The following is a 113,563-nucleotide window of genomic DNA, read 5'->3' as shown; positions in this document are numbered from 1 at the left end:
GTAGAGCAGTTGACTGTTAATCAATTGGTTGTGGGTTCGAATCCCACCCCCGGAGCCAAGAATTTCAGGGCTCATTTAAAGCCTTATTTTTTATATCCAGGTAGGACGTTAAAACTTGTGGTAGAATAAGAGTGTAAAAATTAAAATAAAAAAATGAAGAACAAAAAAACGGCCATAGTTACCGGAGCGGGGGTTGGAATTGGAAGAGGAATCGCTTTGGCTCTGGCCGAGGAAGGATATAATGTTGTTGTCGTTGATATCGATCAAGAAAATTGCCAGAAAGTCGCTGACGAGCTCGCGAAACTTAGTACTAAATCACTGGCTGTAAAATGCGATGTTTCTGTTTCCGCTGACGTTGCACAGCTTTTTAGCCAGACCGCTCAAGAATTCGGCCAAGTTGATGTGCTGGTTAATAACGCCGGCATTTATCCTTTCGTCTCTTTTGAAAAAATGAAAGAGTCGGATTGGGACAAAGTAATTGATGTCAATCTAAAAAGCATTTTTCTCTGTTCCAAAGAGGCTTCTGCAATAATGCCGGAAGGAGGGCGGATAATTAACATCTCTTCCATTGCTTCATTGATGGGTTTTTCGGGCTTAGTTCATTACTGCGCCTCAAAAGGCGGTGTAAACGGAATGACAAGAGCGCTGGCGCTGGAAATGGCCTCAAGAAAAATTACAGTCAATGCCATTGCACCGGGAGCAATTCAAACGCCGGGAGCCCAAATGACCGAGGGAGACAAAAAACAAACGATTACTAAAATCCCACTGGTGCGGATAGGCCAGCCGGAAGACATTGCCAATGCGGTGGTCTTTTTAGCTTCAGAAAAATCCAGCTATATCACAGGCCAAGTGATCGTCGTTGACGGCGGCTGGATAGTGCAATAATTTTTTAGGTCTTATTCAAGTTTTTTGTGCCCAAGTAGGAAGCTAGAACTTCTGGTATAATGAAAAGGTAAAAAATTAGCAGTTTAAAAAATATGAACATTAAAATTCTAGGAACAGGCTGTCCTAACTGTCAAAAACTAGAGCAAAACACTAAACAAGCTTTGAAAGAATTGAATATTGATGCCCGAGTTGAGAAAATAACCGACATTCAGGAAATTATGAGTCATGGTATCATGAGCACGCCAGCCATCGTGGCTGACGGAGAAATTATCAGCTATGGACTTGTTCCAAGCGTGGATGAAATTAAAAAATTACTGACCAAATGATTAAACTCTTTGCCGATTGGCTAACTTATTCAATTTTTAATATCACGCCAAAAACACTTCTAGCCGAAGCGGTAGATTTTTTTATTTACGACACGATTAAGATTTTTCTTTTACTGGTTGTTATTATTTTTACAGTTTCTATTATCCGCTCATTTCTTCCGCCAGAAAAGATTAGAAATATTTTATCCAGCGAGAAAAAGTATTTTGGCAATGTTTTGGCATCACTTCTTGGAATTATTACACCATTCTGCACTTGTTCGGCGATCCCATTGTTTCTAGGATTTTTAGAGGCTGGTGTGCCACTCGGAACAACCTTTTCTTTTTTGGTAGCCTCGCCAATGATTAACGAAGTAGCTTTAGTTTTACTTCTCGGTATGTTCGGTTGGAAAATCGCCTTGCTCTATATCGTTAGCGGTCTTATCATTGCCATTCTTTCAGGTATTGTTATTGGACGTCTAAAAGTTGAAAATTTGGTGGAAGAATTCGTATATAAAAGTAAATTTAACGGACAATTGAAATTGCCAGAAATGACTTGGAAACAAAGAATTGATTATGCTAGAAGTTATTCGCTCGGAATAATTAAAAAAGTTTGGCTTTATATCATTATAGGAATTGGCATTGGAGCCTGGATTCATGGCTATGTGCCAACGGATTTTCTGGTTCAATATGCCTCATCTGATAAATGGTATGCAGTGCCCCTGGCGGTGCTTATCGGAATTCCGCTTTACTCCAATGCGGCTGGCATAATACCGCTCGTGAGCGTGCTGACGGAAAAGGGAGTGAGTATGGGAACAGCCCTGGCTTTTATGATGGCAGTTACTGGCTTATCCCTTCCAGAATTTATGATTTTGAAAAAAGTAATGAAAGTGAAGCTAATTCTAATCTTTGCCAGTATTGTTGGGTTGGGAATTATTTTCACGGGATACTTATTTAATTTGGTCTTGGGGATATAGTGAGTAGCACAGTGGGGTAACTACGCCATCATCAAACAGGTTCTAACAGCGTCTATCCCGCGGAGCATAGAAGATAAGGCCATAACGGGCCTTGTTTTTTAATCTTTATTAAATAACCATGTTATGCTAGAATAAGCGGATGAAAAATTTATGGGGCAAACCGACCAACAATTAGTCAAAAATTTTTTGGAGGGCGACGAGACGGCGCTTGAAGAACTGGTGAAAAAATATCTTAAACCGGTTTATAATTTTCTGTATCGGCTGACAAATGACGCTTCGGCGCTGGACGATCTGACTCAAATTACCTTTATTAAGGTCTGGAAAAATATGCGCCGCTTTGATCAAGACAAAAATTTCAGAACTTGGCTCTTTGCCATTGCCAAAAATACTGCCTATGATTATTTGAAAAAGAAAAAAACGATTCCGTTTTCCGCGTTTACTGATGAAGAAGGAGATAACAAACTGAAAAATATCCCCGAAGATGAAATTTTACCCGATGAACTTTTGCAAAAAGCCGACGCGGCCAGAGAGCTGGAAGCCGCGCTTTTAAAAATTCCGTACCAGTATCGGATAATCTTACTCATGCGTTATAAAGACGATTTTTCACTTCAAGAAATCGCCGAAATTTTGAGCGAACCCTATAACACTATCAAAAGCCGGCACCAAAGGGCGCTTTCGGCGATCAAAAAAACCTTAGAGAGCTAACGCATCCATTTTAATTTCTTAATCGTATTAAGCAATATGGAAACAAGAACCGGACAACTATTTAAAAGCATAAAGGAGCTTGATCCGCCTTCAGAACTTCAAAGCACTATTTTGCGCGAAATCAAATTTGAAAAAGCAAAAATCATTAAAAGAAAAAGAGCGTTTTTTTACAGCGGAATTCTGGCGTCACTTTTTTTGGCGGTTTTCGCCGGGCTGCATTTTGTGGACAATCTCTCTCAATCCGGTTTTTGGAATTTAGCTAAACTCGCTTTTTCCGATACGAGGACAATCGCCGTTTTTTGGAAGGACTTCGCGCTTTCGCTTTTGGAAACATTCCCTGTCGCGTACGCGATCGGCACGCTAATTCCTTTCTTGACATTAGTTTTATTCCTTAATTTTTACCTGAAATTAAATGGCCATAACCATAATAACCACTACAATATTGCATAGCAATGCAGTATTTGTCGTGCCAATAATAATATGAATACTCCAGAAACAAACAAACCGGAAACAAAACCGGAACAAAAATCAAGATTTTGCCCTTGTTTTTCAAGCGGAAAATCAAAAATATTAATTGTCTCGGCCATGATACTGGGAATAATAATTTTGATGCTTGGAAGTTTCGCCGGCGGGGTCTTTACTGGTTTTCACAAGGCCAAGTTTTCCTGCGACTGGGGAAAAAATTACGAGATGAATTTCATCGGTCCAAGAATGGGACATCCGAGCCCGATGGGTTTTATGGGACCGATGATGCGCGAGTTTTCCGGACGCGATTTCAGAAATCCCCACGGAATTGCCGGAACAATAATCTCTATTTCGGATAGCAGTTTGATCATTAAAGACAGGGACAATAAAGAAAACACCGTGGCCGTTACTGACAAAACTGTTATCAAATCCGGGCGTGATGATTTGAAATTAAGCGATCTTAAAATTGACGACAAGATAGCAGTTATCGGCCAGCCGGGGAATGATGGAGTGATGAATGCGAGTTTAATTCGCGTGTTTCCCATCAATCAAAATAATCAATAGGGTGATTTTGCTCATGCGCCCGCCAAAGGCGGACCCGCCTTTGGCGGAAATGACACGGATGTTTTTAAATTTTAATAATTATGAAACTCTCTGTAATTAAGAAACCGTATGTAATTATTGCAATTGTGATAACAATAGCCGGGGGAGTTTATTACTATCGCAAAACGCACAGTACTGCGGCACAAACGCAATATATTACCGCAACTGCTGAAAAGGGAACGTTTACTTCTTCCGTTTCAGCCAGCGGCAACGTTATTGTCGACCAAAGCGCTACCGTTGATCCGACGATTACCGGAACGGTGGCGGATTTGGCGGTGAGCGTGGGAGAAAAAGTGACCAAGGGTCAGTTTCTTTTTAATATTGTCAATGACCAATTAGGAGTGAACGTTGCCAAATCTACGGCATCATACCAGAGCGCTTTAAGTTCACTCGAATCAGCGGAGGCCTCGGAAAAACAGGCCAAGGAAGATTACCACGATGATGACAGCAAGATTAATAAAGAGAAGCTGGAAGCGGCCAAGGCCTCGGTTCAAGCCGCCCAGAAAAGCATAGCGGCTGCCCTCTCCGATTTGAATTACCAGTATACTCAAGCTGGCAAGCGTAAAGTTACAGCACCGATTACTGGAACAGTAAATGCGGTGAATATAAAAAACGGTGACGACTTAAGCCGGGTTTCGGGAAGCTCGAGTAATGCGCTGGCGTCGATTATCATTGGGGATCTCGCTACTCTTAAGGCGCAGGTTCAAGTTAATGAAGTGGATATTCCCGGCGTAAGCATCGGGCAAAAGGCGACGCTTTCCTTTGACGCACTTCCCGGCCTTACCATCACCGGGAAAGTGGAAAAAATGGACTCGCTCGGAACAATTACTCAAGGTGTAGTCACTTATAACATCACTTTAAGTTTCGACACTCTTGACTTAAGGATCAAGCCGGAGATGAGCGTGTCCGCTAATATTATTAATAACGTAAAGCAGAACGTTCTTCTTGTTCCCTCAAGCGCCGTGAAAACAGAGGGAAGCAACACTTACGTCGAAGTTTTGACAAACAACACTCCAGTTCAAAAGACCGTACAAATCGGTGATTCCAACAACACCGAAACGGAAATTATTAGCGGTCTTTCCGAGAGTGATAAGGTAATTACCCAAACCATCAATCCTAACACCGCTGCCTCGACGAGCTCCAGCAGTTCTGGCGACGGTTTTCGAATTCCTGGTTTAGGAGGCGGAGGATTTCGCCGGGATTAATTTTTTATGATCGAATGCAGGAACCTGGTTAAAATTTACAAAAACGGAGATGTAGAAACCGCCGCGCTGCAAGGCATTACACTCCGGGTAGAAAAAGGCGAATTTGTAGCTATCATCGGTCCTTCAGGAAGCGGAAAGTCAACGCTGATGCATATCTTGGGCGCGCTTGACTGGCCGACAAACGGCCAGTATTTTCTTGATGGCCAGGAAGTTTCCAAGCTCGGCGAAAACGACCTTTCTGATCTCCGTAGAAACAAAGTCGGTTTTATTTTTCAGTCGTTTAATCTGCTTCCTCGAACTACGGCGCTGCGCAATGTAATGCTGCCACTTCTCTATTCTGATACCTCGAAAAAAGAACGAGAAATAAAAGCTCGAGAAGCCCTAAGATATGCCGGAATGGAAGAAGAAAAATTCGGAAGTTTTTCTAATCAGCTTTCCGGTGGGCAAATTCAAAGGGTAGCCATTGCCCGGGCGCTGGTAAATAATCCTTCAATAATTCTCGCCGATGAGCCAACGGGAAATTTGGACACCAAAACCAGCCGGGTGGTGATGGAAACTTTTCAGGAACTCAATAAAAAAGGCCATACTATTATTCTTATTACTCACGAAAAAGAAATTGCTGAATTTGCCAAACGCATAATTTACGTACGCGATGGCCTAATCGAAAAAGACAAAAAAAATAATGATTAAGGATTTACTTTCTGAAACAATTCGCTCTCTTTCTGGAAATAAGGCTCGATCGGGACTTACTATTTTGGGCATTGTTATCGGGATTGCTTCTGTCATTGCCATGATTGCTGTTGGCCAGGGAGCTAAAAGTTCCATTGAGACAAGCATCGAGGCGATTGGTTCAAACTTGATTATCGTCACTCCCGGTTTTCAGCGCGGGACCGCTGTCAGTCAAGGAAGAGGAAGCGCTCAAACTCTCACTCTAGAGGACGCGAATATCATTAAAAGTCAGTTGCAGGCAGCCAAAGCGGTCGCTCCCGAAGTGACGAGACGCTATCAAGTTAATGCCAAAGGGAAAAACACCAATACTCAGGTAATCGGAACAGTTCAGGATTATCTGGCAGCCCGCAATGTTAAAATGGATATTGGATCTTTTTTTAACGAACAGCAAATCAGGAGTTCCGCTAAAGTAGCCATTTTAGGATCAAGCACCCGGGATGATTTGTTCGGCGCAAACGCTAACCCTCTTGGCCAGACTGTTCGCATAAAAAATGTTGACTTCGACGTGATCGGGGTGACGCAAGCTAAAGGCGGCACCGGCTTTGCCAATCCGGATGACGCGATTTATGTTCCCCTGACCGCGGCCCAGCATTTTTTGTCCGGCGACAATTTTGTGACAACTATCAGTATAGCCGCCCAGGATCAAAGTTCTATGGCAGCCGTTCAGGAACAAATAAATAACATCCTTCTTGAGCAGCACAAAATTTCCGATCCACTGCTTGCTGATTTTAATATCATTAACCAGAATGATATCATTGCCACTGCTTCCAATATTACTGATACTTTCACTATTCTTCTTTCCTCCATTGCTGGTATTTCCCTTCTCGTTGGCGGTATTGGCATTATGAATATGATGCTTACGACTGTCACCGAAAGAACACGCGAAATTGGGCTTCGAAAAGCGGTAGGAATAAGAAAGATTTATATTAACTTGCAGTTTCTCTCGGAAGCGGTATTGCTTACTTTTTTTGGCGGGGCAATCGGTATCTTTGTCGGGTGGCTCGCCTCGCTTGCCATCTCAAATTTTTCCAATTTGCCTACTCAAGTGTCGCTTTTTGCAATTTTTTTGGCTTTCGGAGTTTCCGCGGCGGTGGGAATTATTTTTGGATTTTATCCGGCGCGGAGGGCGGCGAATCTAAGTCCGATAGTGGCATTGAGATATGAATAAGCAACCCCAATATACTAATGAACACCCGCTCGCCTGCCGGCGAGGCAGGAATAACCCGAATGGCAAAAATAATTCTGATGGAACTTTCTCGGCACAAAATATTCAGATAAGGTAGAATTAATTAACTAAATCTACTCCTGTTCAGGATTTTTAGCGGAGTGAAAGAAAACTTTACGGCTTGAGTAGTAATAAGCGGAAAAGGTCGAGGTTAAATTTATAAAGATAAATTTATGTTGAAAAAATCAAAAAAATCCGGGAAAGGAATAGTTGTTACGGAAGCCGAACACAAAAAATGGCACAAAAAGCATGGCTGTTGCGGCAGTAAAAAAGAACATGATGCTTGCATGAAAAAGTGGGGAATTACTATAAAGGGGAAAAGAAGCAGCACGAGAAAGAAAAAATAACTTGAAAGTTTACTTGCAAACTAAAGAGGGTCGGGAAACAAGAGTTTCCCGTTTAGGGTAAATATTAACTAATTTGACAGAAAGTTAATTGAATGCCATAATTGACTCATCACAATGGTTTGCAATAGCAGCGTCGTCGAGCTTTTCTTTGCATTATACCGTGTGCGTATATAAATAATTATCACTTGAAAAAATGGAAAAAGGAACAATCAAAAAACTGATCAGCGATCGCGGATTCGGCTTTATTGCTCGCGAGGGCGAGGAAAAGGATCTGTTCTTTCACTCGAAGGAGCTCCAAGGCGTGGAGTTTGATTCTTTGAAAGAAGGAGATGCAGTTCAGTTTGAGGTAACCGACAGCCCCAAGGGGCCGAACGCTACCAAAGTAACCCGCGTATAATTAAAGATACGCGCTTCAAAGAAAACCCTCCGATGCAATTTCGGGGGGTTTTCGTATTCGCATACATAATCTGCTTTGTAGTATAATTGACAATATGCAAGAAATAAATCACAAAATTACTGGAAATAAGAAACTCGCCCTAAAAATAACGCTTCATTGCGTCGCGGGCTGTGGCGCCGGAGATACTCTTGGGTTGATGATAGGAACTGTATTAAACTGGCCAGTACTGCCAACAATGGCGTTAGGAATCATTCTAGGATTTTTAGGAGGTTACGGTTTGACAATAATGCCGCTTTTGAAAAAAGGCATAAATTTTAAAAATGCCACGAGAATTGCAGTGGTTAGCGACACAATAAGCATTACAGTCATGGAAACAGCGGAAAATATAACAGCTCTTCTTATACCCGGCCTGCTGTACGCCAGCTTTTCAGCACCGATATTTTGGATTGGGTTTGCAATTTCGGCAGTGGCAGGATTCGTAGCCGCCTATCCAGTCAATTATTATTTGTTAGTAAAAAGAGGCCATATTCATCAGCATTAATTTTTTTTAAACGCAGGTTCCAGTTTTATCTTTCCGCGAAGCCAAATTGCGCATCCAGAATCTTGGTTGGACAAAACTCAAGACAGTTGTATAATTTAATCAGGAATTGTTAATTATTGAAAACTTGCCTCGCGGCAGCTGAAAAATATGAAAAAAACAATTTTAATTAGCGTGGCGACGATAGTGTTTTTTATCGCCTCTTCCGGTGTTTCTTTGGCACTCTGGCCTCCCGACATCTGGAAAAAGAAAATAGATCCCGCAGTGCTGGAAAATATTCTCCAAGCCAGATGTGAGAAGCTGAAAGGCAAATTGGATGGAAGGATAAGTAAGTTTGAGGAAAGAAAAGAAAAGCACTGGAGCGCGTACAACAATCTGATAACCCGGCTGGAAAAATTCGCCGAAAGATTGGATGCTCGCGGCTACGACACAACCGACTTGGAAAGTGACCTTAAAATATTGAAAGAAAAAGCCGATAAGTTTTTGGCGGATTACGACGCCCTGATTAATAAACTAAAAGAGGACCGGAACTATGTTTGCGATCACACGGATGCCGAAGTCAAGACCCAAATAGTTGAAACGCGCAATAAACTAAAGGCCGTCCGCCAGGACATCATCAGTTTCAAGAATTATTACAAAACTGTTATTCGCGGAGATATTCGGGAAATTCGCAACCAAGAACCTTCCTCCACTAACCAGTAATAAATTTTCACAATAACTTAAAAATATGGACGCTCCAGAAACATCTCAACTAGGTTCTCAAGGCCGGAAAAAAACCGCATTAATAATCGTCGGGATTGCTATCATTACTCTAATCGGAGCCTTAATCCTCGGGTTTTACTTTTTGAGAAATAAAACTGCCGGTCCTTCGCCAGCTGCTCCAGCGACAACCCCCGCGATGGAAGAAGAAGTACCGGCGTCTGAAACGCCTGCCGCTGTCACTGAAACGGAAGAAACCGGATCCCAGGCCGCCGCGGCAGGAGCCGCCATTGATTTCGATTACGAATTAAACCGGATGGATGCGCAAGCTGATTCAGTCAATTCGGATGATTTTAAAGACAATGAACTTTCCGATTCGGAAATAGGCCTTTAGTTGTCCGGCTAGAAGAGGTATTTAAACAGCTAAAGCACCCTCTCGAGGGTGCTTTTTTGCAGGCGGCCGGAAAAAGACCAAGTTGTTATTTTTCCGATTTAGTGATAATTTAGAGATATGAAACTCAAGAATTTGCAACAAAATGATGCAAGGAAAAAATAATAACAAAAAAAGATTTTAATTATCGAGGACGATACAGCTCTTCTGGAAGCATTAGTGGAAAAGTTTGAGTCCGAGAACTTTGATGTCCTCCAGGCCATTAATGGAGTGGAAGGGCTGGAGTCGGCGCTGAAAAATCACCCTGATCTCATCCTTCTTGATATCATTATGCCGAAAATGGATGGCACGGCCATGCTTCACGAACTTAAAAGAGATCACTGGGGGCAGCACGTCCCAGTGGTGATGCTGACCAATATCAGCGATGCGGGGCGCCTGGCCGAGGCGCTGGAGATAGGCATTGACGAATATCTGGTAAAAGCGGAATGGAAATTAAAAGATATTGTTGAGAGAGTGAAGAAAATTTTAGGAATACTTTAGCTTTTCGGCTATTACTTTAGAATTTAGAAAATTAAAAATGTTCTTTGAAAAAAGGAGGTTATGCTATGAACGGTGAGCCAGAAAGCAAAAAGAAGCGGCGGTGCGCTACCTGCAAAATGCCCCTCTCAATGTACAACAAAGGCAACACCTGCCTTAGTCCTTGCTCTCCCAAAACATCTGATGGCAGTTATATAAAGAGAGATAACTCTTCAATGATTTTTCCTTTCGTGGAAGTTGATGATGGCGTGGATTACAAGGAAATTCTCCATTTTGTCAGCGAGTCGTACGGAATATCGCTGAAAGAAATCATCCTCCATAACCGGGACAAGAAAGCTGATCACGCGCGCCAGGTAGCTATGTACCTGCTGTTTGAGGATCTCTGTTATTCATCGGTGCAAATCGGCCGGTTTCTCGACAAGCGAGATCACACAAGCATTCTGCATGGGTGCAAGAAAATTAAGGAAGAATTAAAAAAGAATCCAAAATTACGAGGAGAAATAGAGAGCATTAAATCAAAATACACTAAAGTTAACAAGGTCGCTTATTAGCGGCCTTTCTTTTTTCTCTTCGGGCATGTTAAAATAATCTATAATGGAACGAAAAAAATTTGAACAATTGGTGGCGGAGGGAATAAGCGCCCTTCCAGATCGATTTATCAAGAAGCTGGATAATGTTGCTATTGTCGTGGAAAATGAACCCACTCCGTCCCAGAAAAAAAAGCTCAACATCCGGCGCGGCTGGACTTTGTTTGGACTCTACGAGGGAGTGCCCCAATCTGTTCGCGGGGCTAATTACACAGCGGTTTTGCCGGACAAAATTACTATTTTTCAAAAATCAATTGAAGAAGTGGCTGGCAGTGAAGAAAAGATAAGGGAAATAGTAGAAAATACCGTCTGGCACGAGATCGCCCATCACTTTGGTTTAAATGAGGCCAGAGTAAGAAAAGCAGAAGCCGAAAGAAAGAGTCCGAGGCAATCTTCTAAGTAATGAAAAAATGATCAGGATTATAAAAAGTTTAATGCTAGTAAGCGGGGTAGCGGCGCTGCTGGGCGTGCTTCTTATCTATCTTTCAGTGTTTCACAAAAATCAATTTTCCCAGTCGGGGAAATTTATCCCGGATGGTCCAGATTGCCGTCTTCCCTTAACCTACCGTCTCGGATCTTTCGATCAGGCCTTTGGCATTTCCGAAGGTGATTTTACTAAAGCGATGCGGGAAGCCGAAAATGTCTGGGAGAAGCCGCTCAATTTGAACATTTTTGAGTTGGATGAAAGCGGCAACTTAAAAGTGAATCTTGTTTTTGATGAAAGGCAGGCGGAGACAAAGCGAATCAAGGAAATTCTTTCTGAAATCGGGACGGACGAAGAAAAATACAATGCGATTAAAGCGGAATACGAAAAACTGAAAGCACAATTGGAAAAAAGGGAAGCGGAATACCAAAAGGATTTGTCTAATTATGAAAAAGAACAAAATAAAATTAAAAAATCAGCGGAGACGTATGAAAAGCACGCCCAATCCTATGAGCAGAAAGTAAGTTACTGGAGTTCGCGCGGGGGAGCTCCTGAAGATGAATACGACAAATTAGCAAAAGAGAAAAAAGAGTTAGAATTATTGTATAATCAACTGAAAAAGGATGAGGATCGTCTTCGCCAGCAGCACGATTCTCTTGAACAGGAAAGAGAAAAGATAAATGGTCTAGTCGGGGAAGTTAATACCTTGGCTGGAATCCTTAATCGCTTAGCGGCCAGAGTCAATCTGAAAGCAGGGGACTTGAACCAGATTCAGCAGTCCCGGGAAGAGTTTATGACGGGACTTTACAAGTCCGATCAAAGTGGATCAGTCATTGATGTTTATCAATTTTTTGATGAAAAAGACCTGATATTAATTTTGGCGCATGAGTTTGGCCACTCTTTGGGGCTTGATCACGCCAGAAATCTGCAGTCGATAATGTATCCGCAACTGGGGCAGCAAAATGTCGGACTTACCGAAGAGGATCTGAAAATGTTCAGGGAAAAATGCTCTCCCTAAATTTCCAAAATGCCAAAAATGATTTTTTATTCGGCCGAAGATCGTGCTATTATAAAAGCAAGAATTAATTTAATTGAAAGGAGGTGAAAACTATGGACTATTCAGCTAGTTATCAGCCTACTTTGCCGCCGGAAGCCGGAATAGGACTTTTGGCAATTTTCGGATTAATTCCACTGCTCATTTTTCTTACTATCTATGTGTACTTTGCGGTCTGTCTTATGGTCATCGCCAGAAAAACCGCTACCGCCAATTCCTGGTTCGCTTGGGTTCCCATTTTAAATATGATCCTGATACTCCAAATTGCCAAAAAGCCGTTATGGTGGCTCATTCTTTTCTTAATCCCTTTGGCAAACATAGTCATCGGCATTTTGGTCTGGATGGAAATTGCCAAGGCCCGCAATAAGCCCGATTGGGTGGGAGTCCTAACCATTGTTCCTGTTATCGGATTTTTCATTCCAGCGTATTTGGCATTTTCCGACTGACGGGAATAATTGAAGACATGATTTAGAAAAGCGACTGGTTGGGAAGCGATCGCTTTTCTAAACTCTAAAAACAGAGTATAATAAAACAGTTGTAAAAGTTAAAATTCACATAATGCTGTATGTGCGGCCCTCTTTGCCCGGTAGGAATAGCCGGTGGTCTGGGACTGGCTCGTCTGCTGGGAGTTGATGAATTTATTCTGGGCTTGTGGATTGGAGCCCTCATCGTGTCATTTTCGGTTGTCCTTAATAAATTTTTAATTAAAAAAGGGAAGGGTTTCCCTTTCAGTTTTTGGCTTATTCTGCTGGCAACTTGGCTTATTTCCTTTTTCCCAATCTATAGGCAGCTTTCTTGGGATTCCTCTGTTATTATTTTGGGACTTCCTAGGGTAATTGCCGGCTCTTTGGCGGGAGCCGTGATGCTTTTCCTCATTGCTAAGATAAATGATTTTGCTATTTCCCGCCATAACGGCCAGATATATTTTCATTACCAGCGTATTATTATTCCTTTAGCTGGACTGCTGGCGATAAGTGCTGTATTTTATTGGATGCTTTAATTTTTTATTAGATTTTTATGACTACTCATAATGAAGAAAAAGTTCGTAACCTTCTTGACAGAATAAAAGTTCTGAAGGAAAAAAGCCATGAGCTTGATCTTTCCTCCAAAGAGGACTTGGGAATCGGAGTAATGAATTTGATTTCACTGGAAGAACATTTTTACTTTACCTATCAAAAAACAAAAGACGATAATTTTTTGCAGCTTCTCGGGGAAGTAAGAGAAATGCGCAAAGAAATGCTGGCGAAGATTGTCAAAAATACCAAAGGAGAGGTATGGTGCATTTCCAAGCACCTGCTGGCGGCGGCGATGCGTTTTATTGAGGTTGGAACGAAAAAGTTAGGCGTGGGTGAAGAAAAAGAGGCCAGAGAATTATTTGACAAGGCCTATACTCTCTGGAATATTTTCTGGGGATTAAATCTTGATTTGTTGGGAGTTAAAGACATAGAAAGCGAGGCAGAAAATAAGGAAGAAAATTTGGAAGTGATAGTTCCGAGAGATGATTCTCCATCCGGCGGAAAAAAAATCACCCTCTGGGGAAAATTGGGAAATATCATTGAAAAGATAATGGATTGCTGCAAGGAATAGGAAGTGAATGAAAGTTTAGCGGGGATCACAGGCGTTGGCTGGCTTAGAAATTCTGTCTAATTATTTTAAATTCTTTTTCTCTTTGCGGATGGCAAACAATTTCAATTGTTCCTTTCGGGAAGGAGTTTTTTAATTTTTGCGCGTCCTTTATCCAGTCAAGACTGATCAGGTAATCCGAAGTCAGCAATCCCGAAGCTGAAAAGGCACGCTTGTTTTTTTCGCAAAGGATGCCTAGTATTCTGGAAACGGCGCTGCTGTTTTTTATCACGCCTTTTTTTCCGAAGCGCAGGTATGGAATGTTATATTTTTCGCAAAGGCCGGCAGCTATCTTAAAATAGGCGGGAAAAAAGTGAATGTATTCGTGCGAGTTCAGGCCGTCAGGCGCGCGGCCGTAATTTTCAAAAAACAAGTCAATCTGTTTTCGCCATTCTTTTTCGAGAACCGAAACGCTTGACTTGTGAAGAGCGTATTTGGAAAGAAACACGAAAGAACGGCGAATTATTCCCCTTCTTTTTCTTATTCCTTCCGGAAAAGTGAGATGCAAATCAATCTTAACATTACTTTTCTGGAGCTCTTTAATATCTTCCATTAAAACAAATCCGTTAATTAAAATAGAGACCCGGTCAATTTTTCCGAGCCTGGCTAATTTCAAAATATTTTCATTTGCCCTGCCACTTAGGCCAAAATCGTCAGCCGAGACGATTAGTTTTTTTCGGTAATTACTTTCTGTTTCCATTTGTATATTCCGTTTAAGTCGTTAAAGCGGATTTTTATGAGGGAAAAAAACATATTGATAGAATCGCGGAAAATTCTGACATGGCTTTTCGGCGGATTTTGAAGAGAAATTGGCAATTCCTTTATTTGGTAGCCGAATTTTTTGGCGACAAAGATTATTTCCGCGTCAAAAGCAAAACGGTTGATAGTCGCCATAGAAAATATCCGTTGAGCGACTTCTTTCCGAAAAACCTTGAAGCCGCACTGGGTGTCTTTGACTTTCCAGGAATTGAGCATTATCATTCGCAGGGCTCTAAATATTCTTTCCATTATTTTGCGATACCACAAGACCGGCCTTAAAATTTTAAGACCGGGAATAAAGCGGGAAGCAATGACAATGTCGTTGCCTTTTTTTAATTCTTCCATAAACTTTCCCAGTTCCTCGATAGGAATAGCCAGATCAGCGTCCAGAAACATCACAATCTCATTGCTGCTCGCCAAAATTCCGTCTCTCACTGCCTTGCCCTTACCTTCATTTTGCTCGTTATTGATGATTTTGAGCGGCACTTCCTGCTTGACGATGCGCAATTCTGAAAGAGTATTGTCAGTACTGCCGTCGTTGACAACGATAATTTCAAAATCGGAAAAGTTCTGGACAAGGTATTCGCTTATTTTTTTGATATTTTGATAAATCGTCTTTCCCTCGTTAAAGCAGGGAATGACCACTGAAATTTTCTGGTGCTCCATTTTTCTTAAATTTGATATTAGTTTTCTCTATGATATAATTTTAGCAGATGCCGGTTTTATTTCAAAACGAATGGAACTTCGCAATTTTAATGTATATTTTTTCTTTCTTGTTCTCGTTTTAGTGAGCGCGATCGCTTTTTTTCTTTTCCAGCCGTTTCTCACGGCTGTTTTAACAGCGGCGATTTTAGCCGTCATTTTTCAAAAACCCCACCGCTTTTTCCTCAAAATTACCGGGAATCGCTCCGGCGTGAGCGCTTTGCTTACTTCTCTTTTGGTAATAATAGTAATCGTCACCCCTTTCTTTGTAATTTTGGGGCTGGTAGCCAATGAAGTCGCTTCTTTAGTAAAAGACATCTCCGCCGGGGAAACGGTCTTTCCCGAACAACTGAATAAGGGATTGCAGTATTTTAGAAATCTTCCCCTCGTTCAAAATTTTGAACTGGAGAAACTTTTCCAGCAGAAAGAAACAATTGATTCTCTCAAAAACATCAGCCAAGGAGCGCTGAATATCATTCAAAAAACCTACCAAGGCGCAGTCCATTTTATTTTTTGGACCTTCGTAATGTTTTTTACTCTTTTTTACTTTTTAACTGACGGAGGTAAGTTAGTTCGGAAAATTACGCAACTTAGTCCTTTGCGGGATGTTCACGAAAAACTGCTCATTGATAAATTTGTTTCCATTACCCGGGCTACGCTCAAAGGGTCGCTGGTTATTGGCATTATTCAGGCAACTATCGGGGGCATTACTTTGGCGGCGGCTGGTGTTTCTTCACCGGTTGTTTGGACGGTGCTGATGCTGATTTTTTCCTTCGTTCCGATGGTGGGTCCGGCCGTCGTTTGGTTTCCAGCCGGCGTTATTATGATTCTTTTGGGCAATGTTTGGCAGGGAATTTTAATTTTAGCGGTGGGATTAGGAATTATTTCCACCATTGACAACCTGCTCCGGCCCAAGTTAGTGGGGCGTGACACTCAAATGCATCCTCTTTTGGTTTTTTTCGCCACTTTGGGAGGACTGGCGGTTTTTGGCCTTCCCGGTTTTCTCATCGGTCCCATTATCATGGCGCTTTTTCTCACCCTTTGGGAGATTTACGCGATTGAGTTTAAAGGGCAATTAAAGGACTATAATGCTTGAATGGTATCAACATATTCCTGAACACATCAATCCGATTGTTTTTTCAATCGGATCTTTTTCTGTTAAGTGGTACTCAATTATGTATTTAGCGGGTTTCCTGACAGTGTATTTATTACTTAAATATAGAATAAAAGAGTCGCCAAATAAAATTTCCATTCCGGATTTAATGATTTATTTGATTATAGGATTACTTATTGGCGCGCGGCTGGGCTATGTTATTTTTTATGGTTTGCCGTATTATCTTCAACATCCTTTGGAAATTTTTTTGCCGTTTAGCATAGAGGGTTACGGATTGCAGATTGCGGGCTTTGAGTATACCGGTTTTTACGGAATGAGCTACTTTGGCGGGCTTGTCGGAGTGATAATTGCCGGCCTTGTGTTCGCCAAAAGAAATAATCTTAATTTTTGGCAGCTGGCCGATTTTGTCATTCCCGCCGTTCCCGCCGGCTACTTTTTCGGTCGGATAGGAAATTTCTTAAACGGCGAGCTCTATGGCGTGCCGACAAATCTGCCGTGGGGAATGTACTTTCCGGCTGATGGACTGGGACTGCTGCGCCACCCTTCGCAACTTTATGAAGCATTTCTGGAGGGAATAGTGCTGTTTGCCATTCTTTGGGCATTGAGAAATGGAATAAAATATAAAAATAAAGTGTTCCATGTTCCATGCTTTATGTTATATCTTTTCGGCTACGGTTTTTTTAGATTTTTTATAGAATTTTTCCGCGAGCCGGAGAAAGGAGCAATTTTGGCAAATAATTGGCTTACGCTGGGGCAAATATTATCAATAGCGCTAATTATTTTATCCACAGCTACCTTTTTGTTAAGGAGGAAAAATATGGTATAATTTCAAGCAGTTAACTAACTAAAGCGTAAACAAAAAACATATGCGGAAAAACAAAAAAGTTTATCTTTTTGCCTTAGCGCCATTCCTGTTTTTGGGGCTGATTCCCTTCCTAGCTTCGGCCCAGACGGGAAACAGCGGGATGAATGCCAGTCCTACGGAAATTCAAATCAAGGATATTAAATTAGGCAGCGGTACTGTTAAGGCGGGAGAAAAACTGACGGGAAGCTTTACGCTGGTAAATAACAGCGGCCAAATTGTTTCTGATTTGCGCTACAAAATGCGGCTCTTTGAGAAGCCAGCCGGAGACACAGGGAAAGGGTATATTGACAACACACCCCGTGTTCCTATTGATACTCAAATATCTCCAGATTTTATTTCCCTTGGCATCCTAGGGGAAAAGAATATTAATTTTAGTTACGTTGTTCCCCTTAATCTCCAATCCGGCGAACACCTGTTCCTAATCGAAGCATTCCGATCATCTGGCACGATGGCCAGTTGGAAAAGCGCCAAAATTACGGTGACTGACGCCAGCGGGAAATATCTTTCCATTTCCGATACTAAATTGCTGGCGAACGGAACGGCCGCCGGCTCTCCCATTGAAGGAGTAAGTGTTGATAAGGGAGACAAGATAGAAGCCGCTTTTACGGTAGAGAATAAAACTGATCTCAAAAATGTCAAAATAAAAACTCAGGTTTATTACCGCGATACCTTACTGGAAAAATTAAAAGAAGAAACTCAAGATTTAGCTGTTTCAGCTGGCAAAAGCAATTTAACCATCGTTCTTCCTCAAATAGATAAGCCGGGAGGATCGTATTTAGCCAGAATCCAGATCATTGATCTCCAAACAAATGAAGCTGTTTCCAATGAGGTCTATTTCCGCTGGGTAGTGAAAGGAGTGAGCGCTAAAATACTAAGTGTTTCACTGGCTTCCTCTCAAGGGGAAATTGGAAAGAAAGCATTAACTTTCGCTGTGAGTTACGCCGGGCCGGCGGATATGTCCAATGCCGGAACCGGAACGCTGTCTGTTGACATCAAGAATGGCGGGGAAATTCTTAGCTCGGCTAAAAAAGATATCCGGCTCTCCGGAACTTTCACGGAAAATGTGGCTATTGATCTTTCTAATGTGAAACCAGAAAAACTGGCCGCGGTTTTAAGCGCTGAAGCGAAAATATCAAAGGATAACTCAACTCTGGACAGTTATTCAGTCAAACTCAATCCCTCTGATTTATCCTCCTTACTGGAAGGACCTAAATCAGCTCCAGTTGAAGTTGAAAAAGCCAAAGGAAAAATGACGGCAGGAAAAATCGCCGCCGTTGGGGCACTTGTTTTAGTGCTAATTATCAGTGCTTTGGTAATCTGGAAGATCAGAAAAAGGCAGAATGTTATGTTAATCTTCGTTTTTATCGGAACCCTGGCCTTGGCTTCGGCAGTACTGCTTGGATTTTCTCCGGAGGTTCAATCGCAGGATTATCCTGGTGGCGGTAAAGGTTGTACAGATAACTCAATAAAGGATTATGGAGACAATCCCTGCTTCCAGGCGGAATACACCCCGGACTATTTCGGACTGCGCTTGAAAGGAGATCGGAATGGCGATGAGGGGCACTTCATAATAACTGATTCTCCTATCACCTTCCCCTTTGCCCCCAGTGATAGCTGCAGAATATTTGAAATTTTAAAAAATGTAAATTATGTTATGCTTCCTAAAACAGTTCATTCCTCGTTTAACGAGATTCAGCCCATGCTTAACACTGGAAGCCAAGGACAATTTAGCGGAGACAGTCGCTATATTTATTTCGGTTCTATTGATTATATAGAAGCCAGTCCCGGATGCTATATGACAGCGGGAATATCCCACACTGTGTTGCCAGCTCGCTCTTCGCAAGTCGTGATGGATTTTTATTATTATAATTCTAGTTCTGGTGTCCCCGAAGGTTTATATCTGACGGAATGGGGAAATCCAGTTCCCAATTCTTCGTTCGGGGCGGGCAATCCGATAACATTCAGCGGGATGTTGTCCAATAATGTCTGTGAAAACGGCTCTGCTACTAATCTGGACAACTTGCAGTTCAGCATTTCCAGTGAGCAGTTCAGCTATACAGTTGAACCTTACGGAAGCAGTGAATCAGGAATCGTCAGTCCTTCCTCGCTTTCAGCGGTTAATTACTATACTTTTCCGTCTGTTCCTCCGGGTCCTTCTTCTAATGATTATTTCATCTATGACATAACGTTTCTTTCCTTTCCCGGATCCGGCGATAAAGGAACCGCTCCCGGTAGTTTTTCCAATGGCAATCTTTACGCTTATCTTATGGCATACGGTCGTTTAAATAAGGCGGCAAATTATATCAAAACCATCGCTCATGTTCCCATTCAGTACCAATCATCTACCACAAAATTGTGCGTGAATGCCTGCGACAGTGGAATTTTAATTGCCAATGAGTCTTCCAGAACTATGACAGTTGGTCAAACTTTAAATCTGAAGGCCTGCCATAATCTCTCATCGGCGTGTGACGATGCAAGCGGGGATATTACCTATTCCAATCTTGTCTTCTGGAGCGACAATAATACTCCTAACAACGCGGTTAGTTTGTCTGGCACTAATCCTAAAGTTTTAACAGCTGATAATCCCGGCTCCGAAGGAGTGAGTATGAGATCCTCCGCCAGTAGCGGCTATACGGTAAATTTCACAGTCAATGTTTCATCTCTCCCCGTGTGTGTTTGCAACACCGGCTGCGAAGCTAGTATTTGCAAGGGCACTAATTGCAATGACAGTTGCGGCAACTCCGTTTGCCCCGGGACCAAGAACTGCGGTCCAAGCTGGAAAGAAGTAGCGCCGTAAAGTGAAAAAAATGGAAAAAATAAAGAATCCGAGTTTTTTCGCGCTTTTTAAGAAAAAAGGGGTGCTTCCGATTGCGGGAGTAACCCTTTTGATAATTGGCGGATTGATTATTTGGGGTATCAATCAGCCAAAAAAGGCCGAAGCACCAGCATCTCCTGCGAACGGAATCGTTTACTATTACGGCCAGGAATGCTCTCATTGCCAGGAAGTCGTTAAATTTCTTGAGGAAAATAAAATCGCCGAGAAAGTCAGTTTTTCCAAAAAAGAGGTCTGGCACAACCGGGAAAACGCGGCAGAACTGGAACAGCGGGCGGAAGAATGCGGACTGGACAAAAGCAAAGTTGGCGTCCCGTTTCTTTACGCCCAGGGAAAGTGTCTTATCGGAACGCCAGATGTGGTTGATTTTTTTAAGAAAGAAGCGGAAATACCGTAGAAAATCCTATTATTTACATTTTATCCGCAGATGAACAAAAACAGGCAAGAAAGATATTTTTTTGACAGCGCTTCAATTGAAAAAGAAGCCGTTTATTTTATTCCCTTCCCCGGAACCCAAAAAGTAATTCAAAATTTTCAGTCCGGAAAAATAAAATCCACTCTATTTTCCCGCAGCCGGAGGATGGAGTGTTTTTTTACCGAGGACTCCAAACTGTATATAACCCCCAAGGAGAAAAAACTGATGGAAAGCGGTGTCATTTTCAATAAAGTGATAAAGGGCTTAGACAGTTTGAACCGGAGGATTTTGAAAAGTTATCAACCTGGCAGGCCGAAATCGGGAGATATTCTTTACAAAACTTTTGCCAAGCATCGTCAAGCGCTTCGCGAGGCAGTTTCCGGCCGTCCAGTTTTTATTGCCAGCCGGTGGCCGCTAGCTCAAATCTGGAATATGTCAATTATTAGCGCTGTTCTTTTGGGAATGATTTCCATGGCGCTTATTTATCACTATCTGGGACTGAGTGCTTCGGCCCGGGATGTAAGCCAGGCGGCGCAATATCAGGATCCCAGTGGAACAACTGGCTTAGTGCTGGGAGAAGAAACATTAGTGCTAAATTCAGCCGGCTTTGATATAAGCGGAGAGGAAAACGGTGAATACATTGCCAATCTTATCAGGGACTTGGAAAGTGCCAAAAAAGAGGAATTTGAAAAAGAAATAAGAAAAATGGTTAAGGGCTACCCGATAGAAAAAATGATTCCCTATATTGTAAAAAAAGACCGGATAGTGGCGGCTTTTCTTATTGGCATTGCCAGAAAAGAAAGCAGTTGGGGAGTGCATGTGCCGTTACTTGCCGGCCAGGACTGTTATAATTACTGGGGTTATCGGGAACAGCGCCGCCTGATGGGCACCGGCGGGCACACTTGCTTTAATAGTCCGAAAGACGCAGTGGACACAGTTGCCAAGCGGCTGGAATGGCTTATTAAAAATAAAAAATTGAATACGCCGACTAAGATGGTTATCTGGAAATGCGGCTCGGCCTGCGACAAGGACGATGTAGCAGCGGTACGCAAGTGGATTAGTGACGTAAGCATGTATTTTGAGAAACTTAACAACTAAATTAAGCTTTATGAAGCCAAAAAATCATATTTTTCTTGACGCCCGACTCCCTTTAATGCTAGGATAGGAAGCGTGTTTTTCAGGAGGACTTAAGCATTGAATTCAAGGTATGGGTGTTTTTACGGATCGGCTGAAAAAGCTGATTTCCTGGAGGCGAGAGAAGAATAACCAGCATCAATCAACTGATATTATTCTCTTAACGACCCTAATCTTAGTATTAGGTTGTTTTTTTTGGCTAAGAAGCGGAGAAGCGTTCCCGCGCCTTTATATCCAGATACATAAGGAAAGCGTTATTTCCCTTGAGCAAGCCGGTTTTCTTTCTGATTTACCTAACCAGTTGCTGCGAAATGATCCTTGGAAGGAAAAAAGGAAGGATATTTCCAATTGCGGCCTTAAGAATAAAATCGGCAACTTGGAAAAACAGCAACTGGAGGAAGAGCTCTACCAGCTGGTAGGAAATTATCCTATTCGGGAAATGGTGCCCTTTATCAGTGAATATGATCGGGTGATAGCTGGCCTTCTGGTGGGAATTGCTAAGAAGGAAAGCGGATGGGGCGAGCATACCCCCTCAAAAGATGGACAAAATTGTTACAACTACTGGGGATACAAAGGCAGCGGCAGTCGGGGAACAGCACTGGGCTACGGATGTTTTGCCAGTCCCAAAGAAGGCGTGGAAGCAGTTGCCCAGCGGCTTCAGTTTTTTGTCAGCCGGAAACTGAACACTCCGGAAAAGATGGTGATCTGGAAATGCGGTGCCAGTTGCGCTGGGCATGATCCTGGAAGCGTGAAGAAATGGATTAGCGACGTAAGCGGCTATTACAATCAGATTGCTTATAAATAAATTAAAAGTTCAAAGCGAAAAGCGCAAAATTACAGTTGAAAATGCAAAACTTAAAATAGCGGCAGAGATGCCGCTTTTTTATATTGGGTAATTGTTGTAAAATAGGCTTATGAAACAATTTCCAAAGGACTTTTTTTGGGGAGCGGCGACGTCGGCTCATCAGGTAGAAGGAAATAATGTTAATAATTGGTCGCAGTGGGAAAGGGAGAACGCCGGGCGTCTAGCTAAAGAAGCTAAAGATAAATGGCAGGATTGGCAAAAAGAAAAATTTCCGGAAATGTTTAACCCGGAAAACTATATTTCCGGCCGGGCCTGCGATCATTACAACCGCTATGAAGAGGATTTCGATTTAGCGCAATCCAGCGGACACAACGCTCATCGTTTCTCCATTGAGTGGTCAAGGATTGAACCAGAGGAGGGAAAATTCAATGAGAAAGAAATTGAACATTACCGGAAAGTTATTCTGGCCCTTCGCAAAAGAAATATCGAGCCGTTTGCCACTCTTTGGCACTGGACCAACCCTTTATGGCTGGAAGAAAAAGGAGGATGCGAAAGCAAAAAATTTCCTTTCTTTTTTTCCCGTTATGCTCAATATGTCGTCAAAAATTTAGGGGAGAGCGTGAAATTTTGGATCACGTTAAATGAGCCGACATCAGTAATAGCTGCCTCTTACTGCATTGGGAATTGGCCGCCGCAAAAGAAAAACCTTATTGTCGCTTGGAAATTATATGGAAACTTTGCTCGGGCTCACATTGAAGCATATAAAATAATTCGTTTAATTTCTAAAGATGCTAGAGTGGGATTTGCCAATGCTCTCCATTCTTTTGAGCCTTATCGCAAAAATTCCTGGCTGGACAAATTGAGCGTGGCTGTTGGCCTTTACTTTGTCAATAAGCGAATGCTTAATCTTACGAAAGGATACAATGATTTTCTTACTGTTCAGTATTATTTTCATAATCGTTTCAAATTTCCCAGAAAGATTCGATTAGGTGACAAGCCCGTGAATGATCTTAACTGGGAAATATATCCGGAAGGTTTGTACCATGTGTTAAAATGGCTTAAGGAATATAATTTGCCGATCTATGTGACGGAAAACGGGTTGGCGGACGCAGACGAAAAGCGTGCTGATTTTATCAAAAATCATCTGCAGTGGATTAAAAAAGCTATTGACGAAGGGGCGGATGTGCGCGGTTATTTCTACTGGTCGCTGATGGATAATTTCGAATGGGACAAGGGTTTTTGGCCGCGTTTCGGTCTTGTTGAAATTGATTACCAAACGCTGGAACGGAAGCCGAGGAAAAGCTTTTACGCGTATGAAGAGATAATAAAAAATAACGGCTTAATAACGAATGTCATTCCGAGTGCCCGCCCGCCGGCGAGGCAGGAAGCCGAGGAATCTAAAAGTTAAATGGTCATGTCGCGGAGTTTATCCCGCCGAACGGCGGGACTCCTCGCAGTGACACAATGTGAATGACTTGGTTATCCATCGCCCTCACATCTTACTTTCTTAGCGCACTGGCGGTAATTCTTGATAAATTCATCCTGGGCTCGAAAAGAATTTCCTCCCCGCCGGTGTACTCTTTTTACATCGGTCTTTTAGGACTAGGTGCGCTGATTTTTGCTCCTTTTGGATTTTCACTTCCTTCCGGTTATCAAATTGTCATCAGTTTAACGTCTGGAGCGCTTTTTACTTTCGGGATTCTGGCCCTTTATTTTGCCATCCAAAAAGCGGAGGCCAGCCGGGTGGCGACGGTGATTGGCGCGGTTACCCCGCTGGCCGTATATCTTTTTTCCATTGTTTTTTTTCAGGAAAAGCTGAACAGCGTCCAGCTAATCGGAGCAGTCCTCTTAATTTTCGGAGGGCTTTTAATTTCTTTCGATTTGCCTTTGCAGCTTGGCAGGAAAAAATTTTTCTCGGGGTTTTACTACGCATTGCTGTCGGGAGTAGTTCTGGCGGTTGCCTATTTGCTTTTTAAGGTCGTCTATAATGAGCAGGCCTTTTTCAACGGCTTCATTTGGACGCGATTCGGGTCAGCCGTTGCTATCGCCGGATTTTTTATAATTCCAAAATGGAGAAAAGATATTATCGGCAGCTTAAGAGGATTTCGTCGTCCCACCCATACGCAATACCGAACGGGAGCGTTAGTTATAATCAATAAACTAATTGGCGGAACGAGTTCCATTCTTTTTAACTACGCGCTGTCGCTGGGAAGCGCCACGCTGATTAACGCGCTTGTTTCCTCTCAATATGTCTTCGTTTTGATCTTGGCGACGCTGGCAGCCACTTGGCACCCCAAAGTGTTTTCGGAAAAATTGCTGTTCTGGGACTGGGCACAGAAAATTGGAGCGATTATCATTATTGCCATCGGTGTAGCGCTTGTTTCTTCGCTAGTTTCCATTGAGAGCTTACTGTTAAAGCCATAAAAGAAATGATTAGAAAAATTATTCAGGTCATTGTCATAACTTGCGGACTATTGTTTCTTTTTACCGGCCTTCTTTTGATTTATTTCAATCTTCCCGTAAAAAGTTCTTTCCAAAAACCGGAACTGGGAGTCACTTATTCCTCCCGTTACGCGAGAGCCATTGGCCTTGACGAAAAGGAGGCGTATCTGGCATTACTGGACGATTTGAAAGCGCGGCACATTCGCCTTCCTTTATACTGGGATTTCGTTGAACCGCATCCGGATTATTTTGATTTTTCTGAAATTGACTGGCAGTTGACAGAGGCCGAAAAGAGAAAAGTTGATGTAATTTTAATAATCGGACAAAAAGTTCCCCGCTGGCCGGAATGCCACGAGCCCGAATGGATTAGGAATCAGGAATTAGGAATTAAGAAGCAGGAATTACTGGAATACATTGAAGTAGTTGTTAAGCGGTATAAAAATAATCCCACTGTTACTTATTGGCAAGTAGAGAATGAACCGTTTCTTCCTTTTGGCATTTGCCCCCCGCTGGATGTGAAACTTCTTGATGAAGAGCTAGCTCTTGTTCGAAACCTGGATTCCAGCCGGCCGGTTATTGTCACTGATAGCGGGGAATTGAGCTTGTGGATCCAGGCAGCTAAGCGAGCCGATGTTTTTGGAACGACTTTATACCGTTCAGTGGTAAGCGGAAAACTGGGAATCGCCTTTGATTATCCCATTGGACCCAATTTTTTTAAATTTAAATACTGGCTGATCAAAACTTTCGCCGGGCAGGAAAATATTATGATCGTTGAGCTTCAGGGAGAGCCCTGGCTGGACGGCTGGACAGTGGATCAGCCGCTGGAGGAGCAACTTGAGTCGATGAACGCCGAAAAGCTCCGGAGCAACGTGGAATTTGCCGAAAAGACGGGATTTTCGCCGATTTATCTCTGGGGAGCCGAGTGGTGGTATTGGCTGAAAGAAAAGAAAAATTATCCGCAGGTTTGGGAGGAAGCCAAGGGACTTTTTTCCAAATGAAATGTGAGCTATAATAAGATTAACGAATTGATTATAAACAGTTCTTTTTTTGAAATAAATTTAAGGAGGTAGTTATGGCAGATATAGTAGAAGCAATAGAAAAATTGAATGCAAAGAAAAAAAAAGAGGGAATTGTCGAAAATAATAATGGAAAGGGAATTTGTTCCGGCTGCGGAAAAGGTGATGATCAAGAACATCATCCGAACTGTCCTTGCAGTGAAGACAAATTAATAAATTGAAAAATTAATGTTATACTAAAAGGGTGAAACATCACCCTTTTCTTTTTTAAATAATGGACGAAAAATTAAAACACAAAATACATCATATCTTAGCCGCAATTATTTTTATCGCCGGAGTACTGGGGATTGTTTACAGTGTCCGCGCCTATCCGCAGGTCTTTCGGGTTGATGTCCAGTTGGAATCAGATCGCGACATCACGCCCAGAGAGGCGCTGCAGTTGAACTTTTCAGAGCCAATGATAGTGGAGCGAACTAGCAGTGTTGTGACAATAAGTCCAAAGGAGGAAGTCAACTTTCATTGGCTGAATGGAAATAAATCCTTAGTTATCACTCCTTTTGATTCCTGGAAGCCCGAGCAAGAATACAACATTACTATCTCTGGGGGAATAAGCATAATGCTTACTGAAATTAATGAACGCCTTACCTTTCGGACAGTCGCTTATCCCCGAGTATCAGAATTTTATCCAAAGATGGGAGAAAGAGATGTTATTTTTGATATCGAGGATCCAATGACTGCTGTTTTTAGCAAATCAATTGAGGACTTCCGCGTTAAAGTTGTTATTAATCCTGCCGAAAATCTTGTCAATCAGCTGGATCTGGAAAAAAAGAAAGTTGACTTTCTTTCGAAAAATGGTTTTCAGCGAGGCCAGCGCTACGACGTAGAAATTATGGTTCGCCATAAGGATGAAAGCGAAAGCCGATATCAGAAGATCTACACGACTTGGTTTGAAACCAAACCATTTCCTCCCGCCACCTGGGAAAAAGACCTTAATCTGCGGCTAGAGCAAGCCAGGAGATTTTCCGATCCGAAAATTAAAGAGGGAAAATACATTGACCTGAATGTGGAAAGCCAAGTAATGACCATTTTTGAAAACGGGAAATTAGTGGACGCTTTTCTCATTTCATCGGGGAAGCGGGGAATGGGCACTCCTCAGGGAACTTTCCATATTTCCAATAAATTTCCCCGCGCTTGGTCAAAAAAATACGGCCTCTTTATGCCCTATTGGATGGCGTTGGTACCGTCAGGCGATTTCGGAATTCATGAACTCCCGGAATGGCCGGGCGGTTTCAAGGAAGGAGCAGCCCATCTGGGGACTCCCGTTTCCCATGGCTGTGTCCGGCTGGGAGTCGGGCCGGCGCAATTTGTTTATAATTGGGCCGAGATCGGAACGCCGGTAGTTGTCCACAATTGATAAATTATGTTTAGCCGGAAAAAAATTTATATTTCGGGAATAGTCGTTTTAGTTGTTCTGGCGGCACTGTTTGCCGGCAGATATTTTTTGTTGCGGAGCAGTAAAGCTCCAAAAACGTATTTGGAGGAATTTAAGGATATTGTTAAAAGCCCGGGTGCAGATGTTAGCCAGCCGGAAGAAAAGGCAGTAACTGCAGAACCAGCAGGATCTATTAAGGAAGAAAAAACGCTTCCCGAAAAAATTTTTATTAAAGTTCCCTTTACTTCCCAAGCCCCTTTTGCGGTTTGGGATATACGGCACGAGGAGGCCTGTGAAGAAGCATCGCTTTTGATGTTGGCCTATTATTTTCAGGGAGAGAAATTAAATAAAGAGATAGCTGAAAAGGAGGTTCAGGAATTGATAAAATTTCAAATAGAAAAATATGGCGATTATAAAGACAGCAATGTCGGTGAGATAGTAAAGTTAGCGGAAGATTTTTACGGAATTAAAAACTTGAGAGTAATTTACGATTTTAGTAAAGGGGAAATTAAAAAAGAACTGGCCAAGGGGAATCCCATCATCGTGCCGGCGGCCGGCCGGCTTTTGGGCAATCCTTATTATACTCAACCGGGACCCTTGTATCACAATCTTGTTCTAGTGGGATACAGCGGTGACAAAATTATCACTAATGATCCGGGAACAAGAAAAGGGGAAGGATACCGCTATCCAATTGATGTTTTGTATAATGCCATTCACGATTTTCCGGGAGACAAGAACAAGATTAATGAGGGCAGAAAAGCCATGATCGTAATTGACGGGCAAAGTTGATAACTACCAAAAGAGCAAATATGTGGTAAAATAGAGGAAGGAATATATGACAAGTCCTGCCTCTTTTCCGAAATAAGCTTAGGGCGTTCCATATCAGAGGCGCGGAACGGCTACGCCTGAAATTGTGGCAATAAATAGATTGATTAAAGAAAAGAAGCGGGACGCTGAATTTTATAACAAAATTATAAATTTTGATAAAATTCGCGAAAGGAGGTGAAAAATGATGCAGAACACAAAAACTTTTGCGACAATCGCTTTTTGGCTTTCAGTCGTGGCGCTGGTCGCCGCAACTGTTGTTTCCGTTTTTCAGATTAATCTCTGGCTGGCCGGCACGCAGTGGATACTTATAGCCATTGCTTTAGCAGTATACGCGCTTTATTTTGGCGAGCGTCAAGCTCCAGGTGCCTAATTTTTTAAGCATGATAATTTACCAAATTATCTCATTAATTACTTCAACGAGAAAATAATTTTCTGCGTTTCTCTTGTTCTTGAAAATTCTGTTTTTATCCGCCTTCGCAGAAGACCTCGGGCGTGAGCCAGGGGATAATGCGAAGATGCATCTTCTGCTTCGGCGGATTTCACTCCGCCAAAGATTCAGAAAATACCGAATGCGTAAGCTTGCGGAGGTTCATAAAAAAACTATGAAACATCCAGCCGGAGAAGAGGTTTACATCATCGCCCACAATATTCGCAGTGCCTACAACGTCGGAGCCATATTTCGCACGGCTGACGGAATGGGAACAAGCAGGATTTATCTCTCCGGTTATACTCCATCCCCCTCGGCTGGCAAGGCGCTCTATCACAGCCAAGCCCGAAAAATGATTGCCAAGACCGCCTTGGGAGCAGAAAAGTACATTCACTAGGAAAAAGTAAGCAACATCTCGGCGCTTATAAAAAAGCTTAAAAAGAAAGGACACTTCATCGCAGCTATAGAGCAAGACGAAAAAAGCATTAGTTACGAAAAATTTCAGCCGCGGATTTCCCTGGTTCTCGTAGTGGGAAACGAGCCGCTGGGAATTGATAAAAGAATTTTAAAAATCTGCGATAAAATTATTGAAATTCCGATGCGGGGAAAAAAAGAGTCCCTCAACGTGGCCGTCGCTTTGGGAATTGTTGGATTTTCAATTCGTGACTCACTAGAGAAAAAATCAGGTGAAAAATATGAAAGAAAAAAATAAAGTTGCCGTTTTTGACATTGACGGGACAATTTTCCGCAAAAACCTCCATTTTGAATTGATTAATGAGCTGGCCTGGATGAAGATTTTTCCCCATAAGGTCCGTGATCAATTAGTTGACTTATACACTGACTGGCTGGAACATAAAGGAACTTATGAGACCTATCGTCAAGCCCTGGTTGATCTTTACTCCCGGTATATCAAAGGTTGCCGGAAATTGGATGTGGAGGAAGCCAGCCGGATCGTGGTGCCGTTTCATGAAAATCGCACCTATATATTTGCTGAAAATCTAATCAGCCAGCTTAAGAATAAAAATTATCACATTATAGCTGTATCCGGGTCGCCCCTGGAGGTTGTTGAGGAGTACAATCGCCGCCATCTGAATTTTGGCGCGGTATTCGGCAGTGTTTATGAAATCGATAAGCAAGGCAGATACACCGGACGAGTGGTTTTTGAGCCCACCCGCAACAAAGGCCAGGTGATCAAGCAATATATTTTTGAGAATAATTTCGGCTGGCAGGATTCCTACGGAATAGGAGACACGGAGTCAGATGTGAGCTTTCTGGAAATGGTGGAGCATCCCATTGCTTTTAATCCCAATCACAACCTTACCAAAATTGCCAAGGAGAAAAAATGGAGAATAGTGGTAGAAAAAAAGGACGTTATTTATGAAATAAACAGCAGTGATAATATAAAATAATCTTATGACCGCACTAATTATCCTAATAGCAATATTAATCATTATAGTCCTTCTTCTGGTTGATTTTTTCATGAGCGGAACCAATCCTTTTATCGAGAAATGGCTAAGAAGAATTCTTTGGGTCTGGCTTCCTTTTTACGCCCTGTATAATTTAACCAGGGAATTGATTTTGCGAATGAGCAATGAAACAAAACGCACTATTAAATAACAAAAGACGATTGGTATTATATTATTATTTACCCCTTCTACTCTGGATGGGGATCATTTTTTATTTTTCTTCTCTTTCCGGATCAGCTGACGCAGGAAGCCGCGACTTCTGGTTTTACGCCCAGCGCAAAGGGGCTCATTTTTTTGAATATGTCATTTTAGCAGTTTTTTGGCTGCGTATTTTTAGGATGCATTATTTTTACCAAAAGACCGAATTATACCATTGGGCATTTTTTGCTTCACTTCTCTATGCTATTTCAGATGAAATTCATCAGGTCTTTGTGGCTGGAAGAGAAGGAAAAATTCTGGATGTTGGAATTGACGCGCTGGGAATATTGGCCGGTCTGGTAATTTGGAATCTTTTTTTATTGTGGCGGAATTGGCGAAACAAAAAACTTCCTGCAGAAGCAGGAAGTTTTTCCAAATCGGAATAATTACTTTTTTATCTCTTCAATCAACTTTTTAAAAACAGCAGGATGTTCAACAGCCAGCTGGGACAATACCTTGCGGTCCAGCTGAATTTTTTTGCTCCCGGCGATTTTAATAAATTCCCGGTAGGTGAGGCCGAAGTTGCGCACGGCATTATTGAGACGCAGAATCCAAAGCGATCTTGCCGTTCTTTTTTTAGCCCGACGGTCACGATAGGCATATTTTCCGGCTTTGAGCAGCGCTTCTTTAGCCGCCTGGTAGTGTGATTTTCGGCGCCAGCGGAAACCTTTGGCCATTTTTAAGACTTTTTTTCTTCGTTTTGAAGCGGCAACGCCGCGTTTGATTCTAGTCATAATTATTCATGGAGCATAAAACACATAACATGTAACATTTGGTTTTTCCGTTTAACGACTTTACTTTGTTACATGTTTCATGTTAAGTGTTTCATGATTTTTAATTGTATGGCAGGGCTCTTAAAACATTCTTTTCGTCATATTCAGAAAGCCGCTGATCTTTTCTTTTGAAACGCTTGAACTTTCCCGTTTCGCGGGAATTAAAATGATTTTGCTTGGTATAGCGCCTCATGGCTTTCCCCCTTCCGGTCACCCTTATTTTCTTTGAAACTGCTTTATTGGTCTTTAGTTTAGGCATAATTATTCATGAAACATAAAACATATAACATTTGATTTTTCCGTTTAACGACTTTACTGTGTTACATGTTTCATGTTACGTGTTTTATGGCTTATTCCGGAGCGATAATTGTATTGAATCCCTCCGGAAAGCGTTTTATTTCCTCTTCAATCCGATGAGGGGTCTGAATTTGTTTGATGAACTTAAGCAAACTCTCTCTGGCTAAATTCGGGTGAGCTTTTTCCCTTCCTCTTAACAGAATTTCTATTTTTATTTTGCTTCCCTTGTTAAGGAATTTTTCCGCCTGATTTCTTTTGAAAGTTAAATCATGCTCGTCGGTGCGCAGTCCTATCCGGATTCCTTTGAGTTCCACTTTCTTTTGCTTGGCTTTAGCCAGCCGGTCCTGTTTTGATTGTTGATACTGGAATTTTCCGAAGTCCATTAAGCGGCAGACAGGCGGATCGGCTTTAGGAAAGACCTCGACCAAATCAAGCTCCCGCTCGCGGGCAAGAGCCAGCGCTTCTTGAGTATCCATCTCCCCAAGGTTTTTTCCGGTTTCGTCAATAACCAGCACCTTCCAGGCGCGGATGCGTTCGTTGGCCCGGTGCTGGGGGGAAATTGGTTTTGGTTTGGGTCGAAACCCGTAGCGTCTGCGCATAGGTGGAGTTGGCGAGAATTGCACTCGCGTCCATTGTTGCTTTTAAAAAATTTTCTACAAACTTAGCCGGTTTATTTATTTTGACTAAAAAGTAATAAACAAGCAAAATCTTTTTAATCTATTTCTAATTTAATTTTGCCCGCTTAACTTAGAAAATATCAGGCGGGCTATCCTTATGGTTGGCACCGGTTGCTATTTATAAGGAGTCAATAGTCCGATGGCTAAAGCTTAAATTAAGCCAAAGCGGTAGCAAAAGCCGGAGCAAACGCTTGCGCGATGCTGGCCTTTACTTTTGAGTATAAGTTTGCACTTATAATTTTGACAGGCAGTTTAACGATATGACTGTCATAATCGGTTTGCAAATTTTTTAAAGTGCAAAATGTCGAAGCTAGACAACCCCGCCCGCATCGCTACACTTTGCGCCGCGAGCGGGAATGTCTAATACACTAGGTTAATTAGAAATTTTTAAGTTCCCTTTCCATTCTTCTTTTTACTTCTCTCTTGGCAATCTTTTCTCTTTTATCAAATTCTTTCTTCCCGCGTCCGACGCCGAATTCCAGTTTCACGAGTCGCTTCTTAGTATACACACGAATCGGCACCAGCGTCAAGCCGGAAACGCGGGCTTTTCCGATAAGTGATTTGATTTCCGTCCTTTTGAGCAGCAGTTTTCGGGATCTTGTCGGGTCGTAATTTTTCACGTCGCCCGCATGCCGATAGGGAGGGATATTAGCGTTGGTAAGATATAACTCGTTGCCGTGAACTGTCACAAAACTGCCCTTGAGCGAAATATGACCGGTCTTGGCGGACTTCACTTCCTGGCCAGTCAAAACCAAACCCGCTTCGAATTTATCCGAAATTTCGTAATCAAAATGGGCGCGCTTATTGACGGCAAGGGTAGCCATAGTTATATTATATGTATACTTTGGACAAAATGAAAAGCGGAATTAGTATAATGATAGTACGGCTCCTTTCCCCGCCTGCCGAAATGCGAGTGTAGTATAACGGCTATTATGTCAGCTTTCCAAGCTGAAGACGTGGGTTCGACTCCCATCACTCGCTCATCCTGAAGATATTTTCCATCCGTAAAAATCCTCCGAAAGGATTTTTTTGATTTTTGGTATATAATTATAGGGTGTTATGTACATTGATTTACGGACAAATGAAAAACAGGAAATTTGGAAGAGGCGCGTGCCGCCGCTAGTGGCCTTGGCGATGGTTATAATTTTGGCTGGCGCTGCCGCCTGGTTTCTTGTCGGCAAGGCATCACGGGTGAAAAATGAAATGAGCACTGAAATAGTTCAGTTTCGACCCCAATCCAAGCCGGCGCCTACCCCGAAGCCCCCCGCTTGGCGCTATATCCCGGGGCCGATTTCTATGGATCTGGTAAAAAGCAAAGGTTGCGTGGCTGATGGTTTTTTGTCAGAGTATGGCGGAAAAACAAAGCAAATGGTTAAATTGATCAACCGTTCCGAATGCACTTATCTTCATCGGGCGCTGGAAACCTGGCTTGATCAGCCGGATTTTGAAAAAGCGAGCGAAATTATGCAGAAAGTGGAAAAACGCCCGATGGTCTACGGAATGTTTCTGGCAGAAGCCATTTCCGCCAAGGGCGAATATGATGACCCGCTGACCGGCAAGGACTACGGCTTTTCCCAGATGTGCCGGGAGGGATCGGAAAACCGGTGGGGCGATCACACTTGCATCCCGAGCGTTCAAAAGCCGGAGTATCGCCGATACCTCCGTTCCATTACCCGTCAGGCGATGAATCTGGGAATTCAAGGGTTTCTCTTCGGCCAGATTATGCTTCAGGACGAGCGTCCCGGCGGCAACACCGCTGATATTGAAAAAGTTTTAGGTGAAATGCGACGGTACGCTAATGAATTAGGTATAGATATTATAATCGGCGCCCAGACCAACAGCATCACTGATGAAAGATATTTGCGGCTTTTTGACTATATTGAAGGCGGTATTGGCATTGATTCGCAGGGTCAAATTGAAAACGGCCCGTGCTTGAGCGGCAAGGGCGGATGCTGGGCTTTACTGTGGCATGATAATTTTCGTCTTCGGGCCAATGACGTGATTTTACACCTTGATTGGAGCGGTCTGCCATGGGATGATATGGGAATATTCGCCCGAATGGACAGGAACACCCGCGCCAAGACACTTAGCAATTTGCACCAATTTTTTTCTTCCCGGAAAATGGGATTTCTTATGCCGTTTCTGGCGGTGCTGAATAAAGAAAATAACGGCTGTTATGGCCCCGATAAACATTTTTATTCGCCCGACCACAATTACCGCTGCAAGGACGAGGAGGCCATTAATAAAATTCTGCGCGGGACATACAGGTAAGTATTAGAATAATTCGTGATGCGTTATTTTAATTCAAATAAAAGAAATTTTTTGATTAGCAGTGTTTTTATCGCGCTCTTAGGAGCGGTGATTTATATTGCTGCTACTCAAACGTCCTGGTTTTCAGCGGACAAGCAAGAATTCCGGGCTGTGCCGGAAAATGAAAGAAGCAAGACGGAAGCCCCGGAAGAACAATCAGCGCAAAACGATCCAGCCGTATCTCAAATACCAGATGATGATAATTCTTTATCAGAAAGTGTCTCATTCCAACAGCCAAAAGGCGGGAATAATTCAGTGCCGGAAGAAAAGAAAAAAACAACGGAAAATCCGGTTATTATTTCTCGCTATGTTTCTTGGGGCTATCAGCAGTCCGCCAGCCGTTCCATTGATACCCTAGTGATCCATTCTTCCTATGACGCACTAGGATCAAATCCTTATGATTTAGCTGGACTGCTGAAAGAATACAAGCAGTATAGAGTGGCGTCGCACTATTTGATTGACCGCCAGGGAAATATTTATCGTCTGGTTTCAGAAAACAATATTGCCTACCACGCGGGAGAAAGCAAAGTGCCGGACGGAAGAACCGATGTCAACAATTTTTCCATCGGAATTGAGCTGATGAATAAAGAAAGCGGAAAATTCACGGATGATCAGTATGATTCCCTTAATTATCTACTGAGATATCTACGTAGTAAATATAAAATTAAATATGTCCTGGGACATAATCAGATTGCATCCGGAAGAAAATCCGATCCTTGGAATTTTGAGTGGGATAGAGTAAACTGATAAACACAAAGTTCATTTAATGTCCCTCGATGTCATTCCTGGCTTGACCAGGAATCCAGTAGATAATCCTTATTTTTATTCTAGATTCCGGCTCAGGGGCCGGAATGACATCAAGCGTGTAAGTTACATAATCATTAACAACTCAAAAAATGGAAAAGGAAAAATTTAGCGTTGAAGATATCAATCGGACGGGAGATTTAAGGTTGAAGAAAATAATGAATTCAGTTGTTTATGACAATTACGATGCTGTCACCGCTTTGTTTGAAAGAGTATTAGAGGGAAGCGCGGATAAAGACCAATTCACAGACGCCTTTTTTTCTAATATGAAATTCAAAATCATTGAAAAACTGGCCGAGCAGAACGGGATTGAAAATCCTTCTTCCAAAGAGGCCTGGAACAAGGTTACAGAAAAATGTTCTCTTGAAAAATTAAAAGGTCTTGCTGATGAAATCGCCGAATATGAATTTAAGAAAATCAAACCGGAAAGCAAATGAGGCTTTTAATTAAAATAAAAGATAAAAAGGTTAGCATCCAATTATATTACGGAAAAAAAACATTGAGCCGGCTGTCTTTTACCGAGAATTATAATCTTTCCGAAAAACTGCTCCCAGAAATCGATAAGTTGTTAAAGAAAAATAAATTAATCCCGCGAGATATTAAGAAAGTTATTGTCCAAACCGATACTCCCAAAAGTTTTACCACCTCCCGCATCGCCCAAGCAGTAACCAGGGCCTATAACTTTGCAACAAAAAACAAAACCAAAAACGTGTAAAAACTGTCAATAACTTGACAGAGAAAAAAGAAGACCCGAACAGGAAACCAGGCAGCCGGTAAACGCGCGATTTTTAAATTATGCCTATTTAAAGCCATATTTGACATAGGCAGGCAGAAATGATACAATCGTTCCTATACCAAAGGTAAAAGAAAAGTGCTTTACTTCTTGCATTATTTTCCAAGGCATGTATAATAAGAGAATACTTGTCAAGATACTTTTGATACTCACTATCAATAAAAATTAAATACATCTTTACTTAATCTCATTGCAATCATTCCCGTTTTCAAGAAAATAAACGGAACGGGAGGATTTTCGTGAGAGTTGTTTTTATGTTTACAAACCAGAAGGTCTTAAAAATCAAGGACACTTTTGGTCCTTCTTCTTCGCTTTCTCGGAGAAAATTCTTCAAGAAACATTTAATGGTATCGTTGCCTAATCTGATTGAAGCCCAAGTCAGTTCCTGTCGCTGGTTTTTAGAAAAAGGATTCAAAGAGCTGCTGGACGAAATAAACCCCATCCAAGATTTTACGGGGAAAGATTTGGAATTGAAGCTGGGCGACTACTACCTCGATGAGCCAAAATGCGACGAGCTGACAGCCAAGAACAAAAATATTTCTTATGAAGCGCCATTTCGGGTCAAGGCCCGACTCACCGTTAAAAAAACCGGTGAAGTGAAAGAGCAGGAAATTTATCTCGGGGACTTTCCGGTGATGACAGATCGGGGAACATTTGTAATCAACGGAGTGGAGCGCGTTGTTGTCAGCCAGATGATCAGAAGTCCCGGTGTCTTTTTCACCATGGAATATCAGAAAGGAAAGAAATTGTTCGGTGGCAAAATTATTCCCAATCGGGGAGCCTGGCTTGAAATTGATACGGATCTCGAAGGAATGATATCTGTAAAAATTGACCGCAAAAGAAAAGTGCCGGTTACTTCACTGCTGCGCGCTTTTGGTTTTGGAAGCGACGAGGAATTGATTCGCCAGTTTTCTGATGTAGATAACGGAGAAGTTCGCTACCTCGAAGTGACCATCAGCCGGGACACTGCCAAAAATCAGAAGGAGGGATATAAGGAAGTTTACAAAAGGATTCGCCCAGGGGATCTGGCGACAGAAGAGAACGCCAAACAAATGGTTGATTCAATGTTTTTCGATTTTGAAAAATATGATTTTGGAAGCGTGGGACGCTACCGGCTCAATCAGCGGCTCAACGTCGATCGGCCAGACAATGAAGAAAACAGGGTCCTGAGAGTGGAGGATTTTATTTTGATTATCAAAGAAATTATTCGTCTTAATAATAATCCCTTGGCGAAGGAAGATGATATAGATCATCTGGGAAACAGGAGAATCCGGAGCATGGGCGAACTGGTCCAGAACAAACTGCGGGTGGGCCTGGCTCGAATGGCGCGCAATATTAAGGACCGGATGAGTACTTGCGATATCGCCACTGTGGTTCCCGGCCAGCTTATTAACTCCCGGCCGGTGGCTGCCGCCATTAAAGAATTTTTCTCCAGCTCCCAATTATCCCAATTTATGGATCAGGTTAATCCTCTGGCAGAACTGGAACATAAGCGCCGGATGAGTGCCATGGGTCCGGGAGGCCTTACGCGGGAACGAGCCGGATTTGAAGTTCGGGATGTTCATCATTCCCACTATGGAAGAATCTGTCCGGTGGAAACGCCGGAAGGCCCAAACATCGGGCTGGTGGGGCATATGGCTACTTATGCCCGAATTAACGAGTATGGTTTTCTGGAGACGCCTTATATTATAATTGCTCAAGAAGTGGAAAATAAGCCGGAAGCGCTTGCGAACAGAATTTTGAACCAAGAGATTAAAGAAGCAGGCAAAGCCGGTGACTTTATTAATGAAGAACTGGCTAAAAAAATCTCTAAGACCTCTAGCAAAACCATTAAAGTAAAACCTTTCGTCACTGACGAAATTGAGTATCTCAATGCCGTGGTGGAAGACCGCAATATTATTGCCCACGCCGGGATAAAACTAGATGATCACCGTAACATTATTGGTGAATTTGTGGAAGCGAGAGTCAAAGGCCACCCGGAAATGACTGAAGCGAAAAAGCTGAACTATATTGATGTTTCCGCCAAGCAATGCGTTTCAATCGCTACAGCTCTCATTCCTTTTCTGGAGCACGATGATGCCAACCGGGCGCTGATGGGATCCAATATGCAGCGCCAAGCTGTTCCCTGCGTCGTACCGGAGTCGCCGATTGTCGGAACGGGGATTGAAGACAAGGCGGCCGCTGATTCCGGACAAGTGGTATTGGCAGCGGAGGAAGGCGAAATAGTGGAAGTGGATGCCAATCATATCATCGTCAAGGAAAAAGCGCCCTCGGGAGTCAAAAAGGACTACATAAAGCGGGAATACCGTTTGCAGAATTTCCTCAAGTCCAATGCTTTTACCAGTATGAGTCAAATTCCCCGGGCAGGAAAAGGTGAAAGAGTGAAAAAGGGACAGCTTCTAGCTGATGGAGCCGCCACTGATCACGGAGAGCTGGCCTTGGGACAAAATGTGCTGGTGGCTCTTCTTCCCTGGGAGGGCTATAACTTTGAGGATGCTATTATTATTTCCGAAAGATTGCTTCAGAATGACCGTTATAGTTCAATTCACATTGAGGATTTTTCCATTGACGTGCGCGACACAAAACTGGGTCCGGAAATTATCACTCGCGATATTCCCAACATCGGCGAGGAGCGCTTGAAGGATTTGGATGAAACAGGAATTATCTGCATCGGCGCTGAAGCATCATCCGGGGATATTTTAGTCGGGAAGATTACTCCCAAAGGAGAGGGCGATCTTACCCCCGAAGAGCGGCTGCTCCGAGCAATTTTTGGTGAAAAGTCAAAAGATGTCAAGGATTCTTCTCTTTATCTCCCTCACGGCGAACACGGAAAAGTGGTGGACATCAGGATACTCTCGCGCGATCAGGGCGACAAACTTTCCACCGGCGTCATCAAACAAATTCAGGTTTCGGTGGCGCAGCTGCGCAAGGTTTCCGTCGGTGATAAACTGGCCGGGCGCCATGGCAACAAGGGAGTGATTTCCCGCATTGCTCCAGTGGAAGACATGCCCTATCTTCCTGACGGAACTCCCGTGGATGTTATCCTTAATCCCTTGGGAGTAGTCAGCCGGATGAATATCGGCCAGATCCTGGAAACCCATCTTGGCTGGGCAGCTCTGAAACTGGGTTATAAAGCCGCCAGTCCATCTCTTGATGGAGTGCCGGAAGAAACCATCAAAGAGGAGCTGCGTAAAGCCGGACTGCCGGAAAACGGAAAAATCCTTCTTATTAACGGAAAGACCGGGGAATATTTTGACAGCGAATCAACGGTAGGCATAATGTATATTATGAAACTCAATCACTTGGTAGAAGACAAAATTCATATGCGCTCCATTGGCCCTTATTCGCTCATTACCCAGCAGCCCTTGGGAGGTAAAGCCCAATTCGGCGGCCAGCGGTTCGGGGAAATGGAAGTGTGGGCGCTCGAAGGTTACGGCGCGGCCTATACTCTCCAGGAAATGCTCACTATCAAATCAGATGATGTTCTGGGAAGGTCAAAGGCCTATGAGTCGATTATCAAAGGAGAAAGAATCAAAAGCCCAAACATTCCAGCTTCCTTTCAGGTGCTGGTCAATGAGCTGAAAGGATTATGCCTGGATGTGGAATTAGTAAATGCGGAAGAAAAGGGTATCGCCAAAAAGGAAAAGAAATAAAACAGCCTATTATTCAAGAATGAAAAAGATACCACTGAAAAATATACCTTAATATATTCTATAATTTATGGAAAACATTATCAGAGTAAGCGATTTTAACAGCGTTCAGCTGAAACTGGCCAGTCCCGACAAAATATTGACCTGGTCTCACGGAGAAGTAACCAAGCCAGAGACCATCAATTACCGCACCCAGCGGTATGAAAAGGACGGACTGTTTTGCGAAAAGATTTTCGGTCCTTCGAAGGACTGGGAATGTTATTGCGGCAAATACAAACGCATCCGCTATAAAGGCATTGTCTGCGATAAGTGCGGCGTGGAAGTAACCCGTTCGATTGTGCGCCGAGAGCGGATGGGCCATATCAAGCTGGCTGTTCCGGTTTCGCATATCTGGTTTTTGCGGGGGGTTCCTTCCAAGATAGGACTGGCTCTGGGAATATCGCTTCAGGATATTGAAAAAGTTGTCTACTTTTCTGCCTACCTAATTATGGAATTAGACGAGGGGGCTCGCACCCGGGCTCTGGAACAGCTGGACAATGAGTACAAAGCCAAGCAAAAAGAGATTAAGAGCGGAAAATTAACTCAAGACGGATCACCCGAAAAACTTTTGGAGGAGCTAAAAGAAATTTACCGCTCCGCCCGGGAGGAGCTCAGGGGTCTTCATTCCCTTCAGATTCTTTCGGAGCTGGAGTATTTCAATCTTTCCAGCCGTTTTGGCCAGGTGTTTTCCGCCGGCATTGGAGCTGAAGCTGTCCGCCGGGTTCTGGAGAAAATGAATGTTGATGATCAGATCCAGCGCCTCAAGAAAGAGTTGGAATCTGAAGAGATAACCGATCGGAAAAAATTTCTCAAACGCTTGAAACTTTTTCAAGGGTTTAAAAAAGCCAAACTGCGTCTTGAATGGATGCTGCCAATTGTTATTCCAGTCATTCCTCCCGACCTTCGCCCAATGGTTGCACTTGATGGCGGCCGCTTTGCCACTTCCGACCTTAACGATCTCTACCGGCGGATTATCAACCGTAACAATCGTCTCAAAAAACTCATTGACTTGGGAGCTCCGGAAGTAATTACCCGCAATGAAAAACGGATGCTGCAGGAAGCAGTAGACGCTCTTTTTGACAATAGCGCCCGCCGGCGCCAGATGGCTGTGGCTGCCTCCACCGGACAGCGCCGGCCACTCCGGTCACTGGCGGATTCTCTCAAAGGCAAACAGGGACGCTTTCGCCAGAACCTACTGGGAAAAAGAGTTGATTACTCCGGTCGGAGCGTGATTATAGTAGGACCGCAGCTCAAACTGCATCAAGCCGGGCTGCCGAAAAAAATGGCCCTTGAACTATTCAAACCATTTATCATTAACCAACTCATTGAAAAAGAATACGCTCACAACGTCCGCACCGCCGGGAGAATGGTGGACGCTGAAGCCGAAGAGGCCTATGAAATTCTGGATGAGATTATCGAACGCCACTACGTGCTCCTCAACCGGGCGCCGACTCTGCACCGCCTTTCCATCCAGGCCTTCCAGCCGGTGCTCATTGAAGGGAAAGCCATTCAGATTCATCCGATGGTGTGCGCCGCCTTTAATGCTGACTTTGACGGCGACCAAATGGCCGTTCACGTTCCTCTTACCGATCAGGCCCGGGAAGAAAGTTCCCAGATAATGCTTTCAACTAAAAACTTGCTTAAGCCCGCTACCGGTGAGCCCATCACCGTTCCTTCCCAGGATGTGGTACTGGGAATTTATTACCTCACTCATATTAAAAAAGGCGTAAAGGGAGAAGGAAAAGCATTCTCTTCGGAAGAAGAAGCCATTCACGCTTATCAGCTGGGAATAGTAAGAGTTAATGCTCAAGTAAAACTGTTGCTCAACGAAAAGATTATTGAAACAACGGTGGGCAGAGTTCTCCTGAACGACGCCCTTCCCGAACAGTTGCGCTTCATTAATGAGGAAATGACCAAGAAAGAACTTAAGGGATTGGTGGCTAGATTACTCCAGGAAATTGGGCAGGAAAAAACGGCTTATTACATTGACCGGATTAAAAATCTGGGCTTCCAGGCAGTTACCTGTTCCGGCATCAGCTGGGGAATGGATGATTTGAAAGTTCCGGAAGAGAAAAAAGCAGTGCTGGCTCAGGCCGAGCAAAGTGTGGCAACGATTAATCAGCAGTACAATATGGGACTGCTGACTGAAGAAGAAAGAAAGAACCGGGTGATCGAGGTCTGGAACGAAGCCAAGAATAAAATCGCGGAAGCGGTTCGTAATTCTCTGGATAAAGAAGGGGCGGTTCATTTCATGATCCATTCCAAGGCCCGGGGAAGCGAATCGGTGGTAGTGCAGATGACGGGAATGAAAGGATTGGTGGCCGGTCCCACCGGGGAGACCATTGAACTTCCCGTGAAGAGTTCTTTCAAAGAAGGATTCAACGTGCTTGAATATTTTATTTCCACCCACGGCGCCCGGAAGGGAATGGCCGACACGGCTCTCCGTACTTCCACCGCCGGATATCTCACCCGCCGCCTGGTGGATGTGGCTCAAGACGTGATTGTCCGGGAAGAGGATTGCAAAGACAAAGAAGGATCTTATCTTTACAAAGCCGATTCCGATAAAATCGGGCAAAGTTTTGCCGCCCGCGTTGAGGGAAGAGTGACCATTGAGGACATCACTGATCCCAAAGGCAAAAAAGTAATTGTCGGGAAAGATATCCTGATTAGCCGCGAAGATGCCAAAAAAATCGAAGGCCTTAATATTGAAAAGGTGAAAATTCGCAGCGTGATAACCTGCAAGACGAAGCGCGGAGTATGCCAGAAATGTTACGGCATTGATCTGGGAAGAAATGAAGTAGTCCACTTGGGCCAGGCCGTCGGAATTGTGGCCGCCCAGGCTATTGGAGAACCGGGAACCCAGCTCACTATGAGAACCTTCCATATCGGGGGAGTGGCCGGAACCGACATCACCCAGGGTCTTCCCCGGGTGGAGGAAATATTTGAAGCCCGCCCGCCCAAGGGAGAAGGCCTTATTTCCGAAGTGGACGGAAAGGTGGCGGATATTAACAATAAAAATCACAAAACCATAACTGTTATAATCGAGACCGAGGGCAAGAAAAAAGATATTCGGGAATATGCGGTGCCGGCGGAGTTAACTCTTTTAGTGAAGAAAGGGCAGGCAATTGCCAAAGGCGCCTTGATCAACGCGGGAAATATTGATCTTAAGAAACTTTACCACCTGCTGGGAAGAGAAGAGGTGCAGCGCTATATCACCCGGGAAATTCAGGAAATTTATGCTTCCCAGGGTGAAGGAATTAACGACAAGCACATTGAGGTTATCATCCGCCAGATGTTGAGTCGGATTAAAATTCTTGACCCGGGAGACACTGAACTGCTGCCGGGAGACATTGTGGAAAAAGATCAGTTTGAAGAGGCCAACAGGGAAATAAAGAAAACCGGAGGCGCAGCAGCCAAAGGCGAACAGATAATTATGGGCATTACCAAAGTGGCACTTTCCACTGAATCATTTCTTTCGGCGGCGTCTTTTCAAGAAACGGCGCGCGTTCTCATCAACGCCGCGGTTATCGGCAAGGAAGACCGGTTGCGGGGGTTGAAAGAAAACGTCATCATCGGACGGCTCATTCCCGCCGGAACCGGATTTCGAAAAAAATCACCCTAATTTTCCGGGGTAATTCTTCCATTTATTCTTTTATCCTTTAGAGAGATCGGCCGATCTCTCTTTTTATTTTTAAATCTTTTTTCCAATTTCATTAAAGAAAAACTTTTAGCTTAGGATAAAAATATAAAAAGTCCAAATCGTGATGCAAATTCGGACGGTGCTTTTGATTGACAAAAAATAAAAACTGTGATATATTCTGTTTTCAGCAGTTATTTGAAATTTTTTATGAAAGGAGGAATGCCATGCAGTTCAACTTAGTGAAATTATCAAAGCGGATAGGTAAACAGGAGATCAGACTCATTGTTTTTGAATGCAATGTGTCTGTGCGTTTCGATTTTCCAATCATGAGCGGGGATTGCAAAATATCAGATCAGGACAAAGAAGAGATAATATCATATCTAGAAGAGATGGGGTTATCCTTGGAGCAGAGAAACTTAATTGCGAAAAACGGGATTTCTTTCGATAGTAGTTCCTACTTATTGGCATATATCGAAGCCTTGCTTACTGTGTTCAACAATGAATTTTCCTTAGAATTTTCCCGGAAAATAAGTGCCAATAATTTCATTGGCACAGTTAAATCAAAATACTGTGTAGCAAGGGAAAGGATGGTTCATGGCATATTAGGCCAGTCCACGGCTATCGCTTATTTCAAAGAAATCGGATATGGGCAGATTGTTGATGTTAAAAAAGAAGGGCAGAGAACTGCCAAAGAAAAAAAGTCCTTTTTTAGAAAAATATTAACCCTCTTTTAACCCTAAATGCCAGCATGGTGTTTAGGGTATTTTTTTATCACAATAAAAATAATTAGCATCTGCTTTTTATTTGATTTCCAGGCCTTTTTGGCGTAGGATATAAGTGTCTGAAAAGAAGCTAAGATGAATAAAAGGACAGTTCTTTAAAGGAGGTGGTTTAGGTGAGTAGATTGGCGATGTGTTTCTTGCTGCTTTGTTTTGTTGATCTGGTTTATACTGTTTTAGTCATTCAGTCAGGATGAGGAGGAGCGGCAGAAAAGGGCCCTGTCTTGGGAATTTATTACGAACTGTGGGGATTGGGAGGCGTCATCTTTGGCAAAGTCGTCATTTGCGGCCTGGGTATTTTTGCCATTGAGACGGGTTGCCGGATTGATGCCGCGGCACGAAAGCGCAAAGAGATTTATTACACTGCCATACTCATAGCTTTTCTACTGTTTTATCTTGCTATTTCAATTAAAGAAAATATGTACCTGCTGAAACACTGGATGAACATCTAAGCCCTGCCCAATTATTGAGGCAGGGTTTTTGTTTGAAAAAAAGAGGCGCGGGCAAACCGATTTTCACGGCGCAAACTCCCGCCGTTTTTTATTTGATTTCCAGGCCTTTTTGGCGTAGGATGGAGGTATATACCCAAGTATATACTTAAGTATATTCGCCTATGAAATTAAAGGACAAAAACACGAGAAAATTGGTGCGGCTGGGCAAAACGAGCTTGGCCACGACTTTACCTAAAGAGATGACCGATGCGCTCGGCTGGAAGGAAAAACAGCGAGTGAGGGTGAAAAGGATTAAGGGAGGAATTGTTATTAGGGATTATAGGAATAAAAATAGATAAACTATTGCGCGATTTCTTGCGCGATTATTGCGCGTTTAGAGGCAGGATTGTGATTAAAGATTGGAAGAAGTAAATTTATGGCTCAAAAATTAGAAAATTTCCAGTTTCCGGCTGGTGAAAAAAGCGAAAAAGGCGACGAGGAATTTCGTGAGGAGCTAGAGGCCGTAAAAATGGAGATCGGCGCGTATCTTGCGCTCAAAAAAGAGTATACGGAAAAGAAGCGGATTCTTGAAAGGGTAAAAAAGGAGCAGGCCGATTTTGAAATGAGAAAAAAGCTTAATTACGTTGAACTGAAAACCGGCAAAAATCTCATCGCGGCTATGGAAAAAGAATTGCGCGACTTGTATGTTCAGATTAAACACACATCAAAAAAAATTAATAAGATAGTCAGCGACCCGCGCTACAGCGAATTGAGGTTTAAATATTTTCATGAAAAAAGCGAGGATGATTTTTGATAGATTCGTAAAGAAGGCGTCATAAAATTCGTAATTACCCGCAATTACTAGGTGATATAGTTTGGTATTTTGAACACGTGATTTTACCGGATAATATAGCGTCTGATATGGATTGTTTACCCCGTTATGGTGTCAATTTTACGAGGCCTGGTCGCCTCACTGCGAAGCGGGCAGGCAGGCGGTTGCCCGCTTTTATCCACAATCCAACTTTTAACATGAATTGACATATGTAAAGTTAGGTGCTAAACTTTAAATATAAATATTCTTATGTAAAGTCAATTATTATGAAAAATACAACATTTAAGTCAGGCGTATATAAACAGCAATATGAATATAAAAGTTTTTCCCCGTCTCTGATCAATGTGGCTTTTAAATGGTTGGACCCTAAGATTGACGTATTGCTTGAAGAAGCGACACGATACCTGGGAGAATTGAATGCTTATTCTTTACTTGTGCCTGATGTGGATTTTTTTATCCGCATGCATGTTTTCAAAGAGGCAACAACGTCCAGTAGAATTGAAGGGACTAAAACGGGAATGGATGAGGCGCTTTTACCTAAAGAAGAAATCAATCCCGAAAGAAGAGATGATTGGGCAGAAGTTCAAAATTATACAAAGGCAATGGATTATGCAATTGCTGAATTAGAAAAACTTCCGCTTTCAATGCGACTTCTTAAAGATACTCATAAGATTTTATTAACTGGTGTTCGCGGCAAACATAAAGATTCCGGAGAAATACGCACCAGTCAAAACTGGATTGGCGGCGCAACATTGAAAGACGCCGTATTCATTCCGCCGCATCCCAATGAAATGCCGTATTTGCTTAGCGACTTAGAAAAGTTTTGGCATAATAAGAAAATTGATATGCCTCACCTGATTAAGATTGCTATTAGTCATTATCAATTTGAAACCATACATCCATTTTTAGATGGCAATGGTCGCATTGGCCGATTACTTATTACTCTCTATCTTGTGTCACAGAGGATTCTCTCAAAACCAACGCTATATTTATCGGATTTCTTTGAAAGAAACAAAGGTGCTTATTACGATGCGCTTACCGTTGTGAGAACTTCAAATGACTTGGAACACTGGATCAAGTTTTTTTTGGTTGGTGTTGCGGAAACGGCAAAAAACGGCAAATTGACGTTTGAAAAAATTATTGCTCTTAGACATCAATCCGAACAAAAAATTATGTCTCTTGGTAAAAGAGCAAAAATAGGACAAGAACTGCTGAAACATTTGTATTCTCAGCCCATCTTAAACACTAAACAGATAGCTAAAAGATTACAAATAACTCATCCTTCAGCAAGCACGCTGGTCAAACAATTTGAAAAGATCGGGATTTTTAAAGAAATCACCGGATTTAAAAGAAACCGGTTATTTGTGTTTTCTGGATACTTAAAATTGTTTGAAAAATAAAAGGAAGTATTATTTAACTGGGTTTACCCCGCCTGCCCCTTAGTTTTTATTTCTTGGCGTACGATGTTGGGAAGTGGTTAGTGGCTGGTGTTTTTGCGGTAAAGAATTTATACTTTATTCATGGATAAAATGTATGCCAAGGTAATCCATGACACGTTTCGGGTCGGCATCCTTCTTAAAGGGCTGAATGGAATTTTGGAAATTATCGGCGGAATACTGCTGTTTTTCATTCGCCCTGAAACCCTTAACTATTTGGTAAGACTCCTTACTCAAAACGAATTAAGCGAGGATCCGAAAGACCTCTTTGCCAATTTTCTGGTTCACGCGGCCCGCGGCTTTTCCGTGAGCAGCCAAATTTTTGGAGGTTTGTTCCTCTTGAGCCACGGGCTCATAAAAATATTTCTGATTGCCGCCCTTTTTAGAAAAAAATTGTGGGCTTATCCGCTCGCAATCGCCGTATTTGGAATATTTATTTTCTACCAGATGTATCGCTATTCAATTTCTCATTCTGCCTGGCTGATTGTCTTAACCATTTTGGACATTTTTGTCGTAACATTAACTTACTTAGAGTATCAAAATCTGAAAACCCGGCAAATTTAGATTTTACCCTGAATGCCTGTCCCGCTAATTTGCGGAAGTATTATTTAACTGGGGGGAGGGTTGGCTTGCCCCGTTATCCGCCGCGGATTTTACGGGGTGATTAGAGATTATAGAAGTAAATAATTAGGCATGTCCTTCCGACTTGTCCGCCAAAGCCTTGGCGTCGGTGGAAGCTTTATGGCGAAGGATGGGATTAGAGAAAGTAAAAAATTTACAGTATGAAACAACAAGTTATTATTATACATGGCGGAAGTTCGTTTGATTCGTACAAAAAATTTTTGGATGATCTTAAAAATCAGGAAGTAACGATTGAATCATTTCTGCCCAAAAAAGATTGGAAAATTCACCTGCAATCGGAATTGGGAGGAGAATTCCAAGTGCTTGCGCCCCGTATGCCCAATTCAAATAATGCCAGGTATGAGGAATGGAAAATATGGTTTAAAAGAATGTTTCCATTTATGGAAAGTGAACCGATTTTAATCGGACATTCGCAAGGAGGCATCTTTCTGGTTAAATATTTATCTGAAAACGAATTTCCTAAAAAAATAAAAGCTCTTTTTTTGGTAGCTCCGCCACATTCAGAAACCCATGAGATTAGTGATTTTGTTTTTAAAAAATCGCTCGAAGGAGTTGAAAAGCAATGCCCAATAATTCATTTGTATCAAAGCAAGGATGATCCAATTGTGCCTTTTAATGAAGTTGAAAGATATAAGAAAGATTTACCAAGTGTTAAAGCGCATATTTTTGAAGACCGCCAGCATTTCAACCAAGAACACTTCCCGGAAATCGTAGAGGAAATCAAAAATTTGTAAGAAATATTTAAAAGATTGGAAAAAGTAAATTATTTGTTAAATATATGTATCTACAAAAATTTAGTGATTTTTTGAAAACAGTTAACCTAAGTGCTTACAGAGAAAAGTATAGTTCTATTAAAATAGTGGAAATGAATCTGCCAAAGAATATTCAAGCTATTAAGCTGTTATATCGAATTTACTGGGATGAAAAGAACTTTGTTGATTTTAACGCCTTCTATGATATTTATAGAAGGGAAAATAGAAAAAAACTCAGCGAGTTTCGAAAGAAAATTGGGATGTGTCCTAGTTGTTTTAAGAAAGGAATCGAGGCGCGTATATATAGGACATGGGCAGGGCTTATTACTCAAATGCATGCAGGATATGTTGCCGAGTCAGTATTTGGAAAAAATACGGTCAATATGTCAGAGGAACTTGATCATAAAGGGGCTGACATTCAGGTACAATATAGGGAATTAGTTATTAATTATGATGTAAAGAAGAAATCAAATAGTGGTGTAATGGGGCGTAGTCATAAGCCGAAAGAGCCGATTCCGGGCATAACAATTCCAATCCGCTATGAAGTACCTGATCTTAAAACCATTTTGCATCCTAAAAAGAAAAGAGGGACGGGATTTTTAAAATCATATCTTACTTTTAAGAAAAACTATCTAGACACAAAAATGCTTCGTGTATTCTCGAATGGCTTTGTTATTTTTGAGCCCTACATTTTTGAACAAAAGAAAGAAGAAATTGATTCAAAATTAAAATAACTTAGGAGCAGTCTTTGTAGATTTTAACCACTCTTCGGCCAACTTTACATAATCTGGGTTTAATTCAAAACCAAGATAATTTTTACCAAGTTCTTTGGCTGCGACGCATTCTGAACCGCTGCCGACGAATGGTACCAAAATAACGCCTTCTTTGCTTGAGGAGGCTGATTTTATAAGTTTTTTTGAAAGTTCCAAGGGTTTTTGTGTCGGATGTTTTATAATCTCATGATTTTGGTGTTTTTTTAATTCACGTGGCTCAAAAACGTCATTGCATGTTTTGCATAAAAACCACCTTTCAACCATTCCCGCTCCTCCTGCTAGAGCGGGTATTTTTATAACGTCTCTTGGTAACGCGCCACCTTCGTGTGCATTATAAACAGTTTCTTGTCCACCTCGGCTGAATCTTCCCATAGTTCCTTTACGTACTTTTCCAGCGGCGCCGTTTAGAAATCCTTCAGTATATGGCTCTCTCACTTCGTCCCGGTTGAAAATTGGTTTTTCTTTCCAGGCGCAAATAATTGCTTCGTGGCTTCTTTGCCAAAAATTTAAAGATGCAACATTTTTGTTAGTATAGTGCCAAATGAGCCATCGCTTATTTATAGGAATTTCAACTGACAAGTACGCTAAAATTTCACTAAATCCGTAAATAAACATTGTACCAGTTGATTTCATTACTCTTATAGATTCATTAATCCATTTTTTGCTCCATTCAATATATTCGCTTAATTCTCTTTTATCAATATTATTTCCGAAATCCTTTCCGATATTATAAGGCGGGTCGATAATAATAATATCGCAACTTTCATCCGGTAATTTTCTTAATTCTCTAACAGCGTCTCCTAAAATAATTTTATTAAGAGGAAGTTTTAAGTGTCTTTTAACCTTTCCTGCAGTTAAAATTTCTTCCGCTTGCAATTCCTCTTCATTTTTAATTACATCTATTACAATGCCCTGAATAGTTAGTTCTCTATCCCTTTTTATAATTATTGGTTCAATGTTCTTATTAGCTGGTTGCAACCGAATGTGTCCTCTTTCCTTATAAAATTTTTTCAGTGTTGCTTCATAGTTATCAATTAAAGCAACGACTTTTTGTCCATTTTCTGCAACTTCTTGTTTTTTTACTAAAACAATATCGCCGTCTTTTATATTTTCATCAATCATGCTATTGCCCAAAACTCGTAAAGCATAAAATTCTCCGGAATGGGAGAGTTTATTTTGTGGTACAGCAATTGTCTCTTTATTTTCTATCGCTTCAATCGGCTGGCCAGCAGTAATAACACCAAGCAGCGGGACTTGTACCATTGAAGCTTTTTCTTTTACTGAGATAGATCGTTTTTCCCCCTTTCTTGCGCTTATAAATCCTTTTCTTTTTAATACCTGCACATGTTGGTGAGCAGTGGGAATTGCAATATTGAAATGTTTAGCGATTTCTTCTAGGGAAGGGGAATACTCGCGCTTTTGTTGAAAAGCGGTAATAAAATCAAGAACTTCCTTTTGTTTTTTTGATAATCTTTTTGAGATCATATTGACTTTTTTACTACTTATATTATAATACCTAAAGAAAACCTAAACAAGGTCAAGTTATCCACAGGTGCCTATGGGAAATAGGTCGGTATTTCCCTAAGGTTTAAATAATTATTAATCCAGCCGAAAAGTTGGCTAGAAAATTAAGTCCAATGGTTACAATCGCAGGTTATAATTTCGATGGACCTTATAAAATTGGTAAGATTAAGATTGATAGAGCTGCAATTTACGTAATCCTCAATGTGATATACTCAGTTATTGATGTTGGACAATCCGGTGAAACGGGAACGAGGTTGCTGACACATGAAAGAAAACCATGTTGGGATAAACACGGTGGTTATTCTGTCGCAGTTAAATGGATGCCAACCGATAAGTATTCTCTAGAAGATCGATTGAAGATTGAAAAAGACATCCGAAATAAGAAGAATCCCCCATGCGGGATTAAGTAAAAGAGGGGCGAATATTTTATCCAAAAGATAGATATTCGCCCTCTTCCTAAATTAATTATACCATACTTGCAAATATGCCCTGTGGATATTAATATAAGATATGATTTCTCTGCAATTTGCTTTTGCCAAAGTTAATGAGCGGAGAGATGGGAGTTTAATAGAATCATATGGCTAATCAAGGTTTCGTAAAAAATCACGAATTATTAAAAGAACATAGCAAGGTCAATGATCTACTAGGTTTTTCTGACATTGTTGCCAGTTTTGCTAAGAAAATAGATTCCCTTCCCACTTCCTCAATCATTGCTTTGGTTGGGCCCTTTGGAAGCGGGAAAAGCACTATGATAAATCGAGTTATGAACGAGCGAGGAAGCGGTGAAAAGTGGATAGAGTTTGATGCTTGGAAATATCCAGACAGGAAAGATTTGTGGGAGGGGTTTATTTTAGATTTTTCAAAGGAAATAAGTCCGAAAGATTTTGCAGAAACAGAGAAAAAAATTCAGGGAACACAAAATGAGGATAAAAAAACATTAATTAAAACTATTTCTAGAATACCAGGATTTGCAGTTCTTGAAGGCATAAATCATTTTTTCGAAACGTCTCCAGCAAGAAGAGTTGATGAGATACAGAAAATTTTAAAAGAGCAGGTAGAAAAAGCTGATAGCAATCTGTTTATTATTGTTGAAGATATAGATAGGTCAGGAGATGCGGGTGTGTTTTTTCTGGAAACATTGAAACAATTTTTGCACTCCTACAGCTTTAAGAAAAAGTTTGTGGTTATTGTTCCTATAGCCAATGAGAACTACTATAAAAATTTAGAGTCGTATTTAAAGTGCATTGATTATTTCGACTTTTTTCAACCTGAAAAGGTAAAGCTTGATAAATTCGTTGATGAAATTTTTCGTAATAATTTATTCACAGGCTCATTCAATAGACAGGATAATAATAAATTGGTTTGGACCGGTGCAAACAGAAAGAGTCAAATAATTAGTTTTCTTGAAGGATTGTTTGTAGAAAGAGTGGAGACAAATATGCGACTTTTGAAGTTAATAATCAGGAAAGCCGATCTTATATACAAAAATCAGGTAGATGATGGGCTTGAGCCGGATTTCCGAGTTACATTGTGCATAGAGGCAGCAAAGTATTTCAAAATTGATAATAAGTCAGACAGGAAATATTTTAATGATTTTAAAGAGAGGGGAGTTATTACGAGAGGTAATATTTTCTGTTCATTTCTTTTTGCAATGTTGTGCAATGCCCTTTCGATTTATGAAAGGCAATTTACATCAGGCGGCGAAGAGAAAGATTTTCTCATGCAGTCACCCCGTGATTTTAAATTTATTGAACGAAAAGATAACAATATACAGGTATACCCATCACATCCATGGGAGTTTGGTATGTTTGATGACGACAAGGGGTTCGGAATAACTAAGTTTTACATTGACTATTAAAAATTATGAGAGAGAGAAATTAAAAATACAACTTTGATGGAAAAATTACATATGTTACATAATCCAAAAAACCCAAATTTCGCCCGCGTTTATTTTAAAAAACTTTCAATCATCCTCGCCGGGGTTTGTACAGTATTCCACTCTCAATAAATCCCAACCAGGCTGTATTTATTGCTATCGCAAAATTTACAGCCTGCCTGTAATTAGTATATCAGGCGGAAAATTCAGCGGCGGGAGCATGAAATTCAAAAAAATCTGGAAAAGACGATTCAAAAAGTTATTAAAATTTTGAAATATAAGCGCTGACTGCCAATAGATTAAATTTAAAGAATAACGAATATGGTGGATAACAATGAAGAAAAAGAGAATAATAGCAAAGACGATCTACACAAGACACTTTTTGTTCATGAAAAAATTGTAGAATTTTCCAATAGCCAACAAAAAGCCATAGATTATCTTAATAATAAGCTTAATTGGATTATTGTGGCAGATGTTGCTTTATTGGGATTTCTAATCAGTAAGAGTTCATGTCTTAGTGGCTTTCAAAAAAAATCTTTTTTTCTAGTTGCTGTCTCTTTGTTGTTTGCTGTTTGTTCAATTTGGTCAAAAAAATATAGTCAAGGACCAAAATTAAAAGAACTAATAGAAAAAAGCTTCGAGTGGCCTCATGAAAAATTAGTAATGAAATTCAATAAAAAATTAGAAACAGATATCACTAATAATGAAAAAATATCTTCAGAACTTGCTCTGTGGTTTAAATTTTCAATTATTTTTCTAATTGCAGGTGTCGTACTGTTAGTTTTATCAATCTAAGCTAATAATATCTTTGTGAAATATATGAGAATTGATCAAGAAAATGATCTTGAAGATGAGAATTCTGAAAAACAAGAAGAGAAAGATAAAAATGATGGTTTTATTGAGGATGGCCAAAAAGTTGAATTTGGTGAGGATGTAGGAGAATTTAGCGAGGAATCTCAAGAAATTGAAAAAGGCTCTTGAAAATGAAGAAGATATAATTTTCTATGAACAAGAAATAAAAAAACAACTTTAGGAGAAATCTAGAAAAAATTTAAGCCGAGTGCGTGCTGGTTGAGACGGATAAAATTATGAAGGAGATTAATAGTATTTATTTTTGATTAAGATAAAATTTATGCCAAAACAAGCAAGACAACATATTTCGTTTAAAGCGACTAAGATAGTTTCTAAACCTGTAAAAGTTATTTTTTATACTAGAAAGGGCGAGGAGGTAAGTTTTAGAGCAAAAAAATTTATTCCAAAATCCGTGAGAGTTGAATTTTTGGCGAAAAAGAAAAAATGATATGAGAAAGCTTAAAGAAATTATCAATCCAGAAATAGTATATCTTCAAGGTAACACTTTGGTACCATCTAAAAGCATAGCTTATAAGTATGACGGTGAAATAGAAAAGAATATTGTGATTGAAAAAGCTAGTACCCATAAATTCGAGAATGAATTAAAAGAAGATCTTAAAAAAGAATTAAAAAATGTAAATATTTTTCCAACAGATAAAAATGTCCTTGTCTCAATAGTGCATGGTATAAATTCAGGTACTGAATATAAAAAATGTGATTTAGATAATCGCGCAAAATGTATACTAGATGCACTTAAAGGGGTTGTTTATTTTGATGACTCCCAAGTTAAAATGCTCTGGACTCACAAAGCATTTATAATAAATTCACAAGAAAGTTTTTTTCGTATATCTGTTAAAATACTGGACGAAGAGATCATTAAAAGAATATCCTCGCAGATTAGTAGGTTGATATAAAATGAATAACTGGCCAACAAAAAAATTAAGAGAATGTATTAAAAAAACATATCCACTTTTGCTTTTAACTTTAATTTGTTCATTTATATTTGTTTTTGGATTTTTTATTTTTAATAAAATCTTCATTTCTAATGACATCAGATATATCAACAGCGCAATAAGTGCTTTCATGGGGGCGTTTTTCGCTTTCTTGTTTATAAGACTTGCAGATGCACTCACCAGAATTTATGATAGACAAGTTAAGCATTACAATGCCCTTGTAAAGATTGAAAGAATTTGCAATCGATATTTGAATGTCATCTCCGACAACATCTTTATAATTGATGATTTCATTAATATTGCCCAAGACGCAATAGAATATAACAGGCCATTTGTTTATTTTAATGTTCTACATGAATTTGCTTTAGACGAAGAAATATCCGTAGATCTAATGAATTTAGATTTAGTCAACGAAGTTTTTTCTTTTGAAACAAGCGTAGATAAAATGAATGGATCGATTAATTCTACGAATAGATTTTATAGCGAAATAAAAAAAGCATTTATTCAAAAACATATTGATTTTGAAACTTATAAAATAAACATTGAGATTTTAATAAAAAAAGTAGCAGAGCTAAAAGTTTTCTTGGAAGATCTTGAAAGTGAAAATAAAAAGATTGTTGTAAAAACTAGGATATTAATGAAAGAAAAGCCGATTTTTACTAAAATCGTTCATTTGATAGCAGCGGCTAAATATCCTCATAATTTAACTAATGAAATATCTATTGAAATGAAAAAGCTTGAAGAAGAAATAAATGAAACAAGAAAAAAAAGTAAGGCTAGAATCGATGAAATTGTAAGGCAAAATAATCTATGACTTGGCCAACAAGAAAATTAGGAGAAATTGCATTAATCTTGGGCGGCGCGGCAGCTTTGCTGGCACGAAATTCGGCGGCTGGAAAATTACGTAATTTCCGCCAAAGGCGGATAAAAATTACCCACGCACCAGTAAGGCGGTACGGGGTAAACCCCAGAAGTAGAGCAGGGCTCACTTCGGGGCAGGCTTACCTTCCCATCAGCCCCAAGCGGCTGGTTTTTATTTGACAAAATGGTAAACTGCGCTAAGATTAAGCACCAGTTCTTTTTATTAACAATAAACCATAAACATTGAGGGATTGTAAAGGAGGAGATAATGGAAAATAGCAGAGAAAGATATGGCAGGATGGATCATGGGAAAAGTTATGAATCCCTCAAAAAATTTGTCAGGGATTCAAAGTATATTCATTATGTTGGAATGGTTAAGCCGCCGCACCCGGGAGTAATGCTCTGCTCAGTAAAGCTTGAATACACTTACTTTATCCCCGGTACGCCCAGCAACGACGAGTTTTTATTAAAAGCGTTTAAGTGGGAGGAGATTATCTGGATTATGATAAGCATTCCTAAGGAAAAGTCTCATCTTATGGAAAAAGTTGCTACAGAATGCGGTTTAAGAATTGTTAATCGCATCCCCACTCTTATTGGCGGCGGAGCAGCTGATTCCTTCCCGGCCAATAATGACAATGTGTTTACTCTGGAGAACACTCCCGGACGTCCGACTTATTCCAATGATCCTACCAAGCTGAAGCAAATTTTAGGCGAGGAGAAAGCGAAGATAGAGGCCATAGAAAACGAGTGGCGCTCAAGAAATTAATCAGAAGGAAAGGAGAAAGGATGTGAAGACAGAGTATTATAAAGCTTCGGGAAGATTTGAAGCGCACAATAAGCTCGGAATCCTTATAACCGACCAGTTCTTTATCAACAAAATCTTTGAAGCTTATTTTCCAGCGGCGGCGAAAAATATGGCAATCGCTTATGCCAAAAGGATGGCCGCGAGAAAGTACGGAAAAGGCACTACCATTGAACAAGCAGACAATCTGCGAATTCAAAAAAGTCACGCGCCGAAAAAGAGAAAGAAAAAAGCCATTAAAATCAAATATATTCAGGAAAAACTATTTTAATCTCGCGGTTTCTATACCGGCTCTCGCAATGAGGCCGGTTTTTATTTTGGTGGTATAATCCCAGTAGTAGAGTCAGGGACTCACTACCCCAAAGGAGAAACAAAGTTTCCCTACGGGGCAGGCGGGGTAAGCTTATCTCAAAAATTTTGAATGAAAAACATAATAGTAAAAAAGTCGAAAATCGAAAAGAAAGGTGTATTTGCCGCAAGAAATTTCAAGAAAGGCGAAATTGTTTTAAAGTGGACCCCAAAATTTTTGGGAAAATCAGAAATTGAAAAGTTAAGAAATGGCCAAAGACATTATATTTATAAAGCCGGAAGGAATAAATATTTATTAATGCAATCGCCTGAAAAATTTGTTAATCATTCTTGCGAACCAAACACGCGAGTAAAAAACTATTGCGATGTCGCCGTTAGAGACATTAAGAAAGGTGAGGAAATAACTTCTGATTACGGAAAAGGTAGTTTGGTTTCTTTTAAATGCAAATGCGGCAGTAAAAATTGCAGAGGCGTGATAAATTAGAAATATGAAAGCGGCGCGCCAGCTTCCCTCAATAAACTCGGGACAAGTCGCTGGCACAAATATAATAAATAAATTTCGTTCATGTTCATCTCCAAAAAATCTATAATCATCCTTGCCGGAGTTTTGATTTTGCCTTTGGGCATTGGGATTGGGTTGAATAGGAGTTTTCAAGAAACACCTAACTACTAAACTATCCTTAAATACTTGAGAATTTAAGGATGGTTGTGTATAATGTTAATATGAGGAAAATCAAAACGGCAAAACAAATGGAGCGGCACTTGAAAGGAATGGCCAACCATCACCGCATTGATATATTGCTACTAATAGATGAACAAAAAGACATTACACTTGATAATATAGTTAAAAAACTGAAAGCCAATGAGAAAACAATCAGCGAGCATACCAGAAGACTTTATCAGGCGGGGCTTATTAACAAAAAATATCGCGGCAATTTTGTGGAGCACGCCCTGTCGCCTTATGGTAAAATGTTCGTCCGATTCTTAAAAACATTCCAGACAGAATAACACCATCCTTAAATACTTGAGAATTTAAGGATAGTGTAATATTCAGAATTACGTAATTAATTACCCCGTAAAATCCGCGGCGGATCACGGGACAAGCTTACCTCAACTTTATTATATGGATCAGTCACAAATAAATTGCATAATAATTCATGGGTGTCCCTCGGACAAAGAGAAAGCAATGGATCCGCAGACGCGGACATATGACAAACATTGGATTCCGTGGATTAAGGAAAAATTAATTGCCAAAGGAATAAAGACAGAAACTCCGCTTTTGCCTGAACCCTGGGCGCCGGATTATGAAAAATTCAAAAAAGAATTTGAAAAATATGAAGTTACGGAAAATACGATTTTAATTGGACATAGTTGCGGATGTGCTTTTTTGGTGCGCTGGCTGGGTGAAACAAGACAGAAAATAAGAAAATTAATACTGGTAGCTCCCTGGAAAATTCCTGACGCGGGCGATAAATTTAGGGAAGCTTTCTATGTCTATCCAATAGACGAGAAAATTAAAGATAGGATTGGAGAGATTATCATGTTTACCGCTGATGACGAGGAAGAGGATGGCAAAAAAAGCCTTCAAATTTACCATAAGGTTTTAGATGGCAAAATAATTGAGCTTAAGAGTAAGGGGCATTATACATTGGGTGATATGGGAACAGAAGAATTTCCGGAACTGTTGAAAGTTGTTTTGGGGTAAAACCTGCCTGCCGGCAGGCAGGAATTCGGCGGCGGTGGAAACCCCAGTAGTAGTCCCGCTGTGGCGGGGCACTAAGGGGTAAAGATTTTCCGCCAAAGGCGGACAGGCGTTCAGCGTTCGGAGCAGATGAGTAATAATCACTAAACGGTTGTGATAATATATATATAAGTTATTTTTTATTTATAAAAAAATAAGTATGAGCAGAGAATCTATTGAAAATAAAGTCGTGGCTACACAAGATATCGAAGGAAGAGAAAGAAATGCAGATATCCTCGAAAATAGTTATCAACGCTATTTGGAATTAGGCGGGATTATCAATAAAAAAGATTATCAGAGTGTCCTTGATGGGATGAATAAAACACGCACCCTCGACAGAGAGAATCTGCAAGTAAGCAGTTCTATACAACAGGCATTAGGAATAGCAAGATACGCAGAGATTAAATTAAATGATTCAAAAGATGTCCTCGATCCAAAGATCGTATTGTATATAACACTGCGTAACGATGCCAAGCCTGAAGATGTGGAATACCATCACAGTCAAATGAGCGACCAGCACATATTTGGGGAAGTTCTGAGAATATTGGGAGATGCTGATTCTCTTGATAAATTAATTAAAGTTTATCCGAATATTTCTTTCAAATACAAAAGAGGGGAATAAGCCCTTCAGAGTATTTCCTATCGAGGTTGAACCTCGATAATCTCTCTAAGCAAGATATTGACAATAGCATAGCTTCATGCTATGTTATTTTATTCAGAACATTAAAAAAAGAAGGAGGGAATTAGTGAAACATCACACACATAATATAGTTGAAAGAGCCGCACATATTGCAGACCGAGAAGCCGAAGAATATTATAAGGAAACAGGGGGTAATTTTAATGAAAAATGGCTGGAAGTTTATACGCAAGTTCTAAAAGAACTGGTCGGAGAATGTTAAAAAAGGAGGTAAGAATGCCGAAAAAAAAGATAGAAAGAGTACGGATGAAAAAAAGAAAAACTCGTTTCTTTCACTATGAAAAGCCCTATAATTTTATAGGGAAAGTACCAGCACAGCATATTGAGGCTGTCAGGATTTTTTTACAGCGCTTGAGCGATGGCATTCCAAATGTTGGTTTTTTCGGCACTAGTGGAGCCTATCGCATGAAAGACGGATCTTTGGGTTTCGATTTGAGACTACATGCGCTTCGCACGAACCATAAAAAAGCGCATAGCTTAATCAAGCAAGTTTCACAAACATGTAAAACTCCTTGGTTAGAAAGAGTCCTCTTAAAAACAGAGCCAGAATATAACCAATTCATTTTCTCTACGGACGGAGAATTATGGGCGGTTGTTTGGTGAAATATTAACACCAAATGAATTCGACAGGAGCTAGTCGCTGACTAACTCCTGTTTTTAATGCTATAAAGAGATCACTCGAGAACCGTTCTCGCTTCGGCCATCAAACCTAACAGTTGCTATGGATTGCGTACGCAATTTATAGCAGTCATCAAGCAATACTAAAAACATTCTCATTTTCTGCAGAATGTTGGAATGTTGTATGATTTTTGTGGTAGAATAAAAGCGTAATTATAATAATAAAACTTAAATGAAAAAATTTAAATTTTTACCGATGTTTATTTTGCTGGTCGGTTTTGTATTTATTTTAGCCGGTTGCAAAAACGCGAAAAATACCCAAACGCAAAATCAAAACGGAGCAAAAATTTCTGGTCAGCCGGCTGCCGATCAAGTGTCTGATAATCAAGCTGTTGAAGAAGGTCAAGCCGATCTTTATACGGATTGGCAAACCTACAAAAATGAAAGTTATAACTATGAAATAAAATATCCCAAAAACTGGTACTTCCTCAAGGACGGCTGCTGTCCTCCACCGCCGGCCAATGTGACGCTCAACAATTACTCAAGCAAGAAACTGGAATATGCGCAAAACCAAATGAAGCCGGGAGTATATGGCTTTGACGTCACTTGCCTTTATGAAGGAAACCTTGATAGCATTGGAGAAGTTAAGTTTATGCTTCAGGAAGGAAAAAGTAATGAAAAACTGACAGTTAACGGAATGGAGGCAATAAAATTCTCGGAAGACCAGACCCCAGGGGATTCAAGCGTAAAGATATTCACTTATTACATCACCAAGGGCAATGAAGGATGCCGAATAATTTTTACCAACCAGTGCGACGTTTGCGATGAGATTCTGGCTACGTTCAAGAAGACGCAGTAAATAAATTCCGCAAAAAAATCAAGTAGGGGCTTATGATCTTGACAATAAACGCGATTTTTGTATAATTATTTGATTTGCTCTTTTGTTAACGAAAAAAGGAGGAGTAGATGGAACAATCAGTTGCATTAAATTACGTCGGGTTCATATTTAGCCGAGAAGGGAAAGCCTATTTTTCCCTAATTGAAGCCAAAAGAACTGCCGGTTATCGGAAAGGGCTCAAGCGAAACGGATTCGTTATATCCGAGACCAGCAGTATCAAAGATGAAGAAATTAGCAAATTTCTTAAAAAAGAGGACATCTCCCGCAAACGACAATACAGGTTAGTCATCGGGAGAAACTAGCACTCACCTTGACGGGCAGGATTACACTCCTTGCCCGTTTTTCTTTTGACCGCAGTTGGTTTTTAGCATAGGATAGAAATGCCTAAAATTTCATAAAGTTCGCAAGAAAATGAAAAAGTACTTAGCAATCGGCATCATATTCCTGCTGGCGGCGACGGTTGCCTTTTCCTTCTTTTCCGCCAATAAAAAAATTTCAAAAAACGAGCCATCCTCCGGACCGAGTCCGGCCGCGGGCGGAATTAGTACTCCCAGCCAAGAAATTCCTTCACTGGATATTCCATTAGTAAAAGCTAGGGAAAGAATTACAAAAAAACCGTTTGGGATTTATGTCACGCCGCAAAATTCTCCGGTTCAGCCGGAAAAGTTTACCGGATTTCACACCGGGACGGATTTTGAAATATTTGCCGGAGAAGAAAATCAGGATGTCCCGGTTTTTGCCATTTGCGACGGGAAAGTGATTTTTAAAGGGCAAGTAAATGGTTATGGGGGCGTGATAATCGAATCCTGCGCGATAAATAATGAAGCAGTAACAGTGCTTTATGGTCATCTTTCCCTCCAAAAATCACCGGCTCAAATTAATGCGCCAGTTAAAAAAGGAGAACTAATTGCAATTCTGGGTGAGCCCTTCAGCCGGGAAACCAGCGGGGAGAGAAAACACCTGCATCTGGGAATTCACAAAGGCGGAAAAACAGATTTTCGGGGTTACGTTCAAAATGAAAGGGAGCTTTCCCAGTGGCTGGATTTTGAGAAAGTTTTTGGTTTAAGGTAAAGTTCACAAAAAAAAGAAATCCCGCCTTGTGTTAAGACGGGATCTTACTTTTTGAGTGCGTTTAAAACAGTTTTGCTTGATCGGAAGGGTTTCTTCCCAGTTTTTTCTCCAATTGTCTAATGGCATTTTTAAAGTTTCCGAACCTGCGGCAATACACGGTGTAAGAAACACACTTTCCTTTTTGATGAGCTTCCATAAGGTCGGTAGCTCTCGGAATTCTTCCTTTCTCTTTGTAAACTTTTTCCAGATCTTCTATGAGATCAATTTTGTGATGTCTTTCCGGACCGGATCCCATTTTTTACCTCCTCTTTGAGTTCTTTTAATTAAGAAACTGCTCAAGTTTATGAGCGTAGCATAGTACTTTGTCATTAATTCGTCAAGTGAAGCTCCACGGGCTTACGCCCGTGGTTTCTTTCTGTTCGGAGTTCCGTGGAGCGGAACCCCGTACCGAAAGCCTTTCGGGCTTTTGTCATTCATCCCTGGACTGACGTCCGGGGCTTTCTGGTGCGTGGGTAAATTAATGTGATGTTTTCCAGCTTCTCCGGGGCTGGGTTTTCCGCCTAATTTATCCTCTTTGAGTAGAGGGCGGACAAGTATTTTTAGTGTTATAATGCAAATATGAACAGCAAGAAAATTTTTTTAATCCTGTCCGTTTTGGCCGCCCTGGCTCTGATTATATTTTGTTCCTCATATCTTTATAATGTCGTTTTAAGTTCAATAGGATATCTTGGCGACTATCTTAAAGAAAACAAGTTCTTCGGAGGAATTTTATTTATCGGGATTTCCGCTTTCTCCGTCTTGCTCTCGCCCTTCAGCAGTGTTCCGCTTGTTCCTTCAGCCGTTCTGGCGTGGGGAAACTTTCTGACATTCCTGCTTCTTTTTACCGGCTGGATCATCGGGGGCATCGTTGCCTATCTGGTCGGCTCTTACTCGCGGGAGAAACTAATCGAGCGCTTCGTTTCCTTTGAAAAAATAGAATACTATAAAGAGCGGATATCTCCGCGATCCCAGTTTTGGCTGGTTTTCTTCTTTCGTCTGGCAGTTCCTTCTGAAGTAGCCAGCTACACTTTGGGCATCATCCGCTATGATTTCGAAAAATACTTGCTGGCTACGATTTTGGCTGAACTGCCGTTTGCTATTTTTGTTATTTATTCAAGTTATATACTAATTAGCGAGAGTATATTTCTTTTCGCCGGCGTCCTGCTTTTGGGAACAGCTGGTTCTTACTTTCTCTACCGCGCGTTTCAGAAGAAGATTAAAAGTCAAAAATAATTTATCCAGCTCTTTCCTGAACCGGTTTTTGTTTACGGCTGTATAGTGTTACAAAGATAAAGGAGCTAAGAATTATACCGGACTGTTATGTGGCATTTGAGGATTAAAATCTACGGGCGGGTGCAGGGGGTATTTTTTCGCCATTCAGCCAGAGAAAAAGCGGAAGAACTGGGAATCAGCGGTTTTGCCCGCAATGAGCCGGACGGCACGGTCTATATTGAAGCCGAGGGCGGCAAGGTTAAACTTGAGAAATTCTTGGAGTGGTGCCGGAAAGGGCCGCCGCTCGCCCGGGTGGAAAAAGTTGATTTTGAATACCAGCCGGACACGAAAGAATTTGACGGCTTTGCAATGGAATGACATTAGCAATATTTGGAATTCTTCCGCCATGCAGTTGACATAACGGCTACGAGGTGCTAAAACAAGATAATGTTTCGTTCTTTGTAAAAACTATTAAAAAATAGAGGAGGCGAGGTTTGAAATGGCAGGAAAAATTTATAAGGAATACTACGTTGAGCCCTTAGACAGCAATACTAACAAAACCATCACTGATGTGATAACTGAAACTGGTCTGGTAATAACCACTGTTCTGGGAGTATCTTATGGCTTTACGAAAATTCACAGAGTGCTGGTAATTGACGAAAATCTCGTTATGCTTCTGAAAGGAAGTAAAAAATATCTTCGACTTAGATTCAGGTTATTCGGGAAGGATGAAAAAGGAAGCGTTCGAGAAATCAGAGTAATAAAAAGGGAAAAAACTACCGAAAAGGAGAAAGAAGCTCTTAAAAAAGTGGAAAAATTAAAAGAGCAAAGAAAAGAAAAGGGAAAAATAAAGACCGATTAAGTTAATTTCCGGGCGGCAAAAAATGTCGCCCTTTTTACTTTTTAGTTGGATAAATTAAAAATTATATGCTAGAATGAAGACGATATGGCAAGAAAAAAGAATAAAGAAAGGAAAGAACGGGACAAAGAGGAGTCCGATGACGCTAAAAAAGGCAATGTCCATGGCGATGCCAAGCGCAGTGCAGTGGCGATTTTTTTGTTTGCCCTGGCGATAATTTTCGTCCTGGGTTTTTTTGAAAGCGCCGGTGCCTTGGGGAAATACCTTGATAAGATGGTCAGTCTTCTTTTCGGCTGGGGCAAATGGCTTTCTCCTTTAGTTTTAATTGTTGCGGGAATAATTCTCCTTTTTCGCAAAGAAACACTCTTTTATGTCACTAAGCTAGTGGGATTGGCAGTGGCCTTCCTGGCCTTGCTGGGTTTTTTCCACCTTTTTCTTGATCCGGAAAAATTGGCAAAATTTGCTCAAAACGGAGAAGGCGGAGGATATGTCGGTTTCGGCCTGGCCTATCTTTTGCTTAAAGTTTCTGAAGTAACGGCAGGAACAGTTGTCTTAGCAGCCCTTTTTCTAATTGGAATTATTATCGCTTTTAATGTCTCAATTGCCGGTTTTTTCCGGGGAATGTCAGCTTTCTGGAAAAGAGAAAAGACAATTAAGGAAGAAGAAGTCATCAGCTCACAACCAGCGGCCGATTCCGGAATAGAATTTGTGGATAGTCCGGAAGAAGAGAAAAAAGAAGCCAAGAGTGAAGGAATTAAAGAAGAAGAAAAAGTTGAACCCCAGTTTTCAATTAAATCAATTCCCTGGCTTTCCCGCGATAAAAAAATGGAAGAGCCGACTTCTCACAAACGATCCTGGCAGTTTCCACCCCTGGATTTGCTGGAGCCGGAGTCAGGCAAGGCCTACGGCGGAGATGTTAAAAGACGCGCTCAGATTATCGAGGATACGCTTAAACACTTTGGCATTGAGGTGGAACTGGGCGACATTCAAGTGGGACCGACAGTCACCCAGTACAGTTTTCGTCCGGCGGTGGGAATAAAATTGAGCAAAATCACCGCACTTAGCAATAATCTGTCTCTAGCGCTAGCAGCCCATCCTATCCGCATCGAAGCGCCCATTCCCGGAAAGTCACTTGTTGGAATTGAAGTTCCCAATAAACAGCCGGCTTTGGTCCGGCTTAAGGATTTTCTTCAAAGCGATGCTTTTAAGTCCCGAAAATCCAACTTGACAATTGCTCTGGGGAAAGATGTGAGTGGCAGCCATATTTTTTCCGACCTGCACAGAATGCCGCATCTTCTTATTGCCGGATCCACCGGCTCCGGAAAGAGTTTGTGCATCAACTCCATTCTCCTTTCTTTTCTTTATCAAAATTCTCCTGATGATCTTCGGCTGATTATGGTTGATCCTAAGCGGGTGGAGCTTTCTTTGTATAACGACATTCCTCATCTTCTTTCCGATGTTATCGTGGAAAGCAAAAAAGTGCTGGGTGCCTTCAAATGGGCGATTGGAGAAATGGAGCATCGCTATCATCTGCTTCAGGACACGGGCTCGAAAGATATTCTTTCCTACAATCAAAAAATCCAATCCGGCCAAAAAATAATTTACACTGATTCTGAAACAAAGGAAGTCCGCGAAGAAAAATTGGAAAAACTGCCTTATATTATCATTGTTATTGATGAGTTAGCGGATTTGATGGCCTCACACGGCAAAGAAGTGGAAGGAGCCATTATTCGTCTGGCCCAGATGGCGCGGGCGGTAGGGATTCATTTGGTGGTTTCCACCCAGCGCCCCAGCGTGGAAGTATTGACCGGGCTTATTAAAGCCAATATTACCACCCGAATTGCTTTTAAAGTAGCCACTCAAGTTGACTCGCGAACAATCCTGGATGTTGGCGGCGCCGATAAATTGCTGGGCAATGGCGACATGCTCTATCTTTCTTCGCAGTCCGCCAAACTGCGCCGCATTCAAGGCGTTTTTGTGTCTGAAGCGGAAGTGAAAAAAGTGGTGAATTTTATTAAAAGTCAAAAGTGGGAGATAAAGGAAGAAGAACTGGAAAGCTTGCCTGGCCGGCAGGCAGGCGAAGAAAATTCAGGCCTTCTGGAAAACGGGAAAGTTGACTTTAGTACTGTTGCGGCAAGTGATCTTTATGAAGACAACCTCTATGAAGAAGCCAAACGCGTTGTAATTGAAGCTGGGAAGGCCTCCTCCTCTCTTCTCCAGCGGCGGCTGCGCATCGGTTACGCCCGGGCGGCGCGCCTCATTGATGTGCTGGAAGAGCGGGGAGTAGTGGGATCGGGAGAAGGAGCCAAGCCGCGGGAAGTTTTAGCGAAAAAGGAAGGACATGACAATCCCATTTCTTTAGAGAACGAGGAAGAACAGAATAGGTGGCAAATGTAGAAAATTTAAGGTTTAATTTTTGCGTTTTTAAGTTTTTTTATGGCTCGTCGTGACTTTACTAGAAAAAAGATTGACTCTCTGACTTTAGGAGAGCGAATGAAAAAAATCAGAAGTGAGAGGCGGCTGAGTTTGAGTGAAATTTCAAAGAATACCAAGATTCAGGCAAAGTATTTGGAATATCTGGAAAACGGACAGTATGAAAAACTTCCGGCCGATGTTTACGTAAAAGGTTTTTTGAAAAGCTACGCCGCTTATACCGGAGTTAGCGAAAAGGCGTTAATCAAGCTCTACGAGCGTGAGGAGGGCATCCAAAAGAATATCAAAAAGACAGATGGCAAGAAAGAATACATTGGGCCGATAAAAATTTCCGGCTTGGTCATCACTCCGCGGATTTTGGTTATAAGTTTTGTTATCCTGGTAATACTAGTCGGTATTTTCTATCTTTACAAAGAAGTGGATACTTTCATTGCCACTCCTCGTCTGGTTGTCGTCCAGCCGGCAGACGGAGAGATTATTGAAGGAGATACTGTGAACGTCAAAGGAATCGCGGAAAAGGACGCGGAAGTATTCATAAACGACCAGCCGGTTCTGGTAAGCGAAAATGGAGAATTCAATGAACATATAGGCCTTCAGGAAGGGATTAACACGATCACCGTGAAAGCAGTAAACAAATTTCGCAAGGAGTCAATCCGCACCGTTTCGGTGAAAGCCAATTACGCGGGGCCGGCTGAAGGAAATTCCGCTACTGGAGGCGAGAATAAATCGCAGACAGAAAAGAAGCTGGAAGTAGAAATTACGGTCCAGCCCAACTCCACCTGGCTTTCAGTGGAAGCGGACGGAAGCGTTGTTTTTAGCGGAACGCTTTTGCCTCAAGCCGTTCAGAAATTTTCCGCCAATGAAAAAATAAGCATCACCTCGGGGAAAGGCAATAACACCTATTTGAAAATAAACGGAAAGGATATCGGGGTCTTGAGTAACGATCCGGGAATCGTGCGGGACGTTATATTTGACGCTAATACAAAATATTAACGGACTAAATAACATAATTAATCATCTAACTATTCAATAAACATATGCCAAAAGGACAAAAAATTCATGATAGGGGCTTGGAAAAAGAAGTTGACAAGGTAATGGAGGAAATTAAGGAAAAATTCGGGGAGGGAATGATTATGAAATTGGGTGACGCCCGCAAAGTGGATGTGGAAGCCATTCCTACCGGCTCAATATCCTTGGATATTGCATTGGGAATCGGGGGAGTTCCCCGGGGACGAGTAATTGAAATTTACGGGCCGGAGTCGTCGGGAAAAACAACTCTCGCTCTTCACATTATTGCTAATGCCCAAAAAGCGGACGGAGCGGCAGCTTTTATTGATGCAGAGCACGCGCTGGATCCGGAATACGCGAAAAAGATCGGAGTGGAGATTAACGATCTTTTGATATCCCAGCCGGATACCGGAGAGCAGGCGTTGGATATCGTGGAAACCCTGGTCCGTTCCGGCGCGGTGGATGTGATAGTGATTGACTCGGTAGCGGCTCTGGTCCCGCGGGCTGAAATTGAAGGAGAGATGGGTGACCTGCACATTGGAAGACAAGCACGCCTCATGTCCCAAGCCCTTCGCAAACTAACCGCCATTATCGCTAAATCAAATACACTTGTAATTTTTATTAATCAAATCCGGATGAAGATCGGCATAATGTTCGGCAATCCAGAAACAACTACCGGCGGGCAAGCCCTGAAATTTTATTCATCAGTCCGGATCGAAGTAAGGCGCTCGGCCCAAATCAAAAAAGGGGATGAAGTAGTGGGCAACCGCGTTAAAGCCAAAGTGGTGAAAAATAAAGTAGCTCCTCCATTCAGAACAACCGAATTTGATATTATGTATAATGAAGGAATTTCCCAAACGGGGGATCTGGTTGATACCGGAGTGAAATACGAAATAATTAAAAAAACAGGAAATTCTTATATGTTTGAAGGAGTAAAACTGGGGACCGGAAGGGAAAATGCCAAGCAGTTCCTGAAAGAAAATCCGAAAATTATCAAAGACGTAGAAAAAAGCGTTATCCAGAAAGCCAAAGGATAGAAGTTCCATTATTGACAACCTGCTAAAAATCTGCTATAATCTCTATAAAGAGCTTAAAAAACGGGTGGCAGCCCGTTTTTTGCTTTTAATTATTAATTCCCAATACTATGGAGCCAACAACCGATAAATGCCCTCATTGCGAAAGGAGGGAGCAGGAGGAGAAAGAAAAGGAGGAAATGAATCTCGCTGTGCTTATAGCGCTGACGCCTCTTTTGGCCATGACGCTATTCGGCCAGATAGGGATAATATAAAAACGAGAACTGCCAGACAAAAAATAAATTTTTCAGCGCTCGCTCGGAAATGAAAATAAATTTTCATTTCACTCGCTTCGCTTGAAAATAAAAAAAGGCGGAGTAACATACTTCGTCTTTTTTAATGGTTTACTAATTATTAATTTCGTACCTGCTCGAAATGCTGCCGTAATAAAATTCTACAAATTTGTTATTAACAGAAATTTATTGAGTCAGTACTAGTTTTAAGGAATTTCACAGCAGGCGGGCAAATATATGAATATCTGATTGAAGAATTAGTATATTCGTAATTGATTCGTGTAAAGCGACGTGGTCGCCACGCGACTTTACGTCGTAATTCGTAAAGAATAACTCATGCCCGGGAGACATATTCTCCCGTTTCAGTGTTTACTATTATTTCATCACCGGCCTTAACAAAAAGAGGAGTGGTTACTTTCATTCCCGTCTCCACGGTTACTGATTTTCCGCCCGAGGAAGCTGTGTCGCCTTTGATTCCCGGCGGAGCATCGACAACTTTCAGTTTCATTTTTATCGGCAGTTCCGCATTTATGGAATTTTCGTTGAAATTGAGAATGGTAACTTCGGTTCCTTCAATGAGGTAATTTACTGCGTTTTCCAATACTTTATCCGGCAATGAAAATTGATCATAACTTTCAGTATCCATAAAAAAATAACTATTTCCTTCTCTATATAAATACTGCGCTTTGGATTTGCTAATGTCCGCCTCTTCAACTTTATCTGCTCCTTGGAAAGTTTTTTCAAGTACTGCGCCGGTCACCAGATTTTTTATTTTAGTGCGCAGTACCGCTCCGGCTCGCCCGATTTTGGAATGTTCGTGATAAAGCACAGCGTATGGCTCGCCGTCTAGGACAATGTTTTTTCCGGTTTTGATTTCAGAAATACCCAACATATTCCATGTAGCATACAACATAAAACATTTGTAACTTATTGTTACATGTTTCGTGTTTTATGTTTCATGATTTTACTTAACTGTAAACGGCACCAATGCCATAATTCTGGCTCTTTTGATAGCCCGAACCAGAGTTCGCTGGTGTTTGGAGCACGTTCCGTGCCGGCGGGGCGGATAGATTTTCCCCTGCGAATTCATAAACCGGCGCAAAAGGTAGGCGTCTTTATAGTCGATTTTATCCATCTTTTGATCGCAAAAGTGGCAGATTTTTGCTTCCATATTTTCACGTAACACGAAATATGTAACATAAAACATTCTCCATTATTGCGTGTTTTATGCTATATGTCGCATGCGAGGATAGTTATTAAAACGGGACATTCTCAATTTTCACTTCTCCCTGCTCTTCGTCAAGGTTGATAGTGGGGATTTCTTCAGTCAGTTCTTTTTTTTGCGCCGCAGCGGCAGAGGACGGAGACACACCTTCCCCTCGCGGACGGCTGCCCAGCTGCATATTCTCGGCGATAATTTCAGTTGCTCTTCGCTCCACGCCGTCTTTGCCGGTGTAGGTTCTGGTTTGAAGACGACCTTCAAAATAGGCCTCCTGCCCTTTGGTCAGATATTGGCCGGCAATTTCGGCGAGGCGTCCCCACAAAACAACATTGTGAAATTCTGTCCTTTCCTGTTTCTGGCCGCTTTTGTCGGTCCAGAAAGTGTTGGTGGCCAGCCCTATCGTGACCACGGTTTGTCCGGATTGAGTGGTGCGGATGTCGGGATCGCGGGTTAAGCGGCCGACTAAGATTGCTTTGTTGACGTTCATACGTCATATAACATGTAGCATACAACATGTAACATTAATTGTTTCATGTTTCATGTTTCATGTTTTGTGAATTATATGTTTAAAATTTCCTCTAATTTCTCGTCAATGCTTTTAGCCGGCGCGGTTTTCTCCTTATCTTTTCTTTTGACCGGTGCAGCGACTACTTTTTCTCTGGGAGCAATTTCCTTCGGCCTAAGTTCAGGAAGATCATCGGTTTTTACGATAATAAAGCGAAGGATGTTCTGGTCAAGATTCAGCTTTTTGGTTATGGCCTGGATAGCATTTGCCTCCCCGGGCTTTTGTTCAGAAAAATCTTTTTCCGGTATTTCAAAACGCTGGGCAGCGTATGTTCCCCGAAACTGTCCTTTTATTTTATAAGACATTTTTCTTTTTTCAATAATTTGGGGTTCCTGAAAAATGCCTCCTGTCTGGGTGACGATAGCTGCCACTTCCTTTTTTATTTCTTCCAGTTTGGGCTCATTGGATTCACCGACGAGGTAACAAAGTTCGTAGAGCATTAGTTCATGTAACATGTAACATAAAACATGAAACAAATTTATTTTTACGTTTCAAGCTTCAAGTTTTGTTATTAAAATATCCACCAAAGAAAGCCCTTTTGATGGATTATTTCGCCTTATCTCCGACGCAACATCGGAGCGAAGCGAATCGGGACTTTCTAAGTTGTAATAAAAGCTTATCAGTTCTTCGATTTTTTGTCAATAATTTCCTTGATTTTAAACACGCTTTTGCCGGAAACCATCATTTTCTTTCGTTTTTTAATCTCGCGTTTTTCCCCGCCTGCAACGCTATGCCCGTATGCTTCTAAAATTTCATCAGTATCCATTTCAGTTAATGGTTTTTGCTGGTTTTTATTATGGGTTACATTGCGGGCAGGAGCTTTGATTTTTTTGGTTCTCATAAGGAAATTATAGCATAATTAATTTTATTAATAACTTCCAATCCGCGATTAGTTTACTTTTCTAGCCATAGCTAGAAAAGTAAACTACAAACTGATTTAGAAATAAAAAAGCAGGAGATAAGTTTGAACTTATTACTCCTGCCTGGACGGGTAGCTCATTGCTGAGTTGGAACTGTAATCGTGTCAAAAATGACTTTAAGTTGCTGAAGTTTGAGTCTCATCTGATCTAATTCGCTCTCGATTGCTTTCTTCTTCTCTCAAGCTGCAGCGGAACTGCGCAAATAAAGTCCAGAGCTTGCTCCGGGGTTAATATTATTTATTTGGACGTAACTTGTCTATGTCCGGAATTCAGGTCTTTACAAATCCCTAAAAATCCTTTACCATTTACAATTAGCGTGATTTATTTACCTCCACACCAATTCTTATAAAGACCTTTAGTAATCGATTACTAAAGCCGATAAGCGGCTTCGACTTATGACTTTAAATTATCTCGGGTTTTCCTGGAATTGATGTGGGGGTGTACTTTCCTCTCAAATGGCAAAAAAAAGTTCAAGCCAAAGGGACAAAATTCTGGTTCGGGGTGCGCGGGTGAACAACCTGAAGAATATTGATGTCGACATTCCCCGCGACAAACTGGTAATAATCACAGGACTTTCCGGTTCGGGAAAATCCTCTTTGGCTTTCGACACAATTTTTACCGAAGGCAATCGCCGCTATATGGAAGGGATTTCTTCTTACGCGCGCAATTTTTTGGATGCCTCCGTCAAGCCCGATGTTGATAAGATCGAGAACCTGAGCCCCACCATTGCCATTGATCAGCGGTCAATCAGCCGCAGCCCGCGCTCCACTGTGGGAACGCTCACGGAAATTTACGATTATCTGCGAATTCTTTTTGCCAAAATCGGAAAACCCCATTGCCCCGAGTGCGGAACGCTGATGCAGAAAAAAAGCAATCAGGAAATTCTGGACGAGATTCTGCCGCTGCCCCACCGGAGCCACATTATGATTTTAGCTAAACCATTGGACAAAAATAAAAATTCCAAAGAGATACTGCGCGGTATTCAACAAGCCGGTTATGCCCGAGTGCGCTTTAACAAAAAAGTGATGGGAGCACCTGAGGCCTTGCTGATTGCCAGTGATAAAATTCCTGCTGATATCGAGATTGTGGTCGATAGAATTATCCTTGACCGAAAAAATCCGGATCGGGAGCGAATCGTGGATTCGATTGAAACGGCTATGAAACTGGGAAAGGGATCAACTCTTGTTGTAATTGATAACAGTAAAGAAAAAACTTACAATCAGGACTTTCTTTGCCGGCAGTGCGGCACTGCGCTGCGGGAACTCACTCCTCGCCACTTTTCTTTTAACAACCCGGAAGGGGCCTGTCTGCAATGTTCCGGATTGGGATTTGTGCTCAAGATAAACCCGGATCTAATTATTCCCAATAAAAATCTGTCACTTTCCGAAGGAGCTATTCAGCCCTGGAGCAAAGCCGGAGGAAAAATGAACAGCCAGACGAATCATCTCTCCGTTTTAAAATCCTTGGCGAAAATATATGGCTTTTCCGTCAATGTTCCTGTGAAAAAGCTTTCTTCCAAGCATCTGGATATCATTCTTTTTGGAGACAAGGATGAGCTGATTGCCGAACGAAGGGAGTACGATTTAGGAGGAGTTTCTTCAGTTCTGATCCCATTTGAAGGAGTTATTCCCGGCCTGGAGAGAAAATACCAAGAAACGAAATCTGATTTTCTGAAAGCCGAAATGGAAAAGTACATGGTTTCCCAGCAGTGCCCTATCTGCGAAGGAAAACGCTTAAGAAAAGTGTATCTTTCTGTTCTTATTGATGAACGTTCGATTGATGAAGTAGTAAATCTTGACATGGTGCGGCTTAAGCGTTTTTTGGCAAACAGTAATCAGTGGAAAGCTGAAAATCGGGAAAGAAAAATTGCCAAGCCCTTGGTTCGTGAAATGATAAGACGACTAGAGTCGCTGGAAAATGTCGGTTTGGAGTATCTGAATTTGGCGCGAAGCGCCCAGACGATTTCCGGCGGAGAAGCCCAAAGAATTCGCCTCGCAGCGCAAATAAATTCTCGTCTCATGGGAATTACTTATATTTTAGACGAGCCATCCATCGGACTTCATAACCGCGATACCGACAAATTGGTGGCGACTATGAAGTCACTGCGGGACGCTGGCAATTCCTTGCTGATTGTGGAACATGACGAAAACATCATTCGCGCCGCCGACTGGATTATTGATATGGGGCCGGGAGCAGGAGAAAATGGGGGGACCGTAGTGTTTGAGGGAACACTAGATAAACTTCTCCAATCGAAAACTCTTACCGCTGCTTATTTGGTCGGAAGAAAGAAGGTCTGCGAAAAAGAAGATTATCGGAAAGGAAGCAAAAAAACACTTGAAGTCATTAAGGCTAGCGAGCACAATCTCAAAAACATTGATGTTAAAATTCCATTGGAAAAATTTGTGGTTATCTGCGGGGTCTCGGGATCGGGAAAATCAACCCTGGTTCAAGATATTCTAGCTAAAGCTCTTGCCCGTTATTTCTATAAGGCCAAAGATGAGCCAGGAAAGCATAAAGACGTACAGGGAATAAGCGCCATTGATAAAGTAATCAGTGTTGATCAGAGCCCGATCGGAAGAACTCCCCGCTCCAATGCCGCCACCTACACCGGTGTGTTTTCTCAAATTCGCGACCTCTTTGCCGGAACGGAAGAAGCTCGCTCTCGGGGTTACGCCGCCAGCCGGTTCAGTTTTAATATGAAAGGCGGGCGCTGCGAGGTCTGCCAGGGAGAGGGAATGAATAAAATTGAAATGTATCTTTTGCCGGACATGTACATCAAGTGCGAGGCCTGCGATGGCACTCGGTACAGCAAAAAGACCCTGGATGTTGAGTTCAGGGGGTTCAATATTGCTGAAGTGTTGGATATGGATGTAAGTTTTGCCCTTAACTTTTTCAGCGATTATCCGCTTATTGCCGAAAAGCTGGAGATAATGGAGAAAGTGGGACTGGGATATCTCAAGCTGGGCCAAAGCGCCACCAATCTTTCCGGCGGGGAAGCGCAGCGGATCAAGCTGGCGGCCGAACTGGCGAGAAAATCTACCGGAAAAACTCTTTATATTCTGGATGAGCCCACGGTCGGACTCCACTTTGATGATACTAAACGCCTTCTTAGCGTTTTGGACGCGCTGGTGGAAAGAGGCAACACGGTTCTGGTGGTGGAGCACAATCTTGACGTTGTCCGCAATGCCGATTGGGTGATTGAACTGGGGCCGGACGGGGGAGAAAAAGGCGGAGAAATTGTCTATGAAGGAACGCCTGATAAATTAAAGAAATGCAAAAAAAGCTGGACAGCGAAGTATTTATAAAAAATCAAAAATCAAATATCAAAAATCAAAATGACAATATAAAAAGCAATTTGAGATTTTCACTTTGCATTAAACTATTAAAAGTATAATAGCAGTTATTGAAACGATAATATCATTAAATGCGTTTCTTAAATTCCATTCCCTCTCAGGAGAAAGCGGCGGGTAGCGGTGGATCCAGACATGAAAATCAAATAGTTTTTTGAGAAATCCGACATTGAACTTAAAATACATAAGGGAGAAAAAGTCGGGAAACATTGAAAAAAGAGCGCCAATTAGCATATTTTTTGTCACTGCCGCCGGAGGATTTAAAAAATAAATTACTAGCGCAAGAATTGAAGATCCTACTGCCAGATCGGCCAGCACTTTCCAGAATTCGATCCAGCGGGAATTTCGGTTCAAGTATTCCCCGTGGCGAAAAATATCCAGAACGTAATGCAGTATCAGGGAAAAAATAATTACCAGCCAGGAGCTCGCTATGTTTTTCCCGATAATCGCACCGGTAAGAGCGTGAGTAGCTAAAAGCATATATTAAAAAATTATCCAGTTAACGGGTTCACGAATTAACGGGTTAATAAAAATAACTCGTTAACACATTAACTCGTTAATAATTTAATGAACAATTTTGGAACATTATACGTCATTGCCACTCCGATAGGGAATTTAAAAGATATAACCTTAAGGGCTCTTGAAGTTTTAAAGAATGTTGATCTTATTGCCTGCGAGGACACGCGCGTGACCCAAAAGCTTCTCCGCCATTATAACATACAAAAACCCTTGATATCCTATCATCAGCACAGTTCCCGCCAACGGGAAAATTATCTCAAGGACTTACTGACCCAGGGAAAGAATATTGCCCTAGTAACGGACTCCGGCACTCCCGGAATTTCTGATCCAGGAAATAAGTTAGTTGGAGAATTGGTTAAAGATGGATTTTTATCCATTCCGATTCCGGGTCCCTCGGCTCTTACTGCCTTGGTAAGCGTGGCAGGAATTGATATGCAGCGGTTTGCGTTTATGGGATTTCCTCCTCACAAAAAGGGAAGAGAAACATTTTTTCGGGAAATTTCCGTTTTGCGCCATCCAGTACTATACTATGAATCGCCTCACCGCTTGCTCAAAAATCTTGAACTTCTCAACCGGATGGAAACTAAGAAAAATGTAATTGTCGGCCGGGAACTTACGAAAATGTTTGAAGAGATCGTCCGGGGAAGTATCGAGGAAGTACAGCGGTATTTTAGCGAAAAAAAAGGGGAAATAAAAGGAGAATTAGCAATAATTATTTTTTGAGGTTGATTTCCCAGCACACTTGTGATAGGGTATTAGTTGTATGAAAATACTCACAATTGCGCAGATTGTTATAGCGATTATGCTTGTGGTTTCCATTCTGCTTCAAAACCGCGGGTCGGGGCTAAGCGCGGCATTTGGCGGTGATTTCGGGGGCTATTACACAAAACGGGGAATAGAAAAATTTCTCTTTCAATTCTCGGTAGTATTATCTGTGCTTTTTCTGGCAATGGCAGTGGCCACTGTTTTTTTCGCGAGATCTTAATTTTCTAGAAAAAACATATTAGCATCAAGGAAAAAATTAAATTTCTTCTGCCTTCTAACTGGTTCTATGTCAGTAAGACCCTTAGCTTTCGAGAGAAGGCATTTGTTACGTTGCTTGCGACTATTATTGTGACCTCTCTTTTTTTCTGGATTGGCTCTTGGTATTTCCGACTTACTCAAGAGGTTCCGAAACAAGGAGGAGAATATATAGAAGGAGTTGTGGGACAGCCGATGTACGTAAATCCTCTGCTTTCTCAAACAAGCGAAGCCGATTCCGATTTGGTCCAGTTAATATACAGCGGTTTGCTGAAGTACGATAATCAGGGGAACTTGGTTAATAATCTTGCGGAAAGCTACGAAATTTCTTCTGATCAGAAAACCCACACTGTTCATCTAAGGAAAAACATAAAATGGCATGACGGGGAGCAGCTGGACGCGAGCGACGTCTTTTTCACCTTAAGTGTTGTTCAGGATCCGGCTTACAAAAGTCCTCTTCGTCAGAATTGGCAGGGAGTAGAAGTTAGCCAGGTTGACGACTATACGCTTTCCTTCGCGTTGAACAGCCCCTACTTCGGCTTTCCTCGCAACTTAACAATGGGAATCCTGCCTAAGCATATTTGGGAAAATATTGCTCCGGAAAAATTTTCACTGGCTGAATACAATCTTCGTCCGATCGGTTCCGGTCCTTATCAGTTTTCTGATTTGCAAAAGGATTCCAGTGGTAATATTCTGACTTATAATCTTGCAGCCTTTAAGGACTATTTCGAAGGCCAGCCCAACATTTCAAAGATTACTTTTAATTTCTATCCGGATGAGGATGCCGCAGTTTCCGCTTACAATGAAAAGGAAATAAAAGGAATAGGAAATATTGCTCCGGAGAAAATTTCCGAAATTAAGGTGTCCAAAAGCACGCGCATTCATGAATTAAACATTCCTCGATATTTTGCCGTCTTTTTTAATCAGACCAAGAACATAGCGCTAGCCAATGACGATGTTCGCAAGGCTCTGGCTTATGGCACAAACCGCCAGGAAATTATTGAGAACGTTCTTCACGGCAAGGGAACCGCGGTCCATTCTCCTTTTCTGCTTCAAATGAAGGAATGCGAACAAGAGATTAATAAATACGATTTCGATATTCAGAAAGCCGAGAAGATATTAGAAGAAAGCGGGTGGAAATACGATGAGGGAGAAAAAGTAAGAAAGAAAGGTGACGTAAAACTTGAGTTCTCAATTTTTACCACTGACTGGCCGGAGTTGTCCCAGACGGCTGATATTCTCCGCGGTCAATGGGAAAAGATAGGGGCCAAAGTTAAAGTTGAAGTGCTCGCGGTTTCTGATCTGCAGCAGAACTATATCCGCCCCCGGGAATACGACGCACTTTTATTTGGTCAGGCGGTAAGTTTTAGCCCCGATCCCTATTCATTTTGGCATTCCAGTCAAAAGAAAGATCCCGGTCTCAACCTTTCCCTGCTGGACGATAAAAAAGCGGACGAGCTACTGGAGAAAGCCCGTCAGGAACTGGACGAAAACAAACGGGTGGAGTATTATCATGAATTTCAAAAAGTTGTGGCCGAAGAAATTCCGGCGGTTTTTCTGTACAGTCCCAGTTACCTGTATCCGGTTAGTCAAAAAGTAAAAGGGATTAGAATGGAGAATGTTAACTCTCCTTCGGGAAGATTTTCCGAGGCGGACAAGTGGTATATTAAAACGAAGAGAGTGAGAAAATAAGTGTTTCTCTACGAATTACGAATTCATATGAATGTACGAATAATAAAAGTGTTTTTAAACCATCTTAATAATTAATAAATTATAGTATTATGACAATTAATTTTACGAATGTTCCCAAGCATTACGCGTCGCGAACCCATGAAAAAATGAAAGAAGTCCTTATGGATCCCACCGGCGTTGGTCCTGCTATCCACTATTATATGATTAGAGGCGGGTCTGACCAAAAAAATATAACTGTTTGGGAGCCCGGAACAATATCTGGAGAATATATAAAAACCTACGGGCATTATCACATTGGGAACTTAAGTGAAACTTATTGGATTGTTTATGGCCAGGGAGTGGCTCTGCTTCAAAAATTGGCCGAGAGTGAAAATGGAGAAATGATTCCCGATGTCGTTTCTGAATTTAAAGCAATTCCGGTTAAGGAGAGAGAGGAAATATTTATGCCTTCCAAATTCGGACATTTATTAGTTAACACCGGAGAAACATATTTTGTCACTGCTGATGACAGTCCGGTAGATTTTGAAGAGCGGGATCCTGCCAGTTTTCCCGGACACGCGGACTACGAGCTGGTAAAAGAAATGAGAGGATTTGCTTATTACGTCGTGGAACATAATGGAGAAGTCGCTCTCAAAAAAAATCCTCTTTATAAAACTATTATTAAGGAAGATCTGAGTGGTTTGCCAGTAATAGGCTGATACGCAATAAACTATGTACAGCGTCATTCTTTGCGGCGGTTCAGGCACCCGCCTCTGGCCGCTTTCCCGCAAAAACTTCGCCAAACAATTCCTTTCTCTTTATTCTGACAGGTCTCTTCTTCAGGAGACCTATTTGAGAATGCGCGATCTGCTGCCTAAAGAAAAAATTTTTTTCGTAACCAGCAGAGACAATCTGTTTAATGTTTTCAACCAGATAAAGGAAGTAGAGAAGGATTACCGCCAGGAGCAAATTCTCACCGAACCTGCCAGTTTAAACACAGCTCCGGCCATAACTTACGCCGTGAAACATTTGTCGGAAAAGGCCAAGGTGCCGGAAGACGAACCTGTTTTATTTTTGCCATCCGATCATTATATAGGCAACAAAAAAAAGTATTTGGAAGTTGTAGAAAAAGCGACTAATGAAGTAGGCAGCAATATTGGGACAATTGGCATCACTCCCGCTAAACCGGAAACCGGATACGGCTATATTAAAAAGGGAGAAAAAGCAAATAGTTATTACAAGGTCTTGGAATTTAAAGAAAAACCGGACAAAGCCACGGCTGAAAAATACCTGGAAAGCGGGGAATACGTATGGAATTCGGGTATGTATATTTTCAACGCCCGGACTTTTACCGAAGAACTGCGCGCGTATTCGCCGGAAATATATTCCTTGATGGCTCAAAGTTATGAATCGTTTTTGGAAAGATTCAGCACTCTGCCCTCCATTTCCATTGACTATGCAATTTCTGAAAAATCCAAAAAGGTCATAGTATTTGAGGGCGAATTCAGCTGGAACGACATCGGCTCCTTTGACAGTTTGGCGGAACTGGCGCTCAAGGATCCCAATCCTAAACATATCGGCATTGATTCCAGAAATATCTTTGTTCATAGCGACAGCAACAGATTGGTTGCCACACTGGGAGTGGAAGATATGAATATAATTGAAACCTCCGACAGCATATTGGTGCAAAAGCAAGGTCGAGGAGAAGATGTAAAAAAGATTGTTGAATATCTGAAAGAAAAAAATCTGAAAGAATTGGAGCACAACATTGTTGTCCAGCGCCCCTGGGGAAAATACGAAGTCCTCATTGACCAGCCGACTTACAAGGTAAAAAAGATACTTGTTTATCCCGGAGCAAAATTAAGTTTGCAGGCCCACAACCGCCGCGTTGAACACTGGGTCGTTGTAAAAGGAACTGCTGGAGTAGTCAATGGAGATAAAAAATTAATTCTGCATGAAAACGAAAGCACTTTTATTCCAAGGCTTGCCAAACACCGCCTTGAAAATCCAGGAGAAATAAATTTAGAGATGGTGGAAGTGCAAACGGGAGAATATCTGGAAGAGGACGACATTATTCGCTACGATGATGTCTATAACCGCAACATTGACAAATTGAAATAGGTATGCTATCATATAGACACTAGGATTTCTTCCATATTTTAATAAATGCTTCTTTTTCAAATCTTTTAACTTACTTTAACTGGTCCCTTTAGGACTTATTCTTCGTTTTTTAAATTGGGCGTGTGGCGGAATCCACGCACCAATCCCGCTTAGCGGGATGGTGCGGGACAAGTTGGTATACCCCGTAAAGTCCGATGTCATATCGGACGACGGAGCAAGCGCGCTAGCTTAAAAAATATCAAAAAAGGGGATGTGGTGGAACTGGCAGACACGTAGCGTTCAGAGCGCTATGATCGCAAGATCGTGGGAGTTCAACTCTCCCCATCCCCACTTCATTAATTAATCTTGTAATTTTTATTTATATAACGTGCGGTTTATTTTTTAAAATTTATAAATTGTACGTTACATTTTCAAATGAGTATGATACGAAAAAGACAACGGCAAAAAATTCGCCTTATCCGCGCGTCGGAAATTGCCGCGCAGGGCTTTGGCAAACAACGGTTGCGTGTTATTCCACTCGGAGGCCTTGAGGAAATCGGCCGCAATATGACTATCTTTGAATATAACCAGGACATTATAATTGTTGATATGGGCCTTCAGTTTCCAGACCAGGATATGCCGGGAGTGGACTACATTATTCCCGACATTTCTTATCTTCAAGGAAAGGAGAAAAATATCCGGGGCGTGGTTATTACTCACGGCCATTACGATCACATTGGAGCCATTCCGCATCTTATCCCGCGGCTGGGAAATCCGCCGCTTTACGCGACGGAACTGACCCGAGGAATTGTAATGAAACGCCAGGAGGATTTCAAGGATTCTGCTCCGCTTAACATTCATGTGGTCAAGAAATCAGACAAAATCCGGCTCGGCATTTTTGAAGTGGAATTTTTCCATGTTAATCACACTATTCCCGGATCAGTAGGGCTGGCGATCAAAACCCCGGTGGGAACACTGGTGCATACCGGGGACTTTAAATTTGATCACTCTCCAGTGATTGACGAACCGGCCGATATCGCTAAAATCGCCCGCATCGGCTCCGAAGGGGTGTTGGCGCTTTTATCCGACAGCACCGACAGCCAAACCGAAGGCTATTCAATTTCCGAAGGAAGTATTGGGAAAACCATCGGAGAAATTATTGAGCATGCTCCCGGCCGGGTGATTGTGGCGACTTTTGCCGCCCTCATCAGCCGGATCCAGATAGTCATTGAAGTTGCAGAAAAGTATGGAAGGCGGGTAGCGGTTGACGGATATTCAATGCGGACTAACGTGGAAATTGCCAAGACCTTAGGGTATCTCAAAATGAAAAAAGGCACGCTCATTCCGATTAACAGGATAAGCGATTATCCGGACAATAAAGTTGTTATTCTTTGCACCGGAGCGCAGGGAGAAGCCAACGCGGTGCTGATGCGCATCGTCAACAACGAACACCGGTTTGTGAAAATTCACGAAGGGGATATTGTCATTTTCTCTTCCTCGGTAATTCCGGGAAATGAGCGGACAGTTCAAGGTGTGAAAGATACTTTGTACCGGCGGGGAGCTAAAATCATTCATTATCAGATGATGGACGTTCATGCCGGGGGACACGCCCGCCAGGAAGATCTCAAAATGATGATTAATCTTATTCGCCCGCGCTATTTGATACCTGTTCACGGCACTTACTATATGCTCAAACTTCACGGGGAACTGGGAATGACAGTGGGAATGAAACCGGAACAGATTCTCATCGGAGAGAATGGCAAGGTAATTGAGCTTGACCGGGAAAAACGGGGAAGGATTACCGGCGAAAAAGTCCCAACCAACAATATTATGGTTGACGGACTGGGAGTGGGAGACGTCGGAGAAGTGGTTCTTCGCGACCGCCAGGTGCTGGCTCGCGACGGAATGTTTACCATTGTCGTAATCATTGACAGTAAAACCAAGAAAATCATCGGTGTTCCCCAGGTGACTTCGCGCGGGTTTATTTATGTCAAAGAAAATTTTGATCTGGTGAACGCCACCAAGCGCGTGGTTGAAAAAATCATCCGCGAAAAAACTTCGCCGGAATCAAACATCAACTGGGATTACATCAAAAACAATATCCGCGAATCAGTGGGATCGTTTCTCTATCAGAAGACGCAACGAAGGCCAATGATACTTCCCGTGGTAATTGAAGTATAGATACTTGTATAAAGTATAATGTATAAGGTATTATGTATACAGTAATGCTTTATATTTCAGACAATTTATGAAACGTATCTTTTCCGGCGTACAGCCGAGCGGAAATCTGCATATTGGAAATTATCTGGGCGCCATTAAAAGTTGGGTTAAACTTCAAGATGAGTATGACTCGATTTTTTGCGTGGTGGACCTTCACGCTATCACTGTTCCCCAAGATCCGGAAGAATTACGAAAAAAAACAATTGAAGTCGCTAAAATATATCTAGCCGCCGGAATTGATCCGAAAAAATCAACGATCTTTGTACAATCGCATATTCCGGAGCACGTGGAACTGACTTGGATTTTGAATACGATTACGAAAATTTCTGAATTGGAACGGATGACGCAATTTAAAGACAAAGCCGGAAAAAATAAAGAAAGTGTCGCTATGGGACTTTTTGATTATCCGGTTTTGATGGCGTCGGACATATTGTTATACGACGCAAATTTAGTTCCAGTTGGCGAAGACCAATTGCAGCATATTGAAATTACCAGGACTTTAGCTCACAGGTTTAATCAAAAATTCGGAGAAACCTTTATTATTCCTGAACCTTATATTACTAAAGAAGGAATGCGGATTATGGGACTGGATGATCCGGCCAAAAAGATGAGTAAATCGGCAGCTAGTATTTATAATTATGTTGGCCTTTTGGATGGTCCGGAGGCAGTAAAGAATAAAATTAAAAAGGCAGTTACAGACTCCGGAAAAGAAATTGTCTATCGCGATGACAAGCCGGCGCTGAAAAACTTAATCAATATTTACTCTGTGCTTTCCGGAAAATCGGTCAAGGAGATTGAGAAGAAATATGTTGGGAAGGGGTATGCCGAATTTAAGCAAAATCTAGCTGATGAGATAATTGACTTTCTTGAGCCCTTTCAGAAGAATTTTTATGATATTTCTGATGAAAAAGTTTTAGCAATTTTGCAACAAGGTGCGGAAAAAGTACGCCCGATGGCTTCAGCAAAACTGGCTGAAGTGAAAAAGAAAATCGGTCTTTTGTAAAAACGCCTGCATAAGAAAAGGAGAAGTAAAATGAGAAAAGGGAGAATAGCAAGAAACAAAGAAAGCTATAAGATGTCAGTAGTTGCGCTAATAATTATAGTTTTCCTCTGTTTGATACTCGGGCCATAAAGATTTCAAAAAGGAGCTCAAAAAATTGAGCTCCTGAAATTTTTCTATAAGCTAGAAGCTTAACTCTGGATTGTCTTCAACAGCTCATCTCTTTTTTCTTCCATCTTTTCTTTGGTTTCGGCCTCCACATTAAGCCGAATCACCGGCTCGGTGTTGGAGCCGCGGAGGTTGAAGCGCCAGTCGGGGAAATCAATTGAAATTCCGTCAGCCCTGTCAACTTTAATTGCGCCGTTAAAATAGGCGTTTTCCGCTTTTTCTAAAATAGTTTTGACATCCGGCACCTCGCTGTTAATTTCGCCGGAAACATAATATTTATTCCAGAACATTTCCCGCATAATCTGGGAAAGTGTTTTTTCCTGCCCCGAAAGAAATTCTAGCATCATAACGAGCGGTATCATCCCGTTGTCGCAAAACCAGTAATCGCGGAAATAATAATGAGCACTCATTTCGCCGCCGAAGACCGCATTTTCTTTCCGCATCCGCTCTTTGATAAAAGCGTGTCCGGCTTTAGTGGCGATATCAATTCCGCCATTTTCCTTGACAGTATCTTCAATCGCCCAAGTAAGGCGAGTGTCGTGGATTATTTTTGATCCAGGATAGCGTTCAAGAAAAATTTTAGCCAGAAACGCGGTAATAAAGTATCCCTCAATAAATTCTCCTTTCTCGGTGAAAAAGAAACAGCGGTCGGCGTCGGCATCCCAGGCAACGCCAAAATCTGCTCCAGAATCAATAATTAATTTTGATATCTCTTTCCGGTTTTCAGGAATAAGCGGATCCGGTCGGCCTTTGGGAAAATTTCCGTCCGGTTCATAATTGAGCTTTACAATTTCTATTCCTGTCCCTTCTAAAAGTTTATCCAGTGTTTTTCCGGCTGCTCCGAAGTTAGGATTGGCGACGATTTTAAACTTTCTAAACTTTGAAAAGTCAGCAAAAGTTTTAATTTTTTTAATATAATCATCCAAAATATCCTTCTTTTCAATAAGTTTTAAATTTTCTTCATTAAGTCGGAGGTTGTCAGTAGTAAGTGGTGAATTATTACGAAACGCAATGTCCCTGATATCGAATAACCCCGTATCAGATGAAATGGGCCTTGAGCCCTCACGCACGAATTTTATTCCATTGTATTCTTTCGGATTGTGCGAAGCGGTGATGGAAAAACCGCCGGCGTAGCCGTAATTAGCGACAGCAAAATAAAGCATGTCAGTGGAAATAATTCCGACATCTATCACTTTTATTCTAGCATCAGTTACTGCTTTTACAGTTGCTTGCTTAAGCGAAGGAGACGACAAGCGCACGTCGCTGCCAATGACGACATTTTTGGGTTTCAGGTATTCGCAAAAGGCCTTGGCGATTTTGTAGGCGTCTTGCTCGTTAATTTCGTCGGGATAAATTCCCCGGATATCGTAGGCCTTGAAAATTTTAGAGTCAATTTGCATATGTTTACTTAACTACATTTTACTTAAGTTCCTCTTTATTTTCAACACCAAATTATAAATTTTCCATCCTGAAGATTTATTTCATTATACTGCGGCCGCAGTATAATGAAATATGGTATCTTTGTAGTTTATTCTAATAACTCATTCCAAATGAATTTCTTGCTCAAATTTTTGCAAAGCTTTTTTAAGGTAGGGATAATTTTTTAACGGCGGATCAGATTTAAGCAATTCCTGCGCTTCTTCGCGGGCGATTTGGATAAGGCGAACGTTAGCCAGATTTTCCATGGCGATGTCAGGAAGGCCCGACTGGCGGGTGCCGAAAAATTCTCCCGGACCGCGAAGTTCCAAATCTTTCTCGGCTATCTTAAAGCCGTCTTCACTTTCAACCAGCGCCTTCAATCTTGCTCTGACATTTGAAGAATTGCTGCTGGTGAATAAAAAGCAGTATGACTGGTATTTGCCCCGGCCGATTCTTCCCCTGAATTGGTGGAGCTGGGATAATCCAAAGCGGTCAGCGTCCTCAATAATCATCGCGGTGGCGTTGGGAATGTCAATTCCTACTTCCACAACCGGAGTGGCAACCAAGATGTCAATTTTTTTCCCGGCAAACTCCCGCATCACCTTTTCCTTTTCATCGGCCTTTAGCCGGCCGTGAATAAGGCCGAGCTTAAGATCAGAAAAAATTTCTCGGGACAGCCGCTCATATTCCTGAACAGCCGCTTTCACTTCAGTTAGTATTTCTGACTCTTCCACTAAAGGCAGGATAATAAAACACTGGCGGCCTTTTTTAATTTCAGCACGAATGAATTCATAAGTTTTATTTCTTTCAACAGGATTGACAATCCCGGTGATTATTTTTTTGCGCTCGGCGGGCATTTCGTCCAGGATTGAGATATCTAAATTTCCAAAAAAAGCCAGAGCCAGAGTGCGGGGTATGGGAGTGGCGGTCATAGTTAAGAAGTGAGGGATTTTTTCCGGAAGCCCGTCGTTTATTTCAGAAGATTTCTGTTGCAAATAAGCCCGCTGGGTGACGCCGAAGCGGTGCTGTTCATCAACAATAATTAAAGCCAGATTTTTGAAACGGATATCTTCTTGAATAAGGGCGTGAGTGCCTATGACAAGATTAATTTGGCTGGATTGGATTTTTTTGAGGAGATTTGTTCTGGTATCATGCTGAACTCCCGCCTGCAATGCTTCGCATAGCGATGCGGGCAGGTGTTTCAGCATCTTATTATTAGATCCCGAAACAAGTTCGGGATGACAAGTTATCATCTTATATGAATTTGTAAGAAGTCCAATATTTATTTTGTAACTGGAGAATAACTTAATAAAACTATCAAAATGCTGCCTAGCCAAAACCTCGGTCGGTGCCATAATAGCGACTTGATATCCCTTGTTAATCGCCTGCAAAGAAGCAACGGCGGCTACGACTGTCTTGCCCGATCCCACGTCGCCGTTAAGCAGCCGGTTCATTGGCCGGGATTTTTCGAGGTCTTTCAGGATTTCAAAAGCTGATTTTCGCTGGGCGTCGGTGAGTTTGAAAGGAAGTTTTTTTACAAAATTCTTAATCAGCTTTTCATTAAATTTGATTTTTACCGCCTGCTCTTTTTGCCAGCTGGAACGAATTTGCAGGGACTTAAGCTGTACCAAAAACATTTCTTCGAAAGCGAATCTTTTTTGGGCGACGAGAGCGTGGTCAAGTGTGTCGGGAAAATGGATGTAATTTATGGCCTTGTCTGTTCCCGGAAGATTTAATTTCTTGAGAATTTTTTCCGGTACCGGATCGCTTATCCTAAAGTTGAACTTTAGGAGAAATTGGATTTGCCAGCGGAGCCAGCGCGAGGTTACGCCTTCAGTTTCCGGATAGACCGGCACCAGCCGACCGGTGTTAGTAGGAGCGCGCGAAGCCAGTTCCCAAGCCGGATTGGAAAAGTAAAGTCCGCTGGCGTCGCCTGTTATTTTTCCGCTGATCCTGATCTTTTTTCCTTCAGTCAAGTTTTCGGCCAGATACGGCTGATTGAACCACAAAGCCCGGATAGTTCCGGAATCATCTTTGAGCAGGATTTCAGTCAAAAACATTTTTCGTTTCCAGGTGCGGGTAGTCCGGCTTTCAATGATTTCTCCCTCAACGGTTACTGTATCGCCCCGGGAAGAAGAAGAAACCGGCAAGATTTTGGAGTAGTCATCATAGCGGAAAGGAAAATGGAAAAGCAGATCTCCGACAGTCGCGATGCCGAGTTTTTTCAGGTTTTTAACATATTTCGGACCGATGCGGGGGAGATTTTTGAGAGGAGTTTCAAGAGTAATCATAGTTGAAGTATATAGTATTTGGTATTTTGCATCTAGTATTTAAAAAATAAAAAAGTCCCAACAATGTTGAGACCTACAAGAAAATTAGAGGAGGGGCGACAGATGAAAAACTTTCACCCGTCGCCTTAGACCGTCCTTGGCAGTTTTCTCCTCAATAAGAGGGGCTCATGAATTTATGGTTGCAACCCCTCTCTTAAGAAAGAGAACTCGGCTTTCAGCTTGGTAGTTTTGTTACATCTACATAGGTGACTCTATCGATGGACAAAACAAATCCTTCGTCTTCCTTTTCTTCACCTCCCTTCGCGTTTAATTTCTGCAGGAGTAATTCTTCTGTGCTAGGGTTATATCCCAGCACTTTCCTTGTGCATGTTCCTAGCACAGCTTTCACATCTCCCTTAACTCTTATCATACCGTGCATAAAATCCTCCGTCACCAAACATAAATTGTTTTTATAATTTCCCCTGCTAACCAGTACTGAATTTTTTTTACCTCCTTTCTTAAAGAACTTTCCCCCTCAATAACTTTACCTTAGCACGGTTTTTTCCAAATGTCAACCTGCCGGATTTGCGCTGAGTGGGTATTTTAGTATAATTGTCTTATGCCAAATTACTGCTATTTCAACGGCAGAATAATTCCTCTGGTAAAAGCAAAAGTCAGTCCTTATGATTTAGGAATGCTTCGCGGCTACGGGGAGGTCGCAGGTTTAATTCATAAAAAATAATAATGCGCTTGTAGCTCAGTGGACCCCGAAGTATTCCGATGCGACATCGGAAACTACGGGGCAGGTAGAGCGTGTGCCCCGCACCAAAAGCTACGCTTTAGTGCGGGATAAAGTTGCTTATAACAAAGCAGGCTTGTCCCTCACCTTTTCTTGTCCTCATAGCTCAGCTGGATAGAGCGTCGGCTTGCGGAGCCGAAGGCCGGAGGTTCGAATCCTCTTGAGGACGCAAAAAGGTGTGGGATCCGATTCCTGCCAAGCGCGGCCAGTTATAATCTTAAAACTTTCTCAATTGTATCCACTAGAGTCAGTTCCTGTTTTTTCTCGGGAATAAACTCCAGCAGTATTTCTCGGATTTTCACCGGATCCTGGTCGTGAACGGGAATGTGAACATGGGGAACAAGCTTGCCCTTGACGCGCAAACTGATAACTTTCATCACGTAGGGCTTGTAGAAAATCCAGAATGACTGGATATTTTCAAACTCGTATATTTCGTCCCCAACGATTATTCCTTCCGGGGTTATCATGAAGTCCAAAACCCGCGGATCTTTTTGAAGATACAAATAGCCAACGATGCCAACTAAAATAAAAGTGATGGCCATAATCGGGCTGTTGCTAATCAGGGCGTAAACAATAATAGCGGCCAAAATCAAGGTGGCGGCGAGATACCATTTGCGGTTCCATTGGTGGATCTCGTATTCCGGCGCCCTCCAATGGAGGAGCACGTCGCGAGAATGTTCTTCGAGTAATGGATTATCAGGCGATTCTAATAATTCCTCCTCGTACTGTGATGACGGATCTTGAAAAAAGCTTTCAATTTCTTCATCTTTTTCTTGCGATACTCTTTTTTTAATGTCTAGAGTCATAGAATTGCCAGTTGAATATAATAACTGTAACATATTTACAGAGGGAGTGCTAGCTGATAACATTGATTTTATGGTCATTAAACTGTAAATAATGAAAGCGTGCCGGAGTGGTTTAACGTACCTGCTTGTCCCGTATAGAGCGGAAGAGTGCCCGAGTGGTTTAAGGGAACAGTCTTGAATCCCGCACCTTTTAAGTAAGGAAGAGTGCCAGAGTGGTTGCCTACCTGCCGGCAGGCAGGAATGAGGCGGCTTGCCCCGCACCAAAAAATGGAGGGTTGCGCCGAATGGTAAGGCACCAGCTTGCCCCGTAGAAAAGCGGAAGGGTGCCCGAGTGGTTTAAGGGAACAGTCTTGAAAACTGTCGTATCGGAAACGGTACCGTGAGTTCGAATCTCACCCCTTCCGCTTTCTTACGGGGTCGAGAAAAACTGTTGTGTCCGCAAGGGCACCGGAGGTTCGAATCCTCCCGCTTCCGCGAGCATTTTTGGTGCAGGGTCGCGAAAAACCGTTAGGTTTGCAAAGGCCTCGGGGGTTCGAATCCCTCCTCTTCCGCATCAAAAACCAGTTAGAAGAATTAAATAGCAAATTAAGAACGAGTCTAAAAAGGTAAAGGTGCGGGACGAATCTCACCCCTTCCGCCAATTTTTGGTCAATCAAAAAACGGCCCGAAAGCCGTTTTTTGTTATCGCTAAAAATACTTGAGATATTAGTAACGACCTTTTCCGCCTCCGAAGTCCCTACGGGGCCCTCGGCTTTTCATCCTTTGCTTATTGCATTCGTAGCAATAAAGCCGTCCGTAAGTCCCATCTTCTTTTTCAGTTGGCTGAAAAGGAAGCTCGGTAATTGCGGTGCCGCATTCAGCGCAGGTAATATTCAGCGCAGAAATGTCGAACATTTGTCGAGGAGGGCGGTTAGTGTTGTCTTGATAAGCCATTTTAAGTAAAGTCACCTCTCTTTCTAGCTTGTCCCGATCTTTTTCTGAAAAAGACGGGATAATGATTTTGGTGACCTACTCTTATAGCTTATCTAAATTTATTTAAACTAAACTAGAAAACTAATCGAAATAATCACCTGGAATGCATAATAGCACAATAGGGAAAAATGTCAATAGCGCCCGCCTCAAGCCAATTACGGCTGTAAAATGTCTTCGGTCTGGCCGTTTATTGAAATGATTATATTGTTTATGGTTGGAAATTGCTTGAGGGCAATCGCCCAAAACCCTAATTTTGAAAATTGGCGGAAGGGGTGAGATTCGAACTCACGGAGCCCTTTCGAGCTCAACACATTAGCAGTGTGCTGCTTTCAGCCGCTCAGCCACCCTTCCTCGGAACAATTATAACTTAGTTTTGTACTTTTTCCAATGTTTTTAAATCAAAGCTTTACCCACGCACCAGAAAACCACGATCGTCAGCTCGTGTGATAAATGGCCTTCAGGCAGCTTTCGGTGCGGGGTTCCGCGCTCCGAAAACTGAAAGGGCTAAAACCCCGACTGTAAGGTCGGGGCGCGCTTCACTTTTTTGAATATTCCTGTCTGGCAATCACAGTGGCGAAAACAACTTTTGCGCCGGCTTTTTTCAAAACGCTGGCACATTCAAAAAGAGTTGCTCCGGTGGTGGCGATGTCATCGACAAGCAGAATATGTTTACTCTCTAAAAATTTTTTTCCATACTCTTTTTTATTTATGCCGAAAGCATTTTCGATGTTCTTATTTCTTCGGGAATAGTTTTTTATTTTCATCTGGGGCGGAGTGTAGCGCTGGCGGACAATTAAATTATTGAAAACCGGAATGGCAAAACCCGGCGTTAAATTGGAACTTAAATAATCAGCCAGGAGTCCGGCCTGGTTGAATCCACGCCAGCGCAGGCGCCGCGGGTGAAGCGGAACCGGAACGATCATATCCGGAAGGGGAGACCCAGAATCTAAGATTGCCTGGATGAGAATTCTTCCCAGCGGAAGGGAGAGATTTTCTAGAAAATGATACTTGTAGTGATGGACCGCGGCGGCTACTAGCTTATTTTGATAAGAAGAAGCGACCAGCAGGCCGTCCAGCGAGGATTTTTTCCGGCAGGCAAAACACACCCGTCCTTCGGGAGTGGGAATTTTTTCGCACCAGGGACAAACCTGGTCGCGAAGCGACGGGATTTTAGAAAAGCATTCCTCGCATATCCACTCATCAGGTTTTCCGCAGGAGAGGCAGGAAACGGGAAATAAAGTGTCCAGAATGAATTTTTTTATCTTCGCCAGCATTTGATTTCAGTGTATTTTGTTGCTGGCAGGTGTCAATGATTAATCCCCACATATCTATCTGCCTTACTGACTCGCCTACCGGCGAGGTAGGCGCTTCAAGTTCTTTACCCCTAACCAATTCTTATAAAGACCCTTGGTAATCGATTACTAAAGCTGATAGGCGGCTTCGCCTTACGACTTTAAGTTACTTCAGGTCTTACCTGGAATTGGTGTAGGGGTGTACTGTGGATAACTAAAATATTTGATTGACTGGTCAAGATGTGGTATTATAAACTAAACAGGAAGAACAATTGCCTTTCTGTTTATGGCTGTTGAGCTAAAACAAAAACAGAATGTTTAATTTTTTTAGAAAGAATTATTTTTTAGGTATTGACTTCGGGACTTCGGCTGTCAAAATAGTTGAACTGACGCTCAAAAACCAGAAGGCGCACCTTGTTAATTACGGGTGGATTGAGCTCGGCTTATCCCTTGATAGCAATGGAAAAGAAGTAAAACTTCTCTCTTTTGATGATAAGCTGAAGATTCGCCTCAAAGATCTGGTTAAGCGGATGGAACTAAAGTCCAATTCGGCTTATGTTTCCATGCCGGGCTTTAGTGGGCTGGTCGTTCTTATTGATTTCCCGGCCATGAAGCGGGAAGAACTGGAAAAAGCCATCCAGTTCGAAGCCCACAAATACATTCCTACTCCTCTTAGTGAAATTTCTCTCGGGTGGGACTTTGTTTCTAAGGAAGAAGAAAACGAACTGCTGGGAAAGAAAAATCCCGCTCGAAAAGTCCAGGTTTTATTGGTAGCGGCTCCCAACAAAGAGGTAGCTCGCTATGAAAGCATCGTTCGCGGTACAGGGCTGGCTGTTAAAGCCATAGAACTCGAAACGTTTTCTCTGGCCCGATCCCTGGTAGGCGATGATTTGGGAACTTTCTTAATTATTGACATTGGCGCCCGGGCAACCAATATTATGCTGGTGGATAAGGGAATCGTCAAAGTTAACCGGAACATTGACGCCGGGGGCAATGAAGTTACTAACACGATTGCCGACAGCATAAATATCTCCAAGCAGCGGGCGGAGGCATTCAAGAAAGAAGGGAAGGATCTTTTAAACAGCAAGGAGTCGTCTATTATTATTCCAACGCTGGAGATGATTGCCAATGAATCACTGCGCATTATTTCCGCCTACCGCGAGAGAGGCAGAGACGCAAGAATAGACGGAGTTATTCTTTCAGGTGGATCGGCAAAACTGAAAGGTATTGATGAATATTTTTCTAAAACCTTGGAAATTCGTTCTTCGCTGGGCAATCCGTGGAAGAAAATTATTGTTAGTGAACAACTGTCTTCCGTAGTTAAAAAAATGGGAACATCCTATTCAGTGGCTCTGGGATTGGCTCTGCGAGGCATTGAGGAATATCAGCGAAGCTGAGAACTTTGATTTAGTCATAATTTTTAACAAATAAAACAAAACAATGACTGCTATTAATCTCTCTCAACCGATGCAGCAGGGAAAGGCGGGAGCGAGGAAAGTCGACCCCGTTGACAAAGGAATTTACATTTCCCTTGCTGTTTTAATCATTACTCTTCTAATTTTCGGAGCGCTCAAAGGCGCGACTATGTGGCTGAATTCAGAGACCAAGGTGGTCAATGAAAAAATTGCCGCCGGAGCAAGAAACCTAGAAGGAAAAGACGTAGACAGAATAGCCGATTTTCAGCAAAGGATGCTACAAATTGAAAAAAGCATCTCCTCCGAGGTAAATTCCAATGAAATGCTTAAGCAAACAAGCCAGTCAATGATTCAAGGGTCAGTTGTCCAATCGCTTAAAAGCACTTCCGGATCGCTAATTTTGGAAATTGCTTCTGATAATTTCCTTACCGCGGCGAAACAAGTATTGAGTTTCAAAAAGTCCGATTATTTCAACAATGTTAAAGTAACTGCCATCTCCCGAAGCAAAGAAGGAAAAGTTCTGATTACTTTGGGAATGAATTTTTAGCTGTAGGCATGATCAAAAGGGAAAAATGGTGACGCATTTTGCTAAGTTCATTAATTTTAATTTAAAAACCTCTTGATTTTAGTTTTAGGGAAGTAAAATCTCCCGGAAAACTAGTAATCGGGAAAAACAAAAAAATGCGAATCAAAATATTAATCTTTCCAGCCGCGCTGGCTCTGGCGATTGTTATTTTCATAGCCTACGCTTGGCCGGAACTAAACTCGGCACTGAAGGCAAAGCAGGAACTGGATGAAAGCAAGAAGGTTTTGGCGAGCATTAATGAAAAGAAAAATAACATAGAAAATCTAAAAAGCGCTCTTAGCCAGAATCAAGATAAAGAGAGTTTTGTACTTAGCTACCTTCCTCTGGCGAAAAGCGAGGAAAGAATTATTGACGGAATGAATTATTTGGCTTCTAATTCGGGATTGTCTTTGGTTAATTTATCCCTGAAGGAGGTCAAAGAAGAAGCGACAGAAATTCCAACTGGCTCAACGGCTGAATCGACCAGCAAAGAAGTTCTGTTTTCTGGGGCTCCGGAAAATAAGCCGGGGACGTCAGTAGGCCTGTTAGAAGGAAATAAGATTCGGATGATTAAAATCGAGGCAAATCTGGTAGGCAGTTACGAGAACATCAGGACATTTTTGGAAGAGGTCTATAAAATGGAAATGTTCCACAACCTCGCCTCCGTTTCAATTTCTTCTTCGGAAGAGGAAACAAGTCAGGCGACTCCTGGCGCCAAGCCGTCGGCCGCCGGCACTGGCCCGGGAATTTTGTCCTTGACAGCGGAAATTAACTTCGGGTATATGTCCGAAGTTCGCATCGGCAGGAATTATTCAGCGCCGATTTTTTCCCAATCATCATTCGATTTCGCTCCTTACCAAAAACTAACCAACCTTGTTTCGAAAAAAATTCCTGTTTTAGAAATCGGCGACCAAGGCAAAGCTAATCCTTTTCTTCCCTAAATTCTTCCGTCCAATGAATTTTTCCCAGCGCGTTGCTAAAAAAAATAACAAGAGACAGGCAGGCAGCAGCTTGCTTCAAGAAGGGTCAATAGAGGAAAGAGCTAAGGCCTTTGGAGTTTTGTTTTTGCCTGAAGCGCCGAATAAAATTGAAAAAAAAGTTATCAATTTAATTCCTGAAGACGTGGCGCGGGAACAGCATCTGGCAGCGTTTGAGAAGAAGGAGCGCCTGCTTAAAGTAGCCATGGTCAATCCCCAGGATATCGAAGCACTCAATATCCTGCGTTTCATTACCGAAAAAGAGAAGTTAGAGATAGAGATATATTTGATCTCCCTTCAAACATTTCAGGATATCATCGCCCAATATAGCAGCACGGAGAAAGCGGTTGAAGAAGTGATCCAATCGCTCAAAGAAGAAGTCGAGGACTTTCGATTAAAAAGGGAGCCAGTCGGAGGCCGAATTGAAGAAGTCATTCAAGATGCCCCGGTCTCAAAACTCGTCCAGGTAATTATCAATCACGCGATTGACGGACGGGCTAGTGACGTTCACATCGAACCAATGGATGAAAATTACCGCGTGCGCTTCCGGATGGACGGCGTGCTTCACTCCTCTCTGGTGTTGCCGAAAGAGGTTGGGAAAGTCATTGTGTCGCGAATCAAGATCCTTTCCAATTTAAAAATCGATGAAAGGAGAAAACCGCAAGACGGCCGCTTTAAAGTTAAGGAACAAGGGAGGACAATTGACTTCAGGGTCTCAACTCTTCCGGTCATCGACGGCGAGAAAGTGGTGATTCGAGTGCTGGACAGGGAAGAAGGACTGCTTGATTTCGGAGTGCTGGGACTGATCGGAAGAAATATGGAGATTTTAAACAAAAGAATCCGGGAGCCGTACGGAATTATTCTTATCACCGGCCCCACCGGCTCGGGAAAATCAACGACTCTTTACGCTTTTTTACAAGTGCTCAATCAGGAAGAAAGAAACATCATAACTCTGGAGGATCCCATAGAATACTACATCGAGGGAGTCAATCAAAGCCAGATAAAGCCGGAAATCGGCTATACCTTTGCCAGCGGCCTGCGTTCAATATTGCGCCAGGATCCCAACATTATCATGGTGGGAGAAATCAGAGATGGTGAAACAGCGGAGCTCGCCATTCACGCGGCTCTCACCGGGCACCTGGTTTTTTCCACTCTCCATACCAATAATTCAATTGGCGCCATACCCCGGCTGGTAGACATGGGAATTGAGCCCTTTCTTTTGTCGGCCTCTCTAAGCGTGGTGGCGGCTCAGCGGCTGGCAAGAAAAATCTGCCCCAACTGCAAGGAAGAAATTAGCGTTCCTCATGGAGTGGCAGAGCGCATTCGAAAAGAACTGGAAGAAATTCCTCCGGAAGAAGTCGCGAAATACGACCTGGATTTATCGCAAGGCATAAAATTTTATCAAGGGAAAGGATGCGATCTTTGCAACAACGTAGGACTGAAGGGAAGAATGGCTGTCTTTGAGGCGCTGGAGATAGATCAACGCCTTCAGGAGGTTATTTCCGAAGAGAAAGGCGGAGAAGCAGGAATCCGAAAAGAAGCCAAGAGACAAAAAATGATTACAATGAGACAAGATGGAATTCTCAAGGTTCTCAAGGGAATTACTACTTTGGCGGAAATGGAAAGAGTGACAGGAGGAAGTTTGACGGTGGGGGGAGATGTGGACGATGACCAGGGATAGCTCTTAAAAGTTCAAATTTCAAAGCTCAAATTATTCCAAATCAAATCTAAATTAAAATTCTTTAAATTTTGTCATTTAGACATTTGAACTTGATTTGGAATTTGAGTTTTGGAATTGGGATTTCTGACAATTTAGAAGTAATAATTTTGTTAAAAGCGAAAATATGGAGAAAAAGAAAACTATACTACTCGTGGAGGATGATGCTTTTGTTACGGATATATATCACACAAAACTGGAGCAAGAAGGGTTCGCAATTATGGTGGCGGAAAACGGCATGGAAGCCATAAAGCGGCTGGAGGAGCAACTGCCTGATCTTATTCTGCTGGATATTATTATGCCCTATATGGACGGCATAGAAGTTCTAAAAAAGATCAAGGAGAAGAAAGAATGGAAGAATATTCCCGTTATTCTTCTCACTAATCTCTCGGAAAAAGAAAAAGTCGAAGAAGGGCTGGGCATAGGAGCTTCCGATTATCTCATAAAATCGCATTTTACGCCCTCGGAAGTTGTGGGCAAAATCCGGTCACTGCTCAAGTGATTGTGGCGGAAGTCAAAGTTTGCTAAAATGAATTATAGAACAATCAAGAAAATACATGGATGCTCTCCACATTGAACAAAAAATGAAAAATTTACTGCGAATTGTGGCCCAGCAAAATGCTTCAGACCTTCATTTGGTAGTGGGAAGATACCCAACTATTCGCGTAGATGGAAAATTATATCCTTTGACGCAGGAGAGCATGTTGACAGCGGAAGACACCAAGGCGCTTTCCGATGTTATTTTAAACGGAGAAAATAAAAAGAAACTGATGGAAGACCATCAGGCCGACTTTTCCTATAATTTTGAGGACAAAGCCCGTTTTCGGACAAATGTTTTTTTTCAGAAAGGTTGCATTAGCATCGCCATGCGTCTGATTACCAGTAGAGTGAGAACCTTGGAAGAACTGAATATCCCCACCGCCCTTTATAATTTCGCGCAGTATTCTCAAGGACTCCTACTAGTTACCGGTCCGGTCGGTCACGGAAAATCAACGACTTTGGCGGCACTTATTGACAGCATCAATCACAACGAGGAAAAGCATATTATTACCATTGAAGATCCGATTGAGTACGTGTACGAACAGGACCGCTGCATTATCAATCAACGGGAAGTGGGAGAAGACGCGCGTTCCTTTCAGGACGCCCTGCGGGCGGTGTTCCGCGAAGACGCCAATGTCGTGCTGATTGGGGAAATGCGGGATCTTGACACTATCAGCACCGCTATGACGGCGGCCGAGACCGGACATCTTATCTTTGCGACACTTCACACTAATGACAGCGCCCAGACGGTAGATCGCATCATTGACGTTTTCCCCGCTCACCAGCAGAATCAAATCCGTTCGCAACTGGCCAATGTTCTTCTGGGAGTGGTTTCCCAGCGGCTCATTCCCCGCATTGGAGGAGGGCGCATTCCGGCGGTGGAGATTATGATTAAAAACCACGCGGTGGAAAATCTTGTTCGGGAAAATAAGACCTATCAAATTGACTCCGTGATTGAAACGAGCTTAGGGGAAGGGATGATATCGCTGGATAAATCGCTGGCGGACTTGGTTCACCAAGGACTGATTACCATTGATGACGCTCTCAAATTTTCAAAAAACAGAGAATATTTGCAGATGCTAATTAAGAAGTAAAATTAAAAATCAAAAATTAAAAATCAAAATTTTGGTGTCGCTCTACGACAATCTTTTAAAAGATTGTTTATAAGCGAAACGAATTCCCTAATTTTGCATTTTGCATTTTAATCTTTGATTTTAGCGAAGCACATATGAGATTTATTTTCAAAGCCAAAGATCAAACTGGAGCGGTTAAAAAAGGAACCATTGAATCAATCAGCGAGCAAGCCGCTGTCCAGGCGCTCCAAAAGAGCAATCTTGTTCCCATATTCGTTGAGCAGGAAAAAAGAACGCCTGCATTTATTAGGGAGATTCAAAGAATTTGGGAAGGAGTGAGCCAAAGAGAATTAGTTGTTTTTTTCCGGCAACTGGCTACCTTGATTGAAGCCAAAGTTCCTATTACCCAGTCACTGGCGGCCATTGAAGAACAGACCACCAATAAATTCCTGTGTCTCGTTATCCGGGAGATAACCGAAGATGTCCGGGAAGGAATGCCGTTTTCCGAGAGCTTGGAAAAACATCCGACGGCTTTTTCCCCTATCATGGTAAGTGTGGTCCGGGCAGGCGAGGTCTCCGGCAATCTTCAGCGAGCAATATCTTTTGTCGCTGACAACGCCGAAAAAAATTATCAACTGGTCTCTAAAATAAGGAGCGCTTTGCTCTATCCCTCCTTTGTGATTACCGTCGCTTTTATTATCGGTTTTCTGGTAATTACCGTTATTCTTCCCAAACTCACAGGAATCATCAAAGAACTGGACGTTGCCATTCCCTGGTACACCCGGGCAATTATATTCATTGGCGACTTTATGGCTAATTTCTGGTGGGCGGTGCTAATCGTAATAGTGGGACTCATTGGCGGGTTTTTGTATTATGTGAAGACCGAAGCGGGGAAGCGCGAGTGGGACCAGGTGAAAATAAAGCTGCCGATTTTGGGAAATTTCTTTCGCTCCATTTATTTGGCGAGATTTGCCGACAATCTTTCCTTGATGCTGACAGCAGGAATACCAATTGTACGGGCGCTCATTATCGTCAGTGAAGTGGTGGGAAACAGCGTCCATCAAAGTATCATTTTGCGCAGCGCTGACGAAGTAAAAACCGGAGGGCACATCAGCACGGTCTTTGCCAAATCATCCGATGTTCCTCCCATTGTTTCCCAAATGACGAAGATCGGCGAAGAGACCGGGAAATTGGGCGAAGTTCTCAAAAATGTCTCCTCCTTTTATGAGCAGGAAGTTGACAAAACCGCCCGCAACCTTTCCACGATGATTGAACCGATTTTGATTGTCATTTTGGGAATCGGAGTGGCGATTCTGGTGTTCGCGATACTGCTGCCTATCTATAACATAGCCGGAAAGTTGTGATAATTTCCAATTTCCAATTCTCAATTTATCCCGCCAGGTCGGGACCCCGCCAAGGCGGTAGCAATTAATTTACAATTTTCAAATTTTTTAATAATTGAAAATTAATCAAAATAACTGACTGTTTAAATATAGAAACTAAAAGTTAAAAAAATCTTTGTTAAGTCTTGAGGCAACATGAGCTAGCCCCGCCCCTTTTCCGAAGATAATTTACGGAAATTTATTACCATAAGCATGAAACGGCTTCGCCTGAACTTGAAATAAAAGTAGGACTATCTAAAGAAAAGGAGCGGGACGCTCAACTTTGTTGCAAAATCATAGATTTTGACAAAGTTGGCGAAAGGAGGTGAATTTTAATGGCAAAGAAAAAAGCGAAAAAGAAGAAAAAGGGCTTTACCTTGATTGAACTTTTGATTGTTATTGCGATCATCGGGATTCTGGCATCGATTGTGTTAGTGAGTTTGAATAGTGCGAGGAGTAAGGCTCGTGTAGCTGCTGTAAAGTCATCAATTTCTAGTATGGCTCCTGGGGCAATATTGTGTTGCGATCAGAGTGGTGCTGCCTTACAAACAGCTAAAAATGCTGATATCTGCAGTCCGTTAATTGGAGCAATTATACCCAACATTGCCGAGATTGGAACAATAACTGGAGGAGCTTGCGCTTCAAGTGGCGATTTTACAATGACGGTTGGAATTACGGGTACCGGCGTTACTGCTTGCGATGGAAATAATGCTACTATTACTCCAGCAGGAGTGGCTTTCCCGATCGGTTGCTAAAACAGTTGAAAACTTTTATGCTTGCTGTCCTGTTTCGGCGGGACGGCAAGCCCCGCGCCGATTTTAAAAAATGCCATAGGTTTTTCTATGCTTGATTTAAAGTTAGAATTGGCGCGGGGAAAGTAGATAAAGGATTCAATAAATTGACCTAATTTCTAATTAACCTAGTTGACCTAAAAATTTGGGATTTAGTTAATTGGGATTTTATTAGATCAATTAGAAATTATGAAGAAAGAAAAAGGATTCACTCTTATTGAACTAATGATCATCATCGCCATTATCGGGCTGTTGACGGCAATAATTTTGGCTCTTTGGGCATCCTCTGCCCAAAATAAGGCGGCGATAAACGGTTATAAAACTTCAATGGACAGCGTGCGGACAGCGGTGGAGATGTGCATTGGAAGCGGAGGAACAGCAGGAAGCGGGGCTCCTGGCACAGGAATAATTTGCAATTCCGGAAGTGAAAAATATCCCACTTTATCTGCTAAATGCGGGAGTATTACCCAATTTGTAATTGGTTCGGATTACTCGGGTTGGGCGGTAACAACAAACAACAACTGCCGGGACTGCCGGCTTATTTGCAATGTGGAAAAATGCTACGCTGCGTCGGGAACGGAATGCGATTAATTTTTTTATTCCTTATTGATTTATATTAACGAGTTAACGCATTAACGAGTTAAGATTTTTAGGATTAACCCGTTAACTCGCAAACCCATTAACTAGCTTAATAGATAATAGAAATGATAGTAATTTTTTTCATTCTCGGTCTCATTGTCGGCAGTTTCCTGAATGTAGTAATTTCAAGATTGCATACGGCGGAAACTATTTTGGGTCATTCCAAATGCCCGCATTGCGCGGCGCGGATCCGCTGGTACGACAATATTCCGCTTTTAAGTTTTACCATTCTCAAAATGCGCTGCCGGGACTGCGGGGAGAAAATTTCCTGGCAGTATCCATTAGTGGAGCTCTCCACCGGAATTATTTTTGCCGCCACTGGACTTTATTTCTTTTCAGCGTCCAGTCCCCAAAGTTGGCTTGAGACATTTTATCTTTTAATTGCTTTTTCACTGCTTTTGATTATTTTCGTATATGATTTGAAATTTATGGAAATTCCGATGATAGCCGTCTGGCTGGGAGTGGGACTAACGGTTAGTTATTATCTTCTGACTGACTGGCTAAACTTTAATGCCTCTTCTGATATATTTTCACTTAACATTTTCTCGGGACTCTTGGCCGGACTGGGAGCGTTCCTTTTCTTTTTTCTGCTGGCTTCTGTTTCCAAGGAAAGGTGGATGGGAATAGGAGACGCTTACGCGGCGCTGCTCGCTGGACTGATCATCAAGTGGCCAGCTATTCTAGTCGCATTAGTGATGGCTTTTACCATCGGGGCGATTTCAGGTATTATATTAATAGCGCTCAAGAAAAAAACTATGCAAAGCCAAGTGCCATTCGCGCCGTTTCTGGTGGCAGGAGTGTTCCTCACAATTTTTGTTCCAAAAATATTTCCGGCAATCAAGTATTGGTTTCTGTACTTTTAAAATCAAATATCAAAAATCAAAATGCAAAATGACAAATCAAAATTCAAAAATGATTTTAAAATTAGAAATAATTTTTGATTTTTAAATTGTAATTTTGATGTTTGATTTTTAATTTTTGATATGAATAATAGAGGTTTCACATTGCTAGAACTAATAATCGTTATCGCCATTATTGGCATTATGACGTCGGTGACGCTGGTTTATCTCGGGGATAGTCGGAAAGACAGAGAGCTGGAGGTGGCGGCGCGCGAAGTGGCGGCGGCGGTGCGGGAGGCGCAGAATAACGCTCTCACCGGAAAAAATGCCAGTTCAACCTGCAATTCTTACGTTTTCACTTATGGCGGCTCTAATTACAGCGTAAGCAATAATAGCGGATGCAGCAATCCTCCCATTCAGTATACTCTGAAGAACAAGGTAACATTTCAAAATTCAGGATCATTTTCTTTTTCCATTCCATTTGGAGTGCTTTCGCCCAATAATAATACTGTCATAACTCTGCAGAATCAAACAAGCACAACTATAAAAACTATCAATGTCTGCGTCTATCCTCCGGGGAGAGTGGAGGAAAAGAGAATTGGGGAGGGGTGCTAAACTACTAACCACTGACTGCTGATAACTAACCACCAGCCATTAACCACTAACAACTCGTTATGTTACGAAGTAGAAAAAAAGGTTTTTCCATAGGAGAAGTGATTATTTCGCTTTTTGTCATTACTGTCGGAATTGTGGCGGCGGTGGGGCTTATCGCCAAAAGCATCAGCCAGTCAATTGACAGCCGCAATGAGATTATCGCGGCGCAATTGGCACAGGAGGGAGCGGAACTCACGCGGAACTTGCGCGATAATTCCTTTATCGTTTATTCAGAGGACCCTTTCTACTGGCTAACAGATGGAAATAAGTGTATTGATGTTACAAAAGATACTTCAGCCACGGTTGATCCTAACCTTTCGTGCTCCGGAGGAAATTATGCCTTGAAATATGATACTAATGGAAGATATCAGTACGGAAGCGGGGATGCGACCCGCTTCTCAAGAAATGTTGCTATTGCTACCTCCGCGAGTCCTGCCGGAAAAAGAGTAACCAGCACGGTTTGGTGGAGTGGAGCAAATTCTCCACCGGCCTCCTGCACTACGGGAAATAAATGCGTTTCCGTCGAAGCGCTGCTTACCTCCTGGAAATAGGAAAACATAATTTCAAACGCGTTAATTTGGAAAAACAGAACAAACAGAACAAATGGAAAAGTCAGCGGACAAAAAAATGAATACCATCAGGGGGTTTACCCTTATAGAAGTCATCGTAGCGATGTTTGTTTTCGTCATAATAATGACTACTGTTTCCGGTATCTTCGGCCGGGCATTTCAAGGGTACCGCAGCGCCAAAGTCATCCAAAGAGATTTAGAAGCTGCCCAATACGCGATTAATTTAATAGCCAAGTCCTTGAGGACCAGCAGCGTGGCAAGTCCGATAGGACAAAACCTGACAACTTCTTCGGTTAGAATTTTTGATTATTCTCAAAATAAATGCATAAGATATGCTTTTAGTGGTACAGAAATTACCCTGGAATCAGCGGATGATCCGGGCGACAGCGCTCCAGACAAAATCGACTGGTGCACAACTACTTCGCTTAGCAGTCCGGCAAGTATTACCAGTGGAACGGTCACGGGAAATTTTTATTCCACTTCTTCCGACCCCACGATAGTTGGCAAAGTGACAATTGCTCTCAAAGTTTGCCCGGTAACCGGTTGCGACGGCAACCCGCGCGACGAAGCCAAAATTCAGACCAGCGTGTCGCTGCGGGATTACACGGAAACGGGGTTGTAAAACTAAAACACCTGCTATCTTAAAATGTTCTGCCATGTTATAATGAAACTAAACAACTAACTACTAAACAACTAACAACTAGGCAACTAAGAAACTAAACAACTAAGAAACACTAATTATTAAATAAAAAACTATGTTAAAAAAAATCAAACAAAAAATCTCCGGGTCGATTCTGGTTTTCACCCTCATCGTCCTCTTTATAATCCTGGCTACCGCCATCGGAATCGCTTCGGTAACGGTTATTGAAAGAAAGACCGCCGGAACGACGGGGAAATCCACCGCCGGCTTCCAGGTGGCTGACAGCGGGGCAGAGGTAATTTTGCAGAAGATTTACAAAGACGATTCCCTGACCGATCTTAACTCGCTGGCTGCTTCACTGGGAACAACCTGTTCCAATGGAACGATATCCGGTTCTATTTCTTCCGGCAAGGATTACACCGTGACGTTTTATGATGATGCCGATCCAGCCGTTATCGTGCCTTGCGGAGATCCGGTTTCCAATGTCGCTAAAATCAAATCCGTCGGCACCTACGCCGGAACTAGCCGGGCCATTGAGGTGGCGGTGGCGGCAGGTGGCCCTCCACCCACGGGGTCGGGAAGAGAGATGGTGGGTTTAGTTAGATTTAGTCAAGGAAGTCCTAAAATAAATACTGATATGGTTCTTCTGCGCGGAAATTGTTTTGGGTCAGACGCAAGCGACTTGAATTTTATCGGCGGCGCAAGTGGCGCAACCGACTATGGTAATGGCCACGAGACAGTTACTTGGTATACAGATACTGTCACTGGAGGGTCTAATAAATGCACTAGTTATTCCATAGGTACGGATGGAAAAACGAACTTTGAAGCTATTGTTGAAGGCAGGTGGTATTCTAACGGAGGGAGTTCTGGAAGATGGAGAGGAACAGTGAAATGCGTAAATGGAGTCGTAGATACAAATGTTAGCACGGGGACTTGGGGAGAAGGGAATAGTTTTACTGGTGGTAACACTTGGAAAGTCACAGACGGTAACTGCTAAGAATGAAATGATCTTAAAGCTGAACTTTAACGCGGTGGCGGTTTAAGCCACGCATTGCTCGGGTTGTCGAAACTTAGTTTCGACAAAAGGAAAATCCGATAAAAGGAAAATCCGAGGTTCAACCTCGGATTTTAATTTTGTCTTTCGGATGATATAATAAATCTATGAATGAAGCAAAAGGACAGGCTAAAGGACGGATCAAAAAACTGCGCCGAGAAATCGATCATCTTCGCTATCTTTATCATGTTCTCGATCGGCCGGATATTTCGGATGAGGTTTACGATTCACTAATGCGAGAATTGCGGGGTTTGGAAGAGAAGCACCCGGAGCTTAAGAGTCCTGATTCTCCTAGTCAGAGAATCGGCGGTGAGCCCTTGGAAAAATTTGAGAAAGTGCGCCATCACGTACGCCAGTGGTCGCTGGATGATGCGTTCAGTTTTGAAGAATTGAAGAAGTGGGAGGAAAAAGTAAAGAGGATTTTGACTAAACAACTTACAACTAACCTGCCTCGCTGGCAGGCAGGCAACTTACAACAAAAAGAGGTTCGACCTCTCTCAACCAAAACGGCTCAAAGAGGTCGAACCTCTATCGACCTAGATTATTGCGCGGAAATAAAAATTGACGGGCTGAAGATAGTTCTAACTTATGAGAACGGATTATTTGTTCTAGGAGCGACGCGGGGAGATGGCGTTACCGGTGAAAATGTGACTGAACAACTCAAAACCATTCATAGTATTCCGCTACGGCTGAATTATCCTGTTGATATTGTTGTTGTCGGCGAAGCATGGCTCAAAAAAAGCGAGCTGGATAAAATCAACAAGGAAAGAAAAAGAAAAGGACTCTCGCTTTTTGCCAATTCGCGAAACGCTGCGGCAGGATCCATCCGGCAGCTGGATCCGAAAGTGACGGCCAGTAGAAAATTAGATTCGTATGTCTACGACATAGATTATTTGGCGGCGGGGTCGCCAAGTCCAGGAAAGGGAGAGGTTCGGCCTCCCTCAACCAAAATTGTCCAAGGAGGCCGAACCTCTTATGATTTGGAGGTTCAACCTCCAAAAACACAAATTGAGGAACTTGAATTACTTAAAGAACTGGGATTTAAAGTTAATCCGAATTATAAACTCTGCAAAAATTTGGACGAGGTTGAAAGATTTTACAAATTCTGGGAAGACAAGCGCAATGCCCAGCCATACGGAATCGATGGCGTAGTGATTAAGATAAATAGCAATAAACTGCAGGACGCACTGGGCTACACCGGAAAATCTCCCCGCTGGGCGATTGCCTATAAATTCATCCCGGAAAAAGTGACGACAATCGTGGAGGATATTAAAGTCCAGGTCGGGCGAACGGGAGCACTCACGCCGGTGGCGCATCTTCGCCCGGTAAAAGTCGCCGGCTCGACAGTTTCACGGGCGACGCTTCACAATGAAGACGAAATTCGGCGCTTAGACGTACGAGTTGGTGATACAGTGGTAATTCACAAAGCCGGAGATGTTATTCCGGAAGTAGTGGAAGTGCTGAAAAACTTGCGTACCGGGAAAGAAAAAGTTTTCCATATGCCCAAGCGTTGCCCTATTTGCGGTGGGCCGGTAAAGAGAGAAATAATTGGTACCAAGAGCGGGGAGAAAAGCGCAGCCCATTATTGCCTTAATAAAAATTGTTATGCCATTGAGCGGGAAAGAATAATTCATTTCGTCAGCAAAAAAGGGTTTAATATAGAAGGACTGGGAGAAAAAATTGTTGAGCAGCTAATAAACGAGGGATTAATTTCCAGTTTTTCCGATATTTTCGAACTCACAACAGGGGATTTAGAACCGCTGGAACGATTCGCTGAAAAATCGGCGCAGAATCTGATTGAGGCAATTGAGAAAAGCAAACGCATTGAATTTTCGAAATTCTTGTACGCTTTAGGCATCCGCCATGTTGGCGAGGAAACCTCTGTTTTAATTGGGCGAAATTTGCCAAAGGTGATCGGGGAAATTAGGGAGATTAGGAAAATAAGGGATATTATTAAATATTTTCCTAAAATAACTTTTGAGGACTGGCTGAAAATTAAAGGCATCGGGGAGAAGTCAGCGAGAAGCATAGTTTCCTGGTTTGGCGATAAAAACAATTTAAAGCTTCTGGAAAAAATGGAAAAATTGGGAGTGGAGGTTATTGCGCCAGATACTAAACAACCTGCTACTCACAACAAACTACGAGGTTTGATATTCGTGCTGACCGGGGAGCTGGAAAATTTTACAAGAGACGAGGTAAAAGATATGATAAGAAAAGAAGGAGGGGATGTGTCTTCGTCGATTAGCAGGAAAACGGATTATGTCGTGGCCGGGAAAAATCCGGGATCAAAGTTTGATAAAGCGAAGAAATTGAGAGTGAAGATTATTAGGGAGGAAGAATTTAGAAAAATAGTGAGCTAGTCTTTACGAATTACTAATTCTATATAAATATACCAATTTTTATAAATTTATTAGTATATTAGTAAGTGATTAGTAATTAGTAAAGAAAAACTATTATAAGTATATGCTAACAAAGGATGAAGTCCAACATATCGCTGCTCTTGCTCGTATAGGAATAACTGACAAAGAAACCGAAAAATACCAAAAAGATCTTTCGGCGATTTTGGATTATTTCAAGGAACTTCAGAAATTAGGTACGGAAGGCATTGAGCCAATCAGCCATATCACGGGCCGGTTTAATGTTTTGCGGGAAGATGAAGTGGAAGATTTTGGCGATTTGGGGAAAGAAGCGATTATGAAAAACGCGCCAGAGACGAAGAAGGGATTTGTGAAAGTGAAAAGCGTTTTGTAGCCTTTACGAATTACGAATCGATTACGAATATACTAATGCGTAAAAGTAGCATCGGTTAAAAAATATTCATATATTCGTACGAAATTAGTAATTAGTAAACAGAGAAGATGATCAAAGAACTCCATAACAAATTAATATCCGGTGAGATTACTTCAGTAAAATTAACTGAACAGTATTTCAACGCGATTGAAAAGAAAGACAAAGAGATCGGCGCCTACCTGACTTTAACGGAGCAGTTGGCTCTAAAGCAGGCGGAGTTGGTGGATGAAAAGATTAAAAAAGGAGAAAAAATTGACCTTCTGGCCGGAATACCTTGCGCCGTGAAAGACAACATCTGCGTTGACGGAGCACGGGCGACGGCGGGATCAAAAATACTGGATAATTACATTGCTCCTTATGACGCGTCAGTAATAAAAAATATCAAGGAAGCCGACGCTGTGATACTCGGTAAAACAAATTTAGATGAGTTTGCCATGGGTTCTTCCACGGAAAACAGCGCTTATAAAAAAACGAAAAATCCTATCGATCCCGAAAGAGTTCCCGGCGGATCTTCCGGAGGGTCAGCGACAGCCGTAGCGGGAGAATTGGCGGCTTGGGCGCTGGGCTCGGATACCGGCGGATCAATTCGCCAGCCGGCGTCTTTTTGCGGAGTGGTGGGACTGAATCCAAACTATGTCCGGGTTTCCCGATACGTACTCATTGCTATGGCTTCCAGCTTGGATCAGATCGGGCCGATTGCCCGGTCGGTGGAAGACGCGGCGATTATTCTTTCCCGAATTTCCGGATTTGACGGAAAGGACGCCACTTCAGCGCAGAGCGGAGAAAAGCCATACGAGGATTATCTTACTGGCGGTATTAAGGGCCTAAAAATCGGAATTCCTCGTGAGTATTTAGAAGGACTGGACGGCAGAATTCAGGAGAGATTTGACGAAACAGTGGCGAAATTTAAAGAACTTGGAGCAGAGATCAGGGAAATCAATCTTCCCCACAGCCAATATTCCTTGCCGACTTATTATATTATTATGCCTTCAGAAGTCAGTTCCAATCTGGCCCGGTTTGACGGGATAAAATATGGGATGCGAATAGATGACCGCGTAAAATCCGGCGACACACCGGATCACGCGGCAAGCGCATTGCTGGAAACATATTTAGATACCAGAAAATATGGTTTTGGGGAAGAAGTGAAAAGAAGGATAATGCTAGGGACTTACGCGCTTTCCGCTGGCTACTATGACGCTTATTATAAAAAAGCCCAGAGGGTCCGGGCGCTCATTAAAAAGGATTTTGAGGATGCATTTTTGGAAGTTGATTTAATTTTTTCTCCCACTACTCCAGAGACGGCCTTCAAGTTCGGGGAAAAAACCGACGATCCTCTGAAAATGTATCTTTCTGATATTTACACGGTAACGGCCAATTTAGCCGGCGTGCCGGCGATTTCATTTCCCATCGGGACGATTAGCAAAGAGGGAAAAGAATTGCCACTGGGCGGACAGCTGATGGGAAAATGGTTTGACGAAGAAAATGTTTTAAACGCGGCATATGCGTATGAAGTTCGCGAATCATTATTTATTAAATCAGTTAACGAGTTCACGGGTTGAAAATCTAACTCGTTAACGCGTTAACCCGTTAATAAATTAATAAAGAATTATAATACTGATTTAACTTTTAACTAATTTTATGGATTTATTAAGCCAAATAGGGTTATACGCAATAAATTTTTACCACTCCGCCTTTTTTGTTGTGATAAAATTTATTCTGGGCGTCTATGTAGCGGTGCTGGTTATTGATATTGTGCTTATTATGATACTCAAGGGATTCGGGGCGGATGTGCGGACGATGCTCAAAGGAATGGATTTTCCAGCCGTTCCGAAAAGCCAGATGCGTAAAAAATGGGCTAAAATCAGAAAACGGCTGGAAAGCGACAATGTTTCCCAGTATAAAGTGGCAATAATAGAAGCCGACAGTATCGCGGATAAAATTCTGGCGGGCATTGGCTTCAGAGGGAAAAATATGACTGAACGATTGGAAGCAGCCACGCCGGCTCAATTAGACAACCTGGAGGATATCCGCCATGCTCATCAGATTCGCAATCGAGTCATCCAGGAAGCGAGTTTCTCCATAGACAAGGAAACAGCCGAGCAAGTTATTGAGGTTTATGAAAAATTGCTGAAGAATCTGGAGCTTTTGTAAAAACTGTACTCATTTTGTACTTACTATTGACAAAGGTTTTAAAATCTGCTATATTAGGGAGCGTTATCTCCCATTAATTTTTTTAGACAAATTTTACGCAGCGGGATGGAGTCACGTAAAGCTTCGCCACGTGACTGGTAGTGTTGTGATATAGTTAGCAGCTTTAAGCTGCGTGGTGAGCGAAGCGAATTTTACGCAGCGGGATGGAGCAGTCTGGCAGCTCGCGTGGCTCATAACCACGAGGTCGCAGGTTCAAATCCTGCTCCCGCAACACTTCGACTCGTCCGATGCAATATCGGACTCACTCAGTGCAAGCAAATCTGGCGCCCATAAAAATGCATGAAAGTCCCGTAGCGACGGGATTTTTATGTTGACCCCGCCACTAACTTTGCTTTTGTTAATATAATCAAGTTTTAATTTTATACCAGTGTCCTAAATTCCGGCGGCGCTTGGCCCGAATAGGGCCGGGCTATTCGCCCGCAGCGCCGCCAATTAACAATCGGCAAAGTTAATGCGGGGTTGATATATAGTAATTTTAGCTGTAAAATGCCAGGGTAGCTCCCCGTAAAATTCCTTTGGAATTCACGGGGCAGGCAATTGGTTTATACAGGATTCACCCCGCACCAATTATGCGGCAGGGTAGCTCAGTTGGTTAGAGCAACGGAATCATAATCCGTGGGTCGTGGGTCCGAGTCCCACCCCTGCTACTCGGTTAAAATTTTCCGGACTCGTAGTGTAGTGGCCTAACCCCGAAAAAATCCTCGCAGGGCTCGGATTCACGGGGCAGGCACGTCTCCCTTTAATAACCAGTAATTCCCTGCTTGCCCCGCTTAAAGCGGATCGTTAGTGTAGCGGCCTATCACGCCTCCCTGCCTCGCCCCCGCACCAAAAATAATGGACCTGTAGTGTAGTGGTCTAACACGTCTCCCTGTCACGGAGAAGATCGCCGGTTCGAATCCGGTCAGGTCCGCCACAAAAATCCATTTTAAATTGACTGTTCAAAGTTTTTAGTGAAAATGAGTAAATAGTTGCTAACAAGTGGCTCTCTCGAGCCATTTTTTTAGTGTTTTTTTCCTTGCCAAAAAGCAGAAATTGCGCTACAATAAGGGAGTAATTAGAATCTAAACAAAAAGAAAAAAAACTTATTATGACGCTTAAACTCTACCTCTGGGGAATGAGAGTAAGTGTTTTTTTGTCTCTTCTGGCCTGGGGAGCGGTGGTCTGCTTTATTGATCCGGAGAAGACGGGAATTTTCGGACAAGTTCTCTTTTATCTAACTTTATTCCTTTCGCTTTCCGGCACATTTATTCTGTTTTTGACCTGGGCGAGGAGAAAAGCCAGAGGAGGCGAAATTGCTTTTGTCCATCTCGGGATAAGTTTTCGTCAAGGGCTGCTTTTAGGACTTCTAGCTGTTCTGCTTCTTGTCCTTCAGCACTTTCAGGTACTTACCTGGTGGGATGGACTTTTGGTTATCGCGGGAATTTTCTTGGTGGAGTTGTATTTTTTGTCTCGATAAGTTGCCCTCAATTTATTAACGAGTTCATGTATTAACGAGTTAAAAAATAATCTGCTAACTCGCGAATTCATTAACTAGGCAATAATTAATAATATGTCAGAAGAAAAAATTGAAAAGAAAAAAAGCGAATATGGCGCTAAGTCCATTCAGGTTCTTCAGGGACTGGAACCGGTAAGAAAGCGTCCCGGTATGTATATCGGAGGGACTTCCCTTGAGGGTCTTCATCATTTGGTTTGGGAGGTAGTTAATAACTCCATTGACGAGGCCATGGCCGGTTTTTGCAAGAATATTGCAGTGCGGCTACTTCCTGACGATATTGTGGAAGTGACTGATGATGGGCGAGGAATTCCGGTGGAAAAACATCCCCAAACGAAAAAATCAGCTCTAGAAACAGTGATGACAATGCTTCATGCCGGAGGAAAATTCGGCGGGGAAGGGTATAAGGTCTCCGGAGGACTTCACGGAGTGGGTGTTTCAGTGGTTAACGCTCTTTCAGTGTGGACAAAAACGGAAGTTCACCGAGATGGCAAAATCTGGGTTCAAGAGTATCAAAGAGGAAAACCGCTGGGGGCAGTGAAAGCCAAAGGGAAGACAAAAAGGATCGGCACTACCATTTCCTTCCAGCCGGATCCCAAGATTTTTTCGGAAATTCAGTTTGACTGGGATAAAATTGCTGAATATCTGCGCCAGCAGGCCTATCTCACCAAAGGAGTAAAAATTACCTTGGAAGACAGAAGGGAAATAAGAAAAAAGGAAGATGAATATAAAATCAGAAAACTGGGCCTTTATTTTGACGGAGGAATCGTTTCCTTTGTTAAATTTCTCAACAGAGAAAAGGAGATAAAGAACGAAATGCCCGTTTATATTGAAAAGACAGCCAACGGCATATATGTAGAAATTTCCCTTCAGTATACTGACGGATACAAGGAGCATATATACTCTTTTGCTAACAATATTCATACGATAGAAGGAGGAATGCATCTCACTGGTTTTAAAGCCGCACTGACCCGGGCACTTAATGATTATGCACGCAAAAACAATTTCCTGAAAGAAAAAGACGATAGCTTTACCGCTGATGATGTGAAAGAAGGACTGACAGCAGTAATTAGTGTGAAGTTGCGCGATCCGCAGTTTGAAGGGCAGACAAAATCAAAATTAGGAAACAGCGAAGCCAGAGGAGCTGTCGCCAGCGTCACCGCCGAAGGTTTAAATGAATTTTTGGAAAAACATCCGCATAACGCAAAAGCGATTATTGAAAAATGTTTGCTGACGGCGCGCGCCCGCATTGCGGCGCGGGCAGCGAAAGAAGCAGTGCTTCGCAAAGGAGCGCTTGAAGGAATGACGCTTCCTGGAAAATTAGCGGATTGCACGACGCGCGATCCGAATATTTCTGAACTGTACATCGTGGAAGGGGACAGCGCCGGAGGTAGTGCCAAGCAGGGACGCGATCGCCAGTTCCAAGCGATTCTGCCGCTTCGCGGAAAATTAGTAAATGTTGAAAAAACAAGTTTAGAAAGAGTGGTAAAGTCAGATACGCTCAAGCCAATTATCATTGCCCTGGGGACAGGAGTAGGGGAAAATTTTGATTTAAAAAGATTGCGTTACGGAAAAATCATTATTATGGCCGATGCCGATGTGGATGGTTCTCATATCCGAACACTGCTGCTCACTTTTTTTTACCGATACTTTGAGGACTTGATTAATGAAGGCCATGTTTATATTGCCCAGCCGCCACTATATAGAATTTCCGGCAAAGGCGGACCTGCCCAATTAGATAAATTTAAAAAAGGTAGCGGGCAAAAAGGAGTGTATTATGTATTTACCGAACAGGAAAAAGACGAGATTGTGAAGTTGATAGGAAATGAGAATATTGTTAACATCCAGCGCTATAAAGGTTTAGGAGAAATGAATCCGGAACAACTTTGGGAAACAACAATGAATCCGGCCTCAAGAGTAATGCTGCAAGTCAAGATAGAAAACGCGGAGGAAGCCGATAGAGTGTTTAATGTTTTGATGGGAAGCGACGTTGAACCAAGAAAAAGGTTCATCCAGACGCACGCAAAAAATGTGAAAAACCTGGATGTTTAGAATAATGTAAAAAAGAAAAATAACTCCGCAGGCCAACGCGGAGTTATTTTTTTGTGCCAATGATAAAATTTTCCAAGCCCTATTTTTGTTAAAACAATAAAACCAAAGCAAATTGTCCGACAAATATTGCAAGTTTAGCGAAAATTGCTCTTGACAGAAAATTATGGCGTTTTTCTTGAAAAACCGAAACGGAAAAAGTAAAAGGAAAATAAAAATGCCTAGAAAACAGAATTATTTGGACTTTTTGACAAAAAGGACCTAATTTGCTAAATCGGAGGGTTTTTTCATGAAAAGCGCCCTTTTTGGATAACCTAAAAAAGGCGTTTTTTTTGTTGAATTGAGCATCTGTAATCTATATAATTTAGTAAAAGGGAAAATAATCAAATTTCATTTGATTTTCATCTAAAATAAAACAAATATTTGATATCAAATATACAAGAAATGAGACAAAAAAACAGCAAAAATTTGCCGGGAGAAAAAGAGGAAAAATTCATACCTCTATCTGAAGCATCCAAGATCATCGGGTATACCCCTGAATATCTAAACTCTTTGGCTAGAAAGAAAGTTCTAAAGGCGAAAAAGCTTGGTCGGAACTGGTACACAACCGAGAAATGGATAAAGGATTTTTTAACGTTTTACAAATCGGGGGACAAAACAAGAAAGAGAGAAATTGTGTTAACTCCGGCTGTTCAGTATCCCGACTTTCGTCCGTTTAAGGAAGTTGGAAAAAAAGGACCAAAAAAGAAAGAAATTGAGGAAATTGAGGAAGATAAAATTCAAAAAGCCGGATGGCCGAAAAAATTATTTTTCTTTTCGTCGGTAATGGCGGCGGCCTTAGTAATTTTCATCTCCGCTTCTTTTGTGAGGTACAATTTTATAAAAAAATACATAGACGAAACCGAATTTTTGGAAACTTTAGAGAGTTACAAAATCGCGGAGGAAAAGAAAGGAGTAATAAAAGGCGAGGAGACAATTGGGGGAGAAACAGAAATTCCCAAAGGCATCGTGCTGGCCAGTGAAAATTTTAAGGCGAAGCAAGTTAGGTTCGGCGGCGAAGTGGCGGTTTTGAGCGAGGAGGATGTCCCGCTGGAAATTACAGAGATGAAAAGCGAAGCGTTCCTGAATAAAAAACAGGATGAAGCAAAACTTGTTATTTTATGGAAGACAAATAAACTTTCCGTCTCCGAAGTTGAATATGCGAAGAATAACGGGCAGAATCCAAAAACGATACAAGAAAGTTCGTACGGATTTAATCATAGTATCGTGATACCGAGTCTTGATCCGGCCACCGCGTATGTATATTCCGTTAAGTCAAAAGACCGGTGGGGTAATGAAATAGTATCTGATTACTTCGCAGCTTACACCGGATCGAGAATCATTTCCATCTTTGAACTTATTTCCAAAGCGCTGGAAGAAGTTTTTGGCTGGGCACTGAAATAAATTGACCTAATTGATTTAATTCCTAATTGACCTAAAAAATTTCAGCGTCCGAAAACAAAAATGGCAACCAAAAATAAAATTCTAATACTGATTACAACCATAGCGACAATCTACGGAGTTGTGGCGTTGGGTTTTAATTTCACGGTTGCCCAAGAACCAAGGAGTATTGACGTGTCGGCTTACATTGTCAATAGCCAAAACGAAGCGGTGCCTAATGGTGAATACGATGTAAGATTTGCTTTTTATACCATTGACCGGGAAATATCTGATCCTTATCCTTCCGACACTGATGCCGGCCGGAAAATTTGGGAAGAAACCCAGAAAGTTTATGTTCACGACGGAATCCTCAATGCTTATCTCGGAACAGTTGTTCCTTTTCCCGAATCAATTACTTTTCACGGATCCACTTTAAGCAATTATTATCTGGGAATCCGCATCGGCACTGACAGCGAAATGGTTCCCCGGAAAAGAGTAGGATCGGTTCCCTCGGCAATAAACTCTTATTTCCTGCGAGGGGCAACACTGGGCACGCGAGAGGGAGATATTATTCAGCTGGGAAAAGGAGGAAAAATAAATATCAAGCAACTTCCGACC

The 113,563-nt window shown here is 42.1% G+C and carries 128 protein-coding genes, 9 tRNA genes and 1 other RNA gene (1 of these 138 cut by a window edge); 116 read left to right on the top strand and 22 right to left on the bottom strand.

Going from position 1 to position 113,563, the window contains the following annotated elements; genetic code table 11:
- From NT136_02625 to NT136_02520, 22 genes are all read left to right on the top strand, one after another.
- A tRNA-Asn gene (locus NT136_02625) sits at positions 1–58 on the top strand (it extends 17 nt beyond the left edge of the window).
- Between the two features lie 95 nt (positions 59–153).
- The gene (locus NT136_02620) at positions 154–885 is read left to right on the top strand and encodes an SDR family NAD(P)-dependent oxidoreductase (GenBank protein ID MCX6765829.1); all 732 of its coding nucleotides are present in this window, start codon (positions 154–156) and stop codon (positions 883–885) included.
- 92 nt (positions 886–977) lie between these two features.
- Positions 978–1,211, top strand: a complete 234-nt coding sequence (locus NT136_02615; protein MCX6765828.1) for a thioredoxin family protein — start codon at positions 978–980, stop codon at positions 1,209–1,211.
- Complete coding sequence (locus NT136_02610; protein ID MCX6765827.1) at positions 1,208–2,164, top strand: permease; 957 nt, start codon at positions 1,208–1,210, stop codon at positions 2,162–2,164. Before NT136_02615 ends, NT136_02610 begins: the two co-directional genes overlap by 4 nt.
- 150 nt (positions 2,165–2,314) lie before the next feature.
- The gene (locus NT136_02605; protein ID MCX6765826.1) at positions 2,315–2,869 is read left to right on the top strand and encodes an RNA polymerase sigma factor; all 555 of its coding nucleotides are present in this window, start codon (positions 2,315–2,317) and stop codon (positions 2,867–2,869) included.
- A 36-nt stretch (positions 2,870–2,905) separates the two neighbouring features.
- On the top strand, positions 2,906–3,319 hold the full coding sequence (locus tag NT136_02600) for a hypothetical protein (GenBank protein ID MCX6765825.1): 414 nt from the start codon (positions 2,906–2,908) through the stop codon (positions 3,317–3,319).
- A 30-nt stretch (positions 3,320–3,349) separates the two neighbouring features.
- The gene (locus NT136_02595; protein MCX6765824.1) at positions 3,350–3,898 is read left to right on the top strand and encodes a DUF5666 domain-containing protein; all 549 of its coding nucleotides are present in this window, start codon (positions 3,350–3,352) and stop codon (positions 3,896–3,898) included.
- Between the two features lie 80 nt (positions 3,899–3,978).
- Complete coding sequence (locus NT136_02590) at positions 3,979–5,142, top strand: efflux RND transporter periplasmic adaptor subunit (GenBank protein ID MCX6765823.1); 1,164 nt, start codon at positions 3,979–3,981, stop codon at positions 5,140–5,142.
- 6 nt (positions 5,143–5,148) lie between these two features.
- Complete coding sequence (locus NT136_02585; GenBank protein ID MCX6765822.1) at positions 5,149–5,832, top strand: ABC transporter ATP-binding protein; 684 nt, start codon at positions 5,149–5,151, stop codon at positions 5,830–5,832.
- Positions 5,825–7,039 (top strand): ABC transporter permease, encoded by a 1,215-nt coding sequence (locus tag NT136_02580; protein ID MCX6765821.1) that lies wholly within the window; start codon positions 5,825–5,827, stop codon positions 7,037–7,039. The genes NT136_02585 and NT136_02580 overlap by 8 nt, the downstream gene beginning before the upstream one ends.
- A gap of 230 nt (positions 7,040–7,269) precedes the next feature.
- On the top strand, positions 7,270–7,443 hold the full coding sequence (locus NT136_02575) for a hypothetical protein (protein MCX6765820.1): 174 nt from the start codon (positions 7,270–7,272) through the stop codon (positions 7,441–7,443).
- 193 nt (positions 7,444–7,636) lie between these two features.
- On the top strand, positions 7,637–7,840 hold the full coding sequence (locus NT136_02570; GenBank protein ID MCX6765819.1) for a cold shock domain-containing protein: 204 nt from the start codon (positions 7,637–7,639) through the stop codon (positions 7,838–7,840).
- A 94-nt stretch (positions 7,841–7,934) separates the two neighbouring features.
- The gene (locus tag NT136_02565; GenBank protein ID MCX6765818.1) at positions 7,935–8,381 is read left to right on the top strand and encodes a DUF4396 domain-containing protein; all 447 of its coding nucleotides are present in this window, start codon (positions 7,935–7,937) and stop codon (positions 8,379–8,381) included.
- A gap of 147 nt (positions 8,382–8,528) precedes the next feature.
- The gene (locus NT136_02560; protein MCX6765817.1) at positions 8,529–9,080 is read left to right on the top strand and encodes a hypothetical protein; all 552 of its coding nucleotides are present in this window, start codon (positions 8,529–8,531) and stop codon (positions 9,078–9,080) included.
- Positions 9,081–9,105: 25 nt separating this feature from the next.
- Positions 9,106–9,471, top strand: coding sequence for a hypothetical protein (locus NT136_02555; GenBank protein ID MCX6765816.1), 366 nt, complete (start codon positions 9,106–9,108; stop codon positions 9,469–9,471).
- A gap of 183 nt (positions 9,472–9,654) precedes the next feature.
- Positions 9,655–10,008, top strand: a complete 354-nt coding sequence (locus NT136_02550; GenBank protein MCX6765815.1) for a response regulator — start codon at positions 9,655–9,657, stop codon at positions 10,006–10,008.
- Between the two features lie 65 nt (positions 10,009–10,073).
- Positions 10,074–10,556, top strand: coding sequence for a hypothetical protein (locus NT136_02545; protein ID MCX6765814.1), 483 nt, complete (start codon positions 10,074–10,076; stop codon positions 10,554–10,556).
- A 43-nt stretch (positions 10,557–10,599) separates the two neighbouring features.
- Entirely contained in the window at positions 10,600–10,995 is a 396-nt protein-coding gene (locus NT136_02540) for a metallopeptidase family protein (GenBank protein ID MCX6765813.1), read from the top strand.
- Between the two features lie 7 nt (positions 10,996–11,002).
- Positions 11,003–12,034, top strand: coding sequence for a matrixin family metalloprotease (locus tag NT136_02535; protein MCX6765812.1), 1,032 nt, complete (start codon positions 11,003–11,005; stop codon positions 12,032–12,034).
- A 92-nt stretch (positions 12,035–12,126) separates the two neighbouring features.
- Complete coding sequence (locus NT136_02530; GenBank protein ID MCX6765811.1) at positions 12,127–12,516, top strand: DUF5684 domain-containing protein; 390 nt, start codon at positions 12,127–12,129, stop codon at positions 12,514–12,516.
- Positions 12,517–12,635: 119 nt separating this feature from the next.
- Entirely contained in the window at positions 12,636–13,070 is a 435-nt protein-coding gene (locus NT136_02525; GenBank protein MCX6765810.1) for a hypothetical protein, read from the top strand.
- A 17-nt stretch (positions 13,071–13,087) separates the two neighbouring features.
- Entirely contained in the window at positions 13,088–13,657 is a 570-nt protein-coding gene (locus tag NT136_02520; protein ID MCX6765809.1) for a hypothetical protein, read from the top strand.
- 43 nt (positions 13,658–13,700) lie between these two features.
- Here the strand turns inward: NT136_02520 and NT136_02515 are convergent, their stop codons facing one another.
- Both NT136_02515 and NT136_02510 read right to left on the bottom strand, forming a co-directional pair.
- Positions 13,701–14,393 (bottom strand): ChbG/HpnK family deacetylase, encoded by a 693-nt coding sequence (locus tag NT136_02515; GenBank protein MCX6765808.1) that lies wholly within the window; start codon positions 14,391–14,393, stop codon positions 13,701–13,703.
- Complete coding sequence (locus tag NT136_02510; protein ID MCX6765807.1) at positions 14,360–15,118, bottom strand: glycosyltransferase; 759 nt, start codon at positions 15,116–15,118, stop codon at positions 14,360–14,362. The genes NT136_02515 and NT136_02510 overlap by 34 nt, the downstream gene beginning before the upstream one ends.
- Between NT136_02510 and NT136_02505 the strand changes: the two genes are divergently transcribed.
- The 18 genes from NT136_02505 to NT136_02420 all read left to right on the top strand — a co-directional run bounded on the left by NT136_02505 (position 15,090) and on the right by NT136_02420 (position 30,515).
- Positions 15,090–16,250: an AI-2E family transporter gene (locus tag NT136_02505; protein ID MCX6765806.1), complete on the top strand. Its 1,161-nt coding sequence runs from the start codon at positions 15,090–15,092 to the stop codon at positions 16,248–16,250. The genes NT136_02510 and NT136_02505 overlap by 29 nt on opposite strands.
- Positions 16,243–17,094, top strand: a complete 852-nt coding sequence (gene lgt, locus NT136_02500; protein MCX6765805.1) for a prolipoprotein diacylglyceryl transferase — start codon at positions 16,243–16,245, stop codon at positions 17,092–17,094. Before NT136_02505 ends, lgt begins: the two co-directional genes overlap by 8 nt.
- 40 nt (positions 17,095–17,134) lie before the next feature.
- Positions 17,135–19,930, top strand: a complete 2,796-nt coding sequence (locus tag NT136_02495; protein MCX6765804.1) for a hypothetical protein — start codon at positions 17,135–17,137, stop codon at positions 19,928–19,930.
- A gap of 10 nt (positions 19,931–19,940) precedes the next feature.
- Entirely contained in the window at positions 19,941–20,363 is a 423-nt protein-coding gene (locus tag NT136_02490) for a hypothetical protein (GenBank protein MCX6765803.1), read from the top strand.
- Positions 20,364–20,393: 30 nt separating this feature from the next.
- Positions 20,394–21,479: a hypothetical protein gene (locus tag NT136_02485; protein ID MCX6765802.1), complete on the top strand. Its 1,086-nt coding sequence runs from the start codon at positions 20,394–20,396 to the stop codon at positions 21,477–21,479.
- A 109-nt stretch (positions 21,480–21,588) separates the two neighbouring features.
- Entirely contained in the window at positions 21,589–22,320 is a 732-nt protein-coding gene (locus NT136_02480; GenBank protein ID MCX6765801.1) for a hypothetical protein, read from the top strand.
- 109 nt (positions 22,321–22,429) lie between these two features.
- The gene (locus NT136_02475) at positions 22,430–23,728 is read left to right on the top strand and encodes a glycoside hydrolase family 1 protein (GenBank protein MCX6765800.1); all 1,299 of its coding nucleotides are present in this window, start codon (positions 22,430–22,432) and stop codon (positions 23,726–23,728) included.
- Between the two features lie 62 nt (positions 23,729–23,790).
- Positions 23,791–24,744 carry an EamA family transporter gene (locus tag NT136_02470; protein MCX6765799.1) on the top strand — a complete coding sequence of 318 codons (954 nt, stop codon included), beginning with the start codon at positions 23,791–23,793 and terminating at the stop codon, positions 24,742–24,744.
- A gap of 5 nt (positions 24,745–24,749) precedes the next feature.
- Complete coding sequence (locus NT136_02465) at positions 24,750–25,760, top strand: cellulase family glycosylhydrolase (GenBank protein MCX6765798.1); 1,011 nt, start codon at positions 24,750–24,752, stop codon at positions 25,758–25,760.
- Between the two features lie 74 nt (positions 25,761–25,834).
- Entirely contained in the window at positions 25,835–25,999 is a 165-nt protein-coding gene (locus tag NT136_02460; GenBank protein ID MCX6765797.1) for a hypothetical protein, read from the top strand.
- Between the two features lie 53 nt (positions 26,000–26,052).
- On the top strand, positions 26,053–27,192 hold the full coding sequence (locus NT136_02455; GenBank protein MCX6765796.1) for a L,D-transpeptidase family protein: 1,140 nt from the start codon (positions 26,053–26,055) through the stop codon (positions 27,190–27,192).
- A gap of 6 nt (positions 27,193–27,198) precedes the next feature.
- A complete protein-coding gene (locus NT136_02450) occupies positions 27,199–27,999 on the top strand; it encodes a C39 family peptidase (protein MCX6765795.1) in 801 nt (266 codons plus the stop codon).
- Positions 28,000–28,219: 220 nt separating this feature from the next.
- Positions 28,220–28,408 carry a hypothetical protein gene (locus NT136_02445; protein ID MCX6765794.1) on the top strand — a complete coding sequence of 63 codons (189 nt, stop codon included), beginning with the start codon at positions 28,220–28,222 and terminating at the stop codon, positions 28,406–28,408.
- Positions 28,409–28,640: 232 nt separating this feature from the next.
- Positions 28,641–28,862, top strand: coding sequence for a hypothetical protein (locus NT136_02440; protein MCX6765793.1), 222 nt, complete (start codon positions 28,641–28,643; stop codon positions 28,860–28,862).
- A gap of 15 nt (positions 28,863–28,877) precedes the next feature.
- Positions 28,878–29,177, top strand: a complete 300-nt coding sequence (locus NT136_02435; protein MCX6765792.1) for a hypothetical protein — start codon at positions 28,878–28,880, stop codon at positions 29,175–29,177.
- A complete protein-coding gene (locus NT136_02430) occupies positions 29,161–29,874 on the top strand; it encodes an HAD family phosphatase (protein MCX6765791.1) in 714 nt (237 codons plus the stop codon). Before NT136_02435 ends, NT136_02430 begins: the two co-directional genes overlap by 17 nt.
- Positions 29,875–29,878: 4 nt before the next feature.
- On the top strand, positions 29,879–30,082 hold the full coding sequence (locus NT136_02425) for a hypothetical protein (GenBank protein MCX6765790.1): 204 nt from the start codon (positions 29,879–29,881) through the stop codon (positions 30,080–30,082).
- A complete protein-coding gene (locus NT136_02420; protein MCX6765789.1) occupies positions 30,057–30,515 on the top strand; it encodes a VanZ family protein in 459 nt (152 codons plus the stop codon). The genes NT136_02425 and NT136_02420 overlap by 26 nt, the downstream gene beginning before the upstream one ends.
- On the opposite strand, the gene rplT is transcribed toward NT136_02420, so the two are convergent.
- The 5 genes from rplT to smpB all read right to left on the bottom strand — a co-directional run bounded on the left by rplT (position 30,516) and on the right by smpB (position 32,700).
- On the bottom strand, positions 30,516–30,863 hold the full coding sequence (rplT, locus tag NT136_02415) for a 50S ribosomal protein L20 (protein MCX6765788.1): 348 nt from the start codon (positions 30,861–30,863) through the stop codon (positions 30,516–30,518).
- Positions 30,864–30,963: 100 nt separating this feature from the next.
- Complete coding sequence (locus tag NT136_02410) at positions 30,964–31,161, bottom strand: 50S ribosomal protein L35 (GenBank protein MCX6765787.1); 198 nt, start codon at positions 31,159–31,161, stop codon at positions 30,964–30,966.
- Between the two features lie 91 nt (positions 31,162–31,252).
- On the bottom strand, positions 31,253–31,798 hold the full coding sequence (gene infC / locus NT136_02405; protein MCX6765786.1) for a translation initiation factor IF-3: 546 nt from the start codon (positions 31,796–31,798) through the stop codon (positions 31,253–31,255).
- Positions 31,799–32,198, bottom strand: a transfer-messenger RNA (tmRNA) gene (gene ssrA, locus NT136_02400).
- Between the two features lie 55 nt (positions 32,199–32,253).
- Entirely contained in the window at positions 32,254–32,700 is a 447-nt protein-coding gene (gene smpB, locus NT136_02395; GenBank protein ID MCX6765785.1) for an SsrA-binding protein SmpB, read from the bottom strand.
- An 85-nt stretch (positions 32,701–32,785) separates the two neighbouring features.
- Here smpB and NT136_02390 point away from each other — a divergent pair.
- From NT136_02390 to NT136_02320, 15 genes are all read left to right on the top strand, one after another.
- Positions 32,786–32,857: transfer RNA gene (locus NT136_02390), tRNA-Gly, on the top strand.
- A 78-nt stretch (positions 32,858–32,935) separates the two neighbouring features.
- A complete protein-coding gene (locus NT136_02385) occupies positions 32,936–34,147 on the top strand; it encodes a hypothetical protein (GenBank protein MCX6765784.1) in 1,212 nt (403 codons plus the stop codon).
- An 18-nt stretch (positions 34,148–34,165) separates the two neighbouring features.
- A complete protein-coding gene (locus NT136_02380) occupies positions 34,166–34,933 on the top strand; it encodes an N-acetylmuramoyl-L-alanine amidase (GenBank protein MCX6765783.1) in 768 nt (255 codons plus the stop codon).
- Between the two features lie 149 nt (positions 34,934–35,082).
- Positions 35,083–35,427, top strand: coding sequence for a hypothetical protein (locus NT136_02375; GenBank protein MCX6765782.1), 345 nt, complete (start codon positions 35,083–35,085; stop codon positions 35,425–35,427).
- Positions 35,424–35,705: a hypothetical protein gene (locus NT136_02370; protein ID MCX6765781.1), complete on the top strand. Its 282-nt coding sequence runs from the start codon at positions 35,424–35,426 to the stop codon at positions 35,703–35,705. Before NT136_02375 ends, NT136_02370 begins: the two co-directional genes overlap by 4 nt.
- 332 nt (positions 35,706–36,037) lie before the next feature.
- Positions 36,038–39,436, top strand: coding sequence for a DNA-directed RNA polymerase subunit beta (locus NT136_02365; GenBank protein ID MCX6765780.1), 3,399 nt, complete (start codon positions 36,038–36,040; stop codon positions 39,434–39,436).
- Positions 39,437–39,503: 67 nt separating this feature from the next.
- Entirely contained in the window at positions 39,504–43,094 is a 3,591-nt protein-coding gene (rpoC, locus tag NT136_02360; protein ID MCX6765779.1) for a DNA-directed RNA polymerase subunit beta', read from the top strand.
- A 242-nt stretch (positions 43,095–43,336) separates the two neighbouring features.
- The gene (locus NT136_02355; protein MCX6765778.1) at positions 43,337–43,846 is read left to right on the top strand and encodes a hypothetical protein; all 510 of its coding nucleotides are present in this window, start codon (positions 43,337–43,339) and stop codon (positions 43,844–43,846) included.
- Between the two features lie 269 nt (positions 43,847–44,115).
- On the top strand, positions 44,116–44,343 hold the full coding sequence (locus NT136_02350) for a hypothetical protein (protein MCX6765777.1): 228 nt from the start codon (positions 44,116–44,118) through the stop codon (positions 44,341–44,343).
- 161 nt (positions 44,344–44,504) lie between these two features.
- Positions 44,505–44,681 (top strand): AbrB/MazE/SpoVT family DNA-binding domain-containing protein, encoded by a 177-nt coding sequence (locus NT136_02345; GenBank protein MCX6765776.1) that lies wholly within the window; start codon positions 44,505–44,507, stop codon positions 44,679–44,681.
- Between the two features lie 77 nt (positions 44,682–44,758).
- Positions 44,759–45,136, top strand: a complete 378-nt coding sequence (locus NT136_02340) for a hypothetical protein (GenBank protein ID MCX6765775.1) — start codon at positions 44,759–44,761, stop codon at positions 45,134–45,136.
- Between the two features lie 284 nt (positions 45,137–45,420).
- Positions 45,421–46,554, top strand: a complete 1,134-nt coding sequence (locus tag NT136_02335) for a Fic family protein (GenBank protein ID MCX6765774.1) — start codon at positions 45,421–45,423, stop codon at positions 46,552–46,554.
- 120 nt (positions 46,555–46,674) lie between these two features.
- The gene (locus NT136_02330; protein MCX6765773.1) at positions 46,675–47,154 is read left to right on the top strand and encodes a DUF2127 domain-containing protein; all 480 of its coding nucleotides are present in this window, start codon (positions 46,675–46,677) and stop codon (positions 47,152–47,154) included.
- Positions 47,155–47,372: 218 nt separating this feature from the next.
- Positions 47,373–47,966: an alpha/beta hydrolase gene (locus tag NT136_02325; protein ID MCX6765772.1), complete on the top strand. Its 594-nt coding sequence runs from the start codon at positions 47,373–47,375 to the stop codon at positions 47,964–47,966.
- Between the two features lie 44 nt (positions 47,967–48,010).
- The gene (locus tag NT136_02320; protein MCX6765771.1) at positions 48,011–48,718 is read left to right on the top strand and encodes a TaqI family restriction endonuclease; all 708 of its coding nucleotides are present in this window, start codon (positions 48,011–48,013) and stop codon (positions 48,716–48,718) included.
- Here the strand turns inward: NT136_02320 and lexA are convergent.
- Complete coding sequence (lexA, locus tag NT136_02315; GenBank protein ID MCX6765770.1) at positions 48,710–50,242, bottom strand: transcriptional repressor LexA; 1,533 nt, start codon at positions 50,240–50,242, stop codon at positions 48,710–48,712. The two genes, NT136_02320 and lexA, sit on opposite strands and share 9 nt — an antisense overlap.
- Positions 50,243–50,394: 152 nt before the next feature.
- Here lexA and NT136_02310 point away from each other — a divergent pair, with 152 nt between their 5' ends.
- The 17 genes from NT136_02310 to NT136_02230 all read left to right on the top strand — a co-directional run bounded on the left by NT136_02310 (position 50,395) and on the right by NT136_02230 (position 60,959).
- Positions 50,395–50,691 (top strand): hypothetical protein, encoded by a 297-nt coding sequence (locus tag NT136_02310; protein ID MCX6765769.1) that lies wholly within the window; start codon positions 50,395–50,397, stop codon positions 50,689–50,691.
- Positions 50,692–50,858: 167 nt separating this feature from the next.
- Complete coding sequence (locus NT136_02305) at positions 50,859–52,139, top strand: P-loop NTPase fold protein (GenBank protein MCX6765768.1); 1,281 nt, start codon at positions 50,859–50,861, stop codon at positions 52,137–52,139.
- Between the two features lie 339 nt (positions 52,140–52,478).
- Positions 52,479–52,952, top strand: coding sequence for a hypothetical protein (locus tag NT136_02300; GenBank protein ID MCX6765767.1), 474 nt, complete (start codon positions 52,479–52,481; stop codon positions 52,950–52,952).
- 24 nt (positions 52,953–52,976) lie between these two features.
- Positions 52,977–53,138: a hypothetical protein gene (locus NT136_02295; protein ID MCX6765766.1), complete on the top strand. Its 162-nt coding sequence runs from the start codon at positions 52,977–52,979 to the stop codon at positions 53,136–53,138.
- Positions 53,139–53,289: 151 nt separating this feature from the next.
- Positions 53,290–53,457 (top strand): hypothetical protein, encoded by a 168-nt coding sequence (locus tag NT136_02290; GenBank protein MCX6765765.1) that lies wholly within the window; start codon positions 53,290–53,292, stop codon positions 53,455–53,457.
- 1 nt (position 53,458) lies between these two features.
- Positions 53,459–53,923 (top strand): RusA family crossover junction endodeoxyribonuclease, encoded by a 465-nt coding sequence (locus NT136_02285; GenBank protein ID MCX6765764.1) that lies wholly within the window; start codon positions 53,459–53,461, stop codon positions 53,921–53,923.
- A 1-nt stretch (position 53,924) separates the two neighbouring features.
- On the top strand, positions 53,925–54,776 hold the full coding sequence (locus NT136_02280; GenBank protein ID MCX6765763.1) for a hypothetical protein: 852 nt from the start codon (positions 53,925–53,927) through the stop codon (positions 54,774–54,776).
- A gap of 315 nt (positions 54,777–55,091) precedes the next feature.
- Complete coding sequence (locus tag NT136_02275) at positions 55,092–55,589, top strand: hypothetical protein (protein ID MCX6765762.1); 498 nt, start codon at positions 55,092–55,094, stop codon at positions 55,587–55,589.
- 22 nt (positions 55,590–55,611) lie between these two features.
- Positions 55,612–55,896: a hypothetical protein gene (locus tag NT136_02270; GenBank protein MCX6765761.1), complete on the top strand. Its 285-nt coding sequence runs from the start codon at positions 55,612–55,614 to the stop codon at positions 55,894–55,896.
- Positions 55,897–56,046: 150 nt separating this feature from the next.
- Entirely contained in the window at positions 56,047–56,418 is a 372-nt protein-coding gene (locus NT136_02265; protein MCX6765760.1) for an SET domain-containing protein-lysine N-methyltransferase, read from the top strand.
- 239 nt (positions 56,419–56,657) lie between these two features.
- Positions 56,658–56,942: a winged helix-turn-helix domain-containing protein gene (locus tag NT136_02260; GenBank protein MCX6765759.1), complete on the top strand. Its 285-nt coding sequence runs from the start codon at positions 56,658–56,660 to the stop codon at positions 56,940–56,942.
- Between the two features lie 115 nt (positions 56,943–57,057).
- Positions 57,058–57,639, top strand: a complete 582-nt coding sequence (locus NT136_02255) for an alpha/beta hydrolase (protein ID MCX6765758.1) — start codon at positions 57,058–57,060, stop codon at positions 57,637–57,639.
- 196 nt (positions 57,640–57,835) lie between these two features.
- Positions 57,836–58,297 carry a hypothetical protein gene (locus NT136_02250; GenBank protein ID MCX6765757.1) on the top strand — a complete coding sequence of 154 codons (462 nt, stop codon included), beginning with the start codon at positions 57,836–57,838 and terminating at the stop codon, positions 58,295–58,297.
- 225 nt (positions 58,298–58,522) lie between these two features.
- Positions 58,523–58,975, top strand: a complete 453-nt coding sequence (locus NT136_02245) for a hypothetical protein (GenBank protein MCX6765756.1) — start codon at positions 58,523–58,525, stop codon at positions 58,973–58,975.
- 247 nt (positions 58,976–59,222) lie between these two features.
- Positions 59,223–59,849 (top strand): hypothetical protein, encoded by a 627-nt coding sequence (locus NT136_02240; GenBank protein ID MCX6765755.1) that lies wholly within the window; start codon positions 59,223–59,225, stop codon positions 59,847–59,849.
- 107 nt (positions 59,850–59,956) lie between these two features.
- A complete protein-coding gene (locus NT136_02235; protein MCX6765754.1) occupies positions 59,957–60,190 on the top strand; it encodes a hypothetical protein in 234 nt (77 codons plus the stop codon).
- A gap of 109 nt (positions 60,191–60,299) precedes the next feature.
- Entirely contained in the window at positions 60,300–60,959 is a 660-nt protein-coding gene (locus tag NT136_02230) for a M23 family metallopeptidase (GenBank protein ID MCX6765753.1), read from the top strand.
- Between the two features lie 61 nt (positions 60,960–61,020).
- On the opposite strand, the gene NT136_02225 is transcribed toward NT136_02230, so the two are convergent.
- Positions 61,021–61,254 (bottom strand): hypothetical protein, encoded by a 234-nt coding sequence (locus NT136_02225; GenBank protein ID MCX6765752.1) that lies wholly within the window; start codon positions 61,252–61,254, stop codon positions 61,021–61,023.
- A gap of 323 nt (positions 61,255–61,577) precedes the next feature.
- On the opposite strand from NT136_02225, the gene NT136_02220 reads away from it, so the two are divergent.
- From NT136_02220 to NT136_02190, 7 genes are all read left to right on the top strand, one after another.
- A complete protein-coding gene (locus tag NT136_02220; protein ID MCX6765751.1) occupies positions 61,578–62,231 on the top strand; it encodes a VTT domain-containing protein in 654 nt (217 codons plus the stop codon).
- An 87-nt stretch (positions 62,232–62,318) separates the two neighbouring features.
- Positions 62,319–62,588 (top strand): acylphosphatase, encoded by a 270-nt coding sequence (locus NT136_02215; GenBank protein MCX6765750.1) that lies wholly within the window; start codon positions 62,319–62,321, stop codon positions 62,586–62,588.
- 121 nt (positions 62,589–62,709) lie between these two features.
- Positions 62,710–63,072 carry a hypothetical protein gene (locus tag NT136_02210; GenBank protein MCX6765749.1) on the top strand — a complete coding sequence of 121 codons (363 nt, stop codon included), beginning with the start codon at positions 62,710–62,712 and terminating at the stop codon, positions 63,070–63,072.
- An 84-nt stretch (positions 63,073–63,156) separates the two neighbouring features.
- Positions 63,157–65,466: a DNA translocase FtsK 4TM domain-containing protein gene (locus tag NT136_02205; GenBank protein MCX6765748.1), complete on the top strand. Its 2,310-nt coding sequence runs from the start codon at positions 63,157–63,159 to the stop codon at positions 65,464–65,466.
- Between the two features lie 39 nt (positions 65,467–65,505).
- On the top strand, positions 65,506–66,495 hold the full coding sequence (locus NT136_02200) for a DUF4115 domain-containing protein (protein MCX6765747.1): 990 nt from the start codon (positions 65,506–65,508) through the stop codon (positions 66,493–66,495).
- Positions 66,496–66,539: 44 nt separating this feature from the next.
- Positions 66,540–67,547 carry a recombinase RecA gene (gene recA, locus NT136_02195; GenBank protein MCX6765746.1) on the top strand — a complete coding sequence of 336 codons (1,008 nt, stop codon included), beginning with the start codon at positions 66,540–66,542 and terminating at the stop codon, positions 67,545–67,547.
- 107 nt (positions 67,548–67,654) lie between these two features.
- The gene (locus NT136_02190) at positions 67,655–67,798 is read left to right on the top strand and encodes a hypothetical protein (GenBank protein ID MCX6765745.1); all 144 of its coding nucleotides are present in this window, start codon (positions 67,655–67,657) and stop codon (positions 67,796–67,798) included.
- A 352-nt stretch (positions 67,799–68,150) separates the two neighbouring features.
- Here NT136_02190 and efp read toward each other — a convergent pair whose 3' ends face one another.
- The 5 genes from efp to NT136_02165 all read right to left on the bottom strand — a co-directional run bounded on the left by efp (position 68,151) and on the right by NT136_02165 (position 70,444).
- The gene (gene efp, locus NT136_02185; protein MCX6765744.1) at positions 68,151–68,708 is read right to left on the bottom strand and encodes an elongation factor P; all 558 of its coding nucleotides are present in this window, start codon (positions 68,706–68,708) and stop codon (positions 68,151–68,153) included.
- 72 nt (positions 68,709–68,780) lie between these two features.
- Complete coding sequence (gene rpsR, locus NT136_02180; GenBank protein MCX6765743.1) at positions 68,781–68,987, bottom strand: 30S ribosomal protein S18; 207 nt, start codon at positions 68,985–68,987, stop codon at positions 68,781–68,783.
- A gap of 85 nt (positions 68,988–69,072) precedes the next feature.
- The gene (gene ssb, locus NT136_02175) at positions 69,073–69,525 is read right to left on the bottom strand and encodes a single-stranded DNA-binding protein (GenBank protein ID MCX6765742.1); all 453 of its coding nucleotides are present in this window, start codon (positions 69,523–69,525) and stop codon (positions 69,073–69,075) included.
- Positions 69,526–69,596: 71 nt separating this feature from the next.
- A complete protein-coding gene (locus NT136_02170) occupies positions 69,597–70,043 on the bottom strand; it encodes a 30S ribosomal protein S6 (protein MCX6765741.1) in 447 nt (148 codons plus the stop codon).
- 179 nt (positions 70,044–70,222) lie between these two features.
- Entirely contained in the window at positions 70,223–70,444 is a 222-nt protein-coding gene (locus tag NT136_02165; protein MCX6765740.1) for a hypothetical protein, read from the bottom strand.
- Positions 70,445–70,978: 534 nt separating this feature from the next.
- Between NT136_02165 and uvrA the strand changes: the two genes are divergently transcribed.
- On the top strand, positions 70,979–73,828 hold the full coding sequence (gene uvrA / locus NT136_02160; GenBank protein MCX6765739.1) for an excinuclease ABC subunit UvrA: 2,850 nt from the start codon (positions 70,979–70,981) through the stop codon (positions 73,826–73,828).
- 69 nt (positions 73,829–73,897) lie between these two features.
- Here the strand turns inward: uvrA and NT136_02155 are convergent, their stop codons facing one another.
- Complete coding sequence (locus NT136_02155) at positions 73,898–74,353, bottom strand: hypothetical protein (protein MCX6765738.1); 456 nt, start codon at positions 74,351–74,353, stop codon at positions 73,898–73,900.
- Between the two features lie 87 nt (positions 74,354–74,440).
- Between NT136_02155 and rsmI the strand changes: the two genes are divergently transcribed.
- The 8 genes from rsmI (at position 74,441) to trpS (ending at position 82,406) form a co-directional block, all read left to right on the top strand.
- The gene (gene rsmI / locus NT136_02150) at positions 74,441–75,115 is read left to right on the top strand and encodes a 16S rRNA (cytidine(1402)-2'-O)-methyltransferase (protein MCX6765737.1); all 675 of its coding nucleotides are present in this window, start codon (positions 74,441–74,443) and stop codon (positions 75,113–75,115) included.
- A 40-nt stretch (positions 75,116–75,155) separates the two neighbouring features.
- Positions 75,156–75,377 (top strand): preprotein translocase subunit SecG, encoded by a 222-nt coding sequence (gene secG / locus NT136_02145; GenBank protein ID MCX6765736.1) that lies wholly within the window; start codon positions 75,156–75,158, stop codon positions 75,375–75,377.
- 128 nt (positions 75,378–75,505) lie between these two features.
- Complete coding sequence (locus tag NT136_02140; protein ID MCX6765735.1) at positions 75,506–77,104, top strand: ABC transporter substrate-binding protein; 1,599 nt, start codon at positions 75,506–75,508, stop codon at positions 77,102–77,104.
- A gap of 89 nt (positions 77,105–77,193) precedes the next feature.
- Positions 77,194–77,802: a hypothetical protein gene (locus NT136_02135; GenBank protein ID MCX6765734.1), complete on the top strand. Its 609-nt coding sequence runs from the start codon at positions 77,194–77,196 to the stop codon at positions 77,800–77,802.
- A gap of 13 nt (positions 77,803–77,815) precedes the next feature.
- A complete protein-coding gene (locus NT136_02130; GenBank protein MCX6765733.1) occupies positions 77,816–79,204 on the top strand; it encodes a mannose-1-phosphate guanylyltransferase/mannose-6-phosphate isomerase in 1,389 nt (462 codons plus the stop codon).
- Positions 79,205–79,450: 246 nt separating this feature from the next.
- Positions 79,451–79,534, top strand: a tRNA-Leu gene (locus tag NT136_02125).
- A 90-nt stretch (positions 79,535–79,624) separates the two neighbouring features.
- Complete coding sequence (locus NT136_02120) at positions 79,625–81,364, top strand: ribonuclease J (protein MCX6765732.1); 1,740 nt, start codon at positions 79,625–79,627, stop codon at positions 81,362–81,364.
- A 67-nt stretch (positions 81,365–81,431) separates the two neighbouring features.
- Positions 81,432–82,406, top strand: coding sequence for a tryptophan--tRNA ligase (gene trpS, locus NT136_02115; protein ID MCX6765731.1), 975 nt, complete (start codon positions 81,432–81,434; stop codon positions 82,404–82,406).
- 188 nt (positions 82,407–82,594) lie between these two features.
- Here trpS and NT136_02110 read toward each other — a convergent pair whose 3' ends face one another.
- The 3 genes from NT136_02110 to NT136_02100 all read right to left on the bottom strand — a co-directional run bounded on the left by NT136_02110 (position 82,595) and on the right by NT136_02100 (position 86,690).
- Positions 82,595–83,971 carry a phosphomannomutase/phosphoglucomutase gene (locus tag NT136_02110; GenBank protein ID MCX6765730.1) on the bottom strand — a complete coding sequence of 459 codons (1,377 nt, stop codon included), beginning with the start codon at positions 83,969–83,971 and terminating at the stop codon, positions 82,595–82,597.
- A gap of 141 nt (positions 83,972–84,112) precedes the next feature.
- Entirely contained in the window at positions 84,113–86,281 is a 2,169-nt protein-coding gene (gene recG / locus NT136_02105) for an ATP-dependent DNA helicase RecG (GenBank protein ID MCX6765729.1), read from the bottom strand.
- A gap of 214 nt (positions 86,282–86,495) precedes the next feature.
- A complete protein-coding gene (locus NT136_02100; GenBank protein MCX6765728.1) occupies positions 86,496–86,690 on the bottom strand; it encodes a hypothetical protein in 195 nt (64 codons plus the stop codon).
- Between the two features lie 189 nt (positions 86,691–86,879).
- Here NT136_02100 and NT136_02095 point away from each other — a divergent pair, with 189 nt between their 5' ends.
- Both NT136_02095 and NT136_02090 read left to right on the top strand, forming a co-directional pair.
- Positions 86,880–87,002, top strand: a complete 123-nt coding sequence (locus NT136_02095; GenBank protein ID MCX6765727.1) for a hypothetical protein — start codon at positions 86,880–86,882, stop codon at positions 87,000–87,002.
- 152 nt (positions 87,003–87,154) lie between these two features.
- Positions 87,155–87,228: transfer RNA gene (locus NT136_02090), tRNA-Arg, on the top strand.
- 40 nt (positions 87,229–87,268) lie between these two features.
- Here the strand turns inward: NT136_02090 and NT136_02085 are convergent.
- Entirely contained in the window at positions 87,269–87,898 is a 630-nt protein-coding gene (locus NT136_02085) for a hypothetical protein (protein MCX6765726.1), read from the bottom strand.
- A gap of 284 nt (positions 87,899–88,182) precedes the next feature.
- On the opposite strand from NT136_02085, the gene NT136_02080 reads away from it, so the two are divergent.
- Positions 88,183–88,269: transfer RNA gene (locus NT136_02080), tRNA-Ser, on the top strand.
- 301 nt (positions 88,270–88,570) lie between these two features.
- Here the strand turns inward: NT136_02080 and NT136_02075 are convergent.
- The 3 genes from NT136_02075 to NT136_02065 all read right to left on the bottom strand — a co-directional run bounded on the left by NT136_02075 (position 88,571) and on the right by NT136_02065 (position 90,111).
- The gene (locus NT136_02075) at positions 88,571–88,813 is read right to left on the bottom strand and encodes a hypothetical protein (protein ID MCX6765725.1); all 243 of its coding nucleotides are present in this window, start codon (positions 88,811–88,813) and stop codon (positions 88,571–88,573) included.
- Between the two features lie 285 nt (positions 88,814–89,098).
- Positions 89,099–89,188, bottom strand: a tRNA-Ser gene (locus NT136_02070).
- A 185-nt stretch (positions 89,189–89,373) separates the two neighbouring features.
- A complete protein-coding gene (locus tag NT136_02065; GenBank protein ID MCX6765724.1) occupies positions 89,374–90,111 on the bottom strand; it encodes a ComF family protein in 738 nt (245 codons plus the stop codon).
- Between the two features lie 332 nt (positions 90,112–90,443).
- On the opposite strand from NT136_02065, the gene pilM reads away from it, so the two are divergent.
- The 25 genes from pilM to NT136_01940 form a co-directional block, all read left to right on the top strand.
- The gene (pilM, locus tag NT136_02060) at positions 90,444–91,526 is read left to right on the top strand and encodes a type IV pilus assembly protein PilM (protein MCX6765723.1); all 1,083 of its coding nucleotides are present in this window, start codon (positions 90,444–90,446) and stop codon (positions 91,524–91,526) included.
- A gap of 43 nt (positions 91,527–91,569) precedes the next feature.
- Positions 91,570–92,091, top strand: a complete 522-nt coding sequence (locus NT136_02055) for a hypothetical protein (protein MCX6765722.1) — start codon at positions 91,570–91,572, stop codon at positions 92,089–92,091.
- 134 nt (positions 92,092–92,225) lie between these two features.
- A complete protein-coding gene (locus tag NT136_02050) occupies positions 92,226–93,050 on the top strand; it encodes a hypothetical protein (protein ID MCX6765721.1) in 825 nt (274 codons plus the stop codon).
- Positions 93,051–93,063: 13 nt separating this feature from the next.
- Entirely contained in the window at positions 93,064–94,767 is a 1,704-nt protein-coding gene (locus tag NT136_02045) for a GspE/PulE family protein (protein ID MCX6765720.1), read from the top strand.
- A 163-nt stretch (positions 94,768–94,930) separates the two neighbouring features.
- Positions 94,931–95,305, top strand: coding sequence for a response regulator (locus NT136_02040; GenBank protein ID MCX6765719.1), 375 nt, complete (start codon positions 94,931–94,933; stop codon positions 95,303–95,305).
- An 82-nt stretch (positions 95,306–95,387) separates the two neighbouring features.
- On the top strand, positions 95,388–96,437 hold the full coding sequence (locus NT136_02035) for a type IV pilus twitching motility protein PilT (protein MCX6765718.1): 1,050 nt from the start codon (positions 95,388–95,390) through the stop codon (positions 96,435–96,437).
- Between the two features lie 134 nt (positions 96,438–96,571).
- Positions 96,572–97,780 carry a type II secretion system F family protein gene (locus NT136_02030; protein ID MCX6765717.1) on the top strand — a complete coding sequence of 403 codons (1,209 nt, stop codon included), beginning with the start codon at positions 96,572–96,574 and terminating at the stop codon, positions 97,778–97,780.
- Positions 97,781–98,133: 353 nt separating this feature from the next.
- Positions 98,134–98,553 carry a prepilin-type N-terminal cleavage/methylation domain-containing protein gene (locus NT136_02025; protein ID MCX6765716.1) on the top strand — a complete coding sequence of 140 codons (420 nt, stop codon included), beginning with the start codon at positions 98,134–98,136 and terminating at the stop codon, positions 98,551–98,553.
- Positions 98,554–98,778: 225 nt separating this feature from the next.
- The gene (locus tag NT136_02020; protein MCX6765715.1) at positions 98,779–99,180 is read left to right on the top strand and encodes a prepilin-type N-terminal cleavage/methylation domain-containing protein; all 402 of its coding nucleotides are present in this window, start codon (positions 98,779–98,781) and stop codon (positions 99,178–99,180) included.
- Positions 99,181–99,293: 113 nt separating this feature from the next.
- Positions 99,294–100,091 carry a prepilin peptidase gene (locus NT136_02015; GenBank protein ID MCX6765714.1) on the top strand — a complete coding sequence of 266 codons (798 nt, stop codon included), beginning with the start codon at positions 99,294–99,296 and terminating at the stop codon, positions 100,089–100,091.
- 120 nt (positions 100,092–100,211) lie between these two features.
- Complete coding sequence (locus tag NT136_02010) at positions 100,212–100,682, top strand: prepilin-type N-terminal cleavage/methylation domain-containing protein (protein MCX6765713.1); 471 nt, start codon at positions 100,212–100,214, stop codon at positions 100,680–100,682.
- A gap of 59 nt (positions 100,683–100,741) precedes the next feature.
- The gene (locus NT136_02005) at positions 100,742–101,272 is read left to right on the top strand and encodes a hypothetical protein (GenBank protein ID MCX6765712.1); all 531 of its coding nucleotides are present in this window, start codon (positions 100,742–100,744) and stop codon (positions 101,270–101,272) included.
- Between the two features lie 52 nt (positions 101,273–101,324).
- Positions 101,325–101,912, top strand: a complete 588-nt coding sequence (locus NT136_02000) for a type II secretion system protein (protein MCX6765711.1) — start codon at positions 101,325–101,327, stop codon at positions 101,910–101,912.
- Between the two features lie 133 nt (positions 101,913–102,045).
- The gene (locus tag NT136_01995) at positions 102,046–102,927 is read left to right on the top strand and encodes a hypothetical protein (protein ID MCX6765710.1); all 882 of its coding nucleotides are present in this window, start codon (positions 102,046–102,048) and stop codon (positions 102,925–102,927) included.
- A gap of 164 nt (positions 102,928–103,091) precedes the next feature.
- Positions 103,092–105,344, top strand: coding sequence for an NAD-dependent DNA ligase LigA (gene ligA, locus NT136_01990; GenBank protein ID MCX6765709.1), 2,253 nt, complete (start codon positions 103,092–103,094; stop codon positions 105,342–105,344).
- Between the two features lie 103 nt (positions 105,345–105,447).
- Positions 105,448–105,735 (top strand): Asp-tRNA(Asn)/Glu-tRNA(Gln) amidotransferase subunit GatC, encoded by a 288-nt coding sequence (gatC, locus tag NT136_01985; GenBank protein MCX6765708.1) that lies wholly within the window; start codon positions 105,448–105,450, stop codon positions 105,733–105,735.
- A gap of 107 nt (positions 105,736–105,842) precedes the next feature.
- Positions 105,843–107,333 carry an Asp-tRNA(Asn)/Glu-tRNA(Gln) amidotransferase subunit GatA gene (gene gatA / locus NT136_01980; GenBank protein ID MCX6765707.1) on the top strand — a complete coding sequence of 497 codons (1,491 nt, stop codon included), beginning with the start codon at positions 105,843–105,845 and terminating at the stop codon, positions 107,331–107,333.
- A 79-nt stretch (positions 107,334–107,412) separates the two neighbouring features.
- On the top strand, positions 107,413–107,925 hold the full coding sequence (locus tag NT136_01975; GenBank protein ID MCX6765706.1) for a hypothetical protein: 513 nt from the start codon (positions 107,413–107,415) through the stop codon (positions 107,923–107,925).
- Positions 107,926–108,122: 197 nt separating this feature from the next.
- Positions 108,123–108,196, top strand: a tRNA-Met gene (locus NT136_01970).
- 362 nt (positions 108,197–108,558) lie between these two features.
- A tRNA-Met gene (locus NT136_01965) sits at positions 108,559–108,632 on the top strand.
- A gap of 189 nt (positions 108,633–108,821) precedes the next feature.
- Positions 108,822–108,898 (top strand) — tRNA-Asp (locus tag NT136_01960).
- Between the two features lie 174 nt (positions 108,899–109,072).
- Entirely contained in the window at positions 109,073–109,441 is a 369-nt protein-coding gene (locus NT136_01955) for a hypothetical protein (protein MCX6765705.1), read from the top strand.
- Between the two features lie 108 nt (positions 109,442–109,549).
- Positions 109,550–111,529: a DNA topoisomerase (ATP-hydrolyzing) subunit B gene (gene gyrB, locus NT136_01950; GenBank protein MCX6765704.1), complete on the top strand. Its 1,980-nt coding sequence runs from the start codon at positions 109,550–109,552 to the stop codon at positions 111,527–111,529.
- Between the two features lie 441 nt (positions 111,530–111,970).
- Positions 111,971–112,969 carry a fibronectin type III domain-containing protein gene (locus NT136_01945; protein ID MCX6765703.1) on the top strand — a complete coding sequence of 333 codons (999 nt, stop codon included), beginning with the start codon at positions 111,971–111,973 and terminating at the stop codon, positions 112,967–112,969.
- Positions 112,970–113,029: 60 nt separating this feature from the next.
- Positions 113,030–113,563 (top strand): hypothetical protein (locus NT136_01940; protein ID MCX6765702.1); only part of this gene is annotated, 534 nt, incomplete at its 3' end.

The sequence above is a fragment of the Candidatus Moraniibacteriota bacterium genome, assembly GCA_026396275.1.
GTDB lineage: Bacteria > Patescibacteriota > Minisyncoccia > Moranbacterales > JAPLXC01 > JAPLXC01.
This window is presented reverse-complemented; position numbering and strand designations above follow the sequence as displayed.

Coding starts and splice junctions, on each gene's coding strand:
- NT136_02620 (MCX6765829.1), top strand. CDS start 154: ATGAAGAACAAAAAAACGGCCATAGTTACCGGAGCGGGGGTTGGAATT.
- NT136_02615 (MCX6765828.1), top strand. CDS start 978: ATGAACATTAAAATTCTAGGAACAGGCTGTCCTAACTGTCAAAAACTA.
- NT136_02610 (MCX6765827.1), top strand. CDS start 1,208: ATGATTAAACTCTTTGCCGATTGGCTAACTTATTCAATTTTTAATATC.
- NT136_02605 (MCX6765826.1), top strand. CDS start 2,315: ATGGGGCAAACCGACCAACAATTAGTCAAAAATTTTTTGGAGGGCGAC.
- NT136_02600 (MCX6765825.1), top strand. CDS start 2,906: ATGGAAACAAGAACCGGACAACTATTTAAAAGCATAAAGGAGCTTGAT.
- NT136_02595 (MCX6765824.1), top strand. CDS start 3,350: ATGAATACTCCAGAAACAAACAAACCGGAAACAAAACCGGAACAAAAA.
- NT136_02590 (MCX6765823.1), top strand. CDS start 3,979: ATGAAACTCTCTGTAATTAAGAAACCGTATGTAATTATTGCAATTGTG.
- NT136_02585 (MCX6765822.1), top strand. CDS start 5,149: ATGATCGAATGCAGGAACCTGGTTAAAATTTACAAAAACGGAGATGTA.
- NT136_02580 (MCX6765821.1), top strand. CDS start 5,825: ATGATTAAGGATTTACTTTCTGAAACAATTCGCTCTCTTTCTGGAAAT.
- NT136_02575 (MCX6765820.1), top strand. CDS start 7,270: ATGTTGAAAAAATCAAAAAAATCCGGGAAAGGAATAGTTGTTACGGAA.
- NT136_02570 (MCX6765819.1), top strand. CDS start 7,637: ATGGAAAAAGGAACAATCAAAAAACTGATCAGCGATCGCGGATTCGGC.
- NT136_02565 (MCX6765818.1), top strand. CDS start 7,935: ATGCAAGAAATAAATCACAAAATTACTGGAAATAAGAAACTCGCCCTA.
- NT136_02560 (MCX6765817.1), top strand. CDS start 8,529: ATGAAAAAAACAATTTTAATTAGCGTGGCGACGATAGTGTTTTTTATC.
- NT136_02555 (MCX6765816.1), top strand. CDS start 9,106: ATGGACGCTCCAGAAACATCTCAACTAGGTTCTCAAGGCCGGAAAAAA.
- NT136_02545 (MCX6765814.1), top strand. CDS start 10,074: ATGAACGGTGAGCCAGAAAGCAAAAAGAAGCGGCGGTGCGCTACCTGC.
- NT136_02540 (MCX6765813.1), top strand. CDS start 10,600: ATGGAACGAAAAAAATTTGAACAATTGGTGGCGGAGGGAATAAGCGCC.
- NT136_02535 (MCX6765812.1), top strand. CDS start 11,003: ATGATCAGGATTATAAAAAGTTTAATGCTAGTAAGCGGGGTAGCGGCG.
- NT136_02530 (MCX6765811.1), top strand. CDS start 12,127: ATGGACTATTCAGCTAGTTATCAGCCTACTTTGCCGCCGGAAGCCGGA.
- NT136_02525 (MCX6765810.1), top strand. CDS start 12,636: ATGTGCGGCCCTCTTTGCCCGGTAGGAATAGCCGGTGGTCTGGGACTG.
- NT136_02520 (MCX6765809.1), top strand. CDS start 13,088: ATGACTACTCATAATGAAGAAAAAGTTCGTAACCTTCTTGACAGAATA.
- NT136_02515 (MCX6765808.1), bottom strand. CDS start 14,393: ATGGAAACAGAAAGTAATTACCGAAAAAAACTAATCGTCTCGGCTGAC.
- NT136_02505 (MCX6765806.1), top strand. CDS start 15,090: ATGACCACTGAAATTTTCTGGTGCTCCATTTTTCTTAAATTTGATATT.
- NT136_02510 (MCX6765807.1), bottom strand. CDS start 15,118: ATGGAGCACCAGAAAATTTCAGTGGTCATTCCCTGCTTTAACGAGGGA.
- lgt (MCX6765805.1), top strand. CDS start 16,243: ATGCTTGAATGGTATCAACATATTCCTGAACACATCAATCCGATTGTT.
- NT136_02495 (MCX6765804.1), top strand. CDS start 17,135: ATGCGGAAAAACAAAAAAGTTTATCTTTTTGCCTTAGCGCCATTCCTG.
- NT136_02490 (MCX6765803.1), top strand. CDS start 19,941: ATGGAAAAAATAAAGAATCCGAGTTTTTTCGCGCTTTTTAAGAAAAAA.
- NT136_02485 (MCX6765802.1), top strand. CDS start 20,394: ATGAACAAAAACAGGCAAGAAAGATATTTTTTTGACAGCGCTTCAATT.
- NT136_02480 (MCX6765801.1), top strand. CDS start 21,589: ATGGGTGTTTTTACGGATCGGCTGAAAAAGCTGATTTCCTGGAGGCGA.
- NT136_02475 (MCX6765800.1), top strand. CDS start 22,430: ATGAAACAATTTCCAAAGGACTTTTTTTGGGGAGCGGCGACGTCGGCT.
- NT136_02470 (MCX6765799.1), top strand. CDS start 23,791: ATGACTTGGTTATCCATCGCCCTCACATCTTACTTTCTTAGCGCACTG.
- NT136_02465 (MCX6765798.1), top strand. CDS start 24,750: ATGATTAGAAAAATTATTCAGGTCATTGTCATAACTTGCGGACTATTG.
- NT136_02460 (MCX6765797.1), top strand. CDS start 25,835: ATGGCAGATATAGTAGAAGCAATAGAAAAATTGAATGCAAAGAAAAAA.
- NT136_02455 (MCX6765796.1), top strand. CDS start 26,053: ATGGACGAAAAATTAAAACACAAAATACATCATATCTTAGCCGCAATT.
- NT136_02450 (MCX6765795.1), top strand. CDS start 27,199: ATGTTTAGCCGGAAAAAAATTTATATTTCGGGAATAGTCGTTTTAGTT.
- NT136_02445 (MCX6765794.1), top strand. CDS start 28,220: ATGATGCAGAACACAAAAACTTTTGCGACAATCGCTTTTTGGCTTTCA.
- NT136_02440 (MCX6765793.1), top strand. CDS start 28,641: ATGAAACATCCAGCCGGAGAAGAGGTTTACATCATCGCCCACAATATT.
- NT136_02430 (MCX6765791.1), top strand. CDS start 29,161: ATGAAAGAAAAAAATAAAGTTGCCGTTTTTGACATTGACGGGACAATT.
- NT136_02425 (MCX6765790.1), top strand. CDS start 29,879: ATGACCGCACTAATTATCCTAATAGCAATATTAATCATTATAGTCCTT.
- NT136_02420 (MCX6765789.1), top strand. CDS start 30,057: ATGAAACAAAACGCACTATTAAATAACAAAAGACGATTGGTATTATAT.
- rplT (MCX6765788.1), bottom strand. CDS start 30,863: ATGACTAGAATCAAACGCGGCGTTGCCGCTTCAAAACGAAGAAAAAAA.
- NT136_02410 (MCX6765787.1), bottom strand. CDS start 31,161: ATGCCTAAACTAAAGACCAATAAAGCAGTTTCAAAGAAAATAAGGGTG.
- infC (MCX6765786.1), bottom strand. CDS start 31,798: ATGCGCAGACGCTACGGGTTTCGACCCAAACCAAAACCAATTTCCCCC.
- smpB (MCX6765785.1), bottom strand. CDS start 32,700: ATGGCTACCCTTGCCGTCAATAAGCGCGCCCATTTTGATTACGAAATT.
- NT136_02385 (MCX6765784.1), top strand. CDS start 32,936: ATGTACATTGATTTACGGACAAATGAAAAACAGGAAATTTGGAAGAGG.
- NT136_02380 (MCX6765783.1), top strand. CDS start 34,166: ATGCGTTATTTTAATTCAAATAAAAGAAATTTTTTGATTAGCAGTGTT.
- NT136_02375 (MCX6765782.1), top strand. CDS start 35,083: ATGGAAAAGGAAAAATTTAGCGTTGAAGATATCAATCGGACGGGAGAT.
- NT136_02370 (MCX6765781.1), top strand. CDS start 35,424: ATGAGGCTTTTAATTAAAATAAAAGATAAAAAGGTTAGCATCCAATTA.
- NT136_02365 (MCX6765780.1), top strand. CDS start 36,038: ATGTTTACAAACCAGAAGGTCTTAAAAATCAAGGACACTTTTGGTCCT.
- rpoC (MCX6765779.1), top strand. CDS start 39,504: ATGGAAAACATTATCAGAGTAAGCGATTTTAACAGCGTTCAGCTGAAA.
- NT136_02355 (MCX6765778.1), top strand. CDS start 43,337: ATGCAGTTCAACTTAGTGAAATTATCAAAGCGGATAGGTAAACAGGAG.
- NT136_02345 (MCX6765776.1), top strand. CDS start 44,505: ATGAAATTAAAGGACAAAAACACGAGAAAATTGGTGCGGCTGGGCAAA.
- NT136_02340 (MCX6765775.1), top strand. CDS start 44,759: ATGGCTCAAAAATTAGAAAATTTCCAGTTTCCGGCTGGTGAAAAAAGC.
- NT136_02335 (MCX6765774.1), top strand. CDS start 45,421: ATGAAAAATACAACATTTAAGTCAGGCGTATATAAACAGCAATATGAA.
- NT136_02330 (MCX6765773.1), top strand. CDS start 46,675: ATGGATAAAATGTATGCCAAGGTAATCCATGACACGTTTCGGGTCGGC.
- NT136_02325 (MCX6765772.1), top strand. CDS start 47,373: ATGAAACAACAAGTTATTATTATACATGGCGGAAGTTCGTTTGATTCG.
- NT136_02320 (MCX6765771.1), top strand. CDS start 48,011: ATGTATCTACAAAAATTTAGTGATTTTTTGAAAACAGTTAACCTAAGT.
- lexA (MCX6765770.1), bottom strand. CDS start 50,242: ATGATCTCAAAAAGATTATCAAAAAAACAAAAGGAAGTTCTTGATTTT.
- NT136_02310 (MCX6765769.1), top strand. CDS start 50,395: ATGGTTACAATCGCAGGTTATAATTTCGATGGACCTTATAAAATTGGT.
- NT136_02305 (MCX6765768.1), top strand. CDS start 50,859: ATGGCTAATCAAGGTTTCGTAAAAAATCACGAATTATTAAAAGAACAT.
- NT136_02300 (MCX6765767.1), top strand. CDS start 52,479: ATGGTGGATAACAATGAAGAAAAAGAGAATAATAGCAAAGACGATCTA.
- NT136_02295 (MCX6765766.1), top strand. CDS start 52,977: ATGAGAATTGATCAAGAAAATGATCTTGAAGATGAGAATTCTGAAAAA.
- NT136_02290 (MCX6765765.1), top strand. CDS start 53,290: ATGCCAAAACAAGCAAGACAACATATTTCGTTTAAAGCGACTAAGATA.
- NT136_02285 (MCX6765764.1), top strand. CDS start 53,459: ATGAGAAAGCTTAAAGAAATTATCAATCCAGAAATAGTATATCTTCAA.
- NT136_02280 (MCX6765763.1), top strand. CDS start 53,925: ATGAATAACTGGCCAACAAAAAAATTAAGAGAATGTATTAAAAAAACA.
- NT136_02275 (MCX6765762.1), top strand. CDS start 55,092: ATGGAAAATAGCAGAGAAAGATATGGCAGGATGGATCATGGGAAAAGT.
- NT136_02265 (MCX6765760.1), top strand. CDS start 56,047: ATGAAAAACATAATAGTAAAAAAGTCGAAAATCGAAAAGAAAGGTGTA.
- NT136_02260 (MCX6765759.1), top strand. CDS start 56,658: ATGAGGAAAATCAAAACGGCAAAACAAATGGAGCGGCACTTGAAAGGA.
- NT136_02255 (MCX6765758.1), top strand. CDS start 57,058: ATGGATCAGTCACAAATAAATTGCATAATAATTCATGGGTGTCCCTCG.
- NT136_02250 (MCX6765757.1), top strand. CDS start 57,836: ATGAGCAGAGAATCTATTGAAAATAAAGTCGTGGCTACACAAGATATC.
- NT136_02245 (MCX6765756.1), top strand. CDS start 58,523: ATGGCTGGAAGTTTATACGCAAGTTCTAAAAGAACTGGTCGGAGAATG.
- NT136_02240 (MCX6765755.1), top strand. CDS start 59,223: ATGAAAAAATTTAAATTTTTACCGATGTTTATTTTGCTGGTCGGTTTT.
- NT136_02235 (MCX6765754.1), top strand. CDS start 59,957: ATGGAACAATCAGTTGCATTAAATTACGTCGGGTTCATATTTAGCCGA.
- NT136_02230 (MCX6765753.1), top strand. CDS start 60,300: ATGAAAAAGTACTTAGCAATCGGCATCATATTCCTGCTGGCGGCGACG.
- NT136_02225 (MCX6765752.1), bottom strand. CDS start 61,254: ATGGGATCCGGTCCGGAAAGACATCACAAAATTGATCTCATAGAAGAT.
- NT136_02220 (MCX6765751.1), top strand. CDS start 61,578: ATGAACAGCAAGAAAATTTTTTTAATCCTGTCCGTTTTGGCCGCCCTG.
- NT136_02215 (MCX6765750.1), top strand. CDS start 62,319: ATGTGGCATTTGAGGATTAAAATCTACGGGCGGGTGCAGGGGGTATTT.
- NT136_02210 (MCX6765749.1), top strand. CDS start 62,710: ATGGCAGGAAAAATTTATAAGGAATACTACGTTGAGCCCTTAGACAGC.
- NT136_02205 (MCX6765748.1), top strand. CDS start 63,157: ATGGCAAGAAAAAAGAATAAAGAAAGGAAAGAACGGGACAAAGAGGAG.
- NT136_02200 (MCX6765747.1), top strand. CDS start 65,506: ATGGCTCGTCGTGACTTTACTAGAAAAAAGATTGACTCTCTGACTTTA.
- recA (MCX6765746.1), top strand. CDS start 66,540: ATGCCAAAAGGACAAAAAATTCATGATAGGGGCTTGGAAAAAGAAGTT.
- NT136_02190 (MCX6765745.1), top strand. CDS start 67,655: ATGGAGCCAACAACCGATAAATGCCCTCATTGCGAAAGGAGGGAGCAG.
- efp (MCX6765744.1), bottom strand. CDS start 68,708: ATGTTGGGTATTTCTGAAATCAAAACCGGAAAAAACATTGTCCTAGAC.
- rpsR (MCX6765743.1), bottom strand. CDS start 68,987: ATGGAAGCAAAAATCTGCCACTTTTGCGATCAAAAGATGGATAAAATC.
- ssb (MCX6765742.1), bottom strand. CDS start 69,525: ATGAACGTCAACAAAGCAATCTTAGTCGGCCGCTTAACCCGCGATCCC.
- NT136_02170 (MCX6765741.1), bottom strand. CDS start 70,043: ATGCTCTACGAACTTTGTTACCTCGTCGGTGAATCCAATGAGCCCAAA.
- NT136_02165 (MCX6765740.1), bottom strand. CDS start 70,444: ATGAGAACCAAAAAAATCAAAGCTCCTGCCCGCAATGTAACCCATAAT.
- uvrA (MCX6765739.1), top strand. CDS start 70,979: ATGGCAAAAAAAAGTTCAAGCCAAAGGGACAAAATTCTGGTTCGGGGT.
- NT136_02155 (MCX6765738.1), bottom strand. CDS start 74,353: ATGCTTTTAGCTACTCACGCTCTTACCGGTGCGATTATCGGGAAAAAC.
- rsmI (MCX6765737.1), top strand. CDS start 74,441: ATGAACAATTTTGGAACATTATACGTCATTGCCACTCCGATAGGGAAT.
- secG (MCX6765736.1), top strand. CDS start 75,156: ATGAAAATACTCACAATTGCGCAGATTGTTATAGCGATTATGCTTGTG.
- NT136_02135 (MCX6765734.1), top strand. CDS start 77,194: ATGACAATTAATTTTACGAATGTTCCCAAGCATTACGCGTCGCGAACC.
- NT136_02130 (MCX6765733.1), top strand. CDS start 77,816: ATGTACAGCGTCATTCTTTGCGGCGGTTCAGGCACCCGCCTCTGGCCG.
- NT136_02120 (MCX6765732.1), top strand. CDS start 79,625: ATGATACGAAAAAGACAACGGCAAAAAATTCGCCTTATCCGCGCGTCG.
- trpS (MCX6765731.1), top strand. CDS start 81,432: ATGAAACGTATCTTTTCCGGCGTACAGCCGAGCGGAAATCTGCATATT.
- NT136_02110 (MCX6765730.1), bottom strand. CDS start 83,971: ATGCAAATTGACTCTAAAATTTTCAAGGCCTACGATATCCGGGGAATT.
- recG (MCX6765729.1), bottom strand. CDS start 86,281: ATGATTACTCTTGAAACTCCTCTCAAAAATCTCCCCCGCATCGGTCCG.
- NT136_02100 (MCX6765728.1), bottom strand. CDS start 86,690: ATGATAAGAGTTAAGGGAGATGTGAAAGCTGTGCTAGGAACATGCACA.
- NT136_02095 (MCX6765727.1), top strand. CDS start 86,880: ATGCCAAATTACTGCTATTTCAACGGCAGAATAATTCCTCTGGTAAAA.
- NT136_02085 (MCX6765726.1), bottom strand. CDS start 87,898: ATGTTACAGTTATTATATTCAACTGGCAATTCTATGACTCTAGACATT.
- NT136_02065 (MCX6765724.1), bottom strand. CDS start 90,111: ATGCTGGCGAAGATAAAAAAATTCATTCTGGACACTTTATTTCCCGTT.
- pilM (MCX6765723.1), top strand. CDS start 90,444: ATGTTTAATTTTTTTAGAAAGAATTATTTTTTAGGTATTGACTTCGGG.
- NT136_02055 (MCX6765722.1), top strand. CDS start 91,570: ATGACTGCTATTAATCTCTCTCAACCGATGCAGCAGGGAAAGGCGGGA.
- NT136_02050 (MCX6765721.1), top strand. CDS start 92,226: ATGCGAATCAAAATATTAATCTTTCCAGCCGCGCTGGCTCTGGCGATT.
- NT136_02045 (MCX6765720.1), top strand. CDS start 93,064: ATGAATTTTTCCCAGCGCGTTGCTAAAAAAAATAACAAGAGACAGGCA.
- NT136_02040 (MCX6765719.1), top strand. CDS start 94,931: ATGGAGAAAAAGAAAACTATACTACTCGTGGAGGATGATGCTTTTGTT.
- NT136_02035 (MCX6765718.1), top strand. CDS start 95,388: ATGAAAAATTTACTGCGAATTGTGGCCCAGCAAAATGCTTCAGACCTT.
- NT136_02030 (MCX6765717.1), top strand. CDS start 96,572: ATGAGATTTATTTTCAAAGCCAAAGATCAAACTGGAGCGGTTAAAAAA.
- NT136_02025 (MCX6765716.1), top strand. CDS start 98,134: ATGGCAAAGAAAAAAGCGAAAAAGAAGAAAAAGGGCTTTACCTTGATT.
- NT136_02020 (MCX6765715.1), top strand. CDS start 98,779: ATGAAGAAAGAAAAAGGATTCACTCTTATTGAACTAATGATCATCATC.
- NT136_02015 (MCX6765714.1), top strand. CDS start 99,294: ATGATAGTAATTTTTTTCATTCTCGGTCTCATTGTCGGCAGTTTCCTG.
- NT136_02010 (MCX6765713.1), top strand. CDS start 100,212: ATGAATAATAGAGGTTTCACATTGCTAGAACTAATAATCGTTATCGCC.
- NT136_02005 (MCX6765712.1), top strand. CDS start 100,742: ATGTTACGAAGTAGAAAAAAAGGTTTTTCCATAGGAGAAGTGATTATT.
- NT136_02000 (MCX6765711.1), top strand. CDS start 101,325: ATGGAAAAGTCAGCGGACAAAAAAATGAATACCATCAGGGGGTTTACC.
- NT136_01995 (MCX6765710.1), top strand. CDS start 102,046: ATGTTAAAAAAAATCAAACAAAAAATCTCCGGGTCGATTCTGGTTTTC.
- ligA (MCX6765709.1), top strand. CDS start 103,092: ATGAATGAAGCAAAAGGACAGGCTAAAGGACGGATCAAAAAACTGCGC.
- gatC (MCX6765708.1), top strand. CDS start 105,448: ATGCTAACAAAGGATGAAGTCCAACATATCGCTGCTCTTGCTCGTATA.
- gatA (MCX6765707.1), top strand. CDS start 105,843: ATGATCAAAGAACTCCATAACAAATTAATATCCGGTGAGATTACTTCA.
- NT136_01975 (MCX6765706.1), top strand. CDS start 107,413: ATGGATTTATTAAGCCAAATAGGGTTATACGCAATAAATTTTTACCAC.
- NT136_01955 (MCX6765705.1), top strand. CDS start 109,073: ATGACGCTTAAACTCTACCTCTGGGGAATGAGAGTAAGTGTTTTTTTG.
- NT136_01945 (MCX6765703.1), top strand. CDS start 111,971: ATGAGACAAAAAAACAGCAAAAATTTGCCGGGAGAAAAAGAGGAAAAA.